Below are 113,095 nucleotides of genomic sequence, written 5' to 3' on the forward strand. Positions count from 1 at the left end.
GCCATCACACAGGTTCAGCGCTGACACTTGGGGCAAAACACACTCGCCCGCTGCCCCAGCACCACATTGCGCAACTCAGTCCCGCAGACCTTGCACGCCTCGCCGCCGCGGCCATAAACGAACAGCTCCTGTTGGAAATACCCCGGCTGCCCATCACCGCCGATAAAGTCCCGCAGCGTCGTACCACCGCGCTCGATAGCGGCGGCCAGGATGCGCTTGATCTCAATCGCCAGCTTCAAATAACGCGCTCGCGAAATGCCGTCCGCCTCGCGACGCGGATCGATCCCCGCTGCAAACAGCGCTTCCGTCGCGTAAATATTGCCCACGCCCACCACCACCGCGTTGTCCATGATGAACGGCTTCACCGCCATCGACCGTCCACGGGACAGTTGAAACAAGCGATCGCCATCAAACAGGTCCGTCAGCGGCTCTGGCCCCAGGCGAATCAACAGCTCATGGTTGTGCGGGTCCTGGCTCCACAGCATCGCGCCGAAACGCCGCGGGTCGGTGTAACGCAGGGCCAGGCCGGATTCGAGCTCGATATCCACATGCTCATGCTTGGCGGCCGGCATGCCGACTTCCACCAGGCGCAGGTTGCCCGACATGCCCAGATGGCTGATCAGGGTGCCCACTTCGGCATTGATCAACAGGTACTTGGCCCGCCGCTCCACCAGCACGATGCGCTGCCCGGACAGGCGCACATCAAGGTCTTCCGGGATCGGCCAGCGCAGGCGCCGTTCACGCACCACCACACGGCTGACGCGCTGGCCTTCCAAGTGCGGTGCAATGCCGCGCCGGGTGGTTTCGACTTCTGGTAACTCGGGCATGTGTACCTCGTGAAGGAAGGGTCAGTGCGCGCCCAGCTCGCGGATCGACAACTTCATGCTCTCGAAGTCGTAGTCCGACAGCCCCACGTAGTCCAGCACCAGGTGGCCGATGGTATTCCACTCATGGTCGACCGCCTGGTTGCCCAGCACGCGGTAGGACGAGCAGACGTGCTCGGCCATTTTCAGGATCGCCAGCAGGTTTTTCAGTTGGGAATTGCGCGACGACTCATCGCTGAAAATCGCCAGGGCATTGTGGTGGTTGGCGATGGCATCGGTTACATGTTCCGGCAGGCGCCAGGACTTGGCGGTGTAGTAACCCACCACCGCATGGTTGGTGTTGAACGCGTTGTTCTCGGTGTCGACCACGCGGGAGTCGGGGCCGGCGTTGGCGTATGCCTGTTCCAGCACCGTCATATAGTTGGGGAAGCGCTTGAGCATCAGCGGCACGCCGCAATCGTGGAACAGGCCCAAGGCATATGCCTCGTCTACGGCTTGCGACCCGGTGCGCTTGGCCAGAGTGAGGCAAGTCATGGCCACATCCTGGGCGGTGTCCCAGAAGCGGTTGAGGGTGACGATGGTGTCGTCGCTCATCTCGCCTTTGATCGACAAGGCGTTGATCAGGTTGATGATAGAACGGCTGCCCAGCAGGTTCACTGCGCGCTGGATCGAGGCGATCTTGTTGCTGAGGCCGTAATAGGACGAATTGACAATCTTCAGCAGCGCGCCGGACAGGCCCGGGTCCTGGGAGATCAACCGCGCGATCACCTCCAGGTCCGGGTCGGGCATGTACTGCTCCATCTGCAAATCCACCATGATCTGCGGTTGAGGCGGCACGCTGATGCCTTGCAAGGTCTGCTGGATCTGTTCGGCGGAAAGCTCTTGGGACATAAGTACATACTCCGGGCTAGGCGGGGATTCTAACCCCTATGAAGACTTGACCGACACCTCAAAAACCCGAACTGAAACCCGATTCAATGTGGGAACCGGGTTATGTGGGAGCTGGCTTGCCTGCGATAGCATCTCCTCGCAGTAACAGACATACCGAGTCGCCTGCATCGCGGGCAAGCCCGGCTCCCACAGGGGCATCACAGCCCACATGTCCGGCGGCGTCACAGAGTCCTGTGCAACACGGTATACTCCCGCTCTTTTTTCCGGAGCGACGTCATGTCCCTGCCAAGCCTGCGCCTCAAACCCAACGCTGATCGCCGTTTGCGCAACGGCCACCTGTGGGTCTACAGCAACGAAATCGACGTGGCGGCCACCCCACTTCACGGCTTCCAGGCAGGCGACCAGGCTATCCTGGAAGCAGCCGGCGGCAAGACCCTGGGCATCGTGGCCATGAGCCCGAACAACCTGATCTGCGCCCGCCTGCTGTCGCGCGACATCAAGCTGCCTTTGGACAAGTCGCTGCTGGTGCACCGGATCAACGTGGCGCTGTCACTGCGTGATCGCCTGTTCGACAAGCCGTTCTACCGCCTGGTCTACGGCGATTCCGACCTGCTGCCGGGCCTGGTAGTCGACCGTTTCGGCGACATCCTGGTGGTGCAGATCGCTTCGGCGACCATGGAAGCGCATAAGGAAGACGTGATCGCTGCGCTGACCCAAGTGCTCAAGCCGAGCGGCATCCTGTTCAAGAACGACTCCGCCGCGCGCGACGCCGAAGGCCTCAACCGCTACGTCGAAACCGTGTTCGGCCTGGTACCTGAATGGGTCGCCCTGGAAGAAAACGGCGTGAAATTCGAAGCCCCGGTCATCCAGGGCCAGAAAACCGGCTGGTTCTACGACCACCGCATGAACCGCGCCCGCCTGGCCCCGTATGCCAAAGGCAAGCGTGTACTCGACCTTTACAGCTACATCGGCGGCTGGGGCGTGCAAGCAGCAGCTTTCGGCGCCAGTGAAGTGTTCTGCGTCGACGCCTCCGCCTTCGCCCTCGACGGCGTGGAGCGCAACGCGGCACTGAACGGCGTTGCCGAGAAGATGACCTGCATTGAAGGCGACGTCTTCGAAGCCCTCAAAGAGCTGAAAGCCAGCGAAGAACGCTTCGACGTGATCGTCGCTGACCCACCGGCCTTCATCAAACGCAAAAAAGACATGAAAAACGGCGAAGGCGCCTACCGCCGCCTCAACGAGCAAGCCATGCGCCTGCTCAGCAAGGACGGCATCCTGGTCAGCGCGTCGTGCTCCATGCACCTGCCGGAAGACGACCTGCAAAACATCCTGCTGACCAGCGCCCGCCACCTGGATCGCAATATCCAGATGCTAGAGCGTGGTGGCCAGGGTCCGGATCATCCGGTGCACCCGGCGATTGTCGAGACGCGGTATATCAAAAGCATTACGTGCCGGTTGTTGCCCAATAGCTAAGTAACACGCAGATCAAAGGTGGGAGCGGGCTTGCCCGCGATAGCGGTGTATCAGTTACAGATTTTTAATCTGTTACACCGCTATCGCAGGCAAGCCAGCTCCCACATTTTTTTGTGTTGTGCCAGAAGGATTTTTCCTACCGCCGCAAACCACGTGGATCCAAGAGGCCTCCCACAATAGTTTTAATTGAATTCCATTTTTCGCAGACTAGTATCGGTTTCTGGTGTTACTCCGGAAAACAAAAACAATGTCTGGCTCCATGCGCTCCCGCTTCATCCTGATCACCTGCATTTCCCTGATCAGCTTCTTCCCGATCAATATCCTGCTGCCCTCATTCCCCGCCCTGGCCGCCAGGTTCGACACGCCTACCGCAGACGTCGCACTGTCCATCAGCCTGTTCACACTGGTCTTTTCGATCTCTCAATTGGTCGCCGGCCCGTTATCGGATAAATGGGGCCGCAAGGAAGTCCTGATCGGCTGCATCACCCTTTCTATCCTGGGTGCTATCGGTTGCGCGCTGGCGCCGGACTACCTGACCTTCCTGCTGTTTCGCAGCGTCCAGGCAATGGGTTGTGGCTTCTTCGTACTCGGCCACGCACTGGTAGAAGACCTGTTCGACGAACAAGACCGCGCTCGCGTACGACTCTATTACATGACCCTCAGCGGCTCATTTGTCGCGCTGTCACCGCTGATCGGCTCATGGCTGCAAACCACCTTCGACTGGCAAGGCAGCTTCTACGGCTTTGCGCTGATGGCGCTGGGCATGTTGATCCACGCGTTCTGCATCCTGCCGTCCAAGTCCGCCAGCCCGCACCGCGCGCCTGTATCGATCTTCGGCACGCTGAAAGCCGTCGCACGTCATCGCGACTTCCTGCGCTACTGGTGGATCGCAGCGCTGGTGTTTGCCTGCTACTTCGCCCTGATCAGCGTGACACCGCTGATTTTCATGGATGCGTTGAAGCTCTCCGAATACCAGTACGCGCTGGTGCTGATGGTGTACGGCGTGGCCTATTTGCTCGGTGGCGTGGCGGCCTCCTATCTGCAAAAACACATTCCATTGGCCCGGCAAATCAATATCGGTCTCGGATTGTTACTTATCGCGGGGGTGCTGCTGACGCTGATCGTCAGCCTTGATGCCATCAACACCGTGAGCCTGTTGATCCCCATGCTGATCAGCGCACTGGCCGTGACGCTGGTTCGGCCCGCGGCGATTTCAGCGGCGATGCTGCTGTTTTCCAGCAGCGCAGGGACGGCGGCATCGGCGGGGAACAGCATCATGTTCCTGACCGCAGCCGCCAGCAGCGCTGCGCTGGCGCAAACCGGGACTCATTTGTTGTTGACCATCGGCGTGAGCTTCATTGTCTTCAGCCTGTGGGGTTGGATGACAAATGCGCGCTCCTGCGGGTAGACGGCCATTCCCTCCAGCCGCCAGCGGTGTAGAATCGGCCTATTCATCGCCAGTCATCCCCCGGCGGGTTTATGAGCTCAAGGCCAATGCGCACGGCGATCCCGTCACGTTTGCGGCAACTTCCGGACACCAGTGCCATTTTTCGGGTGTTCCAGACGTCAATAGAAGCTCACTCCCCTTTGATACCGATTAGCCGCCCGGAGTGCTCCAATGCCTGATTACCGCTCGAAAACATCCACCCATGGCCGCAACATGGCCGGCGCGCGCGCACTGTGGCGTGCCACGGGGATGAAAGATGACGACTTCAAGAAGCCGATCATCGCGATTGCCAACTCGTTCACTCAGTTCGTACCCGGCCACGTCCACCTCAAGGACTTGGGCCAACTGGTCGCCCGCGAGATCGAGCGCGCTGGCGGCGTAGCCAAGGAATTCAACACCATCGCCGTGGATGACGGCATCGCCATGGGCCACGACGGCATGCTGTATTCCCTGCCGAGCCGCGAGATCATCGCCGACTCCGTGGAATACATGGTCAACGCCCACTGCGCCGACGCCATCGTGTGCATCTCCAACTGCGACAAGATCACCCCTGGCATGTTGATGGCCGCCCTGCGCCTGAACATCCCGGTGATCTTCGTCTCCGGCGGGCCGATGGAAGCCGGCAAGACCAAACTCGCGTCCCACGGCCTCGACCTGGTCGACGCCATGGTGATCGCCGCCGATTCCAGCGCTTCTGACGAGAAGGTTGCGGAATACGAGCGCAGCGCTTGCCCAACGTGCGGTTCGTGCTCCGGCATGTTCACCGCCAACTCGATGAACTGCTTGGTGGAAGCCCTGGGCCTGGCCTTGCCGGGCAACGGCTCGACACTGGCCACTCACAGCGACCGCGAGCAGCTGTTCCTGCAGGCCGGCCGCACCATCGTCGAGCTGTGCAAGCGTTACTACACCGAGAACGATGAATCGGTGTTGCCGCGCAATATCGCGAACTTCAAGGCGTTCGAAAACGCCATGACCCTGGACATCGCCATGGGCGGTTCCACCAATACCATCCTGCATTTGCTGGCCGCGGCCCAGGAAGCCGAGATCGATTTCGACCTGCGCGACATCGACCGTCTGTCCCGTCACGTGCCGCAGCTGTGCAAAGTCGCGCCGAACATCCAGAAGTACCACATGGAAGACGTGCACCGCGCCGGCGGGATCTTCTCGATCCTTGGCTCCCTGGCCCGTGGCGGCCTGCTGCACACCGACCTGCCAACCGTGCACAGCAAGACGCTCGCCGAAGGCATCGCCAAGTGGGACATCACCCAGACTGACGATGAAGCGGTGCATCACTTCTTCAAGGCAGGCCCGGCGGGCATCCCGACGCAAACCGCGTTCAGCCAGTCGACCCGTTGGGACACCCTGGATGACGACCGTGAGAACGGCTGCATCCGCAGTGTCGAGCACGCCTACTCCCAGGAAGGCGGCCTGGCCGTGCTGTACGGCAACATCGCCCTCGATGGCTGCGTGGTGAAAACCGCCGGTGTGGATGAATCCATCCACGTCTTCGAAGGCCGCGCCAAGATCTACGAAAGCCAGGACAGCTCGGTTCGCGGCATCCTCGCCGACGAAGTGAAGGAAGGCGACATCGTGATCATCCGCTACGAAGGCCCGAAAGGCGGCCCGGGTATGCAGGAGATGCTGTACCCGACCTCCTACTTGAAATCCAAAGGCCTGGGCAAAGCCTGCGCGCTGCTGACCGACGGTCGTTTCTCCGGCGGCACGTCGGGCCTTTCCATCGGCCACGCTTCGCCAGAAGCCGCTGCCGGTGGCGCGATCGGCCTGGTGCAGGACGGCGACAAGGTGCTGATCGACATTCCGAACCGTTCGATCAACCTGTTGATCAGCGATGAAGAACTGGCGGCACGCCGGGTCGAGCAGGACAAGAAAGGCTGGAAACCGGTGGAGAAGCGTCCGCGCAAAGTCACCACGGCGTTGAAGGCGTATGCGTTGTTGGCGACCAGTGCCGACAAGGGCGCTGTGCGTAACAAAGCGATGCTCGACGGCCTGTAAGCCTCGCGCATACAAATGCCCCGCCATGTGCGGGGCATTTTTTTGCCTGGCCGAATCTCCAATCTACCGGAGATCAAATGTGGGAGCTGGCTTGCCTGCGATGCAGACACTGCGGTGTACCTGATACACCGGGCGATGCCATCGCAGGCAAGCCAGCTCCCACACTGACCGCACTTCGACTGAAAACGCTTACTGAATATCCTCAGGCTTCACAATCACCCAGTTCTTGTCCGCCGTCACCGGCAGCCCTTCCTTGGCCTGCGCCGCTGCGTGCTTGGCGATCATGCCGTTAAGCTGCGTCATGTACTTGTCCTTGCGGTTGATCCACAGGTGGATGCCGCCTTTGGCTACGTCCACATCGTGAAACAGCATGTAGCCGTCGCTGGTCGGGGTATCGCCGCCGACGATCACCGGTTTTTTCCACTCATCGATATAGGTGAGGATCGCCGCGTGCTTACCGGCCATCCAGGTGGCCGGGGTCCACAGGTAGGGGGTCAGTTCCAGGCCGAGGTTGGCCTTCTCGTCATATTTACCGGCGCTGATCTGTTTGCGCGCGGTGGTCAGCTCGCCGGTCTTGCGATCCTTGAGCAAGGTGGTCACGCCGATGACGTTCTCGGGTTTGACGTTGTAGCCGTACTTCGGATCGGCGGCGACCATGCGCACCAGCTCTTCCGAAGCCGCGGTCATCACATACACCTCGATGCCGTTTTCCATCAGTTTGTTGTACAGCTCGGCCTGGCCGGTGAAGACTTTCGGCGGCTGTACCTCGGATTTTTTCACCACGTCGCCTTCGAAATAGCTGACGGGCACGGGCTTGCCGGAGGCCATCAGCTCATCGACCTGCACCTTGAGCTCCTTGAGGGTAAAACCCGAAAACACTTGGGCGACCCACGGGTAGCAGACCATGTCGTCCACTTCGCAAAGGCGATAGTAGTAACTGAACAGGCTTTCCTTATGGTCGGCGGTGTCTTTGAACGGCATCAGTTTGAGCGATGGATCAAGGCTCTCACGGGTGATCAGGCCCTTGTTTTCCATGTAGGGCAGCAGGGACTCTTCGAGGTCGTAGCGGTAGCTGGTGTTGTCCATGTCGAACACCGCGAAATTACCCTTGTTGGCGTTGGCAGTGATCATTTCATTCAGTTGCTTGGCCGCCGGCGCGGGCCAGTGCTTCAGCTCGGTGGCGGCGAACGCCTGGCTGACGAGTCCGAGGCAGAATGCGGCGGCGAGTAATTTCGGCACGAACTTCATAGGCGTTGTCTCCCTGAGTGAAAGACATCGACGCTAACAAATCCCTGTGACAGTTCCCACTTCGGGCACGACCGTACGCGTCCTGATCCCGTCACACTCATACGCCTGAGCGGCAAATGCTTATTCCAAAAACGACACTGACCATTCCATATCGGTATTAAATCAATATATTTCAAGCTGTTAGGCTTCCCGGTTCGCAATCGCAGGCTCACGCGATTGGCTGCCTTCTCAACGGAGCTCTAATGAATCTGCCCCTGATTCTCAACTTACTGGTGTTCGTGGCCCTGTTGCTGGGCCTGGCACAAACCCGTCGCACACACTGGAGCCTCGCCAAGAAGGTTCTATTCGCCCTGGTTCTCGGCGTGGTGTTCGGCACCGTGCTGCACACGATCTACGGCGATGGTAATCCGGTACTCAAGGCGTCCATCGGCTGGTTTGACCTGGTCGGCAACGGCTACGTGCAACTGCTGCAAATGATCGTGATCCCGCTGGTGTTCGCCTCGATCCTCAGCGCCGTGGCGCGTCTGCACAATGCCTCGTCCCTGGGCAAGATCAGTTTCCTGACCATCGGCACGCTGCTGTTCACCACCGCGATTGCCGCGCTGATCGGTATTGGCCTCACCAACCTGTTCGGCCTCACCGCCGAAGGCCTGGTGGCCGGCACCCAGGAAATGGCACGCCTGCAGGTGATCCAGAGCGATTACGCCGGCAAGGTCGCCGACCTGAATATCCCGCAATTGCTGCTGTCGTTCGTGCCGGCCAACCCGTTCGCCGACCTCGCGCGCGCCAAGCCGACGTCGATTATCAGCGTGGTGATTTTCGCGGCCTTCCTGGGCGTTGCCGCGCTGCAGCTGCTCAAGGATGACGTGGAAAAAGGTCAAAAAGTACTCAACGCCATCGACACCCTGCAAGCCTGGGTGATGCGCCTGGTGCGCCTGGTCATGAAGCTGACGCCCTACGGCGTATTGGCGCTGATGACCAAAGTGGTCGCCGGCTCCAACCTGCAAGACATCATCAAGCTCGGCAGTTTTGTGGTGGTGTCGTACTTGGCGCTGGGCCTGATGTTTATGGTGCACGGCCTGCTGCTGTCTTTAGCCGGGATCAACCCGCTGCGTTTTTTCCGCAAGGTGTGGCCGGTATTGACGTTTGCCTTCACCAGCCGCTCCAGCGCCGCGTCGATCCCGCTGAGCATTGAAGCGCAGACCCGTCGCCTGGGTATCCCGCAGTCTATCGCCGGTTTCGCCGCCTCGTTTGGCGCGACCATTGGCCAGAACGGTTGCGCGGGCCTTTATCCCGCGATGTTGGCGGTGATGGTCGCGCCAACCGTGGGCATCAACCCGCTGGACCCGCTGTGGATCGCGACGCTGGTGGCGATTGTGACCTTAAGTTCGGCAGGTGTTGCAGGCGTGGGCGGCGGGGCGACATTTGCCGCGCTGATCGTACTGCCGGCCATGGGGTTGCCGGTGTCACTGGTGGCGCTGCTGATTTCCGTGGAGCCGCTGATCGACATGGGCCGCACGGCGTTGAACGTGAACGGTTCGATGACGGCGGGGGCAATTACCAGCCAGATCATGGGCCAGACGGATAAGGAATTGTTGAATGCGGATGAGCATGCGGAATTAGCGCAGGCCTGAAGCCAAGAACTGTAGTGAGCGGGCTTGCCCCGCGCGGGGCGGCTTCGCCACCCAGCGCGGGGCAAGCCCGCTCACTACAAGAAGTTAGATTTTTTCCCAGACCTCGAAGTTGTACGCTGGCTTATCGCCTTCAGCTGGGTTCTCCAGATTTGAAACCAGCTTCCACTGGTCCGCATCAAACTCCGGAAACCATGCGTCCCCTTCCGGGCTCAACGCCACCCGCGTCAAATACAACCGATCCGCCTGCTCCAGCCCCTGCGCATACAACTGCGCCCCACCGATCAGCATCAGCTCATCCACGCCCTGCTCCAGCGCCCACGCCTCAGCGCGTTCAACCGCAGCCTCCAATGACGGAAAAACTTCCGCACCTTCAAGCGCCAGATCGGTCTGACGGCTAACCACAAGATTCAAGCGCCCCGGCAGCGGTCGGCCCAGAGAATCCCAGGTCTTGCGCCCCATGATGATCGGCTTGCCGAGCGTAGTGGCTTTGAAATATTTGAAATCCCCCGGCAAGTGCCAGGGCATGCTGTTGTCGACGCCGATCACGCGGTTTTCACCGAGGGCTGCGATCAGGCTTAAAGGGAGAGTTTTTTTCATGGCGACGAGAATACCAGAGGCGCAGGCCAGCGGTTATGCTCCACGTTCACTTGCTCAACAGGACGGCGCGTGACTGCACTGAACCCCCTGCAAAAACTCTGGCTGACAGAAACCGTGCGCCTGCGTGAAGAACACGCCGGCCCGCTGGAAGACCTGGAAGCCAACCGCCTGGCCCGCTCGGCCGGTGGCGACTTGCCGACGCGCATTCAACAGCGCGCCCTGCACCTGGCCGAGCGTGATGGCCTGACCGCCGCGCTCACGCGCTGGCTGCAAGGTGCGCGCCTGGCGCTGGTGCTGCTGGTGATCGTCGCCGTGATCAGTGGCGCCGGCCTTGCCTTTGCGGCAATGGGCAACGGCCTGACCCCGGTGAATGTGTTCTGGGCCTTGGGCAGCCTGCTTGGTTTGAACCTCATCCTGTTGATCAGTTGGGCCCTGGGCCTGCTGTTTGCCGGCGAACACAGCGCCAGTCTTGGGCGCCTGTGGCTGTGGCTCAGCGAGAAGCTCGCGCGTGACGCCAAGGCTGCACAGCTGGCACCAGCGCTGTTGCTGCTGTTGCAGCGCCAGAAACTCAATCGCTGGGCGGTCGGTGTGCTGGTCAACAGCCTGTGGTTGTTGGCGTTGCTCAGCGCCATGGTGATTCTTCTTACGCTACTTGCCACCCGCCGTTACGGCTTCGTGTGGGAAACCACCATTCTTGGCGCCGACACCTTCGTCGCCGTCACCCAGGCCCTCAGCACCTTGCCGGCTATGCTGGGTTTCAACGTGCCGACCGTCGATATGATCCGCGCCAGCGGCGATTCCGCGCTGAATATCGAAAGCGCCCGCCAAGCCTGGGCCGCCTGGCTGGTGGGCGTGCTGCTCGTCTATGGCCTGCTGCCTCGCTTGGCCCTCGCCCTGCTGTGCCTGTGGCGCTGGAAACGCGGGCGCGCCGCCCTGCGCCTGGACCTCAACCTGCCCGGCTACAGCCAGCTGCGCGAACGCCTCATGCCGAGCAGTGAGCGCCTCGGGGTCAACGACGCAGCGCCGGAACAACTGCACCACGTCAGCGGGGGTGTCAGTGAATTGGAAAGCGAAGGCGCGCTGCTGGTCGCCATCGAACTGGACGACCGGCACACTTGGCCGCCCAAACTGCCCGCCAGCGTGAAAAACGCCGGCATTCTCGACAGCCGCGAATCACGCAACAAGCTGCTGGAGCAGCTCACGCGCTTCCCTCCTGCACGCCTGGCCATCGCTTGCGACCCGCGCCGCTCGCCGGACCGTGGCAGCCTCGCGCTGATCGCCGAACTCGCGCGCAGCGCCACCGCCACCCGCGTCTGGCTGCTGCAAGCACCGCCCGGCCAGGCGCTGGACGCCGAGCGCCTGGGCGATTGGCACGCCGCACTGCAACAACTTGAACTGCCCTTCGCCGACTGCGCGCCGCTGAACTGGCTGGAGACCGGTCATGACTAAGCCACTGAAACTCGCCGTGGTGGGCCACACCAATGTCGGCAAGACCTCGCTGCTGCGTACGCTGACCCGTGATGTCGGCTTCGGCGAAGTCTCCCATCGCCCCAGCACCACGCGGCATGTCGAAGGGGCGCGCTTGTCGGTGGATGGCGAAGCCTTGCTGGAGCTGTACGACACGCCCGGCCTGGAAGATGCCATCGCCCTGCTCGACTATTTGGAACGCTTGGATCGCCCCGGCGAACGCCTCGACGGCCCGGCCCGGCTGGCGCGCTTCCTGGAGGGCAGCGAAGCCCGCCAGCGTTTCGAACAGGAGGCCAAGGTGCTGCGCCAACTGTTGGCGTCTGACGCGGGCCTGTATGTGATCGACGCCCGCGAGCCGGTGCTGGCCAAGTACCGCGATGAGCTTCAAGTACTGGCCAGTTGCGGCAAGCCGTTGCTGCCGGTGCTCAACTTTGTCAGCAGCAGCGACCACCGCGAGCCGGATTGGCGTGAAGCCCTGGCCCGCCTCGGTCTGCATGCGCTGGTGCGTTTCGACAGCGTCGCGCCACCGGAAGACGGCGAACGGCGACTGTATGAAAGCCTCGCCCTGCTGCTGGAAAACGCCCGGCCACAATTGGAACGCTTGATTCTTGATCAGGAGGCCCAGCGTCAGGCCCGCCAGCAAAGTGCTGCCCGCTTGATCGCCGAGCTGTTGATCGACTGTGCAGCGTGCCGACGCAGCGTGGTGACTGAAGATGAGCCGCAAGCCATCGGCGACCTGCGCAAAGCCGTGCGTCAACGTGAGCAGAAGTGTGTGGAAGCGCTGCTCAAGCTGTTCGGCTTCCGCCCGCAGGACGCCGCCGCCAGCGACTTGCCGCTGCTGGATGGCCGCTGGGGCGATGACCTGTTCAACCCGGAAACCCTCAAGCAGCTCGGCGTGCGCGTCGGCGGCGGGATCGCCGCAGGCGCGGCGGCGGGTGCAGGCGTGGATTTACTGGTCGGAGGGTTAACGCTGGGCGCCGCCGCACTGGCCGGTGCAATTGCTGGTGGTGCACTGCAAACCGCACGTAGCTACGGCAGCCGCCTGTTGGGCAAGATCAAGGGCCAGCGTGAGCTGACCGTCGACGACGCCGTGCTGCGCTTGCTTGCCCTGCGCCAACGCCAGTTGCTCAAGGCCCTGAACCTGCGCGGCCATGCGGCTATGCACAGCATCAAGGTCGACACGCCCCAGGACAAAACCTGGCGCGAAGGCAAGCTGCCTGACGCGCTGCACAAGGCTCGCGCGCATCCGCAATGGTCTTCTCTTAACCCCCACGCCAAACTCAGTCAGGCCGAGCGTCAGGACCTGGTAGAAAGCTTGGCCACGCAGCTCTGATTTGCGCCAAGGGGTAATTGCTCGTACCACAGCATGGCCAGGAAAGAAGTGGCAAGCGCCCGAACCCACTCTTTGTCCGCTTTGTCTGCGACACCATTTCTATCGACATCACTGTTGGTGAATGACTCAAGCACCCCATTCCCATCAGCGTCATAAGCGGCTGCACTGTAAGCCAGGCTTTGCTTGCGGATAGCGCCCAGCACATCGTGAAACTCCAGTTTTACGGCGTTCGGTGAGCTGGTCTTACCGTAATGATCAACATACACAGACAAACTCCGTTGAGCACTTTCACCCTGGTTAAACCAGTTAAGCTTCAAGAACGTATTCGCAAACTCCTTCAGTAATTGCTTATCCCGAATGTTGCACCGCCCATCACGGTTGATGTCTCCCGCGCACTGCATATCAATAACACCATCGGCGTTCATATCAACGGCCAAGGCCTCGTGACTTAACTCATCCGGCCCGCCTTCATGGCTCTCATAAAAATGCAATATGACCGTATCGGCCCTGCAGTTTCCGCTACGGTCCTGAGCGATCGCTTTTAAATAACGCATACGCCTGTCTCAATAAAGGGATGAGACAAGAACTTAAATCACCCCCATCGACCGGCACAGGTAACAACACCACAGCACACTGTCAGAAATCGCGACGCGGCATCAGTAACTTGCGCGCCTTGGCCTTGAGCACTTCAAGGTCGAGCACCGGCACATGGATTTTCTTGGCCTGCTCATCCCAATAACGCATACGCAAGCTCACCGCGCACAGCGGATCCTGTTCGAAAGCCACGGCCTCTTCGGCGTTCATCACCCCGCCCTGGTAAGCCAACGTACGGCGGCTTGCGTCGCTCAGGCGGGCGTAATAGCCCGGCTGGCTGAAGGTCAGGTAGCGCTTGGCCTGCACGTGATACTCCACCAACCTGGTCATGCGTTCGCTGAACCCTGCACGGCGCAGATAATCCGCCCCCAGCCGCTCATGGCTGACCACGCCATAACCGCCCATGTTCGCGTCGCCCCTGCCGCAGAGATGGCCGATGTCATGGAAAAACGCCGCCAGTACCACTTCGTCATCAAAGCCTTCGGCCATGGCCAGTTGCGCGGCCTGGGACATGTGTTCGATCTGCGACACCGGCTCGCCGATGTAATCCGCCGTGCCGTGCGCCTCGTACAGGCCGAACACTTCGGCTATCGCCTGCTCCGGGCTCATCACGCCGCGCCCCACAATGCAGTGATATTTCGCTCGGCCATCGCCGGCCCCACGCTCATGCCGACACCGGTGTGCATCAATGCCGCACTCACTCCAGGCGCCGCGCGCAGGAACGAGAACGGCGCCGGCCCCCGCGAGCCGTACACACCCTGCCAGCGTTCCAGCACCTGGATCTTGCAGCCCAGGGTCTGCTCAGCCAGTTCGATCATCCAGTCATCGACCTGCTCGGCATTGAACGGCGAAGCATCGCTGCCGTAGTCATGGGAGTCGCCGATGATCAGCTCGCCGTGAGGCGTCGGGCTGATCAGCAGGTGAATCCCGTGTTCATGCAGGTGCGGTGCTTCACGCAGGATCTGCGCCTGTACCGGCGCGGCTTCCGGCAGATCGGCGAATGCGCCGTAGTGCACGCAACTCAGGCCGGTGAGCAACGCGTGTTGCAGGTTCAGATTCACGGCTGGCCGCGCGCGCAGCATTTGCAGGCGGCAGATACTCGGGTTGAGTTCGGCCATCGCTTCGGCCAGCAAGGTTTGGTAGTCGTGACCGGAACAGACAATGATCTGCTCGCCACGAAAGCTGCCCGCCGTGCTGTGCAACTGGCCCGGTTCGACGTCGCGCACCAAGGTGGAAAAGTAAAAATCCACGTTCAGTTCCTGCGCCAGGTAGTTGATCAGCGCCGGGATCGCTTCGCGGGAATACAGTTGCTGATCGTCCTTGCCATGCAGCGCGGCGCGGTGATGGCGGAACTGGCCGCCGTACAGATCCCGCATTGCTGAACCTTGCAGCAGTTCGACGTTGTAGCCGTATTGTTTTGCACGACCGGCGCAGAACGCTTCCAGCAGATGCTCCTCGGCTTCGGTGCGAGCGAACAGGTACGAACCGTTGCGCTTGAGTTGCAGCCCGGCTACCTGGGCCCAATGCCCCCAGATGTCTCGGCTTTCCCGCGCCAGGTCGAGCATCGGTCCCGGCGGTTGGCCGGTGACCAGGGCTTGGCCGAAGTTGCGCACCGAGGCGCCCAATGGTGTGGCGCTACGTTCGAAGACTTTGACCTTGAGGCCGCGCTTGGCGGCAGCATAGGCGTGAGACAGGCCGAGGATGCCGGCACCGATAATCAGCAGGTCGCTGTGGTGTGTCATTGAATGATGTCCTGAATTCGAGACCGCTATCGCAGGCAAGCCAGCTCCCACACGTTGACTTGCGAACACCTTCAAATGTGGGAGCGGGCTTGCCCGCGAAGAGGCCATCAGCCCAAACGAAAATATTACTGACCCGCCACCTTCTCCGACTTGCCGTCATAGCGCTTGCGCCACTCAGCCAAAATGCTGTCGCGGTTTTTCGAGGCCCAGGCAAAGTCGTTCTTGATCAGGCGCTGCTCGTAATCGGCCGGCAATTCAGTCTGCGGCTTGGCAATTCCCGGCTGGGCAAGGACGGCGAAGTTGTCCTTGTACAGGTCCATGGCAGCAGGGCTGGCCGAGAAGTCGGCGAGTTTTTTCGCCGCGTCGGCATGGGCAGAGCCCTTGAGCACGGCGGTGGCTTCAATGTCCCAGCCCAGGCCTTCTTTGGGCAGGATGATATCCAGCGGCGCACCCTGGCGTTTCAGTTGTACGGCCGGGTACTCGAACGAAATCCCGATCGGGAACTCACCCGACGCCGCCAACTTGCACGGCTTGGAGCCGGAGTGAACGTACTGGCCGATGTTCTGGTGCAGGTCGTCCATGTACTGCCAGCCCTGTTTCTCGCCGAAGGTTTGCAGCCAGGCGCTCACGTCCAGGAAACCGGTGCCGGACGAGGCCGGGTTGGGCATGACGATCTTGCCCTTGTATTCAGGCTTGGTCAGGTCCTGCCAGCTCACCGGCTTGGTCAGGCCCTGTTTCTCGGCTTCGACGGTGTTGAAGCAGATGGTCGCGGCCCACACATCCATACCGACCCAGGCTGGTGGGTTGGCAGCGTCGCGGTAGTTTTTGCCAATCTTGTCCAGGTCCTTGGGCGCGTAGTTATCCAGCATGCCCTGCTGATCGAGGATCGCCAGGCTCGACGCGGCCAGGCCCCAGACCACATCGGCTTGCGGGCGGTCTTTCTCGGCCAACAGCTTGGCGGTGATGATCCCGGTGGAATCACGCACCCACTTGATTTCAATGTCCGGGTTGGCCTGTTCGAAGGCTTTTTTGTAGGTCTTCAACTGCTCGGCTTCGAGGGCCGTGTACACCGTCAGCTCGGTTTTGGCGAAGGCATTCAGACTGAATGCGGTCAGTACGGCAGCGACCAGCGCCAGGGGCTTGAACATGGAGCACCTCCTTCAGGGATGTTTATTGGCCGGGCGCGGTCTGGCGCCAGGCTTGGGACCGGCGCAACGCGCCACGTGAGGCCCACGCCAGCAGCAGCGAGACGCCGGCCGACGTGAACAGGATCAGGGTCGACATGGCCGCCGCACCGCCCACGTTGCCGGCGTCGTCCATGTTCAACACGGCAACGGCGGCAAGGATGGTGTCGGGGCTGTAGAGGAAGATCGCGGCGGACACGGTGGTCATCGCCGACACAAACAGGTAGCGCACGATGTCCAGCAGCGCCGGCAGGCAGATCGGCACCGTGACGTTCAAGTAATGGCGGTACAACGGCGCCTTGAGCGACAACGCAGCGGCTTCGAATTCGGCGTCGAGCTGGCGCAACGCCGTGGTCGCGGTCATTTGCGCGGTGGTCAAATAGTGAGCAATGGTGCACACCACCAGCAGGGTCATGGTCCCGTAGAACACATGCAGCGGGTTGCCGTTAAGGTTGAAAAAGAACACGTAGCCAAGGCCCAGCACCAGCCCAGGCACCGCCATCGGCACAAAGCTGAGCATGCGCAGCGCCAGGTTCAGGCCCTTCTGGCCCTTGGTCTTTTCCATCAAATACGCGCCCGTGAAGATCAGCACGCTGCCGATCAACGCGGTGCACAGCGCCATGGTCAGGCTGTTGCGATAGGCCAGCCAGCCGCCGCCGGCGGTATCTTCGAACTGGTAGTGATTGAGCGACAGCGACAGGTTGTACGGCCAGAACTTCACCAGCGAGGAATACACTGCCATGCCGAATACCAGCAGCAACACGGCGCAGATCAGCAGCACGATGGCCAGGTAGCAGCCATCTCTTGGGCGCGATGGCAACGGTTGGAAGACTTGGGCACGACCGCTCATGGAATCGCCGTGGCGACGGCGTAGCCAGGCATCCACACCAAAGCTGAACAGTGCTGGCAGCAGCAACACCATGCCGATCAGCGCACCGCGGCCGAACTGTTGTTGGCCAACCACAGCCTTGTAGGCTTCCAGGGCCAGCACCTGATAATCGCCGCCGACCACGACGGGCACGCCGAAGTCGGTGATGGTCAAGGTGAACACCAGACAGAACGCAGCGAACACCGCCTGGCGTGTGGCCGGCCAGGTAATGCTGCGGAACGCCCGGGCCGGGCTGGCCCCCATGCTCGAGGCCGCATCAAACAGCCGCGCATCCGCCAAGGACAGCGCCGACAGCAGAATCATCAAGGCATGTGGGAAGGTGTAGATCACCTCGCCCAGCACAATGCCCCAGAAGCCGTAGATATTGTCCGAGAGCAGCCCGCGCAACATGCCCTGGTTGCCGAACAGATACACCAGCGCAATGCCCGGCAACATCGACGGCGCCATCAGTGGCAGCAGCGACATGCCGCGCCAGATCGCCTTGCCGGGAATCAACGTACGCTGCAATGCGTAGGCAAACAGGTAGGCCAGCGGTACGACGATGGCCCCGACGCTGAGGGAAACTTTCAAGCTATTGCCCAGCAGCCAGTGGAAGTTGTCACTGGTGAGCAGTTCCCGCGCCGCCACCAGGCCGCCGCCCTGCCCGGCTTCGCTGCTGAAACCGCGCCAGAAGATCGCCAGCAATGGCAGCAGTACGGCAATACCCAGCAATAAAAGCCAAATCAGTTTGCCGCCGACCACGAAAATGCGATCGCCCAGCTCGGCGCGGGAGACCTGACGCGGCTCAGGCAATGTCATGACAGCAGCCATCTCAGGCAAACACCTGCAGGCTGCGCGGCGGCAGGGCGACCCAGATATCCTGGGCGCCCAGGCGCGGCATGGCTTCCGGAGCCACTTCGGCCAGCAGCGGATGGCCGGGCAATTGCTCCAGTTCAAAGCTCATGCGGCAGCGGTTGCCGAGAAAGGTGATCTCGCGGACCTTGGCCGGGAACAGGTTTTCTTCATGCACCGGCGGGTTGACGCTGATCGCTTCCGGGCGGCAAAACAGACGGCCGGACTTGGCGATGCCAGCATCGTCGGCCAAGCGCATGTTCATCCCGCCGACCTGCGCGTGGCTGGCACTGTTGCGACTGAACGGCAGCCAGTTGCCCTGACCGACAAACTCCGCCACGAACGGGGTGGCCGGGCGGTCATAGATCTCCTGGGGCGTGGCGTATTGCTCGACCTTGCCGTTGTTCATCACCGCGATGCGGTCGGCCATCAGCATGGCTTCGTCCTGGTTGTGGGTGACCATCAGCGTGGTGATGCCCAGGCGGCGTTGCAGTTGGCGCAGCTCGGTGCACAGATGTTCGCGCACGCGGGCGTCGAGGGCCGACATCGGTTCGTCCAGCAACAGCAATGAGGGCGCCGGCGCCAATGCCCGGGCGAGCGCAACGCGTTGCTGCTGGCCGCCGGAGAGTTGGCCCGGGTATTTCTTTTCACTGCCGACCAGGCCGACCAGTTCGAGCATCTGCCCGACGCGCTTGCGCACTTCATCGCGGCCGCTGCCGGCGAGGCCGTAGCCGATATTCGCTTCGACAGTCAGGTTGGGAAACAGCGCGTAGGACTGGAACAGAATGCCGTAGTCCCGCGCCTGGGGTGGCAGCAGGGAAACATCGCGGCTGCCCAGGTAAAGTTCGCCGCTGTCCTGGCGCTCCAGGCCAGCGATGCAACGTAACAAGGTGGTCTTGCCGCAGCCGGACGGGCCCAGCAGGCACACCAGCTCGCCAGCGGCGACGTCCAGGGAGACGTTATCCAGCGCGGTAAAAGCGCCGAAGCGTTTCTGGATACCGCGCACCTTCATTGGCGCGCCGGGTTGGGTCAGGGCTGTGTTCATGGAGGCACCTCATCAAACTGATGAAGGCCATGCTAGGCAGGCAATGCGTCGCTGGTGTGGCAGGAAGGCAAAAGGCAGTGATAGTGGTATTCGTGGATTTGTGTAGGACTGATGGAGATGGGCTGCCTGGGCAGGCCTCATCGCGGCATGGGTATCTACACATTCTAAATGTGATATCGCGTAGCAGCTGTCGAGCCTTGGCGAGGCTGCGTTTGCGGTCTGTCTGACACACCGCTGACGCAGCCTCGCCAAGGCTCGACAGCTGCTACGCAGAGGCTCGCTCTAGATATGTAGATACCCATGCTCATCGCGGGCAAGCCCGGCTCCCACAGTGTTGATCGGTGAACACATTCAACTGTGGGAGCTGGCTTGCCTGCGATGGCGATTCAAAGGCCACCACACAACCTTAAATCGGTGACATTTCCTGCGCCAACCCCAGAAACGCCGCCGGCAGCCGCGCGCCTTTGCGCTCCTTGAGGCAGTACAAATACTCCGGGATCTGCGGCGCATTCTCGATGGTCAACACCCGCAACTGCGGATCATGCGGCACTTCCTGGCGGGCAATGATGCTGATGCCAATATTGCGCAGCACCGCCTCGCGAATCGATTCCCGGCTGCCGATTTCCAACAGCGGGCCGTAACTTACGCTTGCGCCCTGTAGCATTTCTTCGGTCAGGCGCCGCGTGGTGGAGCCGGCTTCACGCATCAACAAGGTATGCCCGGCCAACGCAGTGAGCGGTACATGATCGAGCTTGGCCAGTGGATGATTGCGATGCACCGCCAGCACCAAAGGGTCGGTGCCCAGCACGCGGCGAATAAGGCGCGGGTCTTCCAGCAGCTGCGACGACGCAGCGACATCAACGCGGTAATCGTCCAGCGCTTCAAGCACCTGCTGGGAGTTGCCGATTTCCACCGACACCTCCACCTGCGGCAGGCGTTCGCGAAAGGCTTTGACCAGGTCGAGGATGTAATACGGCGCCGTCGCGGCGATCCTCAGCGCACCCTGGACCTGGCCACTGTTGCGCAGGAAAAACTCGATGTCCGCTTCCTGCTGCAACAGCGCCTTGACCATCGGCAGCAGGCGCGCACCTTCGTCGCTGACAGTGAGGCGACGGCCGCCCCGGTAGAACAGCTCAACACCGTATTGGCTTTCAAGATTGCGGATCTGGGTGGTAACGGTGGGTTGGCTCAGGCCGAGTTTCTTCGCCGCCTGGGTAATACTGCCCAGGCGGGCGACCATGAAAAAAGCCTTCAACTCGGCACTCAGCACACCACCCTCACCTCAATTATTTGCGCAACAGGCGCAGGCCGTTGAACACCACCAGCAGGCTCACGCCCATGTCGGCGAACACCGCCATCCACATGGTGGCCATGCCCAGGAAAGTGACCGCGAGGAAGATCGCCTTGATCACCAGCGCCAGGGCGATGTTCTGCTTGAGGATACTCGACGTTTGCCGCGACAGACGAATGAATGCCGGAATCTTGCGCAAATCATCGTCCATCAGCGCCACATCGGCGGTCTCAATGGCCGTGTCGGTGCCGGCTGCAGCCATGGCAAAACCGATCTCGGCGCGGGCCAGGGCTGGCGCATCGTTGATACCGTCGCCGACCATGCCCACGCGGAACCCTTGGCCATACAGGGCTTCAATGGCTTGCAGCTTATCCGTAGGCAACAGGTCGCCCTGGGCCTGGTCGATGCCGACCTGGGCAGCAATCGCCTGGGCGGTGTGGGTGTTGTCGCCGGTGAGCATCAGGGTTTTGATGCCCAGGTCATGCAACTGCTGGATCGCTTCACGGCTGCTGTCCTTGACCGTGTCGGCGACGGCGAACAGCGCCAGCGGGCCGGACTTGTCGAGCAGCAGCACCACGGACTTGCCCTGTTTTTCCAGGGCGAAGAGTTTCTCTTCCAGCTCCGGTGAGCACAGGCCCAGGTCTTCTACCAGGCGGTGGTTGCCCAGGTGGTAGGTTTCGCCGTTGATATCGCCACGCACGCCACGCCCGGCCAAGGCTTCGAAGTTATCCACAACGTGCATCGGCAGGTTTTTATCCACAGCCGCGTTGGCAATCGCCAGCGACACCGGGTGATCGGAACGCCCGGCCAAACTGGCGGCCAGCGCCGGTGCGCTGTCTTCGATGTTGGGGAAGAGCGCCAAGTAATCGGTTTGCACCGGTTTGCCGTGGGTGATGGTGCCGGTCTTGTCGAGGGCCAGGTAGTCGAGCTTGTAACCACCCTCCAGGTACACGCCGCCCTTGATCAGGATGCCTTTGCGCGCCGCCGCCGCCAGGCCACTGACGATGGTCACAGGCGTGGAAATCACCAAGGCACAGGGGCACGCAACCACCAGCAGGACCAGGGCGCGGTAGATCCAGTCGAACCACACGCCGGCCATGAACAGCGGCGGAATCACCGCTACGCCCAGCGCGAACAGGAACACGGCCGGGGTGTAGATCTTCGAGAAGCGGTCGACGAAACGCTGGGTCGGTGCCCGTGCGCCTTGGGCCTGTTCCACCGCGTGAATGATACGCGCCAAAGTGGAGTTGTTAGCCGCTGCGGTGACTTTGTATTCCAGGGAGCCGGCCTGGTTGATGGTGCCGGCGAAGACTTTATCGCCCACGGCCTTTTCAATCGGCAGGCTTTCGCCAGTGATCGACGCCTGGTCAATCGTCGATTGGCCGGCAGTGACTTCACCGTCCAGGCCGATGCGCTCGCCGGGCTTTACCCGCACGATTGCACCCAGATCAATGCTTTTGACCTCTTTTTCAGCCCATGATCCATCAACCTGCTGCACCGTGGCCTGCTCTGGTGTCATCTGCATCAAGCCACTGATGGCGTTGCGCGCTCTGTCCAGGGACTTGGCTTCGATCAACTCGGCCACGGTGAACAGGAACATCACCATCGCCGCTTCCGGCCATTGGCCGATCAGGATCGCGCCGGTCACCGCGATGCTCATCAGGGCATTGATGTTCAGGTTGAGGTTTTTCAGGGCAATCCAGCCCTTTTTATAGGTGGTGAGGCCGCCGCTGAGAATCGAGATCAGCGCCACCACCGCGATCACCCACGTGGGCGCGGCATTGGTGAAGTGCAGCACTTCGGCGCCCAACGCGCCCACACCGGACAACGCCAGCGGCCACCAGGGTTTCTTGGCGGGCGGCGCGGCGGCCGGAGTGCCTTCCTCGATGGGGTCAGCCTGCATGCCGATGGATTTGATCGCGTCGATGATCGGCGCAGTGCTTGGCAGGTCGTGGGTGACGCCAAGGATGCGATTGATGAGGTTGAATTCCAGCTGCTGCACACCAGCCAGCTTGCCCAGTTTGTTCTGGATCAGCGTCTGCTCGGTGGGGCAGTCCATGGCTTCGATGCGAAAAGTGCTCAGGCGCGAGCCGGCGGTGGGCGCTTCGCTCAGTTGCACCCGCGCAGGGGCTGGGGTGCCGGAACAGCAAGAGCCTCCGTGGCCATGATCATGCACAGGCGTGAGTTTTTTCGGGCCATGATCGTGGTCATGGTCGTGTTTATGCGGGGTGTGGAGGGAATCGCTCATTCTGTCGCGTCCATAAAGGTGCCTGTTGCCAAGTAAAGACCCTGTAGCCACTATAGGGTCAAGCACCCATTTGGAGATTGCCGCAATGAAGATCGGCGAACTGGCCAAACTGACCGACTGCCCGGTTGAAACCATCCGTTATTACGAGAAGGAAGGCCTGTTGCCGCCCCCGGCACGCACCGAGGCCAACTACCGTGTGTACACCCAGGCACACACCGAGCGGCTGATCTTTATCCGCAATTGCCGCAGCCTCGACATGACCTTGGAAGAAATCCGCAGCCTGCTTGGGCTACGCGACAGCCCCCAAGACCAGTGCGAAAACGTGAACGCGTTGATCGATGAGCATATCCACCACGTGAAAGCGCGGATTGATGGGTTGTTGGCATTGCAGGAGCAGTTGCTGGACCTGCGCCAACGCTGTGGCGGCGGGCCGGAATGCGGGATTCTGCAGCGGCTGGAAGTCAGTGGGAGTGTGGCGGCGAGCGAGGCTGAGCCCTCACATGTGGGCAGAAGCCACGGCCATTAACTCAAGTGAGCACGGACCAAATGTGGGAGCGGGCTTGCTCGCGAAGGCGGTGTGTCAGTAACTGAATGTGTATCTGATGTACAGCTTTCGCGAGCAAGCCCGCTCCCACATTTGATCGAGATAATCTTTAGATCGCGACGTCGGCCTTGATGCTTGGGTCGGCGTCGTAGCCCACGATCTCGAAGTCTTCGAACTTGTAGTCATAGATCGACGCAGGCTTACGCTTGATCACCAGTTCCGGCAGCTTCTTCGGCGTGCGCGCCAGTTGGGTCTTGATCTGCTCCATATGGTTGCTGTACGCGTGAGTGTCGCCGGTGGTGACGATGATCTCGTGGGGGATCAGGTCGCATTGCTGGGCCAGCATATGGGTCAGCAATGCCAGCGCGGCGGTGTTGTACGGCAAGCCGAGGAATACGTCGGAACTGCGGATATACAACTGCATCGACAGGTGACCGTCGTGCACGAATGCCTGGTACAGCAGGTGGCACGGCGGCAAGGCTTGTTTGCCATTGCGCGCGTTTTCCTGCGGGCTCTTGGTCTCGTCCGGCAGGTACTCGACGTTCCAGCCGTGGAACAGGATGCGGCGGCTGTTCGGGTTGTTCTTGAGCGTGTGGACCATGTAGTCGATCTGGTTGATCGTGCCGCCATCCTTGGTCGGCCAGGCGGTCCACTGCTCGCCGTACACCGGGCCCAGGTCACCTTCTTCGGTCGCCCATTCGTCCCAGATCTTTACGCCGTTTTCGTTGAGCCACTTGATGTTGGTGTTGCCACTCAACATCCAGATCAGCTCGTTGGCGATGCTTTTGAAGTGAAGCTTCTTGGTGGTCAGCAGCGGGAAGCCGTCGGCCAAGTTATGCCGATACTGACGGGCAAACACGGCCTTGGTGCCGGTGCCGGTGCGATCGCCCTTGGTCAATCCATTGGTCATGACGTCGTTCAGTAGTTCGAGATATTGCTTCATTTGTTTACCCGTATCGTTGAAGCCGAGACCTTGCAGGCCTCGGCATTCGAATTTAAAGCGCGGTGTTCTTCAAAGGCTGCGGGCGGTTGTAGGCCCACCACAGCAAGCCCAGGCCGCCCAGGATCATTGGCAGGCTAAGGATCTGCCCCATGGTCACCCAACCGAACGCCAGGTAGCCCAATTGCGCATCCGGCACGCGCACGAACTCGACGATGAATCGGAAGATCCCGTAGAACAACGCGAACATGCCGGACACGGCCATGGTCGGGCGCGGCTTGCGCGAGAAGAGGTACAGGATAAGGAACAGTGCCACGCCTTCCAACGCGAACTGGTAGAGCTGCGACGGGTGGCGCGGCAATTGCGCCGGGTCGCTGAACGGCGGGAACACCATCGCCCACGGCAGGTCGGTCGGCTTGCCCCAGAGTTCGGCATTGATGAAGTTACCGATACGCCCAGCGCCCAGGCCGATCGGCACCATCGGTGCGATGAAGTCCATCAGTTGGAAGAACGACTTGCCGTTACGCCGGCCAAACCACCAGGCGGCGATCATCACGCCGATAAACCCACCGTGGAACGCCATGCCGCCCTTCCACACCTCGAAAATCAGCGTCGGGTTGGCGATGTACGCGGAGAGGTCGTAGAACAGCACATACCCCAGGCGCCCGCCGACGATAACGCCCATCGACAACCAGAAGATCAGGTCGGAGAGCTTCTCCTTGGTCCAGGTCGGATCGAAACGGTTCAGGCGTCGGGAAGCCAGAAACCAGGCACCGCCGATGCCGATCAGGTACATCAACCCGTACCAGTGGATTTTCAGCGGACCGATAGCCAAGGCCACCGGGTCGATCTGCGGGTAAGGCAGCATTGCGACTCCTCGTTAAATCATTCGTTATAGCGCCCGGACCATGCCCGGGCGCGATTAAGCCTGCATTACAACAAAAAGTTTAAACCGACACAGAACAGCAGCCCGGCGAACAACCGCTTGAGCAAACGCGGCGACAACCGATGCGCCAGGCGTGCGCCGAAACGGGCGAACACCATACTGGTCAGGGCAATGCCCAACAGTGCCGGCAAATACACGAACCCTAGACTATGAGCGGGCAACAGCGGGTCATGCCAGCCCAGAATCATGAAACTTAATGCACTGGCCAGCGCAATCGGCAGGCCACAAGCCGATGAAGTGGCCACAGCCTGCTGCATCGGCACGCTGCGCCAGGTCAGGAACGGTACGGTCAGCGAGCCGCCGCCAATCCCGAAAATCGCCGAAGCCCAGCCGATAAATGTGCCGGCGATGGTCAGGCCAACCTTGCCCGGCACCGTTCGGTTGGCCTTGGGCTTGACCTCCAGGGCCAGTTGCACGGCCACCAACAAGGCAAACACGCCGATGATCTTTTGCAGGTGGGGGCCGGAAATCGCCTCGGCGGTCAGTGCACCAAAGCCTGCGCCGATCAGGATACCCACGGTCATCCACACAAAGATCGGCCAACGCACCGCGCCACGCCGATGGTGCTCACGCACGGCATTCACCGAGGTAAAGATGATCGTCGCCAGGGAAGTGCCCACGGCCAGGTGGGTCAGCACTTGCGGATCAAAGCCCTGCAAGGTGAAGCTGAACACCAGCACCGGCACGATGATAATCCCGCCGCCCACGCCAAACAGCCCGGCGAGCACGCCCGCACAGGCGCCGAGCAGCAAATACAGCAGAAATTCCATGGGAGCCCCCAGACCAAGTCCGGCATGTTAACGGATGGAAGGCATGCAACCCAACTGGATACGATGGAACGCCTGCGTTGCTGCCGGTAGAGTGGCAAAAAACACAAAAGGGAATCGCCTGATGTGCCTGATTGTTTTCGCCTGGCGGCCGGGCCACGCCCAACCGCTGATCGTCGCGGCCAACCGTGATGAGTTCTACGCCCGCCCCAGCCTGCCGCTGGCCCAATGGCCGGACGTGCCCGAAGTCTTCGCCGGCCGCGATCAGGAAGCAGGCGGTACCTGGCTGGGGGTGAATGCCGACGGGCGCTTTGCCGCCTTGACCAATATCCGCGACCCGCACCAGCCGCCGGCACGTAAGTCGCGCGGGGAGTTAGTGGCGCGGTTTCTCAGTGGTTCGTTGCCGATTGAAGCGTATCTGGCCGATGTTAACGGTCGATCGATTGAATATGCCGGGTTTAACCTGCTGGTGGGTACGCGCAATGAGTTGTGGCACTACAACGCTAATCACACTGAGCCGACGCGTTTGGAGGCCGGGGTGTATGGGTTGTCCAATGCCGGGCTGGACACGCCGTGGCCCAAGCTGATCAAGGCCAAAGCGGCGTTGAGCGAGATGCTGGAGGACCCGCAGCCTGAGGCGTTGTTGGATATTTTGAGTGATCCGCAGACGGCGCCGTTTGCGGATTTGCCGGATACCGGGGTGGGCTTGGCGACTGAGAGTTTGTTGTCGAGCGTGTTTATTGCCAGCCCGAGTTACGGCACGCGGGCGAGTACGGCGTTGATTGTGAATGCAGATGGGTCGCGGCGGATGGTGGAGCGCAGTTTTGGGCCGCATGGTGGGCGACTTGGCGAGGTAGAACTCAGCTTGTAGTGAGCGGGCTTGCCCCGCGCTGGGTGGCGAAGCCGCCCCAAAACCAGCTAACCGGCTCTATCTGAAAGCATGCGGTGATTGTATTAGGGCTGCTTCGCAGCCCAGCGCGGGGCAAGCCCGCTCACTACAAAAGCCCACCATCTGAAGTCAGAGGCTCTTCGCGGAGCCCGGGTTGATCATCCGCGTCAGCCCCAGGTTCTTCAGCGCCAGTTGCAGCGAGCTGTGGATAACTTGCGGGTTATCGATGGTCATCAGCTCTGCCAGCAGATCCTTGGCCATGCTCAGTTCGACCTGACGCAGCATCCACTTCACCTTCGGCAAGTTGGTAGCGTTCATCGACAGGCTGTCAAAGCCCATCGCCATCAACAGCACCGCCGCCGCGGGGTCGCCGGCCATTTCACCGCAGATGCTCACCGGCTTGCCTTCGGCATGGGCGTCGCGCACCACGTGTTGCAAGGCCTGCAGCACCGCCGGGTGCAGGTAGTCGTAGAGGTCGGCCACCCGTGGGTTGTTACGGTCCACGGCCAGCAGGTATTGGGTCAGGTCGTTGGAACCCACCGAAAGGAAATCCACCTGCCGCGCCAGCTCTTTAGCCTGGTACACCGCCGCCGGGATTTCGATCATCACGCCAATCGGCGGCATCGGTACGTCGGCGCCTTCATCGCGCACTTCGCCCCACGCACGGTGAATCAGGTGCAGCGCCTCTTCCAGCTCATGGGTGCCGGAAATCATCGGCAGCAGGATGCGCAGGTTATTCAGGCCTTCGCTGGCCTTGAGCATGGCGCGGGTTTGTACGAGGAAAATTTCAGGATGGTCGAGCGTGACGCGAATGCCGCGCCAGCCAAGGAAGGGGTTGTCTTCCTTGATCGGGAAATACGACAGTGACTTGTCGCCGCCGATGTCCAGGCTGCGCATGGTCACCGGTAGCGGGTGGAAGGCCTGCAGTTGCTCGCGATAAATCGCCAGCTGCTCCTTCTCACTTGGGAAACGCTGGTTGATCATGAACGGCACTTCGGTGCGGTACAGGCCCACCCCTTCGGCGCCGCGTTGTTGCGCACGGGCGACGTCCGCCAGCAAGCCGGTGTTGACCAGCAACGGCACACGATGGCCGTCGAGGGTCACGCACGGCAGTTCACGCAACGAATCGAGGCCCAGCGCCAGCTGTTTCTCTTCTTCAACCACCTCGGCGTATTGCTTGCGCAGTATGTCGCTGGGGTTGGTAAACACTTCGCCACGATGGCCATCGACGATCATGTCGATGCCATCGACTTTGGAATACGGCAGGTCCACCAGGCCCATCACCGTCGGGATACCCATGGCACGGGCCAGGATCGCGACGTGGGAGTTACCCGAACCGAGTACCGAGACCAGGCCCACCAGTTTGCCCTCCGGCACTTCGCCGAGCATGGTGGCGGTCAGTTCTTCACTGATCAGGATAGTGTTGTCGGGGTAGACCAGGTTGGTGGTGCGGTCTTCCTGCAGGTAGGCCAGCAGACGGCGACCGAGGTCACGCACATCCGAAGCACGCTCGCGCAGGTAGGCGTCGTCCATCAATTCGAAACGGTTGACGTGATCGGTGACCACCTGGCGCAGCGCGCCCTGGGCCCACTGGCCGGTCTTGATCACAGTCTTGACTTCATTACCCAGGGACGCGTCGTCGAGCATCATCTGGTACACGTCGAACAGCGCGCGCTCTTCGGGCCGCAGCTGGGTCGCCAACTTGGTCGAGAGGTTGCGCATGTCGGCGCGCACGCCTTCCAGGGCGGTCTTGAACAGTTTGATTTCGGCGTCGATGTCTTTGACGGTCTTGTCCGGCACCACATCCAGGTCCGCCGGCGGCAACATGACCACCGCCGTACCAACCGCAGCGCCCGGCGAGCCCGGCACGCCGACGAACTTGGCTTCCTGGATGCCCTTGCCTTCACGCCCCAGGCCGCGAATCGAGCCCGTCGCCTCGGCGTGGGCGATAACCCCGGCCAATTGCGCACTCATCGTCACCAGGAAGGCTTCTTCACCTTCGTCGAACTGACGGCGCTCTTTTTGCTGGATGACCAACACGCCCACAACGCGGCGGTGGTGAATGATCGGTGCGCCGAGGAACGAGGCGTAACGCTCTTCGCCGGTTTCGGCAAAGTAGCGGTAACGCGGGTGATCGGCTGCATGTTCGAGATTCAGGGGTTCTTCACGCGTCCCCACCAGGCCCACCAGACCTTCATTGGGCGCCATGCTGACCTTGCCGATGGAGCGCTTGTTCAGGCCCTCGGTGGCCATCAGCACAAAACGGTTGGTCTCGGGGTCCAGCAGGTAAACCGAGCAGACCTGGCTGCCCATGGCTTCCTTGACGCGCAACACAATAATCCCCAACGCCGCCTTGAGATCCTTGGCGGAGTTAACTTCCTGGACGATCTTGCGCAGCGTATTGAGCATGGCTCGGGGTCGAACTCCGTCGTCAGTCGCGCGCTAAAAGGCGCGGGGCAAGCTCTTTGAGAGCGCGACGATACACTTCGCGCTTGAATGTCACCACCTGGCCCAACGGGTACCAATAGCTGACCCAGCGCCAGCCATCGAACTCCGGTTTACCGGTCAAATCCATCCGCACCCGCTGCTCGTCGGAGATCAGGCGCAGGAGAAACCATTTCTGCTTCTGGCCGATGCACAGCGGTTGGCTGTGGGTACGCACCAGGCGTTGCGGCAAACGATAGCGCAACCAGCCACGGGTACAGGCCAGAATCTGCACATCTTCACGCTCAAGGCCGACTTCTTCATTCAACTCACGGTACAAGGCGTCTTCAGGGGTTTCGTCGGGGTTGATTCCGCCTTGAGGAAACTGCCAGGCATCTTGGTTGATTCGGCGAGCCCATAGCACCTGTCCGGCATCATTCGTAAGAATAATCCCGACATTAGGACGGAAACCATCGGGGTCGATCACGGCAACAACCTCGCAAACGCATGTCGCCGCATTGTTCCACAAAGGTTGTTCCAGCGGCAACGAGGCTTCTTACCTTATGTGCACTCTTGTGAAAAGACCGTATTCTGGACGCCTTTTTACAGACTTTTCAGCGAGTAACTGCAATGCGCCTGGCTTTATTCGACTTGGACAACACCCTTCTTGGCGGTGACAGCGATCACGCCTGGGGCGATTACCTCTGTGAACGCGGGATTCTCGACCCCATCGCCTACAAGGCGCGCAACGACGAGTTCTACCAGGATTACCTGGCCGGCAAGCTGGACAATGCCGCCTACCTGAACTTCAGCCTGGAAATCCTCGGCCGTACTGAGATGGCCCAACTGGATGAGTGGCACAATGACTTCATGCGCGACTGCATTGAGCCGCTGATGCTGCCGCTGGCCGCCGAACTGCTGGCCAAGCACCGCGACGCCGGTGACACGCTGGTGATCATCACCGCCACCAACCGTTTCGTCACCGCGCCGATTGCCGCACGCCTGGGCGTGGAAACCCTGATCGCCACCGAGTGCGAGATGGAAAACGGCCGTTATACCGGGCGCAGCACCGACGTGCCGTGCTTTCGCGAGGGCAAGGTGACACGTTTGAATCGCTGGCTGGCAGAGACCGGGTTCAGCCTGGAAGACAGTTACTTCTACAGCGACTCGATGAATGATTTACCGCTGCTGGAGCAAGTGACTCATCCGGTGGCAGTGGATCCGGACCCGAATTTGCGGGCCGAGGCCGAGAAGCGTGGCTGGCCGGTCATCACGTTGCGCAGCTGACCTGTAGTGAGCGGGCTTGCCCCGCGCTGGGCTGCGAAGCAGCCCTAATACAGACAATGCCGAATTCCAGATGAATCCAATTCGCCTGGTTTGGGGCGGCTCCGCCACCCAGCGCGGGGCAAGCCCGCTCACTACATAGGCTTGGCCACCATCAAGTAGAAAATCGCCATAAACGCCAGGAACGCCGGCCACCCCAGGCCAAACCACCAGCGCATATAGGTCGTGGCCTTGATCGGCATCGCCGTCCCCTCCCGCAACGCCCGCTCCGCCATCTTGTGCACGCGAATCTGCAACCACACCACCGGCAACCAACAGATCCCCGCCAGCACATACAAACCGAACGTCCACTGCAACCAACTCTGCTGCAGCGACCAGCCCGCCAGATGCATCAAGCCAATCCCGCTCAACGGCTGGAACAGCGCCGTGGTCGCGGTAAACGCCCAATCGGCGAACACCAAGTGCTTGAAGGTCACGGCGATCACTTCCACGTTGCCGGTACGCCAGGCGCGTAACGCGTAGTAAGCCGAGCCCGCGCCCAGCCCGAACAGTACGGTCGACGAGAGAATATGCAGGGTTTTCAGCAGCAGGTAGGCACTCATTCAGACAGGCTTGGCACCCATCAAACCGGCAATCGCCACAAACCCCACCAGGCTGATTACCGCCAGCACCAACGTGAAGTTCAAGCTGCCGCCCTCGCCCTTACGCAGGCGATTAAGCCGCGCCACCAGCCAGAACCACGCCAGCGCCGCCACGGTGTAGAGGATGCTGGAACCGAGGATCCAGGTCTGGCCCAGCGGCCAGCCGGTCAGGTGCACCAGCCACCAACCGGTAAACGGCATGCTGACGACGCAGATGCCCATCAACAACCAGACGAACGCCCACGGGCGTTGCACGGTCACCGCCGGGCCGGCGCTGCGCTTGCGCCAGGCCAGCAACGCCAAGCCCAGGCCGCTGAGCAGCAGCAATACGGTGGCCGCGATGTGGATAACTTTCAGGGTGGTCAGGGTTTCCATGTGTCGTCTTCCTTAAGGCCGCCCCAATCAGCGTAGTCGCTCATCCGAGGAACAGTGTGTAGGCCGGGTTATCGCTTTCATCCCAGTACGGGTAGCCGATGGCTTCCAGGGCTGCCGGTACCAGGTGGCGCTCGTCCGCCGGCACTTGCAGGCCGGCGACCACACGGCCGTCTGCTGCGCCGTGGTTGCGATAGTGGAACATCGAGATGTTCCAACGCCCGCCCAACTTGTTAAGAAAGTTGAACAAGGCGCCCGGACGCTCCGGGAATTCGAAGCGAAACACCACTTCATTGCTGACGTGGGCCGCATGGCCGCCGACCATGTGGCGGATGTGCAACTTGGCCAGCTCGTTCTCGGTCAGGTCCAGCACCGGGAAACCCTGGCTGGTGAGGCTGGTGATCAGCGCGCTGCGCGGGTCGGTTTCCGGGTGGGTCTGCACGCCGACAAAAATGTGTGCCTCACTGCCGGAGTGGAAGCGATAGTTGAATTCGGTGATCTGGCGCTTGCCCACAGCCTCGCAGAACGCCTTGAAGCTGCCGGGCTTTTCGGGGATGGTCACGGCGATGATGGCTTCGCGGCCTTCACCCAACTCGGCGCGCTCGGCCACATGGCGCAGGCGGTCGAAGTTGACGTTGGCGCCGGAGTCGATCGCCACCAGGGTCTGCCCGGTAACGCCACGGGTCTCGACGTATTTCTTGATACCTGCCACGCCCAAGGCGCCCGCTGGTTCGGTGATGGAGCGGGTGTCGTCGTAGATATCCTTGATCGCCGCACAGATTTCATCGGTGCTCACGGTGATCACTTCATCGACGTAGTCCTTGCAGATGTCGAAGGTGTGCTGGCCGATCTGTGCCACCGCCACGCCATCGGCAAAGAGGCCCACGGTCGGCAGCACCACGCGCTCACCCGCCGCCATCGCGGCTTGCAGGCAATTGGAATCGTCCGGTTCGACGCCAATGATTTTGATCTCTGGGCGCAGGTATTTCACATAGGCCGCAATACCCGCGATCAGCCCGCCGCCGCCCACCGGTACAAAAATCGCGTCCAGCGGCCCCGGGTGCTGGCGCAGGATTTCCATCGCCACGGTGCCCTGCCCGGCAATGGTGTGTGGATCATCGTAGGGGTGAATGTAGACGTAGCCTTTTTCGTCGACCAGTTTCAGCGAGTAGGCCAGAGCTTCCGGGAAGGAATCGCCATGCAGCACCACTTTGCCGCCACGCGAGCGCACGCCTTCGACCTTGATCTCCGGAGTGGTCTTGGGCATGACAATAGTGGCTTTCACCCCCAGTACCTTGGCCGCCAGGGCTAGGCCCTGGGCATGGTTGCCCGCCGACGCCGTGACCACACCGCGCGCACGCTCTTCGGCGCTCAGTTGGGTCAGCTTGTTGTAGGCGCCGCGAATCTTGAACGAGAACACCGGCTGCAAGTCTTCACGCTTGAGCCAGACCTTGTTGCCCAGCCGTTCGGAAAGCTGGCGGGCGGTCTGCAACGGGGTTTCTACGGCAACGTCGTAAACGCGCGAGGTGAGGATCTTTTTGACGTACTGTTCAAGCATCGGCGGAAATCACTGGGCGGGATGGGCAGGGCCAAGGAGTCTAACCCAGCGTTCGGCCGGGCGACCACACGAATCCAGAGGTTTTGTTGGGTTATACTCGCGCCCCTCTTTACTCCCCGCCCGTTCCGGAGCCCGCATGACCCAGGATCAACTCAAACAGGCAGTGGCCCAGGCCGCCGTCGATTTAATCCTTCCTAAACTCGACGACAAGAGCATCGTCGGTGTCGGCACCGGCTCCACCGCCAACTGCTTTATCGATGCACTGGCTCAGCACAAGGGCGCATTCGACGGCGCCGTGGCCAGCTCCGAAGCCACCGCCGCGCGCCTCAAGGGCCATGGGATTCCGGTGTATGAGCTCAACACCGTGAGCGACCTGGAGTTCTACGTTGACGGCGCCGATGAAAGCGACGAACACCTGAACTTGATCAAAGGCGGCGGCGCAGCCCTGACCCGCGAGAAGATCGTCGCGGCCGTGGCCAAGACCTTTATCTGCATCGCGGACGCCAGCAAGCTGGTGCCGGTACTCGGCGCGTTCCCGTTGCCGGTTGAGGTCATCCCGATGGCCCGTAGCCACGTGGCCCGCGAGTTGGTGAAACTGGGCGGCGACCCGGTGTACCGCGAAGGCGTGTTGACTGACAACGGCAACATCATCCTCGACGTGTTCAACATGCAGATCACCAATCCGGTGGCGCTTGAGACGCAGATCAACGCGATCGTTGGTGTAGTCACCAATGGTTTGTTCGCGGCGCGTCCGGCGGATGTGTTGTTGCTGGGCACTTCCGACGGTGTGAAAACCCTCAAGGCCTAACCCCATCGGCTATGCTTTATGTGGGAGCAGGCAAGCCAGCTCCCACATTTGGTTCTGTGGTGCTTCAGGGATTTGGTTTCTTGAACACGTAGAACAGGTTCGGCTCGCTGGTCAGGTACAAGTTACCGTCATCATCCATCGCGATCCCTTCCGCCTGGGGCACGCGCTTCTTCAGGCCATGGCGCCCATTCAGCAGCGACAGACTGCTCAACGGGCGACCGTCAATATCCAGTTCCAGCACCAGAAACGACTCATCCGACAGCGCCAAGAGATGGCCGCTGCGCTCGTCGTATTGCAGGCTCGAGAGGTCACGCACAAACAGCCCGGCGTCACGCTTGGGGTTGTTGATCACGTGCACCGAGTAGGTTTTTTCCGGTTTGAAATGGGGAAAGCCATGGACCTCATAGATCAGCATCGGGTCGCGCTCCTTGGCGACGAACAGGCGCTTGCCCACCGAGTCGTACGCCAGGCCTTCAAACCCCTTATTGCCGCCAACGTGCAGGCCCAGCGTCATTTGCTCCGCATCGGCGGCGTCGAGGAATTGGGTGTCGTCATCCACATGGACCTTGATCAAGCGCTGCTGGCGCTCATCGCTGATGACATAAGTGTTGTCGCTGATAAATTCCACCGCCTCGGCATCGCCAAATCCCACCAAGGGAATACGCCGCAGGATCTTGCCCTCCAGCGACAACTCGATCAGTTCGGCGTTTTTATTGGTGACGGTAAACAGGCTTTTGCGCACTGGGTCGTAGGTAAGAGCCGAGACGTCGTCGTTGAGCCCCTCGATCACCTGGGCCTCCAGGGCTACCCGATAGTCCGCCAGGCCGATGGAGCGCTCATTCACCGGCTTGCGCCACACTTGCCAGTTGAACCAAGCGCGCTCGAACAGGCGAAAATGCTGCGCAACGACCCCGGCGCTGACCAGGGCGATCAGTGCAAGAATAAAGAACATAGGTTTGGGGCGGGCTAGTCGTCGCATCGGAGGGGCTCAAGTTCAAAAGTGGCGAATGAATATCACGCCTGTCTGAATTTAAACTTAAACGCAGCCCAGTGTCTGGCGAATGCCGCTGATAGAGAAATATCCGACGCAATCTGTCCGTTATTTCTGTTTTTCGAAGCGATAGAACAAGTTTGGCTCACTGACCATGTACAGCGTGCCGTCGTCGCCCATGGTCACGCCCTCTGCACGGGGAATGGTGTTTTTAAGGCCGTTGAAACCGCCGAGCAAGGTCATGAAGCTGACTTGCCCGCCCTTCTCGTCCAGCTCCAGCAACAGGTGGGAATCAGCCGACAGCACCAGTAAATGGCCGGTCCGCGGGTCGACGGCCAGGGCCGAGAGGTTACGCATATCCAGCTCGGTGCTGGCGAGCTTTTGCTTGCTGCCGACCAGGGCCTGGCTGCCGTCGCTTTTCCAGGTAAACAGTGCCGGCGGGCGTTCCTCACCGAACACCAGTTGCTGGTTAGGCTTGTCCCAAGCCACGGCCTCAAACGCTTTGTTTTGATCCTTGGAGGGGCCCAGGTCGTAACTCGGGAAGTCAGCCTTGTTCAATTGCTGGGTGGTGGCGACGACCTTGACGAGGGTCACCGTGTGCTGGCGCTCATCGACCACCGCCATCAAACCGTTTTCCATCACGGTGATACCTTCCGGGTTATCCCAGCCATTGAGCGGCATCTTGCGCAACACATCGCCTTGCAGGCTCAACTCGACGAGGAATGGGTTTTTGCCCATCACGGAAAACAGGGTTTTGGTCTGAGGGTTGTAGGAGACGTCCGAAGCCTCGTCCTTCTCCATCCCCGGCAAAAGCTTGCCATCGATGACGGCATGATAGTCCGGCAGCCACACGCTCTCTTGGCGCTCGGCGGGGGTTTCGAAGCGTTCCAGCATCCACAGTACGCCGCGATCATCCCAGTGCATGGCCCAGGCAACGCCGTACACAATCACGCCCGCCAGCAATAGCCAGGAATACCAGCGCAGGGCAAGGCGGGAACGCAGCTTGGGGGTGACGGTAGGCAGGGGCACGGCCATTGGGTGCTTTTTCCGGAAAGTCAGCGTTAGGTGATAGCACAGGATCGAGGTGCCCGTGTGCAAGTGGCTGAGGATTATCCGGATGATGTGTGAAAAAAATGCAAAAAACTGGAAACTCCAGGCGCACACAAAACCCTGTGGGAGCCGGGCTTGCCCGCGATGCAGGCGACTCGGTACGTCAGATGACCGAGGTGCCTGCATCGCGGGCAAGCCCGCTCCCACATTTTTAACCGCGTTTCGCCAGGGTTTAGCGAACGCTGCTTTCGAAGCGATTCACACCCGACAGCTCCAGCACCAGCTCATCACCCACATTCAGCGGGCCCACGCCGGCCGGGGTGCCGGTGAGGATCACATCACCCGCTTGCAGCGAGAAGCAGCCGGCCATGTGCTGGATCATCGGAATGATCGGGTTGAGCATTTGCGCGCTGTTGCCATCCTGGCGCACTTCGCCATTGATGGTCAGGCGGATGCCGATATCGGTCACGTCCGGGAACGTACTGCCCACCACGAACGGTGCGATGACTGCCGCGCCGTCGAAAGACTTGGCGATTTCCCACGGCAAGCCCTTGGCTTTCAGCTCGGCCTGCTTGTCGCGCAGGGTCAGGTCCAGGGCCGGGGCGAAGCCGGAGATGGCGTCGAGCACTTCTTCACGGCTGGGCTTGTTCGACAAAGGCTTGCCGATCAATACCGCGATTTCCGCTTCGTAATGCACCGAGCCGCGCTCGGTTGGAATGCTGAAACCGCCTTCCAACGGCACCACGCAACTGCCCGGCTTGATGAACAGCAACGGCTCGGTAGGCACCGGGTTGTCCAGTTCCTTGGCATGTTCGGCGTAGTTACGCCCGATACACACCACTTTACCGACCGGAAAGTGGATGTTGGTGCCGTCGACATACTTGTGCTGGTAGCTCATGAAACGACTCCTTCAGGGGCGGTTAAACAGCGAAAATCTTGCCGGGGTTCATGATCCCGTTCGGGTCGAACACCGCTTTCACTGCTTTCATGTATTCGATTTCAACCGGCGAGCGGCTGTAGGTCAGGTAATCGCGCTTGGTCATGCCCACGCCGTGTTCAGCGGAGATTGAGCCGTTGTACTTCTCGACGGTTTCAAACACCCACTTGTTCACGGTGGCGCACTTGGCGAAGAACTCATCCTTGCTGAGGTTTTCCGGCTTGAGGATGTTCAAGTGCAGGTTGCCGTCGCCAATGTGACCGAACCAGACAATTTCGAAATCCGGGTAGTGTTCGCCGACGATCGCGTCGATTTCCTTCAAGAACGCCGGTACTTTGGAGACGGTGACCGAGATGTCGTTCTTGTACGGCGTCCAGTGGGAAATGGTCTCGGAGATGTACTCGCGCAGTTTCCACAGGTTGTGCAGTTGGGTTTCGCTCTGGCTCATCACGCCGTCCAGCACCCAGCCCTGCTCGACGCAGTGTTCGAACGTTTCCAGCGCATGGTTGGCGACTTCTTCGGTGGTGGCTTCGAATTCCAGCAGCGCATAGAACGGGCATTCGGTTTCGAACGGCGCCGGCACGTCGCCACGGCCGAGGACTTTGGCCAGGGCTTTGTCGGAAAAGAACTCGAAGGCGGTCAGGTCCAGCTTGCTCTGGAACGCGTGCAATACCGGCATGATCGAGTCGAAATCGGTGGTCCCCAGCACCATGGCCGTCAGGTTTTTCGGCGCACGGTCCAGGCGCATGGTGGCTTCGACCACAAAGCCCAAGGTGCCCTCGGCGCCGATAAACAGCTGGCGCATGTCGTAGCCGGTGGCGTTCTTGATCAGATCGCGGTTCAGTTCAAGCACATCACCCTTGCCAGTGACGACCTTCATGCCGGCCACCCAGTTACGGGTCATGCCGTAGCGAATCACCTTGATCCCACCGGCATTGGTGCCGATATTGCCGCCAATCTGGCTGGAACCGGACGAAGCGAAGTCCACCGGGTAGTACAGGCCTTTTTCTTCGGCGACGTTCTGCAATTGCTTGGTAACCACGCCCGGCTGGCACACGGCGGTGCGGTCAGTGAGGTTCACGTCGAGGATCTGGTTCATATAGTCGAATGACACAACGACTTCGCCGTTGGCCGCCACAGCGGCTGCCGACAAGCCAGTACGCCCACCGGACGGCACCAGCGCCACCTTGTGCGCATTGGCCCAACGCACGATGGCCTGGACCTGCTCAATGGTCTTGGGAAAGACGATGGCGGTCGGCGCGGGTGCGAAATGCTTGGTCCAATCCTTGCCGTAAGCCTCCAGGGAGTCTGCATCGGTCAGCACTTTGCCGGGCTCAACCAGGGTCTTCAGCTCATCAATCAGGGCAGGATGGGTCATCGACAGAACTCTCGAACAATTCATGGTCATCCTGAGAACGCTTCACGTCGCAGGAATAGGTGTTTAGCGGGGCGCGTATGCTAGCATACCGCCCCCGCAGGACAGAGCCCAAGGGCGTTTCTGCGGTGACGGCTTTCCTGCCGTCCGGGTCAGCTTACTCGATCCGATTCCCTGCCATTTTTCTCCGGGATACAGGTTTACGCAGATGAGCAAGACTTCTCTCGATAAGAGCAAGATCAAGTTCCTTCTTCTGGAAGGCGTCCACCCATCGGCTGTCGACGTTCTGAAAGCTGCCGGGTACACCAGCATTGAGTACATCACCAGTTCTCTGCCGGAAGCCCAGTTAAAGGAAAAGATCGCCGACGCGCACTTTATCGGCATTCGCTCCCGCACTCAGCTGACCGAAGAGATCTTCGACCACGCCAAAAAGCTCGTGGCTGTCGGTTGTTTCTGCATCGGTACCAACCAGGTCGACCTCAACGCAGCGCGCGAGCGCGGCATCGCGGTGTTCAACGCACCGTACTCCAACACCCGTTCCGTTGCGGAGCTGGTGCTGGCCGAGGCCATCCTGCTGCTGCGTGGCATTCCTGAGAAGAACGCTTCCTGCCACCGTGGCGGCTGGATCAAGAGCGCAGCCAACTCCTTCGAAATCCGCGGCAAGAAGCTGGGTATCGTCGGTTACGGCTCGATCGGTACGCAGTTGTCGGTACTCGCGGAAGGCCTGGGCATGCAGGTGTTCTTCTACGACACCCTGACCAAGCTGCCATTGGGCAACGCCACTCAAGTGTCGAGCCTGACCGAGCTGCTGGGTATGTCCGACATCGTGACCCTGCACGTTCCGGAAACCACTGAGACCCAGTGGATGATCGGCGAGAAGGAAATCCGCGCTATCAAGAAAGGCGGCATCCTGATCAACGCAGCGCGCGGCACTGTGGTCGAGCTGGACGCCCTGGCCGACGCGATCAAGGACAAGCACCTGATCGGCGCCGCTATCGACGTGTTCCCGGTGGAGCCGCGCTCCAACGACGACATCTTCGAAAGCCCGCTACGTGGCTTGGACAACGTGATCCTGACCCCGCACATCGGCGGTTCCACCGCTGAAGCCCAAGCCAACATTGGCCTGGAAGTGTCGGAAAAACTGGTCAAGTACAGCGACAACGGTACGTCCGTGTCCTCGGTCAACTTCCCGGAAGTGGCGCTGCCGGCCCACCCTGGCAAGCACCGTCTGCTGCACATCCACCAGAACATTCCTGGCGTGATGATGGAGATCAACAAGGTCTTCGCGGAAAACGGCATCAACATCTCCGGTCAGTTCCTGCAGACCAACGAGAAGGTCGGCTACGTGGTCATCGACGTCGACGCCGAGTACTCGGACCTGGCGCAAGAGAAGCTGCAGCACATCAACGGCACGATTCGTAGCCGCGTGTTGTTCTAAGGTTTCGATCGCACCACGAGAAAGGGAGCCCCTCGGGGCTCCCTTTTTTTCATCTGAACAAATCTTACTTAACGTTAACCGTGATGACTTTCGACGCTACAGTCGGGTTGAACTGCATGTGCAGTTTGTCGCCGGCCACCAGTTGCAAGGTGTGCTTGCCTGGGGTGAGGGTCAGTTCGGTTTCGGTCTGGGCCTTGCCGTAGTGGATCACGGTGTCGGTGGCCGGGATGGGCACGCTGGCGTCAGGCAGTTCTTTTTGGTCGATCAGCAGATGGTGGTGGCCAGTGCCTGGCGCCTGGTCAGTGGCAGGCGCGAGTTTCAAACCTTCCATGCCGAATTTGACGGTGAAGGTTTTATCGACAGTGGCGCCGTCTTTTGGCGACACGATGAATACTTTGGCGCCTTCAGGCGGCGCACTGCGCGGAATGCCGTCTGCGGCGGTAGCCAACATAGACGCACCCAGCATCAAGGAGGCCAGGGTGGCACGGGACAAAAAGGCTTTCATTCGCTTCTCCAGTTTTTCCATGAAATCTGTAGGTTGATGACAACTTCGCGACAAATTGCTGTCCAAGGCACTCAACACCATAGCAAAGCGATGCTGAACGGCGCCTCGCACATTCGAATTCTCTAGGAGTGACCATGCGCTTTTCGCCTGGCCTGTTACTTTTGCTTCCCCTTCTGAGCCCTTTGGCTCATGCCGAACTGATCGACGACGTCAATGACCGTGGCGAACTGCGCATCGCCCTTGAAGCCAATACCCCGCCCTTCAACTTCAAGGAAGGCGACAAACTCACCGGCTTCGAAGTGGAACTGGGTGAACAACTGGCTAAAGAGATGGACGTGCGCCCGTCATTTATCACCACCGATGATGCCGACCTGTTGCCAGGTGTGGAAAGCGGCAAGTACGACGTAGCGATCAACCATATCGCTATGACTGCCGAGCTGCAGGATCGGTTCGATTTCAGTGAGCCTTACAGCGATAAGCCTGAGTTGGCGATCCCGTTCCAGAAAGGTAACCCGGCATTCAAGGCGAGTCTGGATAAGGCGCTGGGGCGGGTGAAGGCAGATGGCCGATTGAAGGCATTGGCCCAGAAGTGGCTTGAGAGCGAGACCCCGGTAGCCAAGGCACAGTGATTTTTCGGATTTGACTCGGTCAGCCCCCACATTTTGACCTACACAGGTTTCGATAGCTGCGCCAGCGCTACTAACGCCTCAGGCAACTCCAACTCACTGAACACCTGCACGCCATGCTGTTTGAGCAGCGCTGCCGTCACGCCTTCGCCGCTCACCTTCACGCCGCTGAAGGTGCCGTCGTACGTCAGCAAGTTTCCACAAGACGGACTATTCGCCTTGAGCACGGCGATGCGGATGTCATGGCGCTGCACCAGCGCCAAGGCCTGGCTCGCGCCATCGAGAAAGGCAGCGCTGAAGTCTTCGCCCTCGGCGGTCAACACCTGGGCGCGGCCTTCCCACACCTCTGCACCCTGCCCGCCCGAGATCTCGGCGGGTGGGCGCGGCGTTGGCAAGCCACCGGACACTTCCGGGCAGATCGCAACCACTCGCCCTTCGGCTTGCCACGCCGCCAGTTGGTCGAACGGCCCGCTCGCCGCGCCGTCGTAGCGCACCTTGTGCCCAAGCAGGCAACGGCTGACCAGAATCTTTTCCATGCTCAAAACGGCTCGTTGCCCCGCCGGCGAAACCAGCCAGTGAGGGACAGGCGTTCGCGCGTAGCGGGCATGACTTCGTGGGGCACCTCGCCCGACAGGAACACCACCAGGCTACCACCGGTGGGCACCACATCGTATTCGACGCCGTCCTTGAGGTACATGCGCAACTGGCCGCCATGCTCGGGCAGCCAGGCGTTGTTCAAGTAGATCACCGCCGAGACCATGCGCCTATCATCGTCACGGAACCGGTCCAGGTGCTTGAGGTAAAACGCGCCCGGCGGGTACATCGCGAAGTGGCTTTCGAAGTCTTCGAGGCCGAGAAACAGGCCACGGTTCATTGCCAGGCGCAGGCTGTCCATCAACGCCATATAGGTGTCGCAGACTGCTGCATCGCCCTCTTCCAGCCATTGGATATGGTCACCGCGAATACCTTCGCGAATCTCTTGGGCCGGTCCGCGCCCGACCGCCGCCGGGGCCAATTCACCTTCGGCCGCACGTTTACGGCACTCAGCCGCCAGTTCCAGGGTCAGAGCCTGGGGCAGAAAGCCGTCTTGTCGGGACCAGCCTTTTTCGGCCAGGTCGTCGACAATGCGTTGCAACAGCGGGTGATCGAGGGGTATTTGCATGGCGCGCATAGTATCCATACGCTTGTGAATCCGACAGAGCCGCCGAGCGTCTGAATACACTTTAGTCAGGTGACCGATAGGACTTCTCGACAAATCCTACGCCCGACACGGACAATAGTGGCCGACTGACAGGAGTCCATATGCGTCGTTTGTTTTTTTCCTTGCTGATGTTCTGCGTTTTGCCCGCCTGGGCAGACGGCCATGACCAGTTGTACAAGGTCGCCGGCTGGGCCGAACAACGTGCGCATTTCAATGACGCCCTCAGTGCGGCCCAGCAACGCTACCGCAACAGCCTGCCGCCAGCGGTGTATCAGGCGCTGGTGGACAACAGCAATAAACGCTTTGCCGCCCAGGCCATGGACCAGCGTGCCGAGGCGCAATTGCGCAAGAACCTGGCGGACCCGAAGCCTGCTCTGGCGTTTTTTCAATCGCCCTTGGGCCGCAAGATTGTCGCCGCCGAGTTGCTGGCGACGCGCCGCGACCAACTGGCGAAAAACGCTCAGGGCCTGCCAAAAATCCAAGCCGACGCCACCCGCAGCCTGATCATCGGCCACCTGGCCCAGGCCTTGCCAGCCCGTGAGGCTGGTGCGGAAGTCAGCCTGGCGATTGCCGGCGTGGCGGCCGACAGCCTGAGCCAGATGATCCCCGGCCTGTTGGGCGGCGGTCAGGCCCAGGGCATGTTGAATGGCCAGCGTGAGCGGTTGATGCAGCAGATCGACAAGGATCTGAACAACACGCTGCTGTACGTTTATCGGGATTTATCTGACCCGGAGTTGGAAGAATTCGCTACGTTTGCGGAGTCGTCGGAAGGTAAGGCGTATTACCAGGCGGCGTTGGCGGCGATTCGTGCAGGGCTGGCAGTCGGCCAAAGCACTTCAAGCTTGGCACCGTAACAAGTGTGGGAGCTGGCTTGCCTGCTCCCACATTTGCATCGCGTTACTTCAGGTGGTCCGTTAAATAGCGGAAGTACGCCTCACGAATCTCCGCAATCTCATTCGCCAAATGATGCCTGCCACGCGGCAGCATCAACACCTCGGGCCTGTCGAACTTGCCGCGCAGCACCTGCAGGTTGTGCTGCCAGTCCACCGTCATGTCTTCCTCACCCTGCACAATCACCGGGCGCCGCAAACTGCGCGGTGCAGCCTCGATACGCTTGATCCAGCGCGCCAATGCACCGACCCAGGCGGTAGGCAGTTGGCGCGGCTGTAGCGGATCAGCCTCAAGAAACGGCTTGAACTCGGGATCGTGGGTGTTCTCGCTGAAGCGCCGCGCAATGCCTTTGACGAACGGCCGCAGCACGTAATAGCTGACTTGCGACCAACCCCAGGCACGCGGTCGCACCAACGGTGACAGCAGAAAGGTCTTGCCCTGGGCCGGGCTGTCGGCGCCATGGTTGAGCAAGTGATCCACCACCACCGCCCCGCCGGTGCTTTGCCCGAACAGGTGCCAGGGTTGCGGCAGTTGCAGCGCTTGGGCCTCGGCGAACAGTGCCTGCACCACATGCTGGTACACCGCAAAATCATCAATGCTGGCGCGCTCGCCACTGGACAACCCGTGGCCCGGCAAATCGCACGCGATCACCACAACCCCCTGGTCCAGCGCCCAGTCCACCACATGGCGATACAGCCCCATATGGTCGTAGAAGCCGTGGAACATAAACATCGTCGCCACAGGCTTGGGCGGCCACCACACCTGCGCGACCACCTGAAACCCATCCACCTCGAAACGCCCCAGACGGCTGACCGCCGGTACTGCGCGCGCGGCCAGATCCAGCCCGTAGAAACGCTGGTAGACCCGCGCCTCGGCTGAAAGCGGTTGCGCATCCACCAGGGGCCGCAAGCTTTCGCGCAGATGATCGGGGTCAAAGGTCACAGGCATAAAGGGTTCCAGACTTACGGCAGAGATGAATATCGAGCTGCGATATTCATCTGTCAGGACAAGCATGGCAAGCTACGCGACCTCTGAGGATACATCTGAATGCGACAGCCCTACCGCACCGCCCTGTTCGCCAGCCTTATCGTGGTTATCTGCACCGGCGTGCTGTGGGCCGCGTATGACTGGTTCCAGGGCCGCTACCTGCGCGCCTTCAGCGAACACACGGCGGTGTTTTCCGGCGACCCATTGAAGCTGCCGGCCGAGCTCGCCGGCCCAGGCCCGATCCGCTTGGTCCACTTTTGGGACCCGGCCTGCCCGTGCAATGTCGGCAACCAACAACACCTGGGCGAACTGATCGAGCACTACGCCCCCCAAGGCGTCGAGTTCTATGCGCTGCAAAAACCCGGCAGCCACGGCCAACTGCCTGACAACCTGCGCACAATGAAAACCCTCACCGCCCTGCCCGGCGCCGACCAAGTGCCCGCCAGCCCGGCGGTGGGCATTTGGGATCGCAGCGGCAAACTCGCGTATTTCGGGCCCTACAGCGAAGGCCTGACGTGCAATTCCAGCAACAGTTTTATTGAGCCGATCTTGAAGGCCCTTGGAGCGGGGCGCGAGGTGAATGCCACGCACACCCTGGCGGTGGGCTGCTATTGTTCCTGGCCAAAAGGCTCGTAACTCGCCACCCCTCTCTTGGTAAGGAATGTTCATGAAGCGCGTCTTGCGGACTCTCGCGGTTCTTGTAGTGCTGGCGGCTCTCGGCGCCGGCTGGTACGTGTACAGCAAGCAGCCGACCCGCCAGGGCACGGTTGAGCTGGCCAACCTGCAAGGCTCGGTCACCGTGCGCTACGACGACCGTGGCGTGCCGCATATTCGTGCCGAGAACGAAACCGACCTGTATCGCGCCCTGGGCTACGTGCACGCCCAGGACCGCTTGTTCCAGATGGAGATCATGCGGCGCCTGGCCCGTGGCGAGCTGGCCGAGGTGCTTGGGCCCAAGCTGCTGGAGACCGATAAGCTGTTCCGCAGCCTGCGCATTCGTGACCGCGCCGCCACTTATGTGGCGCAGCTGGATCATGATTCGGCGCACTGGAAGGCCCTGCAAGCCTACCTGGACGGGATCAACCAATATCAAGACAGCCACGCCCGCCCGATGGAGTTCGACGTGCTGGGCATCCCCAAGCGGCCGTTCACCGCCGAGGACAGCATCAGCGTCGCCGGGTATATGGCCTACAGCTTTGCTGCCGCATTTCGTACCGAGCCTCTGCTGACTTACGTACGCGATCAACTGGGCAGCGACTACCTGAAAGTCTTCGACCTCGACTGGCAACCTCAGGGCGCCCTCAACCTCGCCGCCAGCGATTGGCAAACCCTCGGCGCCATCGCCGCCGTGAGCGAACAGGCCTTGGCCGACAATGGCTTGCCGCAGTTCGAAGGCAGCAACGCCTGGGCCATCAGCGGCAACCGCACCAAGAGCGGTAAACCGTTGCTGGCCGGTGACCCGCATATTCGCTTCTCGGTGCCGTCGGTGTGGTACGAGGCGCAGCTGTCGGCGCCGGGCTTTGAGCTGTATGGCTATCACAACGCGCTGGTGCCGGTGGCGTTCCTGGGGCACAACCTGGATTTCGGCTGGAGCCTGACCATGTTCCAGAACGATGACCTCGACCTCATCGCCGAGAAGGTCAACCCGGAAAACGCCAATCAGGTCTGGTACCACGACCAGTGGGTCGACATGACCAGCACCGAGCAACAGATTGCGGTGAAAGGCCAAGCGCCGGTGACGTTGACCCTGCGCCAATCACCCCACGGCCCGATCATCAATGACGTGCTCGGCGAGAGTGCCGGCAAGACGCCGATTGCCATGTGGTGGGCGTTCCTCGACACCCAGAACCCGATCCTCGAAGGTTTCTACCAGCTCAACCGCGCCGACACCCTGGCCAAGGCGCGCGCGGCGGCGTCGAAGGTGTCTGCGCCGGGGCTGAATATTGTGTGGGCGAATGCCAAGGGCGATATCGGCTGGTGGGCGGCGGCGCAATTGCCGATTCGTCCGGCCGGTACCAATGCCGGCTTTATCCTCGACGGCAGTAGCACACAGGCCGACAAGCTGGGCTTCTACCCCTTCAGCGCCAACCCCCAGGAAGAAAACCCCGCGCGTGGCTACGTGGTGTCGGCCAACGCGCAACCCGTCTCGCCCACCGGCATGGAGATCCCCGGTTATTACAACCTGGCCGACCGTGGCCAACAGTTGAACGCGCAGTTGAGCGACAAGAGCGTGAAGTGGGATGTCGACAACAGCCAGGCCTTGCAACTGGGCACCGCCACCGCCTTCGGCCCGCGCCTGCTGGCGCCGCTGTTGCCGGTGCTGCGTGAAGTGGTCAAGGACCCGGCGCAGTTGAAACTGGTGGAGCAACTGGCCGCCTGGAAAGGTGACTACCCGCTGGACTCCACCAGCGCCACGCTGTTCAACCAGTTCCTGTTCAACCTGGCCGACGCCGCCTTCCATCCGAAACTCGGCGACGCCATGTTCAAGACCCTGCTCAGCACCCGCGTGATCGACGCCGCACTGCCACGCCTGGCCGCCGCGCCAGATTCGCCGTGGTGGGACGGCAAGCGCGCCGACACCGTCAAGCTCGCCTGGGACAACAGCCTCGCACACCTCAAAGCCACTTTCGGCGATGACCCAAGCCAATGGCAGTGGGGCAAGGCCCACACCCTGACCCATGGCCACCCGCTGGGCTCGCAGAAACCGTTGGACCTGATCGTGAATGTCGGCCCGTTCCCGGCGCCGGGAACCCACGAAGTGCCCAACAACCAGTCGGCCCCTATCGGCCCGGCACCGTGGCCCGTGACCTACGGGCCTTCCACCCGCCGCCTGATCGATTTCGCCGATGCGGCTCACGCACTGACCATCAACCCGGTCGGGCAAAGTGGGGTACCGTTCGACAAGCATTATGGCGACCAGGCAGAAACCTACATCGAAGGTGGCTATGAGCAGGCGCATTTCAGTGATGAGGAAGTGACGGCGAATATGCGAGGCACTCTTAAATTACTCCCTGCGAGATAGCGGCCTGTAAACCCGATCAAGCCAGCTCCCACACTTTGACCGGTGGTGCGGCGGCTACCGTGCCCGCACCCGTCCCGGCGCCTCACCATAGGTTTCCTTGAATTTCTTGCTGAACGCCGCCTGGGACTGGTAACCCACCTGGGCGGCGATATCCAGCAGGCTCAGGCGTGACTGGCGCAGCAGGTTGAATGCCCGCTCCATGCGCAACTGGGTCAGCAACACCCAGGGCGATACGCCCGCCACTTTTACAAACCCGCGCATGAAGGTAGCGCGCGACATCGTCGCGGCGGTGGCCAGGCTGTCGATGGTCCACTCGTGCCCGGGGTCGGCCAGCATCGCCTGCCAGGCCTTGCTCAGGCGCTTGTCAGCGAGCAGCGCGAAGGTGCCGGCAACTGGCGCCTGGCGGTTCAGCCAGGCACGCAGGATCAGGGTGAACAACGCTGAAGAGAGTGCATCGATAAACGAACGTGCGCCGAGCTGCTCGCCGTCCGCCTCGCTGCGCAGCAACCCAATCAACGCTGCCAATTGCCCATCGGCCTGCCATTCTCGGCTGGACACCACCAAGTACTCCGGCAACGCACCGAACAACAGCGATTGGCGGTTGTAGTGAAAACTGCCGCAGAGCATGTCCAAATCCGGCTGGTCACCGCCCAGGCGGTGCACCTTGAGTACGCCGCCTTCGATCACCCGCGGCTGCATCGGCCTGATCCTCGCGCCCTGGCTGCGCAGCAAGTGCGTGGCGCCGCCAGGCATCAGCAAGATGTCACCCTCCGCCAGGGTCACTTGTTGCCCGCCCGACAGTTCCGCGCGGCAACTGCCACTTAGCACGATGTGATACGGCGCCACACCGAGATTCTCGGGTGCATGCTCCAGCGCCCAGTCGCCCTGGAACTGGCACCGCAAATCCAGACTGCCGCGCAGGTTAGCCAGCGCGATAAGGGTGTCGATCGAATTCATTTGCGAGCATCGGTCAAAAAGATGAGCGGATTGAACAATAACCCCAACCTCAAACAGAACAGACTGGCTTCACACCCAACCTGTTGAGGAGTTACCGCAATGTTCAATAACTGGTCCGACTTGCTGCCTACCGTGAAGAAAGCCTTTGGCGCGCTGGGCAAGAGCAACCCGAAGATGGTCAAAGCCTACATGGCGCTGGGCGAGGCTGCCGAGGAAAACAATGTACTCGACGCCAAGACCCGTGAGCTGATTTCCATTGCCGTGGCCATCACCACCCGCTGCGACGGTTGCATCGGCGTGCATGCCGACGCCGCAATCAAGGCCGGCGCGACCCGCGAAGAGGTTGCCGCCACATTGGCCACCGCCATTTCGCTGAATGCCGGCGCGGCATACATCTACTCGCTGCGTGCGCTGGAAGCCTACGACACGCTCAAACCGGCGCCGCAAAGTTAAGCCGGAACTGTTGTGGCGTCACGCCCAGCCGGCGGTTGAACACACTGCGCATGTGCTGGGCGTCGCGAAAGCCACATTGATACGCCACTGTTTTCAGCGGTGCGTGGCTGCTTTCGAGCAGCACCCGCGCCGCGTCCACCCGCGCCCGCTCGACAAACTCCGCTGGCGTTATCCGTGCCTCACGGGCAAACACCCGAGAGAAATTGCGCGGGCTCATATTGGCCGCCTCGGCCAGGTCGGCAATGCTCAGGTCGCCGGTCAGGTTCGCCAATACGTACAGCTGCACCAACGCCACCGCCGAGGTGGTTTCGGCGTGGGGCGTGAGGAACGGGCTGAACTGCGACTGCCCGCCCGAACGCTGGGTAAACACCACCAAGCGCTTGGCCACGCTCAGCGCGACTTCCGGGCCGTGGTCCTGAGCCAGCAAATAGAGCGACAAGTCGATACCCGCCGTGACCCCGGCCGAGGTGTAGAGGTTGCCGTCCTGCACGTAGAGGCGGTCGGCCTCAACCTGGGCGGTGGGGCACAGGCGCGCCAGATCAGCCGCGTCGTTCCAATGGGTGGTGACGGTTTTCCCATCCAGCAGCCCGGCTCGGGCCAGCATGAACGCGCCGTTGCAGATCGAACCGAAGCGTTGCGCACGCGCCGCGGCGCCCCGCAACCAATCATCGAACTGCGTGCCGAAGTCTTCGAAGGGTAACTGCGGGCCGCCAGCGACCAGCAGCAGGTCATAGGCGTGCAGGGCTTCGCTGTAGTGCCGGTGGGCCTGCAATGACAGACCGTTGGAGGCGGCCATGGTGCCGAGGCCAAGGCCAATCACTTCAAGCTGGTAATGGTCCTCAGGCGCTAGAAACCGGTTGGCCTCGCAAAACACATCCATGGGGCCGGTCACGTCCAGTGACTGGACGCCGGGGAAAATCAGGATGGCAACGGTTTTGCCCATGAACAACACACCTTTGATTGGATGAACACAAACCCCTGTGGGAGCGGACTTGCTCGCGAATGCGGTGGATCAGCCAATAAATTCGGTGACTGAACCACCGCATTCGCGAGCAAGCCCGCTCCCACATTTTTGATTTTCGCAGGCTTCAAAGGATCAATCGCCTGCTACACCCTAGCTGATTTTGCCTTGGCACGATGTGGCTGCACATTGGCCGACATCGCTCCCTCGCCGTGCTAGCCCCTCCACGGGCACACGACCAGACTGGATGCTTCCCAGAGGAGAACGACCATGACCACCACCATCGCCGGCATCCAGATCCCTGACAGCGCCCTGGCCAAGGCCACCACCGAATACATCCGCGACGTCGAATCCAACCTGCTCTACCACCACTCTCGCCGGGTGTTCCTGTTTGGCGCATTGAGCGGTGAACGCAAGCAACTCGCCTACAACCCGGAGTTGCTCTACGTTGGCGCAATGTTTCATGACCTTGGCTTGGTCGAAGGCCATCGCAGTGACAACGAGCGCTTTGAAGTGGACGGCGCCAACGCAGCCGCGGCCTTCCTCAAGCCTTACGGCCTGAGCGATGACGACATCGAACAGGTGTGGTTATCCATCGCCCTGCACACCACACCGGGCGTGCCGCAGCATCTGCGCCCGACCGTGGCGCTGGTGACGGCCGGCGTGGAGATGGACGTGCTGGGCATGGACTACGCCGCGTTTTCCAGCGTGCAGCGCGAAGCCGTGGTGCATGCGCATCCACGTGGAGAAGGGTTCAAGGAGTGCATCATTTGCGCGTTTGCCGACGGCTTGCGCCATCGCCCGCAGACCACGTTTGGCAACGTGAAGACTGACGTGTTGGTGGATCAGGAGCCGGGGTTCAAGCCGATGAATTTTGTGGAGGTGATCCGCAAGTCGCCGTGGGTGGCTTAGTTGACCTGAAATGCAATCAACTGTGGGAGCTGGCTTGCCTGCGATAGCGGTGTATCAGTCGACAGATGAGTCGACTGGCACGGCCTCATCGCAGGCAAGCCAGCTCCCACATTTTTTACCGCGTTCCGTCAGTTAGACCGGTGCAGGCGCCCGGCGCTTGTCCGGCTGTTTCCAGCCATCCGCCGCCGCTTCTTCAATCGCTTGCTGGATAGCCTTCTTGCGGTGTTCTTCGGCACGGCGGCTGAAGAACCACACCAGGAAGGTCACCAACGACACCGCCAACAGGATCAAGCTCGCCACGGCGTTAATCTCGGGCTTAACCCCAAGGCGCACCGCCGAGAACACTTCCATCGGCAAGGTGGTCGAACCCGGCCCCGACACAAAGCTGGCCAGTACCAAGTCATCCAGCGACAGCGCGAACGACATCATGCCGCCCGCAGCCAGCGACGGTGCAATCATCGGGATGGTGATCAGGAAGAACACCTTCCACGGCCGCGCACCCAAATCCATCGCCGCTTCTTCGATCGACAGGTCCAACTCACGCAACCGCGCCGACACCACCACCGCCACATAGGCTGCGCAGAACGTGGTGTGGGCGATCCAGATGGTGACGATGCCACGCTCTTGCGGCCAACCGATCATCTGCGCCATCGCCACAAACAGCAGCAACAGCGACAGACCGGTGATCACTTCCGGCATCACCAACGGCGCGGTCACCAGGCCGCCGAACAGCGTGCGGCCCTTGAATTGGCTGATGCGCGTCAGCACAAACGCTGCCAACGTGCCCAGCGCTACCGCAGCCACCGCCGTGTAGCAGGCGATTTCCAGGGAACGCGCCACCGACCCCATCAACTGGGTGTTGTCGAGCAGGCCCACGTACCACTTGATCGACCAACCGCCCCACACCGTCACCAGCTTGGATTCGTTGAACGAGTAGATCACCAGGATCAGCATCGGCAGGTAGATAAACAACAACCCCGCTACCAGCATGAAACTCGAGAAACTGAAGCGCTTCATATCTTGCCCTCCAACTCTTTGGCTTGGCTGCGGTTGAACAGGATGATCGGCACAATCAGGATCGCCAGCATCACCACCGCCAGGGCAGACGCCACCGGCCAGTCACGGTTGTTGAAGAACTCTTGCCACAACACTTTACCGATCATCAGGGTTTCCGGGCCGCCCAGCAGTTCCGGGATCACAAACTCGCCCACCACCGGGATGAATACGAGCATGCAGCCGGCGATGATGCCGTTCTTGGACAGCGGCACGGTGATTTTCCAGAAGCTATTGAAGGTGCTCGAACCCAGGTCCGATGCGGCTTCCAGCAGGCTCTGGTCATGTTTCACCAGGTTGGCATACAGCGGCAGGATCATGAACGGCAGGTACGAATAGACCACGCCGATGTACACCGCAATGTTGGTATTAAGGATCTGCAGCGGTTCGTTGATAAACCCCATGGACATCAGGAAGCCATTGAGCAAACCGTTGTTGCTGAGAATGCCCATCCACGCGTACACGCGGATCAGGATCGCAGTCCAGGTCGGCATCATGATCAGCAGCACCAGCACGGTCTGCATCTCTTTGCGCGCAGAAGCAATGGCATAGGCCATCGGATAGCCGATCAGCAGGCACAGCAGCGTGCTGAAAAACGCCATCTTGAGCGAGCCCAGGTACGCGGCGATATACAGCTCATCGCCCGCCAGCAAACTGTAGTTCGCCAGGTTCAGCACCAGTTGCAGCTTCTGCTCAACGTAGGTGTAGATCTCGGTGTACGGCGGGATCGCCACATCGGCTTCGGCAAAGCTGATTTTCAATACGATGAAAAACGGCAGTGCGAAAAACAGGAACAGCCACAGGAAAGGAATCCCAATGACCACCTGCTTGCCACTGGGGATTATACGATCCAAGCGCCGCTTGAACTTCTTCATATTCATGAGCGAAGTACCACGCCGCTGTCGTCTTCCCACCAGACGTAGACCTGGTCACCCCAGGTCGGACGCTGCCCACGGCGCTCGGCGTTGGCGACGAAAGACTGCACCAGCTTGCCGCTCGGCAGCTCCACATAGAACACCGAGTGGCCGCCCAGGTAAGCAATGTCGTGCACCTTGCCGCTGGACCAGTTGTGCTCGCAGGTCGGCATTTCGGTGGTGACCAGCAGCTTTTCCGGGCGGATGGCGTAGGTCACCGACTTGTCTTCCACCGCGGTGGCGATGCCGTAGCCCACGTAGATGTCGCGGTCCAGGTCCGGGCACTTGAGCACCGCGTGGCCTTCGGCGTCATCCACCACTTGGGTGTCGAAGATGTTGACGTTGCCGATGAACTCGCACACCAGGCGGCTGGTGGGGGTTTCGTAGATGTCGATCGGGCTGCCGATCTGGGCGATCCAGCCCAGGTGCATGATCGCGATGCGCTCGGCCATGGTCATGGCCTCTTCCTGGTCGTGAGTCACCATCACGCAGGTCACGCCCACGCGCTCGATGATCTCCACCAGCTCCAGCTGCATCTGCGAGCGCAGCTTTTTGTCGAGGGCGCCCATGGGCTCATCGAGCAGCAGCAGTTTCGGGCGCTTGGCCAGGGACCGCGCCAGGGCCACACGCTGACGCTGACCACCGGACAACTGGTGCGGCTTGCGCTTGGCGTACTGGCTCATCTGCACCAGCTTGAGCATCTCGGCCACGCGGGCGTCGACTTCGGCCTTGGGAATCTTGTCCTGTTGCAGGCCGAACGCAATGTTCTGCGCCACCGTCATGTGCGGGAACAAGGCGTAGGACTGGAACATCATGTTGATCGGCCGCTCGTAGGGCGGCATGTCGGTAATGTCCACACCGTCGAGGTAGATGCGCCCTTCAGTCGGGCGCTCGAAACCTGCGAGCATGCGCAGCAAGGTGGACTTGCCCGAACCCGAACCGCCGAGCAAGGCGAATATTTCGCCTTTCTTGATTTCCAGGGACACATCGTCCACGGCAATCGTCTCGTCGAACTTCTTCGTGACCCGGTCGATTTTGACCAGCACCTTTTTCGGTGTCTGGTCGCCCTCGAGGGCTTTCTTATAGGCGCCGGAGGCAACTGCCATTTACGAAACTCCCAACAAAATTTGCAGCTCACCCGATGTGGGCGAACCTTGGATAGTCTGAGCCTTACTTGCCCGTCTTGACCTTGGTCCAGCTACGGGTCATCAAACGTTGCACTTTCGGGGGTAGCTCGAAATTGACAAATGTCCGATCGAGAACCGCCTGCGGTGGGTAAACCGCTTCGTCGGTGCGTATCGATTGTTCCATCAGCTTGTCCGCCCCTGGGTTAGGGTTGGCGTAGCCGACGTGATCACTGACCTGAGCGATCACCTCAGGCTGCAGCAAATAGTTGATAAAGGCGTGGGCTTCCTTGACGTTGGCGGCATCCTTGGGGATCGCCAGTACGTCAAACCACAGGTTGCCGCCTTCTTTCGGAATCGCGTAGGCGATGTTCACGCCCTTGCCCGCCTCGGCCGCGCGGGCCTTGGCCTGGAACACATCACCGGAAAAACCGGCGGCCACGCAGATGTTGCCGTTGGCCAGGTCGGAGATGTATTTGGACGAATGGAAGTAGGTCACGTAAGGACGCACTTTCAGCAGTTTTTCCTCGGCTTTCTTGTAGTCGGCCGGGTTTGTGCTGTTGGGGTCCAGGCCCATGTAGTTGAGCACCGCGGGCAGCATCTCATCCGCCGAGTCCATGAACGACACACCGCACGTGGCCAGCTTCTTCATGTTCTCCGGCTCGAACAGCACGGCCCAGGAATCGATCTTGTCGACACCCAGCACTTCCTTCACTTTATCGACGTTGTAGCCAATGCCGTTGGTGCCCCACAGGTACGGCACGGCGTACTGGTTGCCCGGGTCGTTTTTTTCCAGACGCTTGAGCAGCACCGGGTCAAGGTTGGCGTAGTTCGTCAGCAATGACTTGTCGAGCTTCTGGAACGCCCCGGCCTTGATCTGCTTGCCGAGGAAGTGGTTGGACGGCACCACCACGTCGTAGCCGGTACGCCCGGCCAGCAGCTTGCCTTCCAGGGTTTCGTTGGAATCGAACACGTCGTACACGGGCTTGATGCCGCTGGCCTTTTCAAAGTTGGCCAGGGTGTCGTCGCCGATGTAGTCCGACCAGTTATAAATATGCACAGTCGGTGCGGCCTGCACGCTGACAGCCAGCGTGATACCTGCACCCACCAGCAAGGCTTTGCGAAATAAAGAAATTGGCAAGTGGAGGTCCTCTTAAATAGTTGGGCCTTAAAGTTGTTGCACGGCAACAAAACCGGCGCGCAACTTACCCTCGATAAACCGATCCGGCAAAACTTTCTGTCATTTATTTGTTTCATTAACCACCGCGCCAGGCGCGGTGGTTAATGAAGACCGGTTACTTACCGGACTTGATCTTGGTCCAGCTGCGTGTCATTTCACGCTGGGTCGCCGCCGGCAAGTCAGCAATGGCGTAGAGCTTGGCCTGCACCTCTGCTGACGGGTAAATGCCTGGATCGCTTGTGATGTCCTTGTCGACCAGTGCGGTCGCCTTCTCGTTACCGTTCGGGAAACGTACGCTGTTGGTGATCGAAGCCATCACTTCCGGCTTCAGCAGGTAGTTCATGAACTTGTAGGCCGCGTCGACGTTTTCGGCATCTTTAGGGATGGCGACCATGTCGAAGAAGCTGCCGGCGCCTTCTTTAGGAATGTCGTAGGCCACTTTCACCTTGCCACCGGCTTCAGCCGCGCGGGACTTGGCCTGCTGGATGTCACCCGAGTAACCCACGGCGACGCAGATGTTGCCGTTGGCCAGGTCCGAGATGTACTTGGACGAGTGGAAATAGCCGATCGAAGGACGGATCTTCAGGAATAGCGCCTCGGCTTGCTTGAGGTCGTCTTTCTTCTGGCTGTCAGTCGGCAGGCCCAGGTAGTGCAGCGCGATCGGCAACATTTCGGTAGGCGAATCAAGGAAGCTCACGCCGCAGCTTTTCAGCTTGGCGATGTTCTCAGGCTTGAGCAGCACATCCCACGATTCGATCTTGTCCACGCCCAGCGCGGCCTTGACCTTCTCCGGGTTGTAGCCGATGCCGATCGAGCCCCACATGTACGGGAAGGCGTGCTTGTTGTCCGGGTCGCTGACCGACACGGCCTTGAGCAGGGATTTGTTCAGGTTGTCGTAGTTGGTCAGCTTGGACTTGTCCAGCTCCTGATACACACCGGCCTTGATCTGCTTGGCGAGGAAGTTGTTCGACGGTACGACGATGTCGTAGCCGGACTTGCCTGCCAGCAACTTGGCTTCCAGGGTTTCGTTGCTGTCAAAAACGTCGTACACCACTTTGATGCCCGACTCTTTTTCAAAGTTGGCGATGGTGTCCGGTGCAATGTAGTCGGACCAGTTGTAGACGTGCAGCACTTTATCGTCTGCCTGGGCCGCGCCCGCCATTGCGCCCATCAGGGACAAGGCGAGGAGGGTCTTGCCAGCGTTCTTCAAACCTAATGCCTTCATTTGGTGATGCTCCAATTTTTCTTTTTTGGGCCACGTTCTTACAAGGTTCTGCGGCCCGTCTAAAGGGCAACAAAACAGGGCGACAGTCTGGCAAGTTCTGAGGCCAGCTTTCAACCAAAGCCTCATTTATAACTGCTCGATGCGCAACGCTCGAAAGCCGCTGCGCACTGAGCCTAGCACTTAGCCCTGCAATGCCGCCAAAGTCAGGTCCAGGCAGTGGCGAGCCTTGGTCACCAGCTCGTCAATTTCGGCCTTGCTGATCACCAGCGGCGGCGAAATGATCATGGTGTCGCCCACGGCGCGCATGATCAGGCCATTCTCGAAGCAGAACGTGCGGCAGATCATGCCGGCGCCCTTGCCTTCGTAACGTTTGCGCGTGGCTTTGTCCTGCACCAGCTCAATCGCACCGAGCATGCCCACGCCGCGCACTTCACCCACCAGCGGATGATCAGCCAGCTCCCTCAGACGTTTCTGCAAATACGGTGCCGTTTCGTCATGAACGCGACTGACGATTTTTTCATCGCGCATGATGCGGATGTTCTCCAGCGCCACCGCAGCGGCCACCGGATGACCGGAATAAGTGAAGCCGTGGTTGAAATCACCGCCTTCGTTGAGTACTTCCACCACGTCATCGCGCACGATCAGGCCACCCATGGGGATGTAACCCGAGGTCAGGCCCTTGGCGATGGTCATCATGTGCGGCTTGAGGTCGTAGAAATCGCTGCCGAACCACTCGCCGGTACGGCCGAAACCGCAGATCACTTCATCGGCCACAAACAGAATGTCGTACTTGGCGAGGATTTCCTTGATGCGCGGCCAGTACGTGGCGGGCGGTACGATCACGCCACCGGCGCCCTGGATCGGCTCGGCAATAAAGGCACCGACGTTGTCCACGCCCAGTTCAAGGATCTTCTCTTCCAGCTGATTGGCCGCCCACACGCCGAATTCTTCCGGGCTCATGTCGCCGCCTTCGCCAAACCAGTACGGCTGGGCGATGTGGGTAATGCCCGGGATCGGCAAGTCACCCTGCTCATGCATATAGGTCATGCCGCCCAGGCTGGCGCCGGCCACGGTAGAGCCGTGGTAGCCATTCTTGCGGCTGATGATGGTTTTCTTGTTGGGCTGGCCTTTGATCGCCCAGTAGTGGCGGACCATGCGCAACATGGTGTCGTTGCCTTCGGAGCCGGACCCGGTGAAGAACACATGGTTCATGCCGGCAGGCGCGATGTCGGAAATCGCCTTGGCCAATTCCAGCACCGGCGGGTGAGCGGTCTGGAAGAACAGGTTGTAGTACGGCAGTTCTTTCATCTGCTTGGCGGCGGCGTCAGCCAGTTCATCGCGACCGTAACCGATCGCCACGCACCACAGGCCGGCCATGCCGTCGAGGATCTTGTTGCCTTCGCTGTCCCACAGGTAAACGCCATGGGCTTTGGTAATGATCCGTGGGCCTTTCTCTTTCAATTGCTTGAAGTCGCTGAACGGCGCCAAGTGGTGATCGCTGCTCAAGGCTTGCCATTCACGGGTTTGCGGGTTGTTGCTGGACATACCAATCTCCTAGACTTTTCAGTGAAGGGCGCGCGGGTTGCCCCACACGCCCGGCGCATCAGACGGCAAAGAGCAGGAATTCCCGCTCCCACGAACTGATCACGCGCTTGAAGTTTTCATGCTCGGCCCGCTTGACCGCGACATAGCCTGTGATGAATTTCTGACCCAGGTATTTTTCGATGGTCTTGCTGTTTTCCATACGCTCCAGGGCGTCCTCGATGGTCAACGGCAGGCGCAGGTTGCGTCGCTCGTAACCACGACCCACCACCGGCGCGCTCGGCTCATGGCCTTCGACCATGCCGATGTAGCCACACAATAAGCTGGCGGCAATCGCCAGGTACGGGTTGGCGTCGGCGCCCGGCAGGCGGTTTTCCACACGGCGGTTCTGCGGGCCGGCATCCGGTACGCGCAGGCCGACCGTGCGATTTTCTTCGCCCCATTCCACGTTCACCGGCGCCGAGGTGTCGGGCAGGAAGCGGCGGAACGAGTTCACGTTGGGGGCAAACAGCGGCAGCAATTCAGGAATGAATTTCTGCAGGCCGCCAATGTGGTTGAGGAACAGCTGGCTCATGCTCCCGTCTTCATTGGAGAAGACGTTCTTGCCGGTGGCGATGTCGATGATGCTCTGGTGCAAATGCATCGCGCTGCCAGGCTCGCCGGTCATCGGCTTGGCCATAAAGGTGGCGGCCACGTTGTGCTTGAGTGCGGCCTCACGCATGGTGCGCTTGAACACCAGGATCTGGTCGGCCAGGGACAGGGCATCACCATGACGGAAGTTGATTTCCATCTGCGCCGTGCCGTCTTCGTGAATCAGTGTGTCGAGGTCCAGTTCCTGCAGCTCGCACCAGTCGTAGACGTCTTCGAACAAAGGGTCGAATTCGTTGGCCGCTTCTATAGAGAAGGACTGCCGACCGGTCTCCGGGCGACCGGACCGGCCAATCGGCGGTTGCAGCGGGAAGTCCGGGTCTTCGCAACGTTTGGTCAGGTAAAACTCCATCTCCGGTGCCACGATGGGCTGCCAGCCTTTGTCGGAGTAAAGCTTGAGGACTTTCTTGAGCACGTTGCGCGGCGACAGCTCGATCGGGTTGCCTTGCTTGTCGTAGGTGTCGTGGATCACCTGGGCGGTGGGCTCGATGGCCCAGGGCACCAGGAATACCGCGTTCTGGTCGGGGCGGCAGATCATGTCGATGTCGGCCGGGTCGAGCAATTCGTAATAGATGTCGTCTTCGACATAGTCGCCAGTCACGGTCTGCAACAGAACGCTCTCGGGCAGGCGCATGCCTTTTTCAGCAATGAATTTGTTGGTTGGCGAGATCTTGCCACGGGTGATACCCGTAAGGTCGCCAATCATGCATTCGACTTCTGTGATCTTGTGGTCTTTCAACCAATCGGTGAGCTGGTCGAGGTTGTTACTCATAAATGCCTCTGGGCTGGGTTTCCTGGCATCCGTTAAAGGCCAGGCGTTGTTTGACGCAGCATCCGCGTCGTTTTTTCATTCAGGGTAGGAGCTTACCTGCCATTTGCTGCAGCGTTGCATTCCTCAGGCCAAACTCGTGCAGAATCATGAGCAGCACCCTGCACGGGAGCCGCTCAGAAGCAGGCAAGAGGAAAGCGAATGGGCAAAGACGAGGTCAGCCGAGGCGTCAAGAATATTGACCGGGCTGCGGGTGTTTACACAGGAAGAATGGAATGATGACAAAGCCTGTCTGAAGCAGGCAGAGACGCCAAGTGGAGGCAGGCGAAACATGAAGCACCCCGGTATTATTGCTGTTATGGGTTTGAATCGAGCTTAGCCTTGTTCATTTTTTTACACAACACCCCCGTAAAAAATACAACACGGCCCGCTCAAGCCTGCGAGTCCCAAGCCTTTCAAACCCAAAAAACCGCCCCAAAAAGCCTCAAAAAAGCCCTCAGGGCGCTTTTTTAGGGCAAAAAAGGCCTCGCTTGACTTCGGCATGCCGTTCGGGTTGACTGAAACCAGAAAAGATCAATGATTGATATTTTTAACAACAAAGGTGTTGCATCATGTCGGTACCCCCGCGTGCCGTTCAGCTTAACGAAGCGAACGCGTTCCTTAAGGATCATCCTGAGGTTCTGTACGTAGACCTTCTAATTGCGGATATGAATGGTGTGGTGCGCGGCAAGCGCATCGAACGCACCAGCCTCCACAAGGTTTACGAGAAGGGCATTAACCTGCCTGCCTCTTTATTTGCCCTGGATATCAATGGCTCTACGGTGGAAAGCACCGGCCTGGGCCTGGACATCGGTGATGCTGACCGAATCTGTTATCCAATCCCCGACACCCTGTGCAATGAGCCGTGGCAAAAGCGCCCTACCGCGCAACTGCTGATGACCATGCACGAACTAGAAGGTGAGCCGTTCTTCGCCGATCCGCGCGAAGTGCTCCGGCAAGTTGTCAGCAAATTTGACGACCTCGGTCTGACCATCTGCGCTGCCTTCGAGCTTGAGTTCTACCTGATCGACCAGGAGAACGTGAACGGCCGCCCGCAACCGCCCCGCTCGCCGATCTCCGGTAAACGCCCGCATTCGACACAGGTCTACCTGATCGACGACCTCGACGAATACGTCGACTGCCTCCAGGACATCCTGGAAGGTGCCAAAGAGCAAGGCATCCCGGCCGACGCCATCGTCAAGGAAAGTGCCCCGGCGCAGTTCGAAGTGAACCTGCACCACGTGGCCGACCCGATCAAGGCGTGTGACTACGCCGTATTGCTCAAACGCCTGATCAAGAACATCGCCTACGACCATGAGATGGACACCACCTTCATGGCCAAGCCTTACCCAGGCCAGGCAGGCAACGGTTTACACGTACACATTTCGATCCTGGACAAAGACGGCAAGAACATCTTTGCCAGCGAGGATCCCGAGCAGAACGCCGCATTGCGTCACGCGATCGGCGGTGTGCTGGAGACCCTACCCGCTCAAATGGCGTTCCTGTGCCCCAACGTCAACTCCTACCGTCGATTCGGCGCACAGTTCTACGTGCCGAACTCGCCGTGCTGGGGCCTGGATAACCGCACCGTGGCGATCCGCGTACCGACTGGCGCGGCCGATTCCGTGCGGATCGAACACCGTGTGGCTGGCGCCGACGCCAACCCTTACTTGCTGATGGCTTCGGTTTTGGCAGGCGTGCATCACGGCCTGACCAACAAGATCGAGCCGAACGCACCGGTGGAAGGCAACAGCTACGAGCAGAACGAGCAAAGCCTGCCGAACAACCTGCGCGATGCCCTGCGCGAGTTGGATGACAGCGAGGTGATGGCCAAGTACATCGATCCTAAATACATCGATATCTTCGTTGCCTGTAAGGAAAGTGAGCTGGAGGAGTTTGAACACTCTATCTCCGACCTTGAGTACAACTGGTACCTGCATACCGTGTAAGCGGTGGCTGCAATAAGAGAACGCCGCAGGCTTAATGGCCTGCGGCGTTTTTTTATGGGTTTATTCCGGGAGACCGAGTTGGCCCCTTCGCGAGCAAGTCGAATCGTCGCACCGCCGCTCCCACATTTGACCGAGTTCTCCTGAAGAAACCGGTTCGAATGTGGGAGCGGGCTTGCTCGCGAAGGCGGCCTGGCAGACAACACACCTCCCTGCTCATACAATGCCCGCTGCCTTGTAGGAGACTTCCATGACCACCCGTCCCGCCGCCCCTCGCAAACCCCGCGCCCGTAGCCAGGCCCGGATCGACGCGATCCTCGACGCAGCCCGCACTTTGCTGGCCGCTGAAGGCGTGGCCGGTTTGTCGATCTACAGCGTGGCCGAACGGGCGCAGATTCCCCCTTCGTCGGTCTATCACTTCTTCGCCAGCGTGCCGGCATTGCTGGAGGCGTTGACCGCAGACGTGCACGCCGCATTCCGGGCAGCCATCCAGGCACCCATCGAGCATGACTCACTCAAACACTGGCGCGACCTGTCCTGCATCGTCGAACAGCGCATGCTCACCATCTATGATCATGACGCCGCCGCGCGACAGTTGATCCTGGCGCAGCACGGGCTCACCGAAGTGACCCAGGCCGACCGTCAGCATGATCTGGAATTGGGCGACCTGATGCTCACCGTGTTCAACCGTCACTTTGAAGTGCCGACGTTGCCCAGCGATGTGGATGTGTTTGCGTTAGCGCTGGAGCTGAGCGACCGCGTGTATGCGCGCTCAGTGCATCAACATGGGTTGATTACGCCGCGCATGGCGGAGGAAGGGATGCGGGTGTTTGATGCGTATGTGGGGCTTTATTTGCCGGCGTATTTGCCTAAGCGCCAAGTCCTGGTTTGACAGGGCCGGCTCTATCGCAGGCAAGCCAGCTCCCACATTTGAATGCATTCCAACCTTGGAACTCGGTCAAATGTGGGAGCTGGCTTGCCTGCGATAGCGGCCTCAAGAACAACGCCAATTACAACTTGGCAATCGACACCTCGGTGGACTTAACAAAGGCAATCACTTCGCTGCCAATCACCAGCTCCAGCTCTTTGACCGAGCGAGTAGTGATTACCGAAGTAACGATGCCGGACGCCGTTTGCACATCGATTTCCGACAGCACGTCGCCTTCGACGATTTCCTTGATCGTGCCTTTGAACTGGTTACGCACGTTGATGGCTTTAATAGTCATGGTGTTCTCTCTTCGTAGGACAAGTGAGTTATTGAGCCCAACGCAATTGCGTAGGCAGCGGTGAAACAGGTTCAGGTTCCGGCGGCGTGCCGGGTAACGACAACACACGGTTGAGCACTTCGGCTTCCAGCGCCGCCAAGCGATGCGAGCCGCGGGCCCGTGGGCGTGGCAGGTCGACGATCAGGTCGAGGCCGATTTCGCCGTCTTCGATCAGGATCACCCGGTCGGCAATGGCCACGGCTTCGCTGACATCGTGGGTCACCAGCAACACGGTAAAGCCGTGCTTCTGCCAGAGGTTTTCGATCAGTTGCTGCATCTCGATACGAGTCAGGGCATCCAGCGCGCCCAAGGGCTCGTCAAGCAACAGCAGGCGCGGTTGATGGATCAAGGCGCGCGCCAGGGCCACGCGTTGCTTCTGCCCACCGGACAGCGCCGCCGGCCACTCATTGGCGCGTTCGGCCAGGCCGACTGCTTCCAGGGCTTCCAGCGCTTTGGGGCGCCAGTTGCCTTTAAGGCCCAGGCCGACGTTATCGATAATCTTTTTCCACGGCAGCAGGCGCGCTTCCTGGAACATCAACCGCGTGTCTTCAATCGCTTCGCTCAGCGGCGCGGAGCCGGCCAGCAGCTCGCCGCCGCTGGCTTTGTCCAGGCCGGCCAGCAGGCGCAATAACGTACTTTTGCCGCAACCGCTGCGACCGACCACCGCCACGAACTGGCCAGCAGGAATGTGCAGGTCGATTTCCTTGAGCACTTCGCGCGCACCAAAAGCCTTGCGCAGTTTGCGCACCGCCAAGGGAATCCCCTTCAGCAGGCGCGGGGGTTGTTGAGCTGTCATGCCGCACCTCCTTTATTCACTTGATACGCCGGGTGCCAGCGCAGCCACACACGCTCCAGGCCACGCGCGGCCAGGTCGGCCAGCTTGCCGAGGATCGCGTACATCACAATCGCGAGTACCACCACATCGGTTTGCAGGAATTCACGGGCGTTCATCGCCAGGTAACCGATACCGGAACTGGCCGAGATGGTTTCCGCCACGATCAGCGTCAGCCACATAAAGCCCAGGGCAAACCGCACCCCCACCAGGATCGACGGCAGCGCGCCGGGCAGGATCACCTGACGGAACAGGCTGAACCCGGACAAGCCGTAGCTGCGCGACATTTCCACCAGCGCCGGGTCGACATTGCGGATGCCGTGATACGTGTTGAGGTAGATCGGGAACAGCGTGCCAAGGGCGACCAGGAAAACCTTCGCCGTCTCGTCGATGCCGAACCACAGGATTACCAACGGGATCAGCGCCAGGTGCGGCACGTTGCGGATCATCTGCACCGAGCTGTCCAGCAGGCGTTCGCCCCATGTCGACAGGCCGGTGATAAAGCCCAGGGCCAGGCCGATGCTGCCGCCGATCACAAAACCCAGGCCCGCACGCCAGCCGCTGATGGCCAGGTGTGTCCAGATTTCGCCGCTGGCCACCAGGTGGACGCCGGCTGCAATCACGGCGCTGGGCGCCGGCAGAATGCGCGTCGACAACCAGCCCGCCGACACCGACAACTGCCACACCGCCAGCAAGAGAATCGGCAGTACCCAGGGCGCCACACGATGGCTTAGTTTTTCAAAGTTCATGGCGCTGCCTCAGCTCTGTGACGCAGCTTTGGGAAGGATGTCGTTGGCGACCATCTCGCCGAACGGGCTGACGTACCCGGCGCTTTTTGGCAGCTCGGGACGCTCGATATCCAGGTGTGGGAACAGCAGCTCGGCGACGCGATACGACTCTTCCAGGTGTGGGTAACCAGAGAAGATAAACGTGTCGATGCCGAGCGCTGCGTATTCCTTCACACGTTCAGCAACCGTTGGGCCATCGCCCACCAGCGCCGTACCCGCGCCGCCTCGGACAAGGCCAACGCCGGCCCACAGATTGGGGCTGACTTCGAGGTTGTCGCGGTTGCCGCCATGCAAGGCAGCCATGCGTTGCTGACCGACGGAATCGAAACGCGCCAGGGAGGCCTGGGCACGAGCAATGGTGTCGTCGTCCAGATGAGAGATCAGTTTGTCGGCGGCTTTCCATGCCTCATCGTTGGTTTCACGCACGATCACGTGCAAGCGAATACCAAAGCGCACAGTGCGCCCGAGCTTCGCGGCCTTGGCCCGTACCTGCTCGATCTTTTCAGCGACGGCAGCCGGTGGCTCGCCCCAGGTCAGCACCATTTCCACTTGTTCGGCAGCCAGGTCCTGGGCGGCCTCGGAGGAACCGCCGAAGTACAGCGGCGGGCGTGGTTGCTGGATCGGCGGGTAAAGCAGCTTGGCGCCTTTGACGCTGATGTGCTCGCCGTCGTAATCCACGGTTTCGCCTTCCAGCACGCGGCGCCAGATGCGGGTGAACTCCACAGAAGCCTGGTAGCGCTCTTCATGGCTGAGGAACAGACCGTCGCCGGCCAATTCCTCCGGGTCACCACCGGTGACCAGATTGAACAACGCACGGCCGCCAGACAGGCGATCCAGGGTCGCAGCCTGACGCGCGGCCACCGTCGGGGAAATGATCCCGGGGCGCAACGCGACAAGGAATTTCAGACGCTGGGTCACCGGAATCAGCGAGGCAGCCACCAGCCACGAGTCTTCGCAGGAGCGACCGGTAGGGATCAGCACCCCGCCGAACCCCAGGCGGTCAGCGGCCTGGGCCACTTGCTGCAGGTAACCGTGGTCAACGGCGCGAGCGCCTTCGGCGGTGCCAAGGTAATGGCCGTCGCCGTGGGTAGGCAGGAACCAGAAAATAGTGAGGCTCATGGAGTTGTCTCCTGAAAAATCGGATTACGGCGCTTTGGCAACGGCGGCGGGTGGTGTCCAGATCACGTCCTTGATGCTCAAGGGCTTGGGGATCAATTTGAGTTGGTAGAAGGTGTCGGCGATTCTCTGCTGGGCAGCGACCACTTGCGGGGTCAGGAACAGCGCACCGTAGCCTTGGCGTTTCACCGAGGTCAGGGTGATGTCAGCCGGCAGGCCGAGCAGCGGAGCGACTTGTTCAGTCACTTCCTGCGGGTTGGCCTTGGACCATTCGCCCACGGCGCGCACTTCTTCGATCAACGCCTTGATCACTTCCGGATTTTTTTCAGCGTACGGCTTGGTCGCCAGGTAGAACTGATGGTTGTCGGCAATGCCGGTACCGTCACGCAGGGTGCGTGCTTGCAGTTGTTTTTCGGCGGCAGCCTGGTACGGGTCCCAGATCACCCACGCATCCACGCTGCCACGCTCAAAGGCGGCACGCGCATCGGCGGGCGGCAGGAACACGGTCTGCACGTCGGTGTATTTCAGGCCGGCGTCTTCCAGCGCACGTACCAGCAGGTAGTGCACGTTGGAGCCTTTGTTGAGCACGATTTTCTTGCCCTTGAGCTCGGCCACGGATTTGATCGGCGAATCTTTCGGCACCAGGATCGCTTCGCTGGTCGGCGCGGGTGGCTCGTAGGCCACGTAGAGCAAGTCGGCACCAGCCGCCTGGGCGAACACCGGTGGGGTTTCGCCGGTCACGCCGAAGTCGATGGAGCCGACGTTCAGGCCCTCGAGCAATTGCGGCCCACCGGGAAACTCGGTCCATTGCACGTTCACGCCTTGGGCGGCCAGGCGTTTTTCCAGGGTGCCCTTGGCTTTGAGCAGCACCAACGTGCCGTACTTCTGGTAACCGATACGCAAGGTCTCGGCGGCTTGAGCTTGAACAATGGCGCCGAAGGACACAGCCGCAGCAAACAGTGCGACCAGACCACGACGCAAGATGACAGTGCGCATGGCGCTCTCTCCAAATATGCGAATAGGGTTTTGGCTGCACCTGCTTGGCCGTTGGCGGCTGAGTAAGGTGAGTGTTACTTGATGTCGGGTACCGCTTAAATGCTCCAGCGAGCACTCAACAAACGTTCATTCAACACATGCGGGTCCAGCGGTTTCGGGTGACGAGCCATGGCGCTGAGGAGCTGCTCAAGAGCTTCGTGCAACCGGTGTTCGAGCACCGGCACCAGCTGCGCTTGTGCGCTGCCTTCGGCATAAGCGATCTGGCTGTCCTCGGCAAAAATTCCGTGGAGCAATTCCTGGGCTTTCAGCGCCGACAACACCGGCTTCAAGGCGTAGTCCACCGCCAGCATGTGGGCGATGCTGCCGCCAGTCGCCATCGGCAACACGATCTTGTGGGCCAGGGCGCGTTCGGGCAGCAGGTCGAGCACGGTTTTCAGCGCGCCGGAAAACGAAGCCTTGTAGACCGGCGTGGCAATCACCAGGCCATCCGCATTCGCCACCTGTTGCAGCAGGTCGATGACCTTGGGGCTGTCGAAGCGAGCGTGCAGCAAGTCTTCAGCCGGGAAGTCCCGTATCTGGTAACTCACCACTTCCACGCCTTTGTCTTGCAACCACTGACGGGTTTTATCCAGCAACACCCCGGAGCGCGAACGCTGGCTGGGACTGCCTCCAAGTGTTACGACCAACATGCAGGATTTCCTTGAGCAGGTGTCAGCGGTTCGCTGTGTGGCGATGGCGCCAAGATGGAACAGACCTTATCAGCAGATTTATATATCTTTAAATCTTATTTTTTCATTTGTTTATTCTTTAAATGCATATACAGATTATGAATCTCCGGGCGAAAAAAAAGGCCGTAAAAACGGCCTGAAAACCCCTGCTGTGTGATTCGGTTCCAACTCAAATTCTGTGGTGCATGTACCGACGCCATCGCGGGCAAGCCCGGCTCCCACAGTCGATCGCATTCCCCTGTGGGAGCGGGCTTGCCCGCGATTCGGTATCAGCGGTTAGGCTGAGGGGTAAGCCGCAGATACGGTTTCACCGCCCGATACCCCTTCGGAAATCGCTTCTTGATCTCTTCCTCATCCTTGAGCGACGGCACGATCACCACCTCATCACCGTCCTGCCAATTGGCGGGCGTGGCGACCTTGTGGTTGTCGGTCAGCTGCAGCGAGTCGATGACCCGCAGGATTTCGTGGAAGTTACGGCCGGTACTGGCCGGATAGGTGATGGTCAGGCGGATCTTCTTGTTCGGGTCGATCACGAACAAAGAGCGCACGGTGAGGGTGTCACTGGCGTTCGGGTGGATCAGGTCGTAGAGGTCGGACACTTTACGATTGGCATCCGCCAGGATTGGGAAGTTGACGATCGTGTTCTGGGTTTCGTTGATGTCTTCGATCCACGTGTGGTGCGAGTCCACCGGATCGACCGACAGGGCAATTGCCTTGACGCCGCGCTGAGCAAATTCGTCCTTGAGCTTGGCGGTGAAGCCCAGCTCGGTGGTGCACACCGGGGTGAAGTCCGCCGGGTGGGAAAACAACACACCCCAGCTATCGCCCAGCCATTCGTGGAAACGAATCGTACCGGCGCTGGAATCCTGCTCGAAGTCGGGGGCGATATCGCCCAGTCTTAGGCTCATGGTGGTGCTCCTGGTGAGTGCTTATGGATCCCACTGTGCATGGATTGCGGATTATTTAAAAAGAATAAATATCGATTTATCTAGACGATAAAGGAATATTAAAAATCTGTTCATTGGACGTGGGTGCAGGCGAGGAGCAACATCGATTCCAAGGTTCGAGAAGGCCTTGAGACGCTGTACACAGAGGGGTTCAGGAAGGGCTTGCGGGGGTTTAGCCCGACTTGAAAGTAAGACACCTTGCCCGGTGTTGCACCGGGCAAGGTTTTACACAGTTACAACAGCTTCACACTACTAGAACAGTGGCAGCGAGTAGCTGACGATCAGGCGGTTTTCGTCCTGGGAACGGGTGTTCGCCAGGTCGGTACGCCACATCGCGTTTTTCCAGGCGACGCCGAGGTTTTTCAGCGGGCCTTCTGGGATCACGTAGGCAACGGTGATGTCGCGTTCCCACTCGGACTGGCCGGTGATTTCGGTACGCGTTGGGTTGGCACCTACGGTGTCGATGTCGGAACCTTTCAGGTAAACAACACCAGCAGTCAGGCCAGGTACGCCAACTTTTGCGAAGTCGTAAGCGTAACGTGCTTGCCAGGTACGCTCGCCGGCACGGGCGAACTTCTGGATTTGCATGTCAGTGGTGATGTAAGCCGACGAACCGTCGCCTTGGTTCAACCAAGGGAAGTCGCTGCTTCCGTTGCTGACTTGATAACCGCCACCGAAGGTGTGACCGGCAACGGTGTACAGGAACAGGCCGCTGTACAAGTTGTTATCGACTTTACCCTTACCGCCACCAAAACCGTTGTAGTTGCCGGTGGTGTAGTAAGCAGACTCGTGACCGTTGGCACCGTCATCGGAACTGTTGAAGTAACGCAGGTCGGACTTCAAAACGCCCGGGCCGATCGACCAGTTGTGGGTCAGACCGAGGAAGTGTTGCTTGTAGAAATCTTCCAGGTTGCCGTAGTAGTACTGAGCAGTCAGGTCTTTGGTGATCTTGTAGTCACCGCCACCGTAGATGAACTTATTGCTGTCGCGCCAGTTCACGCCACGGCTGTTAGCACCGGCGAGCGACAACTGATCGCTGTCAGTGGAGTTACGACCCTTGGCCTTTTCGATCTGACCGGCAACCAGAGTCAAATCCTTGATGTCGTTGGTAGTGATCTGACCACCTTGGAAGGTTTGCGGCAGCAGACGACCATCGTTGGTCACGATAACTGGCAGTTTAGGCTGCAGGGTGCCCAGCTTCAGCTCGGTTTGGGAGATCTTGACCTTGCCGGTCACGCCCAGGCTAGCGTAATCGTGGACAGCCTTGTTGCCGTCGCTTGGGAACACGGTGCCGCCGGAAGCGGTGCCGGTGTAGTTACCGTGTTCGGCACGGCTGGAGTCCAGACGCACACCGTACAGGCCGATCGCATCAACACCGAACTGAACAGTACCTTGGGTGTAACCCGAGATGAAACGCAGGTCGAAGCCCTGGCCCCATTCAGCATTCTTGCTGGCCGAGTTGGAGGTGCCACGGTGACCATCACGGTTATCCGTATTGATGTAGAAGTTACGCAGCCCCAGTGTTGCCTTGCTGTCTTCGATGAAACCGGCAGCGCCTGCTTGCTGGGCGATTGCGCCCAAAGCTACAGCCAAAGCCAAGGTGGACTTATTCATGTACCGCTCCTCTCGTTTCTAATTTTTGTATTTCTTTGGTCTCGGGTCTGACGCCCTCGATCCACAGATGCGCGATTAGCGCCGCATAGTGACTGACAAGTCAATCGTAACCTTGTGTGTCTACTACCTTCGTCTAACTGCAGTTGATTTGGTCCCTGCAGGGTAATGAGTTTTTCATACACCCAAAAAGAATTATTTCATTCTTTTTCATACGATCCAGGAATAAGCGTTTTCGCGATACGACCCAATCTACGTAGACTGAACGTTACACAAGCTATTCCTAAAGGGTATTTACCAGCGCACTTTTAGACCGTTTAGTCTGACTGTACGGTTTCATACGTCACTCACGATCAAAAAAGCGACGCCATGATGGCGAAACGCACATCCTCCCGTCAATTTGTTACAGTTTTTGTATCGCTAATACTTTCTTTTGATGTCAACACCGCTGGTTTCACGGTGTGCCTGCCATCGTATCGGCCCTGATCAATACTTCTGAAGGAATAGAAATGAGAAGGGGCTTGCTTCCGATAGCGGTGAGCCAGTCAAGTACTATCGACTGACACTCCGCCATCGGGAGCAAGCCCCCTCTCACACGTTGACCTGCTTGACCGCCGAAATCGGGCCTACAACGCCTTCTCAAAAATCTTCGAATTACGCTGGTAGTTGTACAGCGAAGCCCGCGCCGACGGCAGACGATCCACGCTGCTCGGTACAAACCCCCGCTCACGGAACCAGTGGGCGGTGCGGGTGGTGAGGACAAATAATGTCTTCAACCCTTGCGCCCGCGCTCGTGTCTCGATGCGTTCCAACAACACATCACCCCGCGCGCCGTGGCGATATTCCGGGTTCACTGCCAGGCACGCCAGCTCACCCGCATCCGAATCCGCGATCTGATACAGCGCTGCACACGCGATGATCATGCCTTCGCGCTCAACCACGCTGAACTGCTCGATCTCACGCTCCAGCACTTCCCGCGAACGGCGCACCAGGATCCCCTGCTCTTCCAGCGGGCTGATCAGGTCGAGCAAGCCGCCCACGTCTTCAATCGCCGCTTCGCGCACCAGTTCAAATTGCTCCTGGGCCACCAGCGTACCGCCGCCGTCACGGGTAAACAGCTCGGTGAGCAAAGCGCCGTCTTCGGCGTAGCTGACGATATGGCTGCGCCCTACTCCACCCCGGCAAGCTTCTGCGGCGGCGTCGAGCAATTCGGCCTGGTAGTTGCTACCCAGGCGCTGCAGGTGGGCCGGCACTTGTTGCGGGCGCAGTTCACGCACCAGGCGACCATTTTCATCGATCAGGCCCAAGTCGGCGCCGAACAGCAGTAGCTTGTCGGCACCCAAGTCGATGGCGGCGCGCGTGGCGACGTCTTCGCAGGCCAGGTTGAAGATCTCACCAGTGGGCGAATACCCCAGCGGCGACAACAGCACGATGGAGCGCTCGTCCAGCAGGCGATTAATACCCTTGCGGTCGACCCGGCGCACTTCGCCGGTGTGGTGATAGTCCACGCCGTCCAATACGCCGATAGGGCGCGCGGTCACGAAGTTGCCGCTGGTTACGCGCAGGCGCGAGCCCTGCATCGGCGACGAGGCCATGTCCATCGACAGGCGCGCTTCAATGGCGATACGCAGGTGGCCGACCGCGTCGATCACGCACTCCAGCGTCGCCGCGTCGGTGATGCGCATGCCTTCGTGGTAAGTAGGGGTCAGGCCACGCGCTTCAAGGCGCACTTCGATCTGCGGGCGCGAACCGTGGACCAACACCAACCGCACGCCCAGGCTGTGGAGCAGCACCAGGTCGTGGACGATATTGCCGAAGTTGGGATGTTCCACACCATCGCCGGGCAGCATGACTACAAAGGTGCAGTCGCGGTGGGCGTTGATGTAAGGGGACGCGTGACGAAGCCAATTAACGTAGTCGGGCATAGAACCTGGGCCTGTAATAAAAAGCAGCCGAAAAAGGATGAATCGTGAAAGCGCACAGCGGGCTGATGGTTATCGTCGGAACAGGCTTGGCGACACGCTCACTCTCCTTATGTACGAATGGGCAGAGGTTAATTTATGCAGGTTTCAGGCAGTAATGTTCGATCAGTTCCCGCAATAGACGCACTGTAGGCGTCAAGCGTGACATTTCGAGGTACTCGCCCGGCTGATGGGCGCAAGCGATGTCGCCAGGGCCAAGTACCAGGGTTTCACAACCAAGGCGCTGAAGATAAGGCGCTTCGGTGCCGAACGCTACTGCTTCAGCACGATGACCGGTCAATCGTTCCGCAACCCGCACAAGCTCGGCGTCTTCGGCTTGCTCAAACGGCGGCACCTCGGGGAACAACGGCGCGTAGTCAATCTTGACCTTATGCCGCTCGGCCAAGGGCTCAAGCTTCTGCCGGATGGCCGCGCGCAACACTTGCGGGTCCATGCCCGGCAAGGGCCGCAGGTCGAACTCCAGGGAACACTGGCCGCAGATGCGGTTGGGGTTGTCCCCGCCATGGATGCAGCCAAAATTCAGGGTCGGCTGCGGCACACTGAATTGCGGATTGCGGTACTCACGTTGCCAGGCCAGGCGCAGCCCGCGCAGTTCGCCCATGGCGTCGTGCATGGCTTCGAGGGCACTGTGGCCCAGGCTTGGGTCCGACGAATGGCCACTCTGGCCGAGGATGTCGATGCGCTCCATCATCACGCCTTTGTGCAGGCGGATCGGCTTGAGCCCGGTCGGCTCACCGATCACCGCCGCGCGGCCCAACGGGCGCCCTGCCTCGGCCAGCGCGCGGGCGCCAGACATGGAGCTTTCTTCATCGCAGGTGGCGAGAATCAGCAGCGGTTGCTTGAACCGTTGATCCAGTAGCGGCAGCACCGCTTCAATCGCCAGAGCAAAAAAGCCCTTCATGTCACAACTGCCCAGTCCTACCCAGCGGCCGTCGACTTCCGTCAGTTTGAGCGGATCAGTCTTCCACAGCGCGGCGTCATAAGGGACGGTATCGCTATGACCGGCCAGCACCAGCCCACCGGGGCCGCTGCCGTAACTGGCGAGCAGGTTGAACTTGCCAGGGCTGACTTGCTGGATATCGATGGCGAAACCCAGGTCACCCAGCCAACTGGCGAGCAAATCGATCACTGGGCGGTTGGTCTGGTCGAGAGCCGCTTGGGTGCAACTGACCGAAGGCGCGGCAATCAGCGCGGCAAACTGCTCTTTCATGGAGGGTAACGGCATGCGCGGTCTCTCAACTTCACGGATGAGCCCCACTATAGAGCCATCTGCACGACACAATAAACCGTTGCGGCACGTTGCCGGGCTCAGTCCTGTACACTGCACGACCTTGGCAGCCACTCTTTTTCCCGGCTGCGCTCCCGATCCTGGATTTTCCGGCCATGCAGAAAGAAACCGAAATCAAGCTCCGCGTCAGCCGCGAAACACTCGCTGCGCTGCGTGAGCACCCGCTACTGAAAAAACGCAACAAAAGTGGCTGGGAACGCCGTGAGTTGATGAACCAGTATTTCGACACCCCCGAACGCGACCTGGCCCAGGCCAAAGTCGCCCTGCGCCTGCGCAAGGACGGTGACGACATCATCCAGACCCTCAAGACCCGCGGTCAGAGCATCGCCGGCTTGTCGGAACGTAACGAATACAACTGGGACCTGCCCAAAGCCAAGCTCGACGTGAAGAAACTCGACGGCGAATGCTGGCCCGAGCAACTGGCCGAGCTGGACAAAAAGACCCTCAAGCCGATCTTCACCACCGACTTCGTACGTGAACGCGCCGAAATCGCCTGGGGCCGTGGCAAAGCCAAGGTGGTGATCGAAGCCGCTTTGGACCTGGGTCACGTGGTAGTCGGCAAGCAGAAAGAAGAAATCTGCGAGCTGGAACTGGAACTGCGCGAAGGTGAACCGGCTGCCCTGCTGGAACTCGCCGCCGAGCTGGCCGCGACCCTGGCACTGATGCCTTGCGACATCAGCAAGGCCGAGCGTGGCTATCGCTTGTATGACGCCAGCAGCTACGCGTTGAGCCTGCCGGCGCCGCAGATCCACGCCGAAATGCCGTTGGACGATGCCTTCGCTGCGATCATGTGGCACCTGCTCGGCAGCAGCCAACGCCTGGCCGAGCAATACCGTTTCAATGGCCACTGGCGCCTGTTGCAAGACTGGGTCGACACCCTCGGCGAACTGCGCGCCCTGATCGGCAGCCTTGGCCAGGCCGCACCGCGTCAATCCACCAGCGAACTGCGCAGCGCACTCGATGCTCTTCTGGAAGACTGGCGCCCACTGGTACAAGCCGGTGACGACGATGAAGACATCCGCAAAGCTGCGCCTGAGCAGTTCGTCGAAGAGTTGGAAGACGTGCGCTGGGGCCAGTTCTCACTGAGCGCCTCGCGCTGGCTGCTGGCTCGCACCTGGACCGCCGACCGCAACGTGCGCGGCAATCGCCAGGGCGCTGCGCAAATCACCAACTGGCTGCCGCGCCTGCTGGCTGACGATGCTGTCGCCCTGCAACTGCCGCGCTACCAGCAGCAGCCGGAAGACCTGGCTGAGCAACTGCCGCGTATCGAACGCATCCAGGCCTGGCTGCACCATGCGCGTAACGTGGTCGACGTTCCGGAACTGGACCGCCTGTATGGCGAGCTGAACAAGTTGGCGCAACTGGCCAACCAGCCGATCACCGATGAGTCGCTGGATGCGCGGATGCATCAGGCGATTGCGGTGTATCAGAACCGTGCCTGGAAGACCCTTCTGCGTCTGTAATATCGCCATCGCGGGCAAGCCCGGCTCCCACATTTGGAATGCATTCCCTGTGGGAGCCGGGCTTGCCCGCGATGAGGCCGGCTCGATCAGCGCAATACTGGCAGGCTGGTCGTGGACTTGATCTCGGATAGCGCCACAATCGAATTGACCTCCTGAATCCCCGGCACCATCGACAACTTCTCGAAGAAAAACCGCTCATACGCCTCAATGTCCGAAGTGACAATTCGCAACAGAAAATCCACCGCCCCCATCAGCACATAACATTCCAGCACTTCCGGAAAGCCGCGAATCGCGTCGGTGAACTCAGTGAAGTTGGAACGGCCGTGGGCGTTGAGTTTGACCTCGGCGAATATCTGCGTATTGAGACCGATCTTCTTGCGATCGAGCAAGGTGACCTGGCCGCGAATCACCCCCTCTTCCTTGAGCCGCTGGATGCGCCGCCAGCACGGCGACTGGGACAGGCCCACCTGTTCGGCAATTTGTGCACTGGAAAGCGAGGCGTCCTCTTGCAGCAGGGCCAGGATACGGCGGTCGTAGGCGTCCAGCTCGCTGTGCATATAAATACCTTCTGTGGCGCTTATCTTGAATTGATTGGTTCGATTATTCGCAAAACAGGCTCATCTTAGATAAGAAATCTCCCATGGCGAATGTAAAAATTTCTCCAGTCGAATCTGGAGCTTTCCCATGCACGCCGTCGAAACCACTCACCCTGTCACTCGCGTCGACGCTTGGGCCGTCAACAACGCCCATTGCCAGGCGCATTACCAGATCGTCGCCGAGGCGGAGCCGGATGTGCTGTGCCGAGTGCTCAACTATTTCGCGCTGCAGTTTTTGACACCGCGACACGTCACAGTGAACAGGGAGGATGACCTGCTGAACATCGGCATTGTGATGGACGGCCTGAGCTGGCACCGCGCTCAGGTGATCGGTGAAAAGATTCGAAACCTGATCAACGTGTGCGAGCTGAATGTGTGGTCGGCTGACTCTGCGGGGCCTCAAGCGATGGTGGCGGGCGCTCGGTAAAAATCTGCAATACACCCTGGGAGGCAGATAATCAGGGGCTGGCTAGCCTGGGATTAACGCCCACTGCCCCCCCAGGAAAATCTTCATGCCCGTTGACCAACGATTGGAATTGCATCAGCTGTTGCCGGCTTTGGTCGACGGAAAACTGATCACACCCGAGGTTGCGCAACGCTTGTCAGCGCTGCCGGCCAGTAACACCCAGCATCCCTTGGAAAGCATCGCAGCCCTTGGCCCCAACCTGGAAACCCTGACCGAATGGCTGGCCCAGCATGCCGGGCAACCTTACTTGCGTATCGACCCGTTGAAGATCGACGTGGCGACGGTCGTGCCGCTGATGTCCCACGCCTTCGCTCAACGCCACGCCATACTGGCGGTGGCGGTGGACGCACAGACCGTCACCGTCGCCAGCGCCCAGCCCCACGTCACCAGTTGGGAGGCCGGGCTCGCCCAGGTGCTCAAGCGCTCGATCAAGCGAGTGGTCGCCAACCCCCAGGACATCGCCCGCTGTATCGGCGAGTTTTACCGGCTGGCGAAGTCCGTCAGCGGCGCCGATCAAAAGGTCGCGGCGCCTGGCAATGTGGACCTGCTCAACCTTGGCGCCAGCGACCAGGAGCCTGATGCCAACGACGCGCATATCGTCAATATCGTCGACTGGCTGCTGCAGTACGCCTTTGCCCAGCGCGCCAGTGATATCCATATTGAACCGTGCCGTGAACAGGGCCGTGTGCGCTTTCGCATCGATGGACTGCTGCATGACGTCTATCAGTTTCCGCCCCAGGTCACGATGGCCGTGGTCAGCCGCCTGAAGAGCCTGGGCCGCATGAACGTGGCGGAAAAACGCAGGCCACAGGATGGCCGGGTCAAAACCAAAAGCCCGGCGGGGGCGGAAGTCGAGCTGCGCCTTTCCACCCTGCCGACAGCATTTGGCGAGAAACTGGTGATGCGGATTTTCGACCCTCAGGTGCTGCTCAAGGGCTTTGACCAGTTGGGTCTGTCGAGTGAGGACCAACAACGCTGGCTCGCCATGACTGGCCAGACCAACGGCATCATTCTGGTCACCGGCCCTACGGGTTCGGGCAAGACCAGCACCCTGTACACCACGCTCAGGCAACTGGCGACCCGGGAGGTCAACCTGTGCACCGTGGAAGACCCGATCGAGATGGTCGAACCCGCGTTCAACCAGATGCAGGTGCAACACAACATCGACCTGACCTTTGCCAGCGGCATCCGCGCCCTGCTGCGCCAGGACCCGGACATCATCATGATCGGTGAAATCCGCGACCAGGAAACCGCTGAAATGGCGATCCAGGCCGCGCTGACCGGGCACTTGGTGCTATCCACACTCCATACCAACGATGCACCCAGCGCCATCAGCCGCTTGCAGGAGCTAGGCATTGCTCACTATTTGATCAAGGCCACCTTGCTGGGCGTAATGGCGCAGCGGTTGGTGCGGGTTTTGTGCCCTCACTGCAAACGTGCGCAGGGTGAGGGCCATGAGGCCGTCGGGTGCGTTGAATGCCGAAACAGCGGTTATCGGGGGCGAGCCGGCGTTTACGAAATCATGGTGTTGAACGAAGCGCTCAAGGCGCTGATCACGCCCGGCGCCGACGTGCAGGCCCTGCGCCAGGCAGCGGTTGCACAAGGCATGTGCAGCCTGCGCCGCGCTGGCTTGCAAAAGGTCGAAGCGGGGCTGACCACTCTGGCGGAAGTATTGCGGGTGACGCCTGGGGATTCGGTAACAAATCCTTTGTTTGTTACGCGGTGAAACCGTTCTTATCGGTGACAACACCGTTACAATCGGCCGAACGTCGTTTCACTGACACCATCAGATAGGGAATCGCTATGCAGATCGGAACCGTACTGCTTCTTTTTGTGGGCTTGGCCATCGCCATCCTGTTCATGGGCTTCAAGGTCGTCCCCCAAGGGTACCAGTGGACAGTCGAGCGTTTTGGCCGATACACCAACACTCTCAAGCCTGGCCTGAACATCATCATCCCGGTCATGGACCGCATCGGTCGCAAGATCAACGTGATGGAGAGCGTGCTGGACATCCCGCCCCAGGAAGTGATCACAGCCGACAACGCCACCGTGCAGATCGACGCCGTGTGCTTCTTCCAGGTGGTCAACACCGCCCAGGCGGCCTATGAGGTCAATAACCTCGAACACGCCATCCGCAACCTGCTGCAAACCAATATCCGTACTGTGCTCGGCTCCATGGAGCTGGATGCCATGCTCAGCCAGCGTGACGGTATCAACGAAAAACTGTTGCGCACCGTTGATGAAGCTACTGCGCCATGGGGCATCAAGATCACCCGTATCGAGATCAAGGACATCAGCCCGCCCGCCGACCTTATGGCAGCCATGTCTGGCCAGATGAAAGCCGAGCGGATCAAGCGCGCGCAGATCCTGGAGGCCGAAGGCCTGCGGGCGTCGGCGATCCTGACAGCAGAAGGCAAGAAGCAGGCACAAATTCTTGAGGCCGAAGGTGGGCGCCAAGCTGCGTTCCTGGAGTCTGAAGCCCGTGAACGTCAGGCTGAAGCTGAGGCTCGTGCGACTCAAGTCGTTTCCGAGGCGATCGCCACCGGTAACGTTCAAGCCATCAACTACTTCGTCGCGCAAAAATACATCGACGCACTGGGCAAGCTGGCGTCCGCCAACAACAGCAAGGTCATCCTGATGCCGCTGGAAGCCAGCCAGGTGATCGGTGCGGTCGGCGGTATCGGCGAGATCGTCAAGGCGACGTTCGACAACAAGAAAGGCTGAGGCCAGCACCATGTGGGATTTCCTGCAGCATTTGTCGTTCTGGGATTGGCTGGCACTGGGTACGGTGCTGTTGATTCTTGAAGTATTTGGCGCCGGTGGGTACCTGTTATGGATGGGTATCGCAGCGGCTGCCGTGGGCGTGATCAAGTTCCTGGTGCCGCCCCTGGGGCTGGAGTGGCAGTTGCTGCTGTTTGCCGTGTTATCGATCCTGACGGCGGTGTATTGGTGGAAGCGTCAGCGCAGCAGCGCCAAGGCAAGTGACCAACCCGGGCTGAACGAACGGGGCTCGGAGCTTATCGGCCGTATGTTTATCGTGCATCAGGCGATCGTGGACGGCCGTGGCAAAGTGAAAGTCGGCGATGGCGTTTGGATGGTGACCGGCCCGGACAGCCCTGTAGGCGCCCAAGTCCGTGTGGTTAGTCAGGAGGGCGTGGTGTTAAAGGTTGAAACTGTTTAGTCAGTGATGGAACTCGGCTGGGCTATCTACAATCATAATGTACAGATAACCCACCGGAGTCACCCATCATGCGTCTCAAATATGCTGTCGCAACCCTTGCTGTGCTTTCCCTTCCTGTCGGTTCAGCCATGGCCGACAGTTTCTGGCGCAATGTCATCTCGTCGGGCGCCACTACTGGCTCGACGTACCTGACCTTCAAGGACCACAAGCTGGTGGTTGCCGCACAAGACGACGCCGGCAGCTTTGTTGCCAGCGACGGCGGCATCCGTGGTCCATACCTGGAAGCCGCAATGCAGAAAGTCCGCGCCGATAACCCTGGCCTACAGGCCACGGATATGGAGCTGGCCAACGCTATCCTTGCGAAAAACGCCGTTACCGAGTGATTTCATCGCTCTGAAAAATGCCGCTGTTGAAGCGGCATTTTTTTGCCCGCGTTTTAACCCGCAGTATGACAATTCATTCACGGACGACAGGCTATATTCAGTCAAGCCGTGCAACCATGCCGTACTGATACCTCGCTCACTCATCGCCAATCTGAAACGGATGCCTTCGTCGTCATGAGCCAACAGCCCTTCCTGCCGTTTTCCAAACCTACCATTGACGAAGCCACCATCTCGGCGGTTGGCGATGTATTGCGCTCGGGCTGGATCACCAGCGGGCCGAAAGTGCAGGCATTCGAGGCTAAGTTATCGGAATACTTTGGCGGCCGCCCGGTGCGTACCTTCAACTCGGGCACCTGCACCATGGAGATTGCCTTGCGCATTGCCGGTATCGGGCCGGGCGATGAAGTCATCACCACGCCGATCTCTTGGGTTGCCACGGCCAACGTGATCCTGGAAGTCGGCGCTACGCCAGTGTTTGCCGATATTGACCCGATTACTCGCAATATCGACCTGGCCCAGGTAGAGGCTGCGATTACCCCGCGCACCAAGGCGATCATCCCGGTGTACCTCGCTGGCCTACCCCTGGACATGCCGATGCTGTATGCACTGGCCAACAAGTACAACCTGCGTATCGTTGAGGATGCTGCCCAGGCGCTGGGTTCAAGCTGGGATGGCGAGCGTATCGGCGCCACCGGGGATTTTGTGTCGTTCAGCTTCCAGGCCAACAAGAACATCACCTCTTCCGAAGGCGGCTGCCTTGTGTTGAACAATGCCGAAGAAGCGCGGCTGGCAGAAAAATACCGCCTGCAAGGCGTTACCCGCACAGGCTTCGACGGCCTGGATGTGGATGTGCTGGGTGGCAAGTTCAACATGACCGACATCGCCGCAGCCATCGGTTTGGGGCAATTTGCCCATATCGAAAAGATCACCGCTCACCGCCAGAACCTGGCGCAGCACTACTTCAAATGCTTTGGCGATGACTTTGAAGCGCAATACGGCGCGCAACTGCCGCCGGCGGATTTCGAAAACAGCAACTGGCACCTGTTCCAACTGGTACTGCCGGAGCGTCAGGACGGTCTGCCGGCCCGCGCCACCTTCATGGAGCAGATGCAGGCCCACGGCGTAGGCATTGGCTATCACTACCCGCCGATCCATCTGCTGAGTCTTTATCGGGCGCAGGGGTTCAAGGAAGGCATGTTTCCGGTGGCGGAAAAGGTTGGGCGCTTGATCGTATCATTGCCAATGTTTACGGCGATGACAGAGGCGGATGTGGAGCGGTCGGTGGCAGCGGTCAAGGCAGTCTTGAACGCAGGCTGAAAAATCTGGCTCACCACAATAAGATGTGGGAGCTGGCTTGCCTGCGATGGCATCACTGCGGTGTACTGATACACCGAGGTGTCTGCATCGCAGGCAAGCCAGCTCCCACACTGATTTGCATTGTTGTAACTCTTTGCGTTTACTCGCCGATGGCGGCTTTGTAACCGGCAGCATCCAGCAGTTTTTCCAGATCAGTCGGGTTGCTTGGCTTGAGCTTGAAGATCCACGCGCCGTACGGGTCGGAGTTCAGCAGTTCAGGGCTACCGCTCAGCTCCTCATTGACTGCAATCACTTCGCCTGCAACCGGGGCGTAGATATCCGAAGCAGCCTTCACCGACTCAACCACACCCGCCTGGCCTTCGGCTTCAAACGTAGCGCCAACTTCAGCCAGTTCAACAAACACCACATCACCCAACGCTTCCTGGGCATGGTCGGAGATCCCGACGGTCACGGTGCCGTCAGCTTCCAGGCGTGCCCATTCGTGGCTTTCGGCAAAACGCAGGTCGGCAGGGATATCGCTCATAGTCTGTGTCCTCAAGAAGTAATGTCAGCGGCCTTCGGCCTGCCGGGAATAGGTTAGATCAAGGTCTTGCCATGGCGCACGAAGGTCGGTTTGACCACTCGAACCGGGTACCACTTGCCGCGGATTTCCACTTCGGCCCGATCGGCGGTGGCCGTCGGTACACGCGCCAGGGCAATGGATTTGCTCAGCGTAGGAGAGAAACTACCACTGGTGATCTCCCCTTCGCCAATATTGGCGATACGAACCACCTGGTGAGCACGCAGAACCCCGCGTTCCTCCAGTACCAGCCCGACCAGTTTGAACTGCACACCCGCCGCTTTTTCCGCTTCCAGCGCGGTGCGACCAATGAAATTTCGCTCGGCAGGTTCCCAGGCAATACTCCAGGCCATGTTCGATGCCAGGGGCGAAACGTCCTGGTGGATGTCCTGACCATACAGGTTCATGCCAGCCTCCAGGCGAAGGGTATCCCGGGCGCCGAGACCGATGGGTGAAATACCCGCGCCCACCAGATCGTTGAAAAAGCCTGGCGCCTGATCAGCAGGCAGGACAATCTCCAGGCCATCTTCGCCGGTGTAGCCCGTGCGCGCGATAAACCAATCGCCATCGGCGTGGCCTTCGAAGGGCTTGAGTTGGTGAATCAGGGTGCCGCGGGACTGGGTGACCAACTCGGCAATTTTCTGCCGGGCGTGGGGGCCTTGAATGGCGAGCATCGCCAATTCGGGCCGCTCATGCAGCTGCACCTGATAATTACCCAGTTGCGCGTGCATCCACGCCATGTCCTGATCGCGGGTGGCGGCGTTGACCACCAGCCGATAGGCGTCCTCGGTGCGGTAGACAATCATATCGTCCACCACGCCGCCCTTTTCGTTGAGCATGGCGCTGTACAACGCACGGCCGCAGCCATGCAGACGTTCGACATCATTGGCCAGCAAATACTGCAGCCATTCCTTGGCCTGGGGGCCGCTGACATCGATCACGGTCATATGAGATACATCGAACACCCCGCAGTCGCGTCGCACCTGGTGGTGTTCTTCAACTTGCGAGCCGTAGTGCAAAGGCATATCCCAACCGCCAAAATCGACCATTTTCGCGCCGAGGGCGAGATGCAGGTCGTACAGAGGCGTACGCTGTCCCATGGGTTTCTCCTTCCGGGCGTGGCGAAGGTGCGCAGCGTTGCCGTTCGTGCCAAACACCTTGAATTACAAGGCCCGCAGCCACGCCCAGCGACTCGACCCGAAAGACGGGCCGCACCGAATGCCGCGCATTGTAGCTGCAAGCTGTAGGACTGGCACCTAACCGATTTGCCGGGCAGAGCGTCGGATCAGCCCGATCACCGGTAACAGGCCCACCAGCACCAGGGTCAACGCCGGCAAAGAAGCCCGTGCCCACTCGCCTTCGCTGGTCATTTCGAAAATACGAACCGCGAGGGTGTCCCAGCCGAACGGGCGCATCAGCAAGGTGGCGGGCATTTCCTTGAGCACATCGACGAACACCAGCAGCGCCGCACTTAAGGTCCCCGGCAGCAGCAACGGCAGATACACTTTGCAAAACAGTCGCGGGCCGCTGACGCCCAGGCTGCGGGCTGCTTCCGGCAAGGACGGGCGGATGCGCGCCAGGCTGTTTTCCAGCGGCCCATAGGCCACCGCCAGGAAACGCACCAGGTACGCCAGCACCAACGCCGACAGGCTGCCCAACAGCAACGGCTTGCCCGCACCGCCGAGCCAACCCGACAGCGGCACCACCAGCTCGCGATCCAGATAGCTGAACGCCAACATGATCGATACCGCCAGCACCGAGCCCGGCAAGGCGTAGCCGACATTGGCCAGGCTGATGCCGGAGCGGATCGCCCGGGTCGGCGCCAGGCGGTTGGCAAATGCCAGCAGCAACGCCACGCTTACGGTGATCAACGCTGCGATGCCGCCCAAGTAGAGCGTGTGGACGATCAGGCCCGAATAGCGCTCATCCAGGTCGAAGCGGCCGCGCTGCCAGAACCAGACGACCAGTTGCAGCATCGGGATGACAAACGCACAGGCGAACACCAGCCCGCACCAGCCGCTGGCCGCCGCTGCCTTGAGCCCACGCAAGTGATACAGCGCCTTGCCCCGTGGCCGCTCATTACTCGGCCGGCTGGCACCGCGTGCGCGACGTTCGCCGTACAGCACCAACATCACCACCAGCAGCAACAGGCTGGCCAACTGTGCCGCGCTGGAAAGGCTGAAGAAGCCGTACCAGGTTTTGTAGATGGCGGTGGTGAACGTATCGAAGTTGAACACCGAGACCGCACCGAAATCCGCCAGGGTTTCCATCAGCGCCAACGCCACCCCGGCACCAATCGCCGGCCGTGCCATGGGCAGGGCCACGTGCCAGAACGCTCGCCATGGCGATTGCCCCAGCACCCGCGCCGCTTCCATCAAGCCTTTGCCCTGGGCCAGGAACGCGGTGCGTGCCAGCAAATACACATACGGGTAAAAGACCAGCACCAGAACGATGATCACCCCGCTGGTCGAGCGCACGCGCGGCAGCCTCAAACCACTGCCAAACCATTCGCGCAGCAGGGTTTGCACCGGGCCTGCAAAATCCAGCAGGCCCACAAACACGAAAGCCAGCACGTACGCGGGAATGGCGAAGGGCAACATCAGCGCCCAATCCAGCCAACGCCGTCCGGGGAATTCGCAGAGGCTGGTCAACCAGGCCAGGCTGACGCCCAACAAGGTCACACCGACACCGACGCCCAACACCAGGGTGAGGGTGTTGCCCAGCAGGCGCGGCATCTGGGTTTCCCAGAGGTGGGACCAGATTTGCGCGTCGATGCTTTGCCAGGACAGCAACATCACGCTCAGCGGCAGCAGCACCAGGGCAGCGACGGTGAAGACCGGCAGGTACCAGCGGCGTTGGGCGGGGTGGGCCAAGGAAAAGCTCTCAGAGAAATGAAGGTTTTGAAGTCGCCGCTAACCAATGTGGGAGCTGGCTTGCCTGCGATGCAGACACCTCGGTATATCAGTCATACCGAGGTGATGCTATCGCAGGCAAGCCAGCTCCCACATTTGGACTGCAGTGTTTTTAAACTTGTATCAGTTCCAGCCAGCCCTATCCATCAACCGAATGGCCTCAGCCTGACGTTTGCCCGCCACTTCCACCGGCAAGGTGTCCGCCACGAATTTACCCCAGGTTGCCACTTCGGCCGACGGCGGTACCGCCGGGTTCGCCGGGAACTCCTGGTTCACGTCGGCAAAGATCTTCTGCGCCTCAGGCGTGGTCATCCATTCCACCAACGCCTTGGCGGCTTCCGGGTGTGGCGCGTGCTTGGTCAGGCCAATGCCCGACAGGTTCACATGCACGCCACGGTCGCCCTGGTTCGGCCAGAACAGCTTCACCGCCAGGTCCGGCTTCTGCTTGTGCAGGCGACCGTAGTAGTAGGTGTTGACGATCCCTACGTCGCACTGGCCGGCATTGATGGCTTCGAGCACGGCGATGTCATCGGAGAATACGTCGGTGGACAGGTTGTTGACCCACCCCTTGACGATTTCTTCGGTCTTGGCCGCGCCGTGGGTTTCGATCAGGGTGGCGGTCAGCGACTGGTTGTAGACCTTTTTCGCCGTACGCAGGCACAGACGGCCTTCCCACTGTTTGTCGGCCAGGGCTTCGTAAGTGGTGAGGTCACCCGGTTTTACCCGGTCGGTGGAATAGGCGATGGTCCGCGCGCGCAGGCTCAAACCGGTCCAGGCGTGGGCCGACGAGCGATATTGCAGCGGAATATTCTTGTCGATCACACTTGAGGTGAACGGTTGCAGGATGCCCATTTGCTCGGCCTGCCAGAGGTTGCCGGCATCCACGGTGAGCAGCAGGTCGGCGGTGGCATTCTCGCCCTCGGCCTTGATGCGCTGCATCAGCGGGGCTTCCTTGTCGGTGATGAACTTCACCTGCACGCCGGTCTTCTGGGTGTAGGCGTCGAACACTGGCTTGATCAGTTCGTCGATGCGCGAGGAGTAGACCACCACTTCGTCGGCGGCCTGCACGGTGGTGCTGCCGATCAGGGTGAGTGCCAGGGCAGTCAGGAGGCGCTTGGGTGCCAACATGGGTGCGGTCTCTCATTTGCAAAAAGAGGGCAAATGATAAGGACTCACATTTGGTGGTGCTTGCTGGAGGCGTTACCAGATGTTGCATAGTCAACTTTTTGCGGTGGAGCTGATGGCCTCTTCGCGAGCAAGCCCGCTCCCACAGGGGACCGGGCGTCAATGTCAGGGTTTTGCCAGGTCAGGAAGATCGCCGGTCAGGCCCAGCGCCTGGCGTACAAACACGGCCTTGGCTTCGGGCATCTGGTCGACCAGCTTCAACCCCGCGTTGCGCAGCCAGCGCAGCGGCAATTGGTCGGCCTGGAACAGTCGCTCAAAGCCTTCCATTGCCCCCATCAACGCCAGGTTGTGCGGCATGCGTCGGCGTTCGTAGCGGCTCAGCACTTTCACATCCGCCAGGCGCTCACCGCGCTCGGTCGCCGACAACAGCACTTCAGCCAGTGTCGCTGCGTCAAGAAAGCCCAGGTTCACGCCCTGCCCCGCCAATGGATGGATGACGTGGGCCGCGTCGCCGATCAATGCCAGGCCTTCGGCCACGTAGCATTTGGCGTGACGCTGGCGCAACGGCACACAAACGCGCGGGTCGGCGCTCAGCACTGTGCCGAGCCGGCCTTCAAAAGCCCGCTCCAGTTCACGGCAGAAGCTTTGATCATCCAGCGCCATCAGGCGCTCAGACTCAGCGGGCGTGGTCGACCAGACAATCGAGCACCAATCCTCCTGCCCATCCCGCACAAGTGGCAGGAACGCCAGCGGGCCGGTATCGGTAAAGCGTTGCCACGCCGTACGCTGGTGCGGCTCGCTGCTACGCACGCTGGTGACGATGGCGTTATGCAGGTAATCCCATTCGCGGGTCGCCGTGCCGGTCAGGCGGCGCACGGCGGAGTGGGCGCCATCGGCGGCAACCACCAACGGCGCAAGCAACTTGCGCCCATCGGCCAGGGTCAGCAGCCAGTCATCGCCGGAGCGGCGCATCTGTTCAAGACGCGCGTTGGCCAACAGGCCCAGGTCGCAGTCGTGCAGACGGTCGAGCAAGGCATCCTGAACCACGCGGTTCTCGACGATATGCCCGAGCACCTCAGCGTGCACGCTGGCCGCCGAAAAGTGGATCTGCCCGGTGCCACTGCCGTCCCATACCTGCATCTCGCCGTAAGGGCTGGCACGGCGCGACACGATGCCGTCCCACACACCCAGGCGCTCGAGGATGCGCTGGCTGGCGGCCGACAAGGCGCTCACCCGCGGCTCGAAAGTCGCGTCAGGGTCGAACGGTTTGACACTCAGCGGGCTGCCATCGAGCAGCAGCACCTGCAGGCCACTGCCCTGCAACGCCAGCGCCAGGGCGCTTCCGACCATTCCTGCCCCGACAACCAGCACATCTGCGCGCATGTCCATGCTTTAAGCCTGTCTCGCTGGCGGCTTGCGCCGCACGTAAAGGGTTTTGTCGACCCGCGCCACCAGGGTGCCGGAGCCGTCATGTATCTCGACCTTGAGGTGGGGCAAGTACTTCTCGCCACCTTCGGTGTGTCGACGCACCTCATCGAGCAAGGCGTCGTCGATGGAAAACTCGGCGTACACCGGGCCTTTGCCCGGCGAGATGAAATCGATGCTCGCGGCCTTGTCCCACACAATGTAGTCGCGGCCCAGGTTCTCCATCAGCATCAGCATGTAGAACGGGTCGACCATCGAATACAGGCTGCCGCCGAACTGTGTGCCGACGTAATTGCGGTTGTACCAGCCCAGGCCCATGCGCACTTTGACGTGGCGAAAATCGGCGCTCATCTGCTGCACGCTGATCCCGGCGCCCAAATATGGCGGATACAGGGTCATGATCCAACGCAACAACCGCGCCTTGCCCAGGCGCTCGATCAACCCCTTACGCATCGGGACGCGTGCCCAGGCCCATGGCCTGACGGGCGAACCAGCGCTTGGCCGGCGGTAACAGGTCCAGGCCCAGCAGGCCTATGTTGCGGCCCAGCGCTACCAGCGGTTGGGCGCTGCCAAACAGGCGCGTGACCTGGTCGGAGAAGCCCACGGTGAGTTTCTGGTCGAGGCGCTGACGCTCGCGATAGCCCTGCAAGGTTGCCAGGTCGCCCGGTACTTGCGGCCCGGCCAGCAAGGCCTCGGCCAAGGCGTTCGCATCGCGCAGGGACAAGTTGAAGCCCTGCCCGGCAATCGGGTGCAGGCTGTGGGCGGCGTTGCCAAGGATTGCCAGGTGCGAACGCACTTGTTCCTCGGCCTCAACCAACGTCAGCGGATACAGATGACGTGCGCCGACTTGCTTCAGGGTGCCCAGGCGGTAACCGAACACGCCCTGCAATTCACTCAAGAAGCTGCGTTCATCGAGGTTGGCCAGGCGCTGGGCATCCATACCGATGCGCGTCCACACCAGCGCGCAACGGTTGTCCGGCAGCGGCAGCAAGGCCATTGGGCCTTCATCGGTGAAACGCTCGAATGCTTCGCCGTTATGGGCTTCGCTTGGGGTTATGTTGGCGATCAGCGCGCTCTGGTTATACGGGCGGGTTTTAACGCCGATGCCCAGTTGCTCGCGCAAGCCGGAACGGCCGCCATCGGCCAGCACCGCGAGGTCGCATTCCAGCACGGTTTCATCGTTGAGGGTAAGACGGTAGCCATCGGACAGCGGCTCCATGCGCGTGACTTCCGCCGGGCAGCGCCAACTGACCACGTCTTTATCCAGGCCTTGCCACAGGCACTGGCCCAGCCAGGCGTTTTCCACCACGTAACCAAGGGCGGGCACGCCCTCTTCCATGGCCGACAAACGCGCCGTGGAGAAGCGCCCACGGTCGGACACATGGATCTGCTTGATCGGTTCGGCGCGGCGGGAAATGTCCTGCCACAGGCCCAAACGCTGATAGATCTGCCGGGCGCCGAAGGACAGCGCCGAAGAGCGCGCGTCGTAGCTCGGCTGGTAGCTGTCGCCCGGCGCGAACGGTTCGATCAGCACGATCTTCCAACCGCGCGCCTTGGCCCCCGCCTGCAACGCCAACGCCAGGCTGGCACCGACCAGGCCGCCGCCGATGATCGCCAGGTTGACCCGGCTCATCGCGCAGCCGCCATCAGCGCTTCAATATCGGCGACGGTCTTGGGCACGCCGCCGGTCAGGATTTCACAGCCTTGCTTGGTTACCACCACGTCGTCCTCGATGCGTACGCCAATGCCACGCCATTTCTTTGCCACGTTCTGATTGTCCGGCGAGATGTAGATCCCCGGCTCAACGGTCAACGCCATGCCAACTTCCAGCACACGCCATTCTCCGCCCACTTTGTACTCGCCCACATCATGCACATCCATGCCCAGCCAGTGGCCGGCGCGGTGCATATAGAAGGGTTTGTAGGCTTCACTGGCGATAAGTTCGTCGACGTCGCCCTGCAACAACCCCAGCTTCACCAGCCCGGCGGTAATGACGTGCACTGTGGCCTCGTGGGCCTGGTTCCAATGCTTGTTGGGGGCGATCTGGGCAAAGGCGGCTTCCTGGGAGGCCAGCACAATCTCGTAGATTGCCTTCTGCTCGGGCGAAAACTTGCCGTTGATCGGCCAGGTACGGGTGATGTCACTGGCGTAGCAGTCGATCTCGCAACCGGCGTCGATCAGCACCAGATCACCGTCCTTGAGCAACGCATCATTCTGCTGGTAATGCAGGATGCAGCTGTTGCGCCCGGCGGCGACGATGGAGCCATAAGCCGGCATTTTCGCGCCGCCCTTGCGAAATTCGTAGTCCAGCTCGGCTTCCAGGCTGAACTCGTGCAAACCGGCCCGGCTGGCCTGCATCGCCCGCACATGGGCGGCGCAGGAGATTCGTGCGGCCTCGCGCATCACCTTCACTTCTGCCGCCGATTTATACAGACGCATGTCGTGGAGCAGATGATCCAGAGCAACGAATTCGTTCGGTGGCTGGGCGCCGAGGTGCGCTTTAGAGCGGATCACGTTGATCCACTCCATCAGGTGCCGGTCGAATTCGGCGTTGCTGCCCATGGCCGAATACACCCGGTCGCGGCCTTCGATCAGGCCGGGCAGGATGTCGTCGATATCGGTGATCGGGAAGGCATCGTCGGCGCCAAAGTCGCGGATTGCGCCTTCGGTGCCGGCACGCAGGCCGTCCCACAGTTCGCGTTCGGCATTGCGTTCGCGGCAGAACAGCACGTACTCGCCGTGCTGGCGGCCGGGCATCAGCACGATCACCGCTTGCGGCTCGGGGAAACCGCTCAGGTACTGGAAATCGCTGTCCTGGCGGTACACGTGTTCGACATCACGGTTGCGGATCGCCACGGCGGCGGCCGGCAGGATCGCGATGCTGTTGGGTTCCATCTGCGCCATGAGCGCCTTGCGGCGCCGCGTGTATTCCGCTCGGGGGATATGAATCATGGACAGATGGGCTTCCTTTCTTAATGCAGCGACGGCTTGGGTGCAGCGGGTTCAGCAGACTTCTTGGTCTCTGTGAACAGCAGCAGCGGCGCGACGCGCAGGTATTCCATCACCTCCATGTAGTCGCCTTCACCGTCCTCGGATTCTTCCAGAGCGTCTTGCACCTGGGAGATGGCTGCCAGGTCCTGCAACACTTCCTTGGCGTCGGTGCTCAGTTCCAGGCCGCCGGCGTTTACGCCAAAGCCGTGGAGGAAACCTTGGCACCATTGGCCCAAGGCAGCAGCGCGTTCGGTGAGCGGCGCGTCGTCGGTCGGCAGCAGCAGGACCACAGTGACGTCATCACCGGTCAGCTCGCCCTTGACCATCTCTTGCAAGCCGATCAGCGCGTTACGCACGTTGTCGGTCGGCTCGGTTTCGAGCAGCTCGGCCACATCGGCCAGCCAGTTATCAGCGTCAAAGCCAACGCCGGTGCAACTACGGCCCAGCAGCACGCCGTGCAGTTCGGCAGGCGAGCAGGGGTGGCCGCTGGTGCTCAGCAGTTTGGAAAAAGCATCGTACGGGGAGTTCTGAATAGGCATGGTGAGCTAGGCGCCAGACGGCGCAATGTCTAGAATGGAGCGTTGTATCCTAGCACCGGCAGACGTACCAAGACTATCAAGGGCGTCAGATCGTTTATCCTGCAGTTGCCATTCATCAGACAAATCCAGTGGAACCCAATGGAAGACACCGACCTGCAAGCGCTGATGGCCAGACTCGAATTGCTAATTACCCGGGTCGAGCAACTAAAGAGTCAAAACGGACTCCTATTAGCTCAGGAAAAGACCTGGCGCGAGGAACGCGCTCACCTCATTGAAAAAAACGAAATCGCCCGGCGTAAGGTCGAATCGATGATTTCGCGCCTGAAGGCCCTGGAGCAAGACTCATGAGTTCAAGCAATAGCGTCACCGTGCAGATCCTCGACAAAGAATATTCGATCATCTGTCCCCAGGAAGAGCGCAGCAACCTGGTGAGCGCCGCCCGCTACCTGGATGGCAAGATGCGTGAAATCCGCAGCAGCGGCAAAGTGATCGGCGCCGACCGCATCGCCGTGATGGCCGCGCTGAATATTACTCACGATTTACTGCATAAGCAGGAACGCCCTGACGTGCAGGCCAGCGGCTCCACCCGTGAGCAGGTGCGTGACCTGCTGGAGCGTGTTGATCTGGCGCTTTCCAGCGACACAGACGCACCCAAGGGCTGATTGCCGCGACTGTTTAAGGTATACTCGCCCCACTCCCTGGCGTGTTTGCCAGTCGGCGATGTCCCTGAGCCGATTCGCACTACCCTGGAAGTTGCACGTTGGGCTGGTGTGCATGTCCGCTAGACGGAAAGCCTTAAAGCCTACTGCATCTTCCACCTTGAACTTTCGGGTTCAAGGGCTAAGTCGACAGCGGCTCTGTCGGGGAGCCTGAATTCCCAAACTCAATGCCAGTCCTCGGACTGGCATTGTTTTATGAGCCGGAAACCATGACCGAACCTGCGCCGCTTTCCCGTCCGCAACTTCGACGCATGTTGCGCCAGGCCCGCCGCGCCCTCACGCCGAGCGAGCAGCGCAAGGCCGCCCACGGCCTGTATCGGCAACTGGCACAGCACCCGCTGTTTCGCCGGGCCAAACATATCTCTTTGTATCTACCGACGGACGGTGAAATCGATCCGCGCTTGCTGCTGCGCGCAGCCCAGCGCCGGGGCAAGGCCACGTACCTGCCGGTACTCAGCGCCTGGCCGCGGACCAAGATGGTGTTCCAGCGCGTAAGGCCTGGGGAAAAACTGCTGCCGAACCGTTTTCGCATTCTGGAGCCACGGGTGAATATCAGCCGCCAACGCAAGGTCTGGGCATTGGACCTGGTGCTGCTGCCATTGGTGGGGTTCGATGATGCCGGTGGGCGACTGGGCATGGGCGGCGGGTTTTACGACCGTAGCCTGGCCTACCTGGCGCGCCGCCAGAGCTGGCGCAAGCCGACGCTGCTGGGCCTGGCCCATGAATGCCAGAAAGTCGATCGTTTGGCGCAAGCGAGCTGGGACGTGCCGTTGGCTGGCACCGTAACAGATAAGACTTGGTATATCGCACAGACGCCACTGGAATCAGCGGCGCCTTGAGGAAGAGTTAACGCTTGAACGGTTGCGGCTGCTGCTGAGCCAGTTCAACGGGAGCATCGGTCTTGTTCGACCACAAGCTTTGGGCATACCCGGTGGTCACGACGCCCAGACCAAACAAAATCACCAAAATCCATAGTAAATCCGGTTTACGTTGCATCGATTGCCCCCCTGCAGGCACCTCGTACACGATGACAACAACGTTCCAAAGAAGTCCGTTGCAGCTGCGCCAAGCTTTAAAAGCCGGCATTCTGCGGTAACGTGAACCAACACGCAAACCTTGGCGCCAACCGACTGTCGGTTTGTCATCAAATTGCCTGACAACTTACCCACTCCCTGTTTCAGGAGCCCAAAAATGGCCTATTGGCTGATGAAATCCGAGCCCGACGAACTCTCGATCAACGGCCTGGAAAAGCTCGGTGAAGCGCGCTGGGACGGGGTGCGTAACTACCAGGCACGCAACTTTTTGCGCGCGATGGCGGTGGGTGACGAGTTTTTCTTTTACCACTCCAGCTGCCCCGAGCCTGGCATTGCCGGCATCGGCAAAATCGTCGAGGCGGCCTATCCGGACCCCACCGCGCTGGAACCAGAAAGCCACTATTTCGACGCCAAGGCCACCTCGGAAAAAAACCCGTGGAGTGCGATCAACGTCGCGCACCTGCAAACCTTTCCCAAGGTACTGGGCCTGGGCTACCTGAAACAGCAAGCCGCCCTCGCCGAACTGCCCCTTGTGCAAAAAGGCAGCCGGCTTTCGGTAATGCCGGTGACCCCTGAACAGTGGACGGCAGTGCTGGCGCTGCGTTAACCCCCGCATCAGCAGGAACGAGCTTGCTCGCGAAATAAGCAGACTTACACCTGTCCGAACGGCCAGTCGTCGCGCTCGCCAGGTTGGGGCAGAATCAGTGCCCCACCCACTGAGCAAAGGAAGCCCACGTGTCCTGCCCCACCTCCACCTACAGGCCAGCCATCGACGGCTTGCGGGCGATCGCCGTGCTGAGTGTGATCGTCTTCCATCTGGATTATTTCCAATGGCTGCCGGGCGGTTTTACCGGCGTGGACATGTTCTTCGTGATTTCCGGGTATGTGATCAGCCAGTCGCTATGGGAGCGGCGGGAGCTGACCTTGGGCCGCTACCTGGCAGATTTCTACCGGCGTCGTATGCTGCGCATCATGCCAGCTCTGCTTGTGATGCTGTGCGTCAGCAGCGTGCTCTCAGCGATGCTGATGCCGCCCTTCTGGCTCAGCGACCTGTTTAACCGCACCGGCCTGGCGGCGTTTTTCGGCCTGAGCAATTTTGTGCTGGCCTGGAACACCGATACCTACTTTTCGCCGAGCGCCGAACTCAATCCCTACCTGCATACCTGGTCGCTGGGCGTTGAAGAACAGTTCTACGTGATCTTCCCGGCACTGTTTTTCATCTGGCTGCGCGCCAGACCGCGCGCGTTGCTGCCGTTGGCGGCTCTTGTGTCGCTGCTGGTCGCTGCCTACCAGGTGAATGACCAACCGCTGGCAGCGTTTTACCTGCTGCCAGGGCGATTCTGGGAACTGGCTGCCGGGGCAATGTTGTTTCAGCTGATGTGCACGCGGGCTCCGGCGGCGCGTATCGCGCCCTGGTTACTGGGCGGTGGACTTGTGCTGGTCGTAATGGGCTTTATCTTTGCCGATCCGCGCCAATTTCCGTTTCCCTGGGCGCTGGTGACGGTTGCGGGCACGCTGCTAATGATCGCAGGGATTGTGCAGCAAGGTGACGCATCGCCGGGCCCCTTGCAGCGTCTGCTGCAAACGTCGTTGTTCACCTACATCGGGCGGCTGTCTTATTCGCTGTACCTGTGGCACTGGCCGGTACTGGTGTTCCTACGCTGGACCACCGGGCTGGAATTGCTGGCGGTACAGCTGCTCTATCCTTGCCTGGTGCTGGCGCTTGCCGCAGCGTCCTACCACTGGATCGAGACGCCGATCCGCAGCAGCAGGTCCGTGACCCAGCGCAGCGCATGGCTGACGTTGGCCACGACCGTGCTGGTGACCGGCCTGCTCTGGCGCGGCGCGATGTGGGTAGCGGAGGATCCTGCCGTACTGTCGATCAGCCAGACCCGCGATACCTACACTTGGTACGCCTATAAACATTATCCCCGGGAAGACTTCGAGGTCCTCAAGGACCCGCACCTGGCCGGTCGCCAGTTGTTCGTCATCGGCGACTCACACACGGCGGCCTATCGCACCCTGCTGAACCTCGTGTCGCTGAAGCTGGGCATCAAGGTGCATGACTATGAACAAGGCGGCTGCGGGGTCGTGAGCCTGATAGGCCCTGATCCGAAACACTGCGCGGCCTCCCGCGAAGTCCAGTTGAAGGAGATCGAAGCGCGGGCCAAGCCAGGTGACATCGTGTTTCTGGCCTCATTGCGCATGCCGGAGCTTGCGGGCCGCGAATGGAGAGAGGGTGAGCAGGCGATGGTCGATAAGGCGCTGACCGAACTGACCGCTTCAACGATGGAAGCGGCGCGCATTGACGCCCAAACCCTGTTGAACCGATTGCAGGCGGCACGCCTGACTGTGCTGATCGATGCGCCCAAGCCTCTGTTCAAGGCCGCGCCCAATCGTTGTTCCGATGGGTTCAACCGCATGAACCCGGTATGCGCGCCAGGTCTGACAATGCAACGCGCACAGCTTGAACGACTGCGCGCACCGCAAATGCAACTGTTGCAGGAGCTGAGCGCCGAGTATCCGGCGCTGAGGGTGTGGGACCCGCTGCCGCTGCTGTACCCCGGCGTGACCTGTTGGGCCTATGACCAAAACGCCAAGCCGCTGTATTTCGACTCCAACCACCTGAGCGGCCACGGCAACCGCGTGCTGGAGCCCGACTTCATAGCGACCTTGCTCAAGATCTGGAGAGCGACACCGCCTGCTACTGAATGATCAGGTTATTGAACAACAAGTCTTCCACTACCGGTTTACCGGTCTCGTCATTCATTACCTGCTGAGTCTGCTTCAGCGCTTCCTGACGCAGTTTTTCCTTGCCTTCAACGGTGCTCATGCTCTCGTTGGTCTGCTGGGTGAACAGCGCCACCAGTTGGTTACGAATCAACGCGTCGTTAGCTTTGACCGCAGCGGCAGCTTCAGTGCCGGTCACGCGCAGCGCGATGTCGGCCTTGAATACTTTGAGCTTCGCCGTGCCATCCAGGCCGTAGTTGCCCACAAACGGCGGGCTTAGGCTGATATAGCTGACCTTCGGCGCCTCGCCTTCTTTGGCCTCTTCGGCCTGGGCTGCCATCGGCAAGGTCAGGGCCAGCATCAACAGGATCCACGCTTTCACAGTTCATTCCTCACATTCGGTTGCCAGGTAGCATAACGCTAGCAAGGCTGAGCACAAGCTTATGGCGACTTATCAGGCCCGGGCATGCTCGTTGACCCACGGGCGTACCCTCCTACACTTATCGGCCACGACGCCAAAAGGAATAGTCCGATGAAAGCTGTGCTGTGCAAAGCCTTCGGCCCTGCCGAAACCCTGGTGCTGGAAGAAATCGCCAGCCCGGCGATCAAGAAGAACGAAATCCTGCTGGACGTGCATGCCGCCGGGGTCAACTTCCCGGATACCTTGATCATTGAGGGCAAGTACCAGTTCAAGCCGCCCTTCCCGTTTTCGCCGGGCGGCGAGGCGGCGGGCGTGGTCAGTGAAGTGGGCGAAAAGGTCAGTCACCTGAAAGTCGGTGACCGGGTCATGGCGCTGACCGGCTGGGGCAGCTTTGCCGAACAGGTCGCGGTGCCGGCCTATAACGTGCTGCCGATCCCGCCGAGCATGGACTTCAACACCGCTGCCGCTTTCAGCATGACCTACGGCACCTCGATGCACGCGTTGAAACAACGGGCCAACCTGCAACCTGGCGAAACGCTGCTGGTGCTCGGCGCTTCGGGTGGCGTGGGCCTGGCCGCCGTTGAAATCGGCAAGGCCATGGGCGCGCGGGTGATCGCTGCCGCCAGCAGCGCCGATAAACTTGCGGTGGCCAAAGCCGCCGGCGCCGATGAGCTGATCAACTACAGCGAAGCCAGCCTGAAAGACGAGATCAAGCGCCTCACCGACGGCAACGGTGCCGATGTGATCTACGACCCGGTGGGTGGCGACCTGTTTGACCAGGCCATCCGCGCCATCGCTTGGAACGGGCGTTTGCTGGTGGTGGGGTTTGCCAGCGGGCGTATTCCGGAGCTGCCGGTGAACCTGGCGCTGCTCAAGGGCGCGGCAGTGGTCGGGGTGTTCTGGGGTTCATTTGCGCAGCGTCAGCCGCAGGAGAATGCGGCGAATTTCCAGCAGTTGTTCACGTGGTATGCCGAGGGTAAGTTGAAGCCGCTGGTGTCGCAGGTATACCCGCTGGAACAGGCCGCCCAGGCGATCAATGATTTGGGGCAGCGCAAGGCGGTGGGCAAGGTCGTCGTCCAAATCCGCTAATGGACTTGAATGCGGTCAATGTGGGAGCTGGCTTGCCTGCTCCCACGTTAGTTAATCAGTGGTCTCTAGACCCAATCCCGACCAACACTTATCTATTCGCGACATGTTCATAAGAGAACATGCAATTGCTCTGATTTCCTGTGTTTGCAGATAAGAGGCGATGCTATTTTCGGTAACGAAACTGTAACATTCGCATCCGCAGTCAAAACAAGAAATCTGGAGCTCTTGAATGTTTGCTTTCTTTCGTCCTGCCGCACATCAGGCGCCCCTGCCTGAAGAAAAAATAGACAGTACCTACCGACGCCTGCGCTGGCAGATCTTCGCCGGTATCTTCATCGGCTATGCCGGGTACTACCTGCTGCGCAAAAACTTCTCCCTGGCCATGCCCTACTTGATCGACGAGGGTTACACCCGTGGTGAACTGGGCCTGGCGATGTCGGCCATCGCGATCGCCTACGGCCTGTCCAAGTTCCTCATGGGCCTGGTGTCCGACCGTTCCAACCCGCGCTATTTCCTGCCCTTCGGCTTGCTGGTTTCAGCTGGGGTCATGTTCATTTTCGGTTTCGCACCTTGGGCGACGTCCAGCGTGACCATGATGTTCATTTTGCTGTTCATCAACGGCTGGGCTCAAGGCATGGGCTGGCCGCCCAGTGGACGGACCATGGTGCACTGGTGGTCGCAGAAAGAACGCGGCGGCGTGGTGTCGGTATGGAACGTGGCGCACAACGTCGGCGGCGGCCTGATCGGCCCGCTGTTCCTGCTGGGCATGGCCTGGTTCAACGACTGGCACGCAGCGTTCTATGTACCGGCGACGGTGGCATTGGCAGTGGCGGCGTTTGCCTTCATCACCATGCGCGACACCCCGCAATCGGTCGGCCTGCCGCCGATAGAGAAGTACAAGAACGACTACCCGGAAGGCTACGACGCGAGCCACGAAGAAGAATTCAGCGCCAAGGAAATCTTCGTCAAGTACGTGCTGCGCAACAAAATGCTGTGGTACATCGCCTTCGCCAACGTGTTCGTCTACCTGCTGCGCTACGGCGTACTGGACTGGGCGCCGACCTACTTGAAAGAAGCCAAGCACTTCACAGTCGACAAATCGTCCTGGGCGTACTTCTTCTATGAGTGGGCAGGTATCCCGGGCACGCTGCTGTGCGGCTGGATGTCGGACAAGATCTTCCGTGGCAACCGTGGCCTGACCGGTATCGTGTTCATGGCACTGGTGACCGTGGCGACCCTGGTGTACTGGCTCAACCCGCCGGGCAACCCGATGGTCGACATGATCGCGCTGGTCTCCATCGGCTTCCTGATCTACGGCCCGGTAATGCTGATCGGCCTGCAGGCGCTGGAGTTGGCACCGAAGAAAGCCGCCGGCACCGCGGCGGGCTTCACTGGTTTGTTCGGTTACCTGGGGGGGTCGGTAGCAGCGAGTGCGGCCATGGGCTACACCGTGGACCACTTCGGCTGGGACGGTGGTTTTGTGCTGCTGATCGGCGCGTGCGTGTTGGCGATCGCCTTCCTGATCCCAACGTTGTGGCACACCAACAGCGTCAGCTCGGCGCGTTAACCGCCGCCTGAGCAATCCTTTGCACAACGCTTGAGCCGCGCCTCCAGGTTTTTATCTGGCATGGCGTGGCTACGCAGGGCGTTGACGGTCTGCTCGACATAATCGCGAGTCGTGCCGTAACGCCCGCAAGCGCTTTGCAGCACGTGGTTCAGCACGATATCTGGCAAGTTGCCGGCGTAGCTGGGCAAGTGCCGCTCCAACACAAACCCCAATGCCTGCACCGTGCTGCCATCTTCCAGGCGACAGCTGAGCCAGTGCGGCCGGTAAGAAGGGTAAGGCATCTCGCGCTGCCACAAGGCGTAAAGCGAGGCCTCCAGCTGATCTTCCGGCAAGCGGTAGGCAAACCCGCTGCAAGAGCCGCCGCGATCCAGACCAAAGACCAAACCTGGTAATTCCGGCGTACCCCGGTGCTCGTGGGACCACAAGTAAAGACCCCGGTGATAACCATGGACCCGTGCCCGCATGCGCTCGGTCGACGAGCATTCAGGGCGCCAGATCAGCGAACCATACGCAAATAGCCAGACCGGCCCACCCTTATGCCGGGCCATGGTGGCCTGCATCGAGCTCATCAATTGTTCGTGAGTGAGTTGCGGCCCAAGATCGAGACGCGGAGGGTAAGCCAATTGCAAAAGATCAGTTTCAATGGCGGTCATGGCGAAAAGCGGTACGCCTCCTATGTATTACCAGTTGTAAGCAACTCTACCGTAATAAAACCCGCAGCAATAAGCCGCCCGTCTCAGATATAGCTTAAGGACATTTGCCTGAGACACTAAATACCGTAAGCGAATAAGTACGGATATAAGCGCCACTGCCATTCGTCAGCATTACCCGTGCCAATCCCGTCGCTTTCAGCCCCGGTTCAGCCTGGGCACCCGCCAACCCATCAAAATAGCGCACACATCACGACCCACTTAGCCGCCCACCAAATCGACTATCGAGGTCGCACCCATGAAAAGATTCCGACTGCCTGGCCTTTTGTTCCTGGCCCAGGCCACCACCGCACTGGCTGGCGAAACACTCGCGAGCGAGGACGACAAAGGCTTCTGGTACGCGCAGACCAGCGTCTACACCCGGCATTTCGCGCCCGACCCGGAGCACAACAACAACCAGGACCTGATCGGCCTGGAGCGCAACGAAGCGTCAGGTTTTGTGTATGGCGGGGCGACATTTCGCAATTCGTTCAGGCAGCGCTCGTATTACGCGTACGCGGGCAAGCGCTACGATATGGCGAACTATCCGGTGTATTTGAAGCTGACCGGCGGAGCGATCCAGGGTTATCGCGGTAAGTACCGTGACAAGATCCCATTGAATCGTTACGGCGTGGCGCCGGTGATCATTCCCTCAGTGGGTACGCATTATGGGCCCGTGGCGGCGGAGGTGGTGTTGCTGGGGTTCAATGCGGCGATGGTGACGACTGGATTACGATTCTGACCGCAACGCAAAATACTGTGGGAGCTGGCTTGCCTGCGATAGCGGTGTGTCAGCCACCTATTTGCAACTGATACACCGCTATCGCAGGCAAGCCAGCTCCCACATTAGATTCCGGTCAGATCAGGGCCGGGGGGCGTAGGCGAACACATCGGCACGCATCTGGTGCGCATCCATACCGGCATCCACCAGCGCGTCCAGGGTGCCGTAGATCATGGCCGGTGAACCGCTGGCGTAGACATGCACCGACTTGAGGTCGGTGATGTCTTCGCACACCGCTTCATGCAACAACCCACAGCGCCCTTCCCAACCACACAAGTCGCTGACGACTTTGTGCAGGAACAGGTTGGGCAGTTGCAGCCACTGGTCCCAATGCTCAATGTCGTAGAAATCTTCCGGGCGACGTACGCCCCAGTACAGGTGCACCGGGTGCTTGAAGCCAGAGGCGCGGCAATGTTCGATCAGGCTGTGCATCTGCGCCATGCCGGTACCGGCGGCGATCAATACCAGCGGCCCATCCGGCAGCTCGGCCAAGTGGGTGTCACCAAAGGGCATTTCGATCCGAGCCATCTGGTTGCGCTGCAGTTGCTCCAACAGGGTGCGCGCACTGTCCTCGCGGACCAGCACATGCAGCTCCAGCTCGCGTCCAGCATGGGGTGCCGACGCCAGGGAGAATGCCGATTTCTCGCCATTGTCGCGCTCGATCATCAAGTATTGCCCGGCGTGGTAACGCACCGCCTTGCCAGCCGGCGCGCGCAGGCGCACGCGCCATACATCGCCACCGACTTCTACGCATTCACTCAATTGGCACGACAACTTGCGCAATGGCAACTCTCCCGGCGCCAGCACGCCATCCCACAGCACAATGCAATCTTCCAACGGCTCGGCGATGCAGGTGTAGAACTCCCCGTGGTCGCGCACCTCACCGGCTTGCTGCACCCGACCTTCCACCAGCAGCGCGGCACACACGTGGCATACGCCGTTGCGGCAGGCCTGAGGGCAGTCGTAGCCCAGGCGGCGAGCGCCTTCGAGGATTCGCTCACCAGGGACTAGCTCCAGCACGGCGCCGGAAGGTTGCAGGGTTACACGCATCAATCTATTCCCAATTCTTTCCAGATCGCATCGACACGGGCGGTGACGGCTTCATCCTTGACGATTACCCGGCCCCATTCGCGGGTGGTTTCACCCGGCCATTTGTGGGTGGCGTCCAGGCCCATCTTCGAACCCAGGCCCGACACTGGCGAGGCGAAATCGAGGTAGTCGATCGGCGTGTTGTCGATCATCACCGTATCGCGCTTGGGGTCCATGCGCGTGGTGATGGCCCAGATCACGTCGTTCCAATCGCGGGCATTGATGTCGTCGTCGGTGACAATAACGAACTTGGTGTACATGAACTGTCGCAAAAACGACCACACACCGAGCATTACCCGCTTGGCATGGCCTGGGTACGACTTCTTCATGGTCACGATGGCCATGCGGTACGAGCAGCCTTCCGGCGGCAGGTAGAAGTCGGTGATCTCCGGGAATTGCTTTTGGAGGATCGGCACGAACACTTCGTTCAGCGCCACACCCAAAATAGCCGGCTCATCTGGCGGACGGCCGGTGTAGGTGCTGTGGTAGATCGGCTTGATCCGATGAGTGATGCGCTCGACGGTGAACACCGGGAAGCTGTCGACTTCGTTGTAATAGCCAGTGTGGTCGCCGTACGGCCCTTCATCGGCCATCTCGCCCGGATGAATCACGCCTTCGAGGATGATTTCGGCAGTGGCCGGCACTTGCAGGTCGTTGCCACGGCACTTCACCAGTTCGGTGCGGTTGCCGCGCAGCAGGCCGGCGAACGCATATTCGGAGAGGCTGTCCGGCACCGGGGTCACGGCGCCGAGGATGGTGGCCGGGTCGGCACCCAGGGCCACGGAAACCGGGAACGGCTTGCCGGGGTGCTTTTCACACCACTCGCGGAAGTCCAGGGCGCCGCCACGGTGGCTCAACCAACGCATGATCACCTTGTTGCGGCCGATCACTTGCTGACGGTAGATACCGAGGTTCTGGCGGTCTTTGTTCGGGCCTTTGGTGACGGTCAGGCCCCAGGTGATCAGCGGGCCAACGTCGCCTGGCCAACAGGTCTGCACGGGCAGCATGCCGAGGTCGACGTCATCGCCTTCGATGACGACTTCCTGGCACACCGCGTCCTTGACCACCTTTGGAGCCATGGCAATGATCTTGCGGAAGATTGGCAGCTTCGACCAGGCATCCTTCAGCCCCTTGGGCGGCTCGGGCTCCTTGAGGAAGGCCAGCAGCTTGCCGATCTCGCGCAGTTCGCTGACCGCCTCGGCACCCATGCCAAACGCCACGCGTTCAGGCGTGCCGAACAGGTTGCCGAGCACCGGGATATCAAAGCCGGTCGGGTTCTCGAACAGCAGCGCCGGACCCTTGTTGCGTAGGGTACGGTCGCAAATCTCAGTCATTTCCAGCACCGGGGAAATCGGCATCTGGATACGTTTCAACTCTCCGCGCTGCTCAAGTTGCTGCACGAAATCCCGAAGATCCTTGAATTTCATTAACCATGCCACCCGTAAAATAGGCGTACATCCTACCTGCTATGACGGCGGCTGGCAGCTTATCGCGGTGCATTTGGGTACAGAGAATGCTTAAAAAACCGACGAAAAAAAATGGCGCCCCTGAGGGCGCCATTCTTTCGGACCTGAAACGTCGTATTACTTACGCTTCATCGACAAGAAGAACTCGTCGTTGGTCTTGGTATCTTTCAGCTTGTCGATCAGGAACTCGATGGCGGCGACTTCGTCCATCGGGTGCAGCAGCTTGCGCAGGATCCACATGCGCTGCAGTTCGTCGTCGGCGGTCAGCAACTCTTCGCGGCGGGTGCCGGAACGGTTGATGTTGATCGCCGGGAACACGCGTTTTTCCGCGATGCGACGGTCCAGGGGCAGTTCCATGTTGCCGGTACCCTTGAACTCTTCGTAGATCACTTCGTCCATCTTCGAGCCGGTTTCAACCAGCGCGGTGGCGATAATGGTCAGCGAGCCGCCTTCTTCGATGTTCCGCGCGGCGCCGAAGAAACGCTTCGGTTTCTCCAGGGCGTGGGCATCGACACCACCGGTCAATACCTTGCCGGAGCTCGGGATCACGGTGTTGTAGGCACGGGCCAGACGGGTGATGGAGTCGAGCAGGATCACCACGTCTTTCTTGTGTTCGACCAGGCGCTTGGCCTTCTCGATCACCATTTCGGCAACCTGCACGTGGCGGGTTGGCGGCTCATCGAACGTAGAGGCAACCACTTCGCCGCGCACGGTGCGCTGCATTTCGGTTACTTCTTCCGGACGCTCATCGATCAGCAATACGATCAGGTGAACTTCTGGATTGTTACGTGCGATGTTCGCTGCAATGTTCTGCAGCATGATGGTCTTACCGGCTTTCGGCGGTGCGACGATCAGGCCACGCTGGCCTTTGCCGATCGGGGCGCACAGGTCGATCACACGACCGGTCAAGTCTTCGGTGGAACCGTTACCGGCTTCCATCTTCATGCGCACGGTCGGGAACAGAGGGGTCAGGTTCTCGAAGAGAATCTTGTTTTTCGCGTTCTCTGGACGATCGAAGTTGATCGTGTCGACCTTGAGCAGGGCGAAATAACGCTCGCCTTCCTTAGGAGGGCGGATCTTGCCAACGATGGTGTCACCGGTGCGCAAGTTGAAGCGACGGATCTGGCTCGGCGAGACATAGATATCGTCTGGGCCGGCAAGATAGGAGGCGTCTGCAGAGCGGAGGAAGCCGAAGCCGTCCTGGAGAATCTCCAGCACGCCATCACCGGAGATTTCCTCGCCGCTTTTCGCGTGCTTCTTGAGCAGGGAGAAAATCACGTCCTGCTTGCGCGAACGGGCCATATTTTCTATGCCCATTTCTTCGGCCAGTTGGAGCAGGTCGGTAATCGGCTTTTGCTTGAGTTCAGTCAGATTCATATAGGAATGACGTAATCATTTATGGAGGGGGGAAATTAAGCTTTTGGCTTAATGAGGCCGCGCCGCAGAGAAGGCGACAGGATCGCGTACTAATCGAAAAGGAATGCGTCGGCGACGGCTTGCAGGGGGCAGTGGAGAAACCAGTGCGGGGCCGAATGTACCACCTGAATTTCGGAGCGTCTAGCCCTGTTTTACGAAAAAGCCCCGCGATTTGCGGGGCTTTTTTGACGACGCTTAGATGTTCGCGTCGAGGAAAGCTTGCAGCTGAGACTTCGACAGCGCGCCTACTTTAGTGGCTTCGACGTTGCCGTTCTTGAACAGCATCAGGGTCGGAATACCACGCACGCCGTGCTTGGCCGGGGTTTCCTGGTTGTCGTCGATGTTCAGCTTGGCAATGGTCAGCTTGCCTTCGTAAGTGGTTGCAATGTCGTCCAGGACTGGAGCGATCATTTTGCAAGGGCCGCACCACTCAGCCCAGTAGTCAACCAGCACCGGGCCTTGAGCCTTGAGTACTTCGGCCTCAAAGGTCGCGTCGGTGACGTGCTTGATAAGATCGTTGCTCATGGATGTCTCCGGATTGTAAGCAAAAAAAACGTGGCCCATCATAGCCGCCCTTCCCCCGTTCAGGAAGCCGCCTCTGATTGAGTCTTGCTATGGTGCCGCATGAGTTTGGGTATCGCCCCACTCAGGGGGTTACGGGAGTCACGAAAGCGATACCCGTGCGCAACGCCGCATTGCGCACGTGTTCCTGCATGGTTTTCTGCGCCGCCGCACTGGCGCGCCGGGCCAGGGCACGCACTATCCTGCGGTGCTCCTGCCAGGTTTCCATGGCCCGCTCCGGCCGGATGAACGGTAGTTTCTGGCTCTCCAGGAACACTTCGGCACTCGCACTCAAAATACTCACCATCGCCTGATTACCACTGGCCAGCAGGATGCGTTGGTGAAATTCGAAGTCCAGCCTGGCAGCCGCCTCGAAGTCGCCGGCCTTGAGCACCTTGCGCATGGCCTCGACGTTGTCCTCCAGGCTGTCCAGCTCATCGAGGGTCAAGGTCACCGCCGCCAACCCCGCTGCAAAGCCTTCAAGGGCGTAGCGCAACTGGAAGATATCCAGCGGCGTGGCCTGTGCCGCGAACGGCCAGGCAAACCCCGGCGACTCGTCAGCAGCCTGTACAAACACGCCCTTGCCCGGCTGCACATTGACCACGCCCAAGGCGCTCAGGGACGACAACGCCTCGCGCAACGACGCCCGGCTCACGCCCAACTGCAGCGCAAGATCGCGCTGGGACGGCAAGGCATCGCCCGGCCCGAAGCCTTGCTCCTTGATCAGTTTGCGGATGGCCTGCAGGGCCGCTTCCGGTACGGCTTGGGCGATGGAATTCATAGAAAACTCAATGTTCCAGTCAACTGAGCGGCTAGTTGTAAAGCTATTCGGGGCGGGCGGCAAGCCACGCCCCAAAGGGGCTCGCCAGGTTTTACCGGCGCTCGAAAAGGGTGCGAAACGCCGAGTCACTGTTCAGACCAGTAAGACCACGGAAGCTCAACAAATCCCGGCCTCGCAGACGATTCCAGAGGTAATGGCATGGGCTGTGCACTGAGCAAATCCAGAAAATTCCTTCGCCCTTCTCGGAGAGTTGCCATGACCAAGCGCTACAGCGCCCTGCTTACTGCCCTGTTTGCCAGCCTGATGCTGAGCCAGGCACCCGCCCAGGCCAATGGTCTGGACGACATCGTTGCCCGTGGCACCCTCAAGGTCGCCGTGCCCCAGGACTTCCCGCCGTTCGGCTCGGTCGGCCCCGACATGAAGCCGCGTGGCCTGGACATCGACACCGCCAAGCTGCTGGCCGACCAACTCAAGGTCAAGCTGGAACTGACCCCGGTCAACAGCACCAACCGTATCCCGTTCCTCACCACCGGTAAGGTCGACCTGGTGATTTCCAGCCTGGGTAAAAACGCCGAGCGCGAAAAGGTCATCGACTTCTCCAAGGCCTACGCACCGTTCTACCTGGCTGTGTTCGGTCCGCCTGATGCCGCCGTCAGTACCCTGGACGATCTCAAGGGCAAGACCATCAGCGTGACCCGTGGCGCTATCGAAGACATCGAGCTGACTGCCGTCGCGCCCAAAGAGGCGACCATCAAGCGCTTCGAAGACAACAACTCGACCATCGCCGCCTACCTGGCCGGCCAGGTCGACCTGATCGCCAGCGGCAACGTGGTGATGGTGGCGATCAGCGAACGCAACCCGAAACGCGTGCCTGCACTGAAAGTGAAGCTCAAGGACTCGCCGGTGTACGTGGGCGTGAACAAGAACGAGCCGGCGCTGCTGGAGAAGGTCAACCAGATCCTGGTCGCTGCTAAAGCCGATGGCAGCCTGGAAAAGAACGCGATGCAGTGGCTCAAAGAACCATTGCCTGCCGACCTCTAAAAGCGGAGCTGATTCATGGCGTATCAATTCGACTTTTTGCCGGTGCTGGCCAATACCGACCTGCTGTTGCGCGGTGCGCTGTTCACCCTTGAACTGACAGCCATTGGCGCGATTCTCGGCGTAGCGTTGGGCACCGTAGGCGCGGTGGTGCGGGCCTGGAAGATCCAGCCGTTTGCGTGGTTCTTCGGTGTGTACGTCGAGTTGATCCGCAACACGCCGTTCCTGGTGCAGTTGTTCTTCATCTTCTTCGGCCTGCCGTCCCTGGGACTGAAGATCACCGAATGGCAAGCCGCCGTACTGGCGATGGTGATCAACCTGGGGGCCTATTCCACCGAGATCATCCGCGCCGGCATCCAGGCGATTCCACGCGGGCAGTTGGAAGCTGCCGCAGCGCTGGCGATGACACGCTTCGAAGCGTTCCGCCACGTGGTGCTGCTGCCGGCGCTGGGCAAGGTGTGGCCGGCCCTGAGCAGCCAGATCATCATTGTGATGCTCGGTTCGGCAGTGTGTTCACAGATCGCCACTGAAGAGCTGAGCTTCGCCGCCAACTTTATCCAGTCGCGCAATTTCCGCGCTTTTGAAACCTATGCCCTGACCACCTTGGTGTACCTGTGCATGGCGCTGATGATTCGCCAGTTGCTCAACTGGATCGGCCGCCGGTTTGTGATGAGGAACAGCCGATGAGTGATTTCTCTTTCTGGGACATCGTGCGCAACCTGCTCACGGGCCTGCAATGGACGCTGTTGCTGTCGCTGGTGGCGTTTGTGGGTGGCGGCGTGATCGGCTTGCTGGTGATGACCATGCGCATCAGCCGCAAGGCGTTCCCGCGCAACGTTGCGCGCACCTATATCGAACTGTTCCAGGGCACGCCGCTGCTGATGCAGTTGTTCCTGGTGTTTTTCGGCGTTGCTCTGCTGGGTGTGGATATCTCGCCCTGGCTCGCGGCGGCAATCGCCCTGACCTTGTTTACCAGCGCCTACCTGGCTGAAATCTGGCGCGGCTGCGTCGACTCCATCGCCCACGGGCAATGGGAAGCGTCGGCCAGCCTGGCGCTCAACCCGCTTGAACAACTGCGCTACGTGATCCTGCCCCAAGCCCTGCGCATCGCCGTGGCGCCCACCGTGGGCTTCTCGGTGCAGGTGGTCAAAGGCACCGCCGTGACCTCGATCATCGGCTTTACCGAACTGACCAAGACCGGCGGCATGCTCGCCAATGCCACCTTCGAGCCCTTCATGGTCTACGGCCTGGTAGCGCTTGGTTACTTTTTGCTCTGCTACCCCCTATCCCTCAGTGCGCGCTACCTGGAAAGGAGACTGCATGCCTCTGCTTAGAATTTCCGCCCTGCATAAGTATTACGGCGATCACCACGTACTCAAGGGCATCGACCTGACCGTTGAAGAAGGCCAGGTGGTGGCGATCATCGGTCGCAGCGGCTCGGGTAAATCCACACTACTGCGCACCCTCAACGGCCTGGAATCGATCAACGACGGCGTGATTGAAGTCGACGGCGAATACCTCGACGCCGCCCGCGCTGACCTGCGCAGCCTGCGGCAGAAAGTCGGCATGGTGTTCCAGCAGTTCAACCTGTTCCCGCACCTGACCGTCGGCGAAAACGTGATGCTCGCGCCGCAAGTCGTCCAAAAAGTGCCCAAGGCCAAGGCTGCGCTGCTGGCCAAGCAAATGCTGGAGCGCGTCGGGCTGGGGGAGAAATTCGACGCCTTCCCCGATCGCCTGTCCGGCGGACAGCAGCAACGTGTGGCGATTGCCCGCGCACTGGCGATGTCGCCCAAGGTGCTGCTGTGCGATGAAATCACCTCGGCCCTCGACCCAGAACTGGTCAATGAGGTGCTCAGTGTGGTGCGCCAACTGGCCAAGGACGGCATGACCCTGATCATGGTGACCCACGAGATGCGCTTTGCGCGGGAAGTCGGCGACAAGCTGGTGTTCATGCACCAGGGCAAGGTGCATGAAGTGGGTGACCCAAAGCAGCTGTTCGCCAACCCGCAAACTGCCGAACTGGCCAACTTCATCGGCTCTACGGAACAGTAGGACTGACCAGTACGAATTGGCCATGCCCCTCCAGCAGCACCTCCCGGCGCACCGAGAGGGCATCGGCGGGCAAGTGAACCTCAACCTCTACCTGGGCCGTCAACCGGCGGCCCATCATTGGCACACCGGCTGCGCTCGCAACCAATGTGCGGCCAGGTAACAGCCGCCCGTCAGCCGTTTCATCGGTTTGCCACGCCACCGGCCTGCCGTCGACCTGAGCCCGCCTCAGGCTCAACATGAAGCGTCCTTGTCGGCCAAACTGAAAACCCTGGGCATCGGCAGGCGCACCACTGAAGCGCAATGCCATTGCCGCCGGGTTGGCGCAGAGCACGCTTAGGTGCAGCGTACGCTGCGTATCCAGCCTCAGCGTCGAGCGACCGGACGACGTTTGCGAGGGACGAATTACCCCGTAATCGACCCGGGGCTCGCTCAAGGTCATCCGGCAGTCTTCAGCCCGCGCCTGGTTCACCAGCAGGGCGACTACCACCAGACACACGCCAGCGGCACGCGGGCCGTACATCCGTTCAGCGAACATGGCATACCACGGGTGCGGTGTCGTAGAGTTGGTCATCGTCAGGCTCTTGCTCCGGGTTGACTTGCAGCAGGCAGGATTGCGAATCCGGCAATGAAACCTTCAGGGTTTGCGGCCCATCAATGTTGCTGAGGAAAATCATGCCCTCACCCACCACGCTGGTTACAAAGTTGTTGTCCTGGCCAAACACAGCAGCCCCTTGAGGCAAGGGCCGACCTTGTTCATCCTGAGCTTCAAGCAACAGGCGACGGACTTTCACCACATCAAAGTTGAGGATGTTGACTGAGCCACGACCAGCGGCGAGCACCTTGGTCCCGTTCTTCAAGTCGACGCGCTTGGGCAGCGACTGGGTCTGTACCTGCAGATGGTTGTTGCTGTAGGCCTGCAGCCCGGGGATCACCGCCTGGCCGCTGAAATCCGTCCATACCGGCCCTTGGGCCGTGGAGACCTTGGCCTTAGCAATATCGCCCACCGAGACGATGCCAAACGTGTCCTGCACTGCATACGGCGAGAACGTCACGCCGTGTTCATGAGCGACGATGCCGCCTTGCAGTTGCCCGGAATAGCTGGTGCTTGACGGATCACGGCTGGCACCGAGGCTCACGCGGGTATAAAGCGGCAATACGTCCACCCGGCCGCGCACGCTCTGCTCCCGCTCGTTCACGTCTCGATCAACACCGACCTCGTAGTTCACATAGTCGTTGACCCGCTCGCTTAGAGCGGTACCCGCATCCAGTCGGTCGCCTCGACGACTGACGTAAGAACTGACTCGGCGATCACCGCCCAGGGGCACCGTGACCTGCAGCCTGAGGGAGGTGTCTTCGTCCAGCCGGTCGTCGCGTCGGCCACCCGCAACCGCGTCACGGCGTCGAGGCCTGGCCCCACCGACCTGGGCGTCGGCGATCAGCGCCACCCCCACACCGTTAAACGTATTGTTCCACGAGGCAAAGAGGTGATCGGCGGACTGCCCGTCAAACTGCGAGCTACGCGTGAAACTGATGGAAAAACCACCCACAAACGGATCCGCCCAGCTTAAACCTGCCGTGTACTGGCGCTTGAAACGCGCATCGAAGTCGTACCCACGCGACGCCTGGCCTGCGTCCAGCACCTCCCGATAGCCTCGGCTTTGCGTAGAGGCGCTCAGGTTCATGTCGAGGTTGGCGAACAACGGGCTGCCCACAGAGAGTGTGCTGCGTGCGCCCCCTACGCCATCTTGGCCATCACGGGACAGGTTGTGGCGCATGCCCACCGTCATTTGATGGAAAAACACACTGCTCAGTGAGCCACCTGCCGACTGATACTCGTCGGTACTCAGCAAACCGAAACCCAGTGACGCGTTCTGGCCCAGCCCCCAGGTGCCGCTGCCCATGGCAACAACGGGCGCTTCCCGGCTGTCGAAGGACGTGTCACGCACCTTGCCGACGGAAAAGTAATACCCCGGCGTAACAGGAGCCCCACCTCGAAAGGACGCAGCGGGTACGACAAAACTGCGCTTTGCGCCCCGCACGTCAATCACGCTCACATCGAGGTCGCTGGTGCTGTTGAGCAACGGTAATCCGGTGAGCCTGAACGGCCCCTCCGGTACCAGCGTGGTATGGATCAATGCACCCGACTGACGCACCTCGACCCGTGACTGGCTTTGGGCCAGCCCTTCAACCACTACCTCGCTGCTGCCCCCGCCCGCGCGTTGTTGACCATCCGGAAAAAACTGCAAGCCAGCCAGTTGTACCCCGCCAAATATAGGGTTGTTGCTGGAAATCTGCCCGACCTGGAAAGTCGACTGCAACGCCGCGATATCACGCTGGGCGTAGGCGTCCACCTGCTCGGTTCGAGTCTGGCCATTGTCAGAGATAAAAAACTGGCGGCTACGAACAATCCAGTTACCCAGATTGAACCCTGCCTCGGTATAGGCCGATACAAAGCGACTTGGCCCACTTCGCGAGCGGGTATCGAAACCCAACACGTCATAGTTGAAGATGGATGCCGCGCCGCCCTGAGAAAAATTCCCGGCCTCCCACTCTGGCGCGCGCAGGGACTGGGTCGGCACTACCAGGGTGACCTCATCGCTGCTCGGGCGCAGCCGTACCATGGTCGCCGGGTATTCCCCAACGAAATCATGGCAGGCCTGGTCAGGACTGATGCCTTCGCGTAGCACACGGGAGGGTGTGACCAGACCCGCCTTCGCCAGTAACGCCTCGGTGAAGCACAACTGGCCCTGGTAATCGAACCGCGCGTCCACCAACCCCAGCGGGGTGCCATTGACCCGCAGCCCGACCACATGCACACCTTCGCGAAAGCGCGCCGCGCTGCGAAAGTATTCGGACACCTGCGGGTCGATCCCAAGGGTTGTCAACGCGGCCAGGTCAAAACCTTCTCCGAGCTCCAAGGCCGCGCTGGAGCCTGGCAACCCCCACAGCGTCGCGAGCCCCAGCAAGACCCTGGAACGCGCCTGTAATACCTTGCCAGGCGCGCTTTTGGCAGAGCGACCTGAGTGCCTGATCTTTTTCATAGGCTCGTCAGTCCGCATCTGCCGTAACGGGTGCGCGGTAGCTGTCCACCGTAAACCCGTAGACCGTGGCCGGTTGAATCTCCACCGCGACCACTCCCGCCACTGAGTCGTCCGTCACGACTGTGAGCACTTCACCCGGCAGAATGTAGGTACGCGGTAACTTTCCCAGACGCGCCAGCGGATGCAGTTGGACTTCGAGTGCCATCCGCACAACGTAAGCGCTGTTGTTATAAGCCTTTATCTGGTCACCTTCGCGCTTCCAGGTGAGCAACTGCCACGGCGCATCGTGCTTGGGCAGGCCTTTGGGATGCAGGATCAACGGCAGGTTCTGGCGCAGGGTGATACCAATGGTCGCACCGCCGGGCGTGCGAGCCTGGGGGATACCTTCAAAGGAGACTCGCTTCAGGCGCTGGGTCTTGAGCGGTGCCTTCGCGGTCATGATGAAGCGTACAAGTTGAGTGTCGCCCGACTCGACCCGAGTAATGGGCGGCGTAACGATCAATAAGGATTCCAAATCTTCTGGTATGTTTTGTATGACCGAATGCAATAACGCCGCGCCAGGATCAGTGTTTTTTATATTAAGTGTCGCTTCACCGTCCTCTTCATTCAAAATCACAACTGTTGTCTCGGGTTGCATCCCGTCAGCTACTGCCATACCACACAAGCAAAGGCACACGCTTATATACCGTAGCAACGCCATCACTATTATTGAAAGAGCCTTCACTGAGTTTCCTCACAGCCATAAAGCCAACAATTAACGAACACCCACGCAAAAACAGCCGACACTTAACAGAGACGCGTCACTGCCTGTGCATTAAGGTCGGCCGTTAATAACGTATTTAGATGTAACTCAATTCCAGAGTGGCGCGGCCGTCCAGTGTCGTATCGCGGGTCAGATCCAGATCTTGCGTGCGGTTGATAACGGCTTTCACAGCCAGAGTGCCCGTAAGTTGGGTGATGGATGCGGGTTGCAGGCTGGAGCCGTTGCCCCACGAATATTGACTCGGCTTTTGCGCGACTTTGCCGTCACTGCGCTGCCAGGAACCTGTGGTACCAACACGCACGAGAGGGCTCAGGGCCCCGGTGGACGAGCGTAGATTCGTCAGAGTCACGGAGTAGCCACCCGTACGCTTGCCGTTGGCAAGGCCAAGCCCGAAGTTCTGCGCCTCGGTGAACCCGGAACCGAGAATCCCGGTCACCTTGCTGCCCGATTGCAGGTCAGTCAGCGCCAGGCCGAACTGGGCTGGCGTCTTGCCGCAACTGACGGACAAGGCGACAGGTTTCTCTGTTAGAGGATTGAAGTTAGTGGCGGACAGACTTCCGGAGGGAATTATTCCGTAATCCACGATGCCGCCACCGGCGAGGCTGAGGTTGCAAGCCAACGGCTTGATCGTCCCTCGTACAATCAGTTCAGCAGCCGTTGTTGCATGAGCGCCGATACTCGCGACCAGACACAGAGTACTGACTGTCAAACCAAGCATTTTTTTCATGTTTATCCTGTCATCTATAGTGGGCAGGTGCGTTTACGATGGGCGGGTATCCTTTACCCCTCTCTTCATCCTTTAACATATGACCACACATAAATAACACCACGGCGAAATTGCCGAGTGACAGTCTGTCGCTTTACCCCCCGAATAAAGAATGAGAGAACACGCCACTCTTCGTGGGAGGCGTAGATAGAGAAAGTGGGCCAGAATTCATCGTCGAGTAAGCTTAAGTACAAAACCAACTAGTGAATATCCAACTCAGTGTAGGCAAAATCATAAACAGCCTGAAAACAACAAACGCTTAATTACGCCTACAAAAATGAAACATCATTCGCTGCGGGCCTAGAAAACCGCCCTACATTCCCCACAAGAATTCCTTACAGACAGTCAAAGGAAAATTACCGAAGCCGTACGCGTTGGCACCAAAGGTCGATCGTGGCACGATGGCTGGGTTATCGACCGAGACCCCCTAACCATGCCGCAATCCCAAGCCAAGAATCTGTCCCTGATCGCCGCCATCGACCTGGGCTCCAACAGCTTTCACATGGTCGTGGCCAAGGCCCAGAACGGCGAAATCCGCATCCTTGAGCGGCTCGGCGAAAAAGTGCAACTGGCTGCCGGAATCGACGATGAGCGCCAACTCAACGAAGAATCCATGCAGCGCGGGCTCGATTGCCTCAAGCGGTTTGCACAATTGATCAACGGCATGCCCCTGGGTGCCGTGCGAATCGTCGGCACCAACGCCCTGCGCGAAGCCCGCAACCGTGGCGAATTCATCCGCCGCGCCGAGGAGATCCTTGGGCATCCCGTTGAAGTCATCTCTGGCCGTGAAGAAGCGCGCCTGATCTACCTCGGCGTGTCCCACACCCTGGCCGATACGCCCGGCAAACGCCTGGTCGCCGACATCGGCGGTGGCAGTACCGAATTCATCATTGGCCAGCGCTTTGAACCGCTACTGCGCGAAAGCCTGCAGATGGGCTGCGTCAGCTACACCCAGCGTTATTTCAAGGATGGCAAGATCACCCCGGCGCGCTATGCCCAGGCCTACACGGCGGCGCGACTGGAGATCATGAGCATCGAGCACGCCCTGCACCGCCTGACCTGGGATGAGGCCATCGGTTCATCCGGCACCATCCGCGCCATCGGCCTGGCCCTGAAAGCCGGCGGCCACGGCACCGGCGAGGTCAACGCCGAAGGCCTGGCGTGGCTCAAGCGCAAACTGTTCAAGCTGGGGGACGCCGAGAAAATCGACTTCGACGGCATCAAGCCCGACCGTCGTACTATCTTCCCGGCCGGCCTAGCGATTCTCGAAGCGATCTTCGACGCCCTCGAGCTGCAACGCATGGACCACTGCGACGGTGCCCTGCGCGAAGGTGTGCTCTACGACCTGCTGGGCCGACACCACCACGAGGACGTGCGGGAGCGCACGCTCACCTCGTTGATGGAGCGTTACCACGTCGACCTGGAACAAGCCGCCCGTGTGGAGCGTAAAGCCCTGCACGCCTTCGACCAGGTGGCCGAGGACTGGGACCTGGAAGACGGCGTATGGCGCGAGCTGTTGGGCTGGGCTGCCAAGGTGCATGAAGTGGGGCTGGATATCGCCCACTACCATTACCACAAGCACGGCGCCTACCTGATCGAGCACTCGGACCTGGCCGGTTTCTCACGCGAAGACCAGCAAATGCTCGCCCTGCTGGTGCGTGGCCATCGCCGTAACATCCCCAAGGATAAATTTGCTGAGTTCGGCGACGAGGGCATCAAGCTGATTCGCCTGTGCGTGCTGCTGCGCTTTGCAATCCTGTTCCACCATATCCGTGGCACCCAGGAAATGCCCCAAGTGACCCTGCGCGCCGACGGCGACAGCCTGGACGTAGTGTTCCCGAAAGGTTGGCTGGATGAGAATCAGCTGACCCAGGCGGATTTCGCCCAGGAAGCGGAGTGGCTGACGCGGGTG

109 protein-coding genes and 1 other RNA gene (1 of these 110 only partly in view) are annotated in these 113,095 nt (G+C 60.3%); 41 read left to right on the forward strand and 69 right to left on the reverse strand.

Going from position 1 to position 113,095, the window contains the following annotated elements; translation table 11 throughout:
* Positions 1-14 precede the first annotated feature (14 nt).
* On the reverse strand, positions 15-827 hold the full coding sequence (mutM, locus tag HU722_RS27960; RefSeq protein WP_065871971.1) for a bifunctional DNA-formamidopyrimidine glycosylase/DNA-(apurinic or apyrimidinic site) lyase: 813 nt from the start codon (positions 825-827) through the stop codon (positions 15-17).
* 21 nt (positions 828-848) lie between these two features.
* Positions 849-1,661, reverse strand: a complete 813-nt coding sequence (locus HU722_RS27965; RefSeq protein WP_175403042.1) for an HDOD domain-containing protein — start codon at positions 1,659-1,661, stop codon at positions 849-851.
* A gap of 330 nt (positions 1,662-1,991) precedes the next feature.
* On the opposite strand from HU722_RS27965, the gene HU722_RS27970 reads away from it, so the two are divergent.
* From HU722_RS27970 to ilvD, 3 genes are all read left to right on the forward strand, one after another.
* Positions 1,992-3,188, forward strand: a complete 1,197-nt coding sequence (locus HU722_RS27970) for a class I SAM-dependent rRNA methyltransferase (RefSeq protein ID WP_049711083.1) — start codon at positions 1,992-1,994, stop codon at positions 3,186-3,188.
* A gap of 247 nt (positions 3,189-3,435) precedes the next feature.
* Positions 3,436-4,596 carry an MFS transporter gene (locus tag HU722_RS27975; protein ID WP_065891350.1) on the forward strand — a complete coding sequence of 387 codons (1,161 nt, stop codon included), beginning with the start codon at positions 3,436-3,438 and terminating at the stop codon, positions 4,594-4,596.
* Positions 4,597-4,806: 210 nt separating this feature from the next.
* Positions 4,807-6,648 carry a dihydroxy-acid dehydratase gene (gene ilvD, locus HU722_RS27980; protein ID WP_065871973.1) on the forward strand — a complete coding sequence of 614 codons (1,842 nt, stop codon included), beginning with the start codon at positions 4,807-4,809 and terminating at the stop codon, positions 6,646-6,648.
* A gap of 189 nt (positions 6,649-6,837) precedes the next feature.
* On the opposite strand, the gene HU722_RS27985 is transcribed toward ilvD, so the two are convergent.
* Complete coding sequence (locus HU722_RS27985) at positions 6,838-7,896, reverse strand: HAD family hydrolase (protein ID WP_065871974.1); 1,059 nt, start codon at positions 7,894-7,896, stop codon at positions 6,838-6,840.
* 242 nt (positions 7,897-8,138) lie between these two features.
* On the opposite strand from HU722_RS27985, the gene HU722_RS27990 reads away from it, so the two are divergent.
* On the forward strand, positions 8,139-9,530 hold the full coding sequence (locus HU722_RS27990; RefSeq protein WP_065871975.1) for an L-cystine transporter: 1,392 nt from the start codon (positions 8,139-8,141) through the stop codon (positions 9,528-9,530).
* A gap of 84 nt (positions 9,531-9,614) precedes the next feature.
* Here HU722_RS27990 and HU722_RS27995 read toward each other — a convergent pair whose 3' ends face one another.
* Positions 9,615-10,127 carry a dihydrofolate reductase gene (locus HU722_RS27995; protein WP_065871976.1) on the reverse strand — a complete coding sequence of 171 codons (513 nt, stop codon included), beginning with the start codon at positions 10,125-10,127 and terminating at the stop codon, positions 9,615-9,617.
* Between the two features lie 69 nt (positions 10,128-10,196).
* On the opposite strand from HU722_RS27995, the gene HU722_RS28000 reads away from it, so the two are divergent.
* Together HU722_RS28000 and HU722_RS28005 are read left to right on the forward strand one after the other, a co-directional pair.
* Positions 10,197-11,576 carry a DUF2868 domain-containing protein gene (locus HU722_RS28000; RefSeq protein WP_065891349.1) on the forward strand — a complete coding sequence of 460 codons (1,380 nt, stop codon included), beginning with the start codon at positions 10,197-10,199 and terminating at the stop codon, positions 11,574-11,576.
* On the forward strand, positions 11,569-12,927 hold the full coding sequence (locus tag HU722_RS28005; protein ID WP_065874382.1) for a DUF3482 domain-containing protein: 1,359 nt from the start codon (positions 11,569-11,571) through the stop codon (positions 12,925-12,927). Before HU722_RS28000 ends, HU722_RS28005 begins: the two co-directional genes overlap by 8 nt.
* Here HU722_RS28005 and HU722_RS28010 read toward each other — a convergent pair.
* From HU722_RS28010 to HU722_RS28045, 8 genes are all read right to left on the reverse strand, one after another.
* A complete protein-coding gene (locus tag HU722_RS28010) occupies positions 12,891-13,481 on the reverse strand; it encodes a hypothetical protein (protein ID WP_065874383.1) in 591 nt (196 codons plus the stop codon). The genes HU722_RS28005 and HU722_RS28010 overlap by 37 nt on opposite strands.
* Before the next feature lie 82 nt (positions 13,482-13,563).
* On the reverse strand, positions 13,564-14,130 hold the full coding sequence (locus HU722_RS28015; RefSeq protein WP_065874384.1) for a phosphonate degradation HD-domain oxygenase: 567 nt from the start codon (positions 14,128-14,130) through the stop codon (positions 13,564-13,566).
* Complete coding sequence (locus tag HU722_RS28020) at positions 14,130-15,263, reverse strand: TIGR03364 family FAD-dependent oxidoreductase (protein WP_065874385.1); 1,134 nt, start codon at positions 15,261-15,263, stop codon at positions 14,130-14,132. Before HU722_RS28020 ends, HU722_RS28015 begins: the two co-directional genes overlap by 1 nt.
* 125 nt (positions 15,264-15,388) lie before the next feature.
* Complete coding sequence (locus HU722_RS28025) at positions 15,389-16,411, reverse strand: putative 2-aminoethylphosphonate ABC transporter substrate-binding protein (RefSeq protein ID WP_049711073.1); 1,023 nt, start codon at positions 16,409-16,411, stop codon at positions 15,389-15,391.
* 22 nt (positions 16,412-16,433) lie between these two features.
* On the reverse strand, positions 16,434-18,146 hold the full coding sequence (locus HU722_RS28030) for a putative 2-aminoethylphosphonate ABC transporter permease subunit (RefSeq protein ID WP_065891348.1): 1,713 nt from the start codon (positions 18,144-18,146) through the stop codon (positions 16,434-16,436).
* Position 18,147: 1 nt separating this feature from the next.
* Positions 18,148-19,212, reverse strand: coding sequence for a putative 2-aminoethylphosphonate ABC transporter ATP-binding protein (locus HU722_RS28035; protein WP_065891347.1), 1,065 nt, complete (start codon positions 19,210-19,212; stop codon positions 18,148-18,150).
* Positions 19,213-19,618: 406 nt separating this feature from the next.
* A complete protein-coding gene (locus HU722_RS28040; RefSeq protein WP_065874388.1) occupies positions 19,619-20,482 on the reverse strand; it encodes a LysR family transcriptional regulator in 864 nt (287 codons plus the stop codon).
* A 16-nt stretch (positions 20,483-20,498) separates the two neighbouring features.
* Entirely contained in the window at positions 20,499-22,751 is a 2,253-nt protein-coding gene (locus tag HU722_RS28045; protein WP_065891346.1) for a heavy metal translocating P-type ATPase, read from the reverse strand.
* A gap of 85 nt (positions 22,752-22,836) precedes the next feature.
* Here HU722_RS28045 and cadR point away from each other — a divergent pair, with 85 nt between their 5' ends.
* Entirely contained in the window at positions 22,837-23,277 is a 441-nt protein-coding gene (gene cadR / locus HU722_RS28050) for a Cd(II)/Pb(II)-responsive transcriptional regulator (protein WP_049711068.1), read from the forward strand.
* A 127-nt stretch (positions 23,278-23,404) separates the two neighbouring features.
* On the opposite strand, the gene HU722_RS28055 is transcribed toward cadR, so the two are convergent.
* From HU722_RS28055 to HU722_RS28065, 3 genes are all read right to left on the reverse strand, one after another.
* Positions 23,405-24,238 (reverse strand): thymidylate synthase, encoded by an 834-nt coding sequence (locus HU722_RS28055; protein WP_065891345.1) that lies wholly within the window; start codon positions 24,236-24,238, stop codon positions 23,405-23,407.
* Positions 24,239-24,290: 52 nt separating this feature from the next.
* Positions 24,291-25,103: a prolipoprotein diacylglyceryl transferase gene (gene lgt, locus HU722_RS28060; protein WP_065874391.1), complete on the reverse strand. Its 813-nt coding sequence runs from the start codon at positions 25,101-25,103 to the stop codon at positions 24,291-24,293.
* Between the two features lie 65 nt (positions 25,104-25,168).
* Positions 25,169-25,951 carry a sulfite exporter TauE/SafE family protein gene (locus HU722_RS28065; RefSeq protein WP_065874392.1) on the reverse strand — a complete coding sequence of 261 codons (783 nt, stop codon included), beginning with the start codon at positions 25,949-25,951 and terminating at the stop codon, positions 25,169-25,171.
* 121 nt (positions 25,952-26,072) lie between these two features.
* Here HU722_RS28065 and HU722_RS28070 point away from each other — a divergent pair, with 121 nt between their 5' ends.
* The gene (locus HU722_RS28070; protein WP_065874393.1) at positions 26,073-26,819 is read left to right on the forward strand and encodes an NRDE family protein; all 747 of its coding nucleotides are present in this window, start codon (positions 26,073-26,075) and stop codon (positions 26,817-26,819) included.
* Between the two features lie 147 nt (positions 26,820-26,966).
* On the opposite strand, the gene ptsP is transcribed toward HU722_RS28070, so the two are convergent.
* Positions 26,967-29,246 (reverse strand): phosphoenolpyruvate--protein phosphotransferase, encoded by a 2,280-nt coding sequence (gene ptsP / locus HU722_RS28075; RefSeq protein WP_065891344.1) that lies wholly within the window; start codon positions 29,244-29,246, stop codon positions 26,967-26,969.
* A 22-nt stretch (positions 29,247-29,268) separates the two neighbouring features.
* Positions 29,269-29,748, reverse strand: coding sequence for an RNA pyrophosphohydrolase (locus HU722_RS28080; RefSeq protein ID WP_049713461.1), 480 nt, complete (start codon positions 29,746-29,748; stop codon positions 29,269-29,271).
* A gap of 143 nt (positions 29,749-29,891) precedes the next feature.
* Between HU722_RS28080 and HU722_RS28085 the strand changes: the two genes are divergently transcribed.
* Entirely contained in the window at positions 29,892-30,548 is a 657-nt protein-coding gene (locus tag HU722_RS28085) for a histidinol-phosphatase (protein WP_065874395.1), read from the forward strand.
* 131 nt (positions 30,549-30,679) lie between these two features.
* Here the strand turns inward: HU722_RS28085 and HU722_RS28090 are convergent, their stop codons facing one another.
* From HU722_RS28090 to ilvA, 3 genes are read right to left on the reverse strand one after another with little or no spacing between them, the layout of a single operon-like run.
* Positions 30,680-31,147 carry a DUF2269 family protein gene (locus HU722_RS28090; protein WP_065891343.1) on the reverse strand — a complete coding sequence of 156 codons (468 nt, stop codon included), beginning with the start codon at positions 31,145-31,147 and terminating at the stop codon, positions 30,680-30,682.
* A complete protein-coding gene (locus HU722_RS28095; RefSeq protein ID WP_065874397.1) occupies positions 31,148-31,561 on the reverse strand; it encodes a DUF2269 family protein in 414 nt (137 codons plus the stop codon).
* Positions 31,562-31,601: 40 nt separating this feature from the next.
* Positions 31,602-33,116, reverse strand: a complete 1,515-nt coding sequence (gene ilvA / locus HU722_RS28100) for a threonine ammonia-lyase, biosynthetic (RefSeq protein ID WP_065880204.1) — start codon at positions 33,114-33,116, stop codon at positions 31,602-31,604.
* A gap of 136 nt (positions 33,117-33,252) precedes the next feature.
* On the opposite strand from ilvA, the gene rpiA reads away from it, so the two are divergent.
* On the forward strand, positions 33,253-33,924 hold the full coding sequence (rpiA, locus tag HU722_RS28105; protein WP_065874399.1) for a ribose-5-phosphate isomerase RpiA: 672 nt from the start codon (positions 33,253-33,255) through the stop codon (positions 33,922-33,924).
* Positions 33,925-33,988: 64 nt separating this feature from the next.
* Here rpiA and HU722_RS28110 read toward each other — a convergent pair whose 3' ends face one another.
* The 4 genes from HU722_RS28110 to HU722_RS28125 all read right to left on the reverse strand — a co-directional run bounded on the left by HU722_RS28110 (position 33,989) and on the right by HU722_RS28125 (position 38,280).
* Positions 33,989-34,903: an SdiA-regulated domain-containing protein gene (locus HU722_RS28110; RefSeq protein ID WP_065874400.1), complete on the reverse strand. Its 915-nt coding sequence runs from the start codon at positions 34,901-34,903 to the stop codon at positions 33,989-33,991.
* 120 nt (positions 34,904-35,023) lie between these two features.
* On the reverse strand, positions 35,024-35,950 hold the full coding sequence (locus tag HU722_RS28115) for an SdiA-regulated domain-containing protein (RefSeq protein WP_065891341.1): 927 nt from the start codon (positions 35,948-35,950) through the stop codon (positions 35,024-35,026).
* A gap of 247 nt (positions 35,951-36,197) precedes the next feature.
* Positions 36,198-36,863 (reverse strand): fumarylacetoacetate hydrolase family protein, encoded by a 666-nt coding sequence (locus tag HU722_RS28120; protein WP_049711056.1) that lies wholly within the window; start codon positions 36,861-36,863, stop codon positions 36,198-36,200.
* Positions 36,864-36,885: 22 nt separating this feature from the next.
* Positions 36,886-38,280, reverse strand: a complete 1,395-nt coding sequence (locus HU722_RS28125) for a D-2-hydroxyglutarate dehydrogenase (protein WP_065874402.1) — start codon at positions 38,278-38,280, stop codon at positions 36,886-36,888.
* Between the two features lie 205 nt (positions 38,281-38,485).
* Between HU722_RS28125 and serA the strand changes: the two genes are divergently transcribed.
* Positions 38,486-39,715, forward strand: a complete 1,230-nt coding sequence (gene serA / locus HU722_RS28130; protein ID WP_049711054.1) for a phosphoglycerate dehydrogenase — start codon at positions 38,486-38,488, stop codon at positions 39,713-39,715.
* A 64-nt stretch (positions 39,716-39,779) separates the two neighbouring features.
* On the opposite strand, the gene HU722_RS28135 is transcribed toward serA, so the two are convergent.
* Positions 39,780-40,220, reverse strand: a complete 441-nt coding sequence (locus tag HU722_RS28135) for a DUF4399 domain-containing protein (protein WP_065874403.1) — start codon at positions 40,218-40,220, stop codon at positions 39,780-39,782.
* Positions 40,221-40,354: 134 nt separating this feature from the next.
* On the opposite strand from HU722_RS28135, the gene HU722_RS28140 reads away from it, so the two are divergent.
* Complete coding sequence (locus HU722_RS28140; RefSeq protein WP_065891340.1) at positions 40,355-40,849, forward strand: transporter substrate-binding domain-containing protein; 495 nt, start codon at positions 40,355-40,357, stop codon at positions 40,847-40,849.
* Positions 40,850-40,887: 38 nt separating this feature from the next.
* Here the strand turns inward: HU722_RS28140 and HU722_RS28145 are convergent, their stop codons facing one another.
* Complete coding sequence (locus HU722_RS28145) at positions 40,888-41,382, reverse strand: 2-thiouracil desulfurase family protein (RefSeq protein WP_065880208.1); 495 nt, start codon at positions 41,380-41,382, stop codon at positions 40,888-40,890.
* Between the two features lie 2 nt (positions 41,383-41,384).
* Complete coding sequence (locus tag HU722_RS28150; RefSeq protein ID WP_065874406.1) at positions 41,385-42,017, reverse strand: 2OG-Fe(II) oxygenase; 633 nt, start codon at positions 42,015-42,017, stop codon at positions 41,385-41,387.
* Between the two features lie 131 nt (positions 42,018-42,148).
* Here HU722_RS28150 and HU722_RS28155 point away from each other — a divergent pair, with 131 nt between their 5' ends.
* Positions 42,149-42,901, forward strand: coding sequence for a DUF2059 domain-containing protein (locus HU722_RS28155; RefSeq protein ID WP_065874407.1), 753 nt, complete (start codon positions 42,149-42,151; stop codon positions 42,899-42,901).
* A gap of 43 nt (positions 42,902-42,944) precedes the next feature.
* On the opposite strand, the gene bipL is transcribed toward HU722_RS28155, so the two are convergent.
* Positions 42,945-43,886 carry a phospholipase BipL gene (bipL, locus tag HU722_RS28160; protein WP_065880210.1) on the reverse strand — a complete coding sequence of 314 codons (942 nt, stop codon included), beginning with the start codon at positions 43,884-43,886 and terminating at the stop codon, positions 42,945-42,947.
* 99 nt (positions 43,887-43,985) lie between these two features.
* On the opposite strand from bipL, the gene HU722_RS28165 reads away from it, so the two are divergent.
* A complete protein-coding gene (locus HU722_RS28165) occupies positions 43,986-44,561 on the forward strand; it encodes a DUF6436 domain-containing protein (RefSeq protein WP_065880211.1) in 576 nt (191 codons plus the stop codon).
* Positions 44,562-44,592: 31 nt separating this feature from the next.
* The gene (locus HU722_RS28170) at positions 44,593-46,947 is read left to right on the forward strand and encodes a penicillin acylase family protein (protein ID WP_186755270.1); all 2,355 of its coding nucleotides are present in this window, start codon (positions 44,593-44,595) and stop codon (positions 46,945-46,947) included.
* Positions 46,948-47,001: 54 nt separating this feature from the next.
* Here the strand turns inward: HU722_RS28170 and HU722_RS28175 are convergent, their stop codons facing one another.
* Complete coding sequence (locus tag HU722_RS28175) at positions 47,002-47,904, reverse strand: AraC family transcriptional regulator (RefSeq protein WP_186755272.1); 903 nt, start codon at positions 47,902-47,904, stop codon at positions 47,002-47,004.
* A gap of 99 nt (positions 47,905-48,003) precedes the next feature.
* Between HU722_RS28175 and HU722_RS28180 the strand changes: the two genes are divergently transcribed.
* A complete protein-coding gene (locus HU722_RS28180) occupies positions 48,004-48,357 on the forward strand; it encodes a carboxymuconolactone decarboxylase family protein (RefSeq protein ID WP_016973032.1) in 354 nt (117 codons plus the stop codon).
* Here the strand turns inward: HU722_RS28180 and HU722_RS28185 are convergent.
* Positions 48,335-49,300 (reverse strand): GlxA family transcriptional regulator, encoded by a 966-nt coding sequence (locus HU722_RS28185; RefSeq protein WP_065874413.1) that lies wholly within the window; start codon positions 49,298-49,300, stop codon positions 48,335-48,337. The two genes, HU722_RS28180 and HU722_RS28185, sit on opposite strands and share 23 nt — an antisense overlap.
* 288 nt (positions 49,301-49,588) lie before the next feature.
* Here HU722_RS28185 and HU722_RS28190 point away from each other — a divergent pair, with 288 nt between their 5' ends.
* On the forward strand, positions 49,589-50,230 hold the full coding sequence (locus tag HU722_RS28190) for an HD domain-containing protein (protein WP_065891338.1): 642 nt from the start codon (positions 49,589-49,591) through the stop codon (positions 50,228-50,230).
* Positions 50,231-50,362: 132 nt separating this feature from the next.
* Here HU722_RS28190 and HU722_RS28195 read toward each other — a convergent pair whose 3' ends face one another.
* The 7 genes from HU722_RS28195 to HU722_RS28225 form a co-directional block, all read right to left on the reverse strand.
* Positions 50,363-51,247, reverse strand: a complete 885-nt coding sequence (locus HU722_RS28195; protein ID WP_010207334.1) for an ABC transporter permease subunit — start codon at positions 51,245-51,247, stop codon at positions 50,363-50,365.
* A complete protein-coding gene (locus HU722_RS28200; RefSeq protein WP_065874415.1) occupies positions 51,244-52,164 on the reverse strand; it encodes an ABC transporter permease subunit in 921 nt (306 codons plus the stop codon). Before HU722_RS28200 ends, HU722_RS28195 begins: the two co-directional genes overlap by 4 nt.
* Positions 52,161-53,303, reverse strand: coding sequence for an ABC transporter ATP-binding protein (locus HU722_RS28205; RefSeq protein WP_003176776.1), 1,143 nt, complete (start codon positions 53,301-53,303; stop codon positions 52,161-52,163). Before HU722_RS28205 ends, HU722_RS28200 begins: the two co-directional genes overlap by 4 nt.
* 64 nt (positions 53,304-53,367) lie before the next feature.
* Entirely contained in the window at positions 53,368-54,462 is a 1,095-nt protein-coding gene (locus tag HU722_RS28210) for a polyamine ABC transporter substrate-binding protein (protein ID WP_065880215.1), read from the reverse strand.
* 154 nt (positions 54,463-54,616) lie between these two features.
* Positions 54,617-55,711 carry a polyamine ABC transporter substrate-binding protein gene (locus HU722_RS28215; RefSeq protein WP_065874456.1) on the reverse strand — a complete coding sequence of 365 codons (1,095 nt, stop codon included), beginning with the start codon at positions 55,709-55,711 and terminating at the stop codon, positions 54,617-54,619.
* A gap of 195 nt (positions 55,712-55,906) precedes the next feature.
* A complete protein-coding gene (locus HU722_RS28220) occupies positions 55,907-57,271 on the reverse strand; it encodes an aspartate aminotransferase family protein (RefSeq protein WP_065891337.1) in 1,365 nt (454 codons plus the stop codon).
* Positions 57,272-57,329: 58 nt separating this feature from the next.
* Complete coding sequence (locus HU722_RS28225; protein ID WP_065874418.1) at positions 57,330-58,688, reverse strand: glutamine synthetase family protein; 1,359 nt, start codon at positions 58,686-58,688, stop codon at positions 57,330-57,332.
* Between the two features lie 608 nt (positions 58,689-59,296).
* On the opposite strand from HU722_RS28225, the gene HU722_RS28230 reads away from it, so the two are divergent.
* The gene (locus HU722_RS28230) at positions 59,297-60,673 is read left to right on the forward strand and encodes a glutamine synthetase family protein (RefSeq protein ID WP_065874419.1); all 1,377 of its coding nucleotides are present in this window, start codon (positions 59,297-59,299) and stop codon (positions 60,671-60,673) included.
* Between the two features lie 247 nt (positions 60,674-60,920).
* On the forward strand, positions 60,921-61,562 hold the full coding sequence (locus tag HU722_RS28235) for a TetR/AcrR family transcriptional regulator (RefSeq protein WP_065874420.1): 642 nt from the start codon (positions 60,921-60,923) through the stop codon (positions 61,560-61,562).
* Between the two features lie 118 nt (positions 61,563-61,680).
* Here HU722_RS28235 and HU722_RS28240 read toward each other — a convergent pair whose 3' ends face one another.
* The 6 genes from HU722_RS28240 to ssuE all read right to left on the reverse strand — a co-directional run bounded on the left by HU722_RS28240 (position 61,681) and on the right by ssuE (position 66,356).
* Positions 61,681-61,896: a TOBE domain-containing protein gene (locus HU722_RS28240; RefSeq protein ID WP_003213899.1), complete on the reverse strand. Its 216-nt coding sequence runs from the start codon at positions 61,894-61,896 to the stop codon at positions 61,681-61,683.
* A 28-nt stretch (positions 61,897-61,924) separates the two neighbouring features.
* On the reverse strand, positions 61,925-62,731 hold the full coding sequence (gene ssuB / locus HU722_RS28245; RefSeq protein WP_025857375.1) for an aliphatic sulfonates ABC transporter ATP-binding protein: 807 nt from the start codon (positions 62,729-62,731) through the stop codon (positions 61,925-61,927).
* Entirely contained in the window at positions 62,728-63,516 is a 789-nt protein-coding gene (ssuC, locus tag HU722_RS28250; protein ID WP_065874421.1) for an aliphatic sulfonate ABC transporter permease SsuC, read from the reverse strand. The genes ssuB and ssuC overlap by 4 nt, the downstream gene beginning before the upstream one ends.
* 9 nt (positions 63,517-63,525) lie before the next feature.
* Positions 63,526-64,674: an FMNH2-dependent alkanesulfonate monooxygenase gene (gene ssuD, locus HU722_RS28255; protein WP_065874422.1), complete on the reverse strand. Its 1,149-nt coding sequence runs from the start codon at positions 64,672-64,674 to the stop codon at positions 63,526-63,528.
* Positions 64,675-64,698: 24 nt separating this feature from the next.
* Positions 64,699-65,667, reverse strand: coding sequence for a sulfonate ABC transporter substrate-binding protein (locus tag HU722_RS28260; protein WP_065891336.1), 969 nt, complete (start codon positions 65,665-65,667; stop codon positions 64,699-64,701).
* A gap of 95 nt (positions 65,668-65,762) precedes the next feature.
* Complete coding sequence (gene ssuE, locus HU722_RS28265) at positions 65,763-66,356, reverse strand: NADPH-dependent FMN reductase (RefSeq protein ID WP_065891335.1); 594 nt, start codon at positions 66,354-66,356, stop codon at positions 65,763-65,765.
* Between ssuE and HU722_RS28270 the strand changes: the two genes are divergently transcribed.
* On the forward strand, positions 66,355-66,552 hold the full coding sequence (locus HU722_RS28270) for a hypothetical protein (protein ID WP_139113228.1): 198 nt from the start codon (positions 66,355-66,357) through the stop codon (positions 66,550-66,552). The two genes, ssuE and HU722_RS28270, sit on opposite strands and share 2 nt — an antisense overlap.
* A 112-nt stretch (positions 66,553-66,664) precedes the next feature.
* Here the strand turns inward: HU722_RS28270 and HU722_RS28275 are convergent, their stop codons facing one another.
* The 4 genes from HU722_RS28275 to argE all read right to left on the reverse strand — a co-directional run bounded on the left by HU722_RS28275 (position 66,665) and on the right by argE (position 72,160).
* Positions 66,665-67,303, reverse strand: a complete 639-nt coding sequence (locus HU722_RS28275) for a peroxiredoxin (RefSeq protein WP_065880219.1) — start codon at positions 67,301-67,303, stop codon at positions 66,665-66,667.
* 291 nt (positions 67,304-67,594) lie between these two features.
* On the reverse strand, positions 67,595-68,956 hold the full coding sequence (locus HU722_RS28280) for an OprD family porin (RefSeq protein ID WP_065891334.1): 1,362 nt from the start codon (positions 68,954-68,956) through the stop codon (positions 67,595-67,597).
* Between the two features lie 623 nt (positions 68,957-69,579).
* Positions 69,580-70,878 (reverse strand): amino-acid N-acetyltransferase, encoded by a 1,299-nt coding sequence (gene argA, locus HU722_RS28285; protein WP_065891333.1) that lies wholly within the window; start codon positions 70,876-70,878, stop codon positions 69,580-69,582.
* Between the two features lie 133 nt (positions 70,879-71,011).
* Positions 71,012-72,160 carry an acetylornithine deacetylase gene (argE, locus tag HU722_RS28290; RefSeq protein ID WP_065891332.1) on the reverse strand — a complete coding sequence of 383 codons (1,149 nt, stop codon included), beginning with the start codon at positions 72,158-72,160 and terminating at the stop codon, positions 71,012-71,014.
* 158 nt (positions 72,161-72,318) lie between these two features.
* On the opposite strand from argE, the gene HU722_RS28295 reads away from it, so the two are divergent.
* Positions 72,319-73,686 (forward strand): CYTH domain-containing protein, encoded by a 1,368-nt coding sequence (locus HU722_RS28295; protein ID WP_065891331.1) that lies wholly within the window; start codon positions 72,319-72,321, stop codon positions 73,684-73,686.
* Positions 73,687-73,772: 86 nt separating this feature from the next.
* On the opposite strand, the gene HU722_RS28300 is transcribed toward HU722_RS28295, so the two are convergent.
* The gene (locus tag HU722_RS28300) at positions 73,773-74,243 is read right to left on the reverse strand and encodes an Lrp/AsnC family transcriptional regulator (protein ID WP_010207358.1); all 471 of its coding nucleotides are present in this window, start codon (positions 74,241-74,243) and stop codon (positions 73,773-73,775) included.
* Between the two features lie 127 nt (positions 74,244-74,370).
* On the opposite strand from HU722_RS28300, the gene HU722_RS28305 reads away from it, so the two are divergent.
* The 6 genes from HU722_RS28305 to HU722_RS28330 all read left to right on the forward strand — a co-directional run bounded on the left by HU722_RS28305 (position 74,371) and on the right by HU722_RS28330 (position 79,629).
* On the forward strand, positions 74,371-74,709 hold the full coding sequence (locus tag HU722_RS28305; protein WP_065880222.1) for an ACT-like domain-containing protein: 339 nt from the start codon (positions 74,371-74,373) through the stop codon (positions 74,707-74,709).
* Between the two features lie 85 nt (positions 74,710-74,794).
* A complete protein-coding gene (locus HU722_RS28310) occupies positions 74,795-76,474 on the forward strand; it encodes a GspE/PulE family protein (protein ID WP_065891330.1) in 1,680 nt (559 codons plus the stop codon).
* 77 nt (positions 76,475-76,551) lie between these two features.
* A complete protein-coding gene (locus HU722_RS28315) occupies positions 76,552-77,472 on the forward strand; it encodes an SPFH domain-containing protein (RefSeq protein ID WP_046381704.1) in 921 nt (306 codons plus the stop codon).
* A 10-nt stretch (positions 77,473-77,482) separates the two neighbouring features.
* Positions 77,483-77,929, forward strand: a complete 447-nt coding sequence (locus tag HU722_RS28320) for an NfeD family protein (protein WP_065874431.1) — start codon at positions 77,483-77,485, stop codon at positions 77,927-77,929.
* 68 nt (positions 77,930-77,997) lie between these two features.
* Complete coding sequence (locus tag HU722_RS28325) at positions 77,998-78,312, forward strand: DUF2388 domain-containing protein (RefSeq protein ID WP_003176799.1); 315 nt, start codon at positions 77,998-78,000, stop codon at positions 78,310-78,312.
* Positions 78,313-78,486: 174 nt separating this feature from the next.
* A complete protein-coding gene (locus tag HU722_RS28330) occupies positions 78,487-79,629 on the forward strand; it encodes a DegT/DnrJ/EryC1/StrS family aminotransferase (protein WP_065874432.1) in 1,143 nt (380 codons plus the stop codon).
* Between the two features lie 139 nt (positions 79,630-79,768).
* Here HU722_RS28330 and gcvH read toward each other — a convergent pair whose 3' ends face one another.
* The 9 genes from gcvH to HU722_RS28375 form a co-directional block, all read right to left on the reverse strand.
* On the reverse strand, positions 79,769-80,152 hold the full coding sequence (gene gcvH, locus HU722_RS28335) for a glycine cleavage system protein GcvH (RefSeq protein ID WP_065874433.1): 384 nt from the start codon (positions 80,150-80,152) through the stop codon (positions 79,769-79,771).
* 53 nt (positions 80,153-80,205) lie between these two features.
* Positions 80,206-81,288: a glycine cleavage system aminomethyltransferase GcvT gene (gene gcvT / locus HU722_RS28340; protein WP_065874434.1), complete on the reverse strand. Its 1,083-nt coding sequence runs from the start codon at positions 81,286-81,288 to the stop codon at positions 80,206-80,208.
* Positions 81,289-81,444: 156 nt separating this feature from the next.
* A complete protein-coding gene (locus HU722_RS28345) occupies positions 81,445-83,061 on the reverse strand; it encodes an ABC transporter permease (protein ID WP_065880226.1) in 1,617 nt (538 codons plus the stop codon).
* A gap of 162 nt (positions 83,062-83,223) precedes the next feature.
* Positions 83,224-84,228, reverse strand: coding sequence for an extracellular solute-binding protein (locus HU722_RS28350; protein WP_065874436.1), 1,005 nt, complete (start codon positions 84,226-84,228; stop codon positions 83,224-83,226).
* Positions 84,229-84,390: 162 nt separating this feature from the next.
* Positions 84,391-85,608, reverse strand: coding sequence for a 2-octaprenyl-3-methyl-6-methoxy-1,4-benzoquinol hydroxylase (locus HU722_RS28355; RefSeq protein ID WP_175405801.1), 1,218 nt, complete (start codon positions 85,606-85,608; stop codon positions 84,391-84,393).
* 9 nt (positions 85,609-85,617) lie between these two features.
* On the reverse strand, positions 85,618-86,103 hold the full coding sequence (locus tag HU722_RS28360; protein WP_065874438.1) for a DUF4442 domain-containing protein: 486 nt from the start codon (positions 86,101-86,103) through the stop codon (positions 85,618-85,620).
* Entirely contained in the window at positions 86,096-87,283 is a 1,188-nt protein-coding gene (gene ubiH / locus HU722_RS28365) for a 2-octaprenyl-6-methoxyphenyl hydroxylase (RefSeq protein WP_065891328.1), read from the reverse strand. Before ubiH ends, HU722_RS28360 begins: the two co-directional genes overlap by 8 nt.
* Positions 87,280-88,602, reverse strand: coding sequence for a Xaa-Pro aminopeptidase (pepP, locus tag HU722_RS28370; RefSeq protein ID WP_065874440.1), 1,323 nt, complete (start codon positions 88,600-88,602; stop codon positions 87,280-87,282). The genes ubiH and pepP overlap by 4 nt, the downstream gene beginning before the upstream one ends.
* A 20-nt stretch (positions 88,603-88,622) precedes the next feature.
* Complete coding sequence (locus HU722_RS28375) at positions 88,623-89,180, reverse strand: YecA/YgfB family protein (protein WP_015886444.1); 558 nt, start codon at positions 89,178-89,180, stop codon at positions 88,623-88,625.
* A 138-nt stretch (positions 89,181-89,318) separates the two neighbouring features.
* Between HU722_RS28375 and HU722_RS28380 the strand changes: the two genes are divergently transcribed.
* The 4 genes from HU722_RS28380 (at position 89,319) to HU722_RS28395 (ending at position 90,738) form a co-directional block, all read left to right on the forward strand.
* Entirely contained in the window at positions 89,319-89,528 is a 210-nt protein-coding gene (locus tag HU722_RS28380; RefSeq protein ID WP_007982902.1) for a TIGR02449 family protein, read from the forward strand.
* Positions 89,525-89,842, forward strand: coding sequence for a cell division protein ZapA (locus HU722_RS28385; RefSeq protein ID WP_049711015.1), 318 nt, complete (start codon positions 89,525-89,527; stop codon positions 89,840-89,842). Before HU722_RS28380 ends, HU722_RS28385 begins: the two co-directional genes overlap by 4 nt.
* A gap of 30 nt (positions 89,843-89,872) precedes the next feature.
* A non-coding RNA gene (gene ssrS / locus HU722_RS28390) (6S RNA) lies at positions 89,873-90,051 on the forward strand.
* A 57-nt stretch (positions 90,052-90,108) separates the two neighbouring features.
* The gene (locus tag HU722_RS28395) at positions 90,109-90,738 is read left to right on the forward strand and encodes a 5-formyltetrahydrofolate cyclo-ligase (protein ID WP_065874457.1); all 630 of its coding nucleotides are present in this window, start codon (positions 90,109-90,111) and stop codon (positions 90,736-90,738) included.
* Positions 90,739-90,745: 7 nt separating this feature from the next.
* Here HU722_RS28395 and HU722_RS28400 read toward each other — a convergent pair whose 3' ends face one another.
* Positions 90,746-90,895 (reverse strand): hypothetical protein, encoded by a 150-nt coding sequence (locus HU722_RS28400; RefSeq protein WP_010207387.1) that lies wholly within the window; start codon positions 90,893-90,895, stop codon positions 90,746-90,748.
* A gap of 195 nt (positions 90,896-91,090) precedes the next feature.
* Between HU722_RS28400 and HU722_RS28405 the strand changes: the two genes are divergently transcribed.
* Positions 91,091-91,540: an EVE domain-containing protein gene (locus HU722_RS28405; protein WP_065874441.1), complete on the forward strand. Its 450-nt coding sequence runs from the start codon at positions 91,091-91,093 to the stop codon at positions 91,538-91,540.
* Between the two features lie 128 nt (positions 91,541-91,668).
* Positions 91,669-93,648 (forward strand): acyltransferase family protein, encoded by a 1,980-nt coding sequence (locus HU722_RS28410; RefSeq protein WP_186754966.1) that lies wholly within the window; start codon positions 91,669-91,671, stop codon positions 93,646-93,648.
* Here HU722_RS28410 and HU722_RS28415 read toward each other — a convergent pair.
* The gene (locus tag HU722_RS28415; protein ID WP_049711009.1) at positions 93,638-94,045 is read right to left on the reverse strand and encodes a flagellar basal body-associated protein FliL; all 408 of its coding nucleotides are present in this window, start codon (positions 94,043-94,045) and stop codon (positions 93,638-93,640) included. The two genes, HU722_RS28410 and HU722_RS28415, sit on opposite strands and share 11 nt — an antisense overlap.
* Before the next feature lie 150 nt (positions 94,046-94,195).
* Between HU722_RS28415 and HU722_RS28420 the strand changes: the two genes are divergently transcribed.
* The gene (locus HU722_RS28420) at positions 94,196-95,173 is read left to right on the forward strand and encodes an NADPH:quinone oxidoreductase family protein (protein WP_065874443.1); all 978 of its coding nucleotides are present in this window, start codon (positions 94,196-94,198) and stop codon (positions 95,171-95,173) included.
* Positions 95,174-95,402: 229 nt separating this feature from the next.
* Entirely contained in the window at positions 95,403-96,740 is a 1,338-nt protein-coding gene (glpT, locus tag HU722_RS28425) for a glycerol-3-phosphate transporter (protein WP_065874444.1), read from the forward strand.
* Here the strand turns inward: glpT and HU722_RS28430 are convergent.
* Entirely contained in the window at positions 96,737-97,393 is a 657-nt protein-coding gene (locus tag HU722_RS28430; RefSeq protein ID WP_065874445.1) for a gamma-glutamylcyclotransferase, read from the reverse strand. The genes glpT and HU722_RS28430 overlap by 4 nt on opposite strands.
* A 295-nt stretch (positions 97,394-97,688) precedes the next feature.
* Here HU722_RS28430 and HU722_RS28435 point away from each other — a divergent pair, with 295 nt between their 5' ends.
* Complete coding sequence (locus HU722_RS28435) at positions 97,689-98,171, forward strand: sn-glycerol-3-phosphate transporter (RefSeq protein ID WP_065874446.1); 483 nt, start codon at positions 97,689-97,691, stop codon at positions 98,169-98,171.
* Between the two features lie 120 nt (positions 98,172-98,291).
* Here the strand turns inward: HU722_RS28435 and HU722_RS28440 are convergent, their stop codons facing one another.
* The 5 genes from HU722_RS28440 to HU722_RS28460 form a co-directional block, all read right to left on the reverse strand.
* The gene (locus tag HU722_RS28440; protein WP_065874447.1) at positions 98,292-99,260 is read right to left on the reverse strand and encodes a CDP-6-deoxy-delta-3,4-glucoseen reductase; all 969 of its coding nucleotides are present in this window, start codon (positions 99,258-99,260) and stop codon (positions 98,292-98,294) included.
* Positions 99,260-100,726 (reverse strand): 4-hydroxy-3-polyprenylbenzoate decarboxylase, encoded by a 1,467-nt coding sequence (ubiD, locus tag HU722_RS28445; RefSeq protein ID WP_049711003.1) that lies wholly within the window; start codon positions 100,724-100,726, stop codon positions 99,260-99,262. Before ubiD ends, HU722_RS28440 begins: the two co-directional genes overlap by 1 nt.
* A 156-nt stretch (positions 100,727-100,882) precedes the next feature.
* Positions 100,883-102,142: a transcription termination factor Rho gene (gene rho, locus HU722_RS28450; protein WP_186754968.1), complete on the reverse strand. Its 1,260-nt coding sequence runs from the start codon at positions 102,140-102,142 to the stop codon at positions 100,883-100,885.
* A 234-nt stretch (positions 102,143-102,376) separates the two neighbouring features.
* On the reverse strand, positions 102,377-102,706 hold the full coding sequence (gene trxA, locus HU722_RS28455) for a thioredoxin TrxA (RefSeq protein ID WP_003213989.1): 330 nt from the start codon (positions 102,704-102,706) through the stop codon (positions 102,377-102,379).
* A gap of 121 nt (positions 102,707-102,827) precedes the next feature.
* Positions 102,828-103,523 carry a FadR/GntR family transcriptional regulator gene (locus HU722_RS28460; RefSeq protein WP_065880232.1) on the reverse strand — a complete coding sequence of 232 codons (696 nt, stop codon included), beginning with the start codon at positions 103,521-103,523 and terminating at the stop codon, positions 102,828-102,830.
* Between the two features lie 255 nt (positions 103,524-103,778).
* Between HU722_RS28460 and HU722_RS28465 the strand changes: the two genes are divergently transcribed.
* The 4 genes from HU722_RS28465 to HU722_RS28480 are packed head-to-tail and all read left to right on the forward strand — an operon-like array spanning position 103,779 to position 106,613.
* The gene (locus tag HU722_RS28465; RefSeq protein WP_065874450.1) at positions 103,779-104,564 is read left to right on the forward strand and encodes a transporter substrate-binding domain-containing protein; all 786 of its coding nucleotides are present in this window, start codon (positions 103,779-103,781) and stop codon (positions 104,562-104,564) included.
* Between the two features lie 15 nt (positions 104,565-104,579).
* A complete protein-coding gene (locus HU722_RS28470) occupies positions 104,580-105,248 on the forward strand; it encodes an amino acid ABC transporter permease (protein ID WP_065874451.1) in 669 nt (222 codons plus the stop codon).
* Entirely contained in the window at positions 105,245-105,895 is a 651-nt protein-coding gene (locus HU722_RS28475; protein ID WP_065880234.1) for an amino acid ABC transporter permease, read from the forward strand. The genes HU722_RS28470 and HU722_RS28475 overlap by 4 nt, the downstream gene beginning before the upstream one ends.
* The gene (locus HU722_RS28480; RefSeq protein ID WP_065874453.1) at positions 105,882-106,613 is read left to right on the forward strand and encodes an amino acid ABC transporter ATP-binding protein; all 732 of its coding nucleotides are present in this window, start codon (positions 105,882-105,884) and stop codon (positions 106,611-106,613) included. The genes HU722_RS28475 and HU722_RS28480 overlap by 14 nt, the downstream gene beginning before the upstream one ends.
* Here the strand turns inward: HU722_RS28480 and HU722_RS28485 are convergent.
* The 4 genes from HU722_RS28485 to HU722_RS28500 form a co-directional block, all read right to left on the reverse strand.
* Complete coding sequence (locus HU722_RS28485; protein WP_065874458.1) at positions 106,600-107,133, reverse strand: DUF1120 domain-containing protein; 534 nt, start codon at positions 107,131-107,133, stop codon at positions 106,600-106,602. The genes HU722_RS28480 and HU722_RS28485 overlap by 14 nt on opposite strands.
* Positions 107,134-107,137: 4 nt before the next feature.
* Positions 107,138-109,654 (reverse strand): fimbria/pilus outer membrane usher protein, encoded by a 2,517-nt coding sequence (locus HU722_RS28490; protein ID WP_065891327.1) that lies wholly within the window; start codon positions 109,652-109,654, stop codon positions 107,138-107,140.
* 7 nt (positions 109,655-109,661) lie between these two features.
* Positions 109,662-110,354, reverse strand: a complete 693-nt coding sequence (locus HU722_RS28495; protein WP_083214005.1) for a fimbria/pilus chaperone family protein — start codon at positions 110,352-110,354, stop codon at positions 109,662-109,664.
* Between the two features lie 139 nt (positions 110,355-110,493).
* Positions 110,494-111,144: a DUF1120 domain-containing protein gene (locus HU722_RS28500; RefSeq protein WP_065874455.1), complete on the reverse strand. Its 651-nt coding sequence runs from the start codon at positions 111,142-111,144 to the stop codon at positions 110,494-110,496.
* Between the two features lie 472 nt (positions 111,145-111,616).
* Between HU722_RS28500 and ppx the strand changes: the two genes are divergently transcribed.
* Positions 111,617-113,095, forward strand: partial view of an exopolyphosphatase gene (gene ppx / locus HU722_RS28505; RefSeq protein WP_028618414.1) — the 5' portion only. It continues 24 nt past the right edge of the window; the window shows 1,479 of its 1,503 coding nt (coding positions 1-1,479); its start codon is at positions 111,617-111,619; the stop codon falls past the right edge of the window.

The organism is Pseudomonas tritici (assembly GCF_014268275.3).
Taxonomy (GTDB): domain Bacteria; phylum Pseudomonadota; class Gammaproteobacteria; order Pseudomonadales; family Pseudomonadaceae; genus Aquipseudomonas; species Aquipseudomonas tritici.

Bases quoted from the DNA above. Each gene is read 5' to 3' on its own strand.
- mutM (WP_065871971.1), bottom strand. From the start codon at position 827: ATGCCCGAGTTACCAGAAGTCGAAACCACCCGGCGCGGCATTGCACCG.
- HU722_RS27970 (WP_049711083.1), top strand. From the start codon at position 1,992: ATGTCCCTGCCAAGCCTGCGCCTCAAACCCAACGCTGATCGCCGTTTG.
- HU722_RS27975 (WP_065891350.1), top strand. From the start codon at position 3,436: ATGTCTGGCTCCATGCGCTCCCGCTTCATCCTGATCACCTGCATTTCC.
- ilvD (WP_065871973.1), top strand. From the start codon at position 4,807: ATGCCTGATTACCGCTCGAAAACATCCACCCATGGCCGCAACATGGCC.
- HU722_RS27985 (WP_065871974.1), bottom strand. From the start codon at position 7,896: ATGAAGTTCGTGCCGAAATTACTCGCCGCCGCATTCTGCCTCGGACTC.
- HU722_RS27990 (WP_065871975.1), top strand. From the start codon at position 8,139: ATGAATCTGCCCCTGATTCTCAACTTACTGGTGTTCGTGGCCCTGTTG.
- HU722_RS27995 (WP_065871976.1), bottom strand. From the start codon at position 10,127: ATGAAAAAAACTCTCCCTTTAAGCCTGATCGCAGCCCTCGGTGAAAAC.
- HU722_RS28005 (WP_065874382.1), top strand. From the start codon at position 11,569: ATGACTAAGCCACTGAAACTCGCCGTGGTGGGCCACACCAATGTCGGC.
- HU722_RS28010 (WP_065874383.1), bottom strand. From the start codon at position 13,481: ATGCGTTATTTAAAAGCGATCGCTCAGGACCGTAGCGGAAACTGCAGG.
- HU722_RS28015 (WP_065874384.1), bottom strand. From the start codon at position 14,130: ATGAGCCCGGAGCAGGCGATAGCCGAAGTGTTCGGCCTGTACGAGGCG.
- HU722_RS28020 (WP_065874385.1), bottom strand. From the start codon at position 15,263: ATGACACACCACAGCGACCTGCTGATTATCGGTGCCGGCATCCTCGGC.
- HU722_RS28025 (WP_049711073.1), bottom strand. From the start codon at position 16,411: ATGTTCAAGCCCCTGGCGCTGGTCGCTGCCGTACTGACCGCATTCAGT.
- HU722_RS28030 (WP_065891348.1), bottom strand. From the start codon at position 18,146: ATGGCTGCTGTCATGACATTGCCTGAGCCGCGTCAGGTCTCCCGCGCC.
- HU722_RS28035 (WP_065891347.1), bottom strand. From the start codon at position 19,212: ATGAACACAGCCCTGACCCAACCCGGCGCGCCAATGAAGGTGCGCGGT.
- HU722_RS28045 (WP_065891346.1), bottom strand. From the start codon at position 22,751: ATGAGCGATTCCCTCCACACCCCGCATAAACACGACCATGACCACGAT.
- cadR (WP_049711068.1), top strand. From the start codon at position 22,837: ATGAAGATCGGCGAACTGGCCAAACTGACCGACTGCCCGGTTGAAACC.
- HU722_RS28055 (WP_065891345.1), bottom strand. From the start codon at position 24,238: ATGAAGCAATATCTCGAACTACTGAACGACGTCATGACCAATGGATTG.
- lgt (WP_065874391.1), bottom strand. From the start codon at position 25,103: ATGCTGCCTTACCCGCAGATCGACCCGGTGGCCTTGGCTATCGGTCCG.
- HU722_RS28065 (WP_065874392.1), bottom strand. From the start codon at position 25,951: ATGGAATTTCTGCTGTATTTGCTGCTCGGCGCCTGTGCGGGCGTGCTC.
- HU722_RS28070 (WP_065874393.1), top strand. From the start codon at position 26,073: ATGTGCCTGATTGTTTTCGCCTGGCGGCCGGGCCACGCCCAACCGCTG.
- ptsP (WP_065891344.1), bottom strand. From the start codon at position 29,246: ATGCTCAATACGCTGCGCAAGATCGTCCAGGAAGTTAACTCCGCCAAG.
- HU722_RS28085 (WP_065874395.1), top strand. From the start codon at position 29,892: ATGCGCCTGGCTTTATTCGACTTGGACAACACCCTTCTTGGCGGTGAC.
- HU722_RS28090 (WP_065891343.1), bottom strand. From the start codon at position 31,147: ATGAGTGCCTACCTGCTGCTGAAAACCCTGCATATTCTCTCGTCGACC.
- HU722_RS28095 (WP_065874397.1), bottom strand. From the start codon at position 31,561: ATGGAAACCCTGACCACCCTGAAAGTTATCCACATCGCGGCCACCGTA.
- ilvA (WP_065880204.1), bottom strand. From the start codon at position 33,116: ATGCTTGAACAGTACGTCAAAAAGATCCTCACCTCGCGCGTTTACGAC.
- rpiA (WP_065874399.1), top strand. From the start codon at position 33,253: ATGACCCAGGATCAACTCAAACAGGCAGTGGCCCAGGCCGCCGTCGAT.
- HU722_RS28110 (WP_065874400.1), bottom strand. From the start codon at position 34,903: ATGCGACGACTAGCCCGCCCCAAACCTATGTTCTTTATTCTTGCACTG.
- HU722_RS28115 (WP_065891341.1), bottom strand. From the start codon at position 35,950: ATGGCCGTGCCCCTGCCTACCGTCACCCCCAAGCTGCGTTCCCGCCTT.
- HU722_RS28120 (WP_049711056.1), bottom strand. From the start codon at position 36,863: ATGAGCTACCAGCACAAGTATGTCGACGGCACCAACATCCACTTTCCG.
- HU722_RS28125 (WP_065874402.1), bottom strand. From the start codon at position 38,280: ATGACCCATCCTGCCCTGATTGATGAGCTGAAGACCCTGGTTGAGCCC.
- serA (WP_049711054.1), top strand. From the start codon at position 38,486: ATGAGCAAGACTTCTCTCGATAAGAGCAAGATCAAGTTCCTTCTTCTG.
- HU722_RS28135 (WP_065874403.1), bottom strand. From the start codon at position 40,220: ATGAAAGCCTTTTTGTCCCGTGCCACCCTGGCCTCCTTGATGCTGGGT.
- HU722_RS28140 (WP_065891340.1), top strand. From the start codon at position 40,355: ATGCGCTTTTCGCCTGGCCTGTTACTTTTGCTTCCCCTTCTGAGCCCT.
- HU722_RS28145 (WP_065880208.1), bottom strand. From the start codon at position 41,382: ATGGAAAAGATTCTGGTCAGCCGTTGCCTGCTTGGGCACAAGGTGCGC.
- HU722_RS28150 (WP_065874406.1), bottom strand. From the start codon at position 42,017: ATGCGCGCCATGCAAATACCCCTCGATCACCCGCTGTTGCAACGCATT.
- HU722_RS28155 (WP_065874407.1), top strand. From the start codon at position 42,149: ATGCGTCGTTTGTTTTTTTCCTTGCTGATGTTCTGCGTTTTGCCCGCC.
- bipL (WP_065880210.1), bottom strand. From the start codon at position 43,886: ATGCCTGTGACCTTTGACCCCGATCATCTGCGCGAAAGCTTGCGGCCC.
- HU722_RS28165 (WP_065880211.1), top strand. From the start codon at position 43,986: ATGCGACAGCCCTACCGCACCGCCCTGTTCGCCAGCCTTATCGTGGTT.
- HU722_RS28170 (WP_186755270.1), top strand. From the start codon at position 44,593: ATGAAGCGCGTCTTGCGGACTCTCGCGGTTCTTGTAGTGCTGGCGGCT.
- HU722_RS28175 (WP_186755272.1), bottom strand. From the start codon at position 47,904: ATGAATTCGATCGACACCCTTATCGCGCTGGCTAACCTGCGCGGCAGT.
- HU722_RS28180 (WP_016973032.1), top strand. From the start codon at position 48,004: ATGTTCAATAACTGGTCCGACTTGCTGCCTACCGTGAAGAAAGCCTTT.
- HU722_RS28185 (WP_065874413.1), bottom strand. From the start codon at position 49,300: ATGGGCAAAACCGTTGCCATCCTGATTTTCCCCGGCGTCCAGTCACTG.
- HU722_RS28190 (WP_065891338.1), top strand. From the start codon at position 49,589: ATGACCACCACCATCGCCGGCATCCAGATCCCTGACAGCGCCCTGGCC.
- HU722_RS28195 (WP_010207334.1), bottom strand. From the start codon at position 51,247: ATGAAGCGCTTCAGTTTCTCGAGTTTCATGCTGGTAGCGGGGTTGTTG.
- HU722_RS28200 (WP_065874415.1), bottom strand. From the start codon at position 52,164: ATGAATATGAAGAAGTTCAAGCGGCGCTTGGATCGTATAATCCCCAGT.
- HU722_RS28205 (WP_003176776.1), bottom strand. From the start codon at position 53,303: ATGGCAGTTGCCTCCGGCGCCTATAAGAAAGCCCTCGAGGGCGACCAG.
- HU722_RS28220 (WP_065891337.1), bottom strand. From the start codon at position 57,271: ATGTCCAGCAACAACCCGCAAACCCGTGAATGGCAAGCCTTGAGCAGC.
- HU722_RS28225 (WP_065874418.1), bottom strand. From the start codon at position 58,688: ATGAGTAACAACCTCGACCAGCTCACCGATTGGTTGAAAGACCACAAG.
- HU722_RS28230 (WP_065874419.1), top strand. From the start codon at position 59,297: ATGTCGGTACCCCCGCGTGCCGTTCAGCTTAACGAAGCGAACGCGTTC.
- HU722_RS28235 (WP_065874420.1), top strand. From the start codon at position 60,921: ATGACCACCCGTCCCGCCGCCCCTCGCAAACCCCGCGCCCGTAGCCAG.
- HU722_RS28240 (WP_003213899.1), bottom strand. From the start codon at position 61,896: ATGACTATTAAAGCCATCAACGTGCGTAACCAGTTCAAAGGCACGATC.
- ssuB (WP_025857375.1), bottom strand. From the start codon at position 62,731: ATGACAGCTCAACAACCCCCGCGCCTGCTGAAGGGGATTCCCTTGGCG.
- ssuC (WP_065874421.1), bottom strand. From the start codon at position 63,516: ATGAACTTTGAAAAACTAAGCCATCGTGTGGCGCCCTGGGTACTGCCG.
- ssuD (WP_065874422.1), bottom strand. From the start codon at position 64,674: ATGAGCCTCACTATTTTCTGGTTCCTGCCTACCCACGGCGACGGCCAT.
- HU722_RS28260 (WP_065891336.1), bottom strand. From the start codon at position 65,667: ATGCGCACTGTCATCTTGCGTCGTGGTCTGGTCGCACTGTTTGCTGCG.
- HU722_RS28270 (WP_139113228.1), top strand. From the start codon at position 66,355: ATGCAGGATTTCCTTGAGCAGGTGTCAGCGGTTCGCTGTGTGGCGATG.
- ssuE (WP_065891335.1), bottom strand. From the start codon at position 66,356: ATGTTGGTCGTAACACTTGGAGGCAGTCCCAGCCAGCGTTCGCGCTCC.
- HU722_RS28275 (WP_065880219.1), bottom strand. From the start codon at position 67,303: ATGAGCCTAAGACTGGGCGATATCGCCCCCGACTTCGAGCAGGATTCC.
- HU722_RS28280 (WP_065891334.1), bottom strand. From the start codon at position 68,956: ATGAATAAGTCCACCTTGGCTTTGGCTGTAGCTTTGGGCGCAATCGCC.
- argA (WP_065891333.1), bottom strand. From the start codon at position 70,878: ATGCCCGACTACGTTAATTGGCTTCGTCACGCGTCCCCTTACATCAAC.
- argE (WP_065891332.1), bottom strand. From the start codon at position 72,160: ATGCCGTTACCCTCCATGAAAGAGCAGTTTGCCGCGCTGATTGCCGCG.
- HU722_RS28295 (WP_065891331.1), top strand. From the start codon at position 72,319: ATGCAGAAAGAAACCGAAATCAAGCTCCGCGTCAGCCGCGAAACACTC.
- HU722_RS28300 (WP_010207358.1), bottom strand. From the start codon at position 74,243: ATGCACAGCGAGCTGGACGCCTACGACCGCCGTATCCTGGCCCTGCTG.
- HU722_RS28305 (WP_065880222.1), top strand. From the start codon at position 74,371: ATGCACGCCGTCGAAACCACTCACCCTGTCACTCGCGTCGACGCTTGG.
- HU722_RS28310 (WP_065891330.1), top strand. From the start codon at position 74,795: ATGCCCGTTGACCAACGATTGGAATTGCATCAGCTGTTGCCGGCTTTG.
- HU722_RS28315 (WP_046381704.1), top strand. From the start codon at position 76,552: ATGCAGATCGGAACCGTACTGCTTCTTTTTGTGGGCTTGGCCATCGCC.
- HU722_RS28320 (WP_065874431.1), top strand. From the start codon at position 77,483: ATGTGGGATTTCCTGCAGCATTTGTCGTTCTGGGATTGGCTGGCACTG.
- HU722_RS28325 (WP_003176799.1), top strand. From the start codon at position 77,998: ATGCGTCTCAAATATGCTGTCGCAACCCTTGCTGTGCTTTCCCTTCCT.
- HU722_RS28330 (WP_065874432.1), top strand. From the start codon at position 78,487: ATGAGCCAACAGCCCTTCCTGCCGTTTTCCAAACCTACCATTGACGAA.
- gcvH (WP_065874433.1), bottom strand. From the start codon at position 80,152: ATGAGCGATATCCCTGCCGACCTGCGTTTTGCCGAAAGCCACGAATGG.
- gcvT (WP_065874434.1), bottom strand. From the start codon at position 81,288: ATGGGACAGCGTACGCCTCTGTACGACCTGCATCTCGCCCTCGGCGCG.
- HU722_RS28350 (WP_065874436.1), bottom strand. From the start codon at position 84,228: ATGTTGGCACCCAAGCGCCTCCTGACTGCCCTGGCACTCACCCTGATC.
- HU722_RS28355 (WP_175405801.1), bottom strand. From the start codon at position 85,608: ATGCGCGCAGATGTGCTGGTTGTCGGGGCAGGAATGGTCGGAAGCGCC.
- HU722_RS28360 (WP_065874438.1), bottom strand. From the start codon at position 86,103: ATGCGTAAGGGGTTGATCGAGCGCCTGGGCAAGGCGCGGTTGTTGCGT.
- ubiH (WP_065891328.1), bottom strand. From the start codon at position 87,283: ATGAGCCGGGTCAACCTGGCGATCATCGGCGGCGGCCTGGTCGGTGCC.
- pepP (WP_065874440.1), bottom strand. From the start codon at position 88,602: ATGATTCATATCCCCCGAGCGGAATACACGCGGCGCCGCAAGGCGCTC.
- HU722_RS28375 (WP_015886444.1), bottom strand. From the start codon at position 89,180: ATGCCTATTCAGAACTCCCCGTACGATGCTTTTTCCAAACTGCTGAGC.
- HU722_RS28380 (WP_007982902.1), top strand. From the start codon at position 89,319: ATGGAAGACACCGACCTGCAAGCGCTGATGGCCAGACTCGAATTGCTA.
- HU722_RS28385 (WP_049711015.1), top strand. From the start codon at position 89,525: ATGAGTTCAAGCAATAGCGTCACCGTGCAGATCCTCGACAAAGAATAT.
- HU722_RS28395 (WP_065874457.1), top strand. From the start codon at position 90,109: ATGACCGAACCTGCGCCGCTTTCCCGTCCGCAACTTCGACGCATGTTG.
- HU722_RS28400 (WP_010207387.1), bottom strand. From the start codon at position 90,895: ATGCAACGTAAACCGGATTTACTATGGATTTTGGTGATTTTGTTTGGT.
- HU722_RS28405 (WP_065874441.1), top strand. From the start codon at position 91,091: ATGGCCTATTGGCTGATGAAATCCGAGCCCGACGAACTCTCGATCAAC.
- HU722_RS28420 (WP_065874443.1), top strand. From the start codon at position 94,196: ATGAAAGCTGTGCTGTGCAAAGCCTTCGGCCCTGCCGAAACCCTGGTG.
- glpT (WP_065874444.1), top strand. From the start codon at position 95,403: ATGTTTGCTTTCTTTCGTCCTGCCGCACATCAGGCGCCCCTGCCTGAA.
- HU722_RS28430 (WP_065874445.1), bottom strand. From the start codon at position 97,393: ATGACCGCCATTGAAACTGATCTTTTGCAATTGGCTTACCCTCCGCGT.
- HU722_RS28435 (WP_065874446.1), top strand. From the start codon at position 97,689: ATGAAAAGATTCCGACTGCCTGGCCTTTTGTTCCTGGCCCAGGCCACC.
- HU722_RS28440 (WP_065874447.1), bottom strand. From the start codon at position 99,260: ATGCGTGTAACCCTGCAACCTTCCGGCGCCGTGCTGGAGCTAGTCCCT.
- ubiD (WP_049711003.1), bottom strand. From the start codon at position 100,726: ATGAAATTCAAGGATCTTCGGGATTTCGTGCAGCAACTTGAGCAGCGC.
- rho (WP_186754968.1), bottom strand. From the start codon at position 102,142: ATGAATCTGACTGAACTCAAGCAAAAGCCGATTACCGACCTGCTCCAA.
- trxA (WP_003213989.1), bottom strand. From the start codon at position 102,706: ATGAGCAACGATCTTATCAAGCACGTCACCGACGCGACCTTTGAGGCC.
- HU722_RS28460 (WP_065880232.1), bottom strand. From the start codon at position 103,523: ATGAATTCCATCGCCCAAGCCGTACCGGAAGCGGCCCTGCAGGCCATC.
- HU722_RS28465 (WP_065874450.1), top strand. From the start codon at position 103,779: ATGACCAAGCGCTACAGCGCCCTGCTTACTGCCCTGTTTGCCAGCCTG.
- HU722_RS28470 (WP_065874451.1), top strand. From the start codon at position 104,580: ATGGCGTATCAATTCGACTTTTTGCCGGTGCTGGCCAATACCGACCTG.
- HU722_RS28475 (WP_065880234.1), top strand. From the start codon at position 105,245: ATGAGTGATTTCTCTTTCTGGGACATCGTGCGCAACCTGCTCACGGGC.
- HU722_RS28480 (WP_065874453.1), top strand. From the start codon at position 105,882: ATGCCTCTGCTTAGAATTTCCGCCCTGCATAAGTATTACGGCGATCAC.
- HU722_RS28485 (WP_065874458.1), bottom strand. From the start codon at position 107,133: ATGTACGGCCCGCGTGCCGCTGGCGTGTGTCTGGTGGTAGTCGCCCTG.
- HU722_RS28490 (WP_065891327.1), bottom strand. From the start codon at position 109,654: ATGAAAAAGATCAGGCACTCAGGTCGCTCTGCCAAAAGCGCGCCTGGC.
- HU722_RS28495 (WP_083214005.1), bottom strand. From the start codon at position 110,354: ATGGCGTTGCTACGGTATATAAGCGTGTGCCTTTGCTTGTGTGGTATG.
- HU722_RS28500 (WP_065874455.1), bottom strand. From the start codon at position 111,144: ATGAAAAAAATGCTTGGTTTGACAGTCAGTACTCTGTGTCTGGTCGCG.